This is a genomic window from Variovorax paradoxus EPS (genome assembly GCF_000184745.1).
Taxonomy (GTDB): domain Bacteria; phylum Pseudomonadota; class Gammaproteobacteria; order Burkholderiales; family Burkholderiaceae_C; genus Variovorax; species Variovorax paradoxus_C.
On sequence record NC_014931.1, the window covers coordinates 906,178 to 1,018,066 of the forward strand.

The following is a 111,889-nucleotide window of genomic DNA, read 5'->3' on the forward strand; positions in this document are numbered from 1 at the left end:
GCATCAGCCCCGAGCAGACGCCGAACACGCCGGCAATCGCATACACGCCGGCGCGCACGCGCACCATGTTCCAGCCCGCGCGTGCGATGGCGCCGGGGTTGCCGCCGAGGCCGCGCACCAGCGTGCCGAAGGCGCTGCGCGTGATCAGCAGGTGGCCCACGATGGCCGTGGCAATGGCCATCCAGATCGGCATCGGCAGGAGCGGCGTGCGCCAGCTCATCGCGGCGCGCAGCCACTCGGGCGCGGTGCCGCCCGGAGTGGGCAGCAGCAGCACCGCGCAGCCGAGCCACACGAACGAGAGCCCGAGCGTGACCACGATGGAAGGCAATTGCCGCGCCTGGATCACCGCGCCGGCCAGCGCATAGACACCCACCGCCGCAACGAGTGCCAGCACGGCCAGCACAGGCTGCTCCGGCATCAGCGTGGCGCCGATGCACGCCACCAGCGACACGAAGGGGCCGATGGACAGGTCCAGGTCGCTCACCGCCAGGATCATCATCTGCGCGAGCGTCGCGAACATCACCGGGATCGCAAGGTTGAGCAGCAGGTTGATGCCGAAGTAGGACATCGCACGCGGCTGCTTCAGGAACACCGCCGCGAGCAGCAGCGCCAGCGCCACGGCCGGCAGCAGCGCATGCAGCATCGCCACGCGGCGCGCGGGGCCGCGGTGGTTCGTCAGGGCAACACCCGTCACTGGTGCACCCTTGGCGCTGCGCGCCTTCCCGCCAAGCGGGAGCGAGCTTGCTTGGGGCGGCCCGGCGCGGCGCTCATGCCGCAGCCTCCTCGAATGAAAGTGCCACCACGCGCTCCTCGCTGATGTCGTCGCCGGCCAGTTCGCCGACCACGCGCCCGTTGCTGAACACATAGACGCGGTCGCAGTGATGCAACTCGTCGAACTCGGTCGTGTACCAGACGAAGGTGCGGCCGCCGCGCGCCTCCTCGCGGATGAGCGCGTACACGTCGCGCTTGGTGCCGACATCGACACCGCGCATCGGGTCGTCCATCAGGATCACCGGCGCCGTGGAGCCCAGCGCCCGCGCGAACAGCACCTTCTGCTGGTTGCCGCCCGAGAGCGAGCCGATGGGCAGGTCCATGTCGGGTGTGACCAGGCCCAGGCGCTGGCGCCATTGCTGCGCCTGCTGCTGTTCCTGCTTCAGGTCGATCAGCGGGCTGCGGGCGCGCAATTGCGCGAGCCAGCCCACCGTCATGTTGCGGGCGATGGACCAGAGCGCGAACACGCCGTCGGTCTGCCGGTCGCCGGCCACGAAGGCGGTGCCGCCCTCGACGCGTATCGCGTCCTTGCCGTTGTGCTGCGAGGCTTCCTGCAGCGCGAGCAGCATCGCGGTCTGCCCGTGCCCGGCCAGTCCCGCGAGGCCGATCACCTCGCCGCGCGCCGCATGCAGGGCGATGCCGCGCTGCGCGGAGGCCTGCACCTGCACCACGTCCTGCACGGTCTGGGTGTGCCCTCCGGCCGTGCGCGTGCGAGCCGCTGCGGCCTGCGGCGCGTCGTTGACAACCGCTTGCCCCATCGCGGAGACCAGCCGTTCGCGGTCGGTCTCGGCGGTCGGCGTGGCCTGCACCACCTGCCCGTCGCGCATCACGACCAGCCGGTCGGTCACCGCGAAGATCTCGCGCAGCTTGTGCGTGATCAGCACGCAGGTCTTGCCCTCGGCCACGAAGCTGCGGATGTAGGCCAGCAACTGCGCGGCCGCCTGTCCGTCGAGCGAGGAGGTCGGCTCGTCCAGGATCATCAGTTCGAGCGGCTGCGCGCCTGGCGTGAACGCACGCGCCACTTCGACGATCTGGCGCTTGCCGATCGGCAGCTCGCCCACCACGTCGTCGGGCCGCAGGCCGTGGCCTGGAAAGATGCGGTCCAGGGTGGCCATCAACTGCGCGCCCGCGCGCTTGCGCCAGGCCCATTCGGCCGACTGCGGCTGCGCGATGCGCATGTTCTCCGCGAGCGTGAGGTTGTCGCACAGCGACAGCTCCTGGAACACGCAGCGCAGGCCCCAGCGCCGCGCCTCGCGCAGGCTCCACGCGGCGCCGTCCGCCGGCCGGCCGGCAAAGTGCAGCTCGCCGCGGTCGGGTGCCAGCGCGCCGCACAGGATGTTGACCAGCGTGGACTTGCCCGCACCGTTGTGCCCGACCAGGCCCACGCATTCGCCGCGCCGCAGTTGCAGGTCGACGCCGCGCAGCGCCTGGACGGCCCCGAAGGACCTTGCCGCGCCGCGCGCCTCGACCAGCACCTCGCCGGCGAGGGCTTGCGATGAGACTTGCATCGCCGCTTACTTGGCTTTGGCGATGAAGTCGATCACTTCCTTCTGCGAGTACTCGACATTCACCACGCTGCCGACTTCGGTCTTCTTGACCGCGTCGTCCAGCGTCTCTTGCGTCACCACGCTGATCGGCAGCTTCATCTCCTTGGGCACCTTGGCGCCCGAGAGGATCTGCTGCGCCACCCAGAACGCGAAGGTCGAGGCGCCCGGTGCGATGCTGGCCGACATGGTCTGGTACTTGTTGGCATCGCGCTGTTCCTTCCACCACGCGAGCTCGTCCTGCCGGTTGCCCATGAAGATCACCGGCGTCGGGCGGCCCGCGGCCTTGAAGGCCTGCGCCACGCCGTAGCCGTCGCCGCCTTGCGTGGCGACCGCCGCCACCTGCGGCAGCGTCGAGAGGATGGCCGACACCTCCTTCTGCGCCACGGTCTGCGTCCAGTTGCCGTGCACCGAGCCGACGATCTTGTACTCGGGCCGCTTGGCCACGGCCGCTGTGATGCCCTGATGGATTTCGTCGTCGACGAACACGCCGGCCAGGCCGCGCACCTCGAGCAGGTTGCCCTTGAGTCCGCGGCTTGCAAAGTAGTCGATCTGCATCGCGCCGAGTTGCTTGAAGTCCACGGCGATGCGATAGGCGCAGGGCTCGGTCACGATGCCGTCGAACGACACCACCACGATGCCCGCGTCGCACGCCTGCTTCACCGCGCCGTTGAGCGCCGTGGGCGAGGCCGCGTTGATCACGATGGCATCGAAGCCCTGCAGGATCATGTTCTGGATCTGCGCGGCCTGCTCGGTGGCCTGGTTCTCCGACGTCGTGAAGCTCGGCGCCTGCGCCACCACGCCCTTGGCGACCGCGTCCTTGGTCACCTTGTCCCAGCTCTTGAGCATGGCCTGGCGCCACGAGTTGCCCGCGAAGTTGTTCGACAGCGCGATCTTCTTGGCCTTGGTGTCGGCCGCGTGAGCCGGAAGGTGCAGTGCGGCGGCGCCCAGCATGAGCGCGGCGGCCAGTGCGGTGGATGAGAGTCGGATCTTCTTCATGTGTGTTGTCCTTCGATGACTGAAGCCGCTGTCCCGGTTCCAGCTTGTCTCCTGCGGATGCCCGTGGTGCGATGCCGCGCTGGCCAGAGCGCGGCACCCAGGCGGTGTGCGTGTCGGGTTACATGACGGCGCCGACTTGCCAGGGCACGAACTCGTTCTGCCCGTAGCCGTGCTGCTCGCTCTTCGATTGCGCGCCCGACGCGGTAGCCAGCACCAGCTCGAAGATGCGCTGTCCCATCTCCTGGATCGAGGCCGTGCCGTCGACGATCTCGCCGCAGTTGATGTCCATGTCCTCTTCCTGCCGCTGCCACAGCGCCGAGTTGGTCGCGAGCTTGAGCGAGGGCGAGGGCGCGCAGCCGTAGGCCGAGCCGCGACCGGTGGTGAAGCAGATCAGGTTCGCGCCGCCGGCCACCTGGCCCGTGGCGCTCACCGGGTCGTAGCCCGGCGTGTCCATGTAGACGAAGCCGTGCGCCGAAACGGGCTCGGCGTATTCGTACACCGCTTCGAGATTGCTGGTGCCGCCCTTGGCGACCGCACCCAGCGACTTCTCCAGGATGGTGGTGAGCCCGCCCGCCTTGTTGCCGGGCGAGGGGTTGTTGTTCATCTCGCCTTCGTTGATCTCGGTGTAGTGCTCCCACCACTTGATGCGGTCGACCAGTTTCTGTCCCACCTCGCGTCTCACCGCGCGGCGCGTCAGCAGGTGCTCGGCGCCGTAGACCTCGGGCGTTTCGCTCAGGATGGCCGTGCCGCCGTGCGCCACCAGCAGGTCGACCGCGGCGCCGAGCGCCGGGTTCGCGCTGATGCCCGAGTACCCGTCCGAGCCGCCGCACTGCAGCCCGATGGTGATGTGCGCCGCGCTGCACGGTTCGCGCTTGATCGCATTGGCGCGCGGCAGCATTTCGTTGATGAGCGCCACGCCTTTCTCGACCGTCTTGCGCGTACCGCCGGTGTCCTGGATGTTGAAGGTGCGGAAGTTCTCGCCCTCGGCCAGGTGGCCGGTCGCGAGCCAGGCGTTAATCTGGTTGGCCTCGCAGCCGAGCCCGACCACCAGCACGCCCGCGAAGTTCGGGTGCGTGGCGTAGCCGGTGAGCGTGCGCGAGAGGACCTGCATGCCCATGCCCTCGGTGTCCATGCCGCAGCCCGTGCCGTGCGTGAGCGCGACGATGCCGTCCACGTTGGGGAATGCTGCGAGCGCCGAAGGGTTGGTCCGGCGCGAGAAGTGATCGGCAATGGCGCGCGCAGCCGTGGCCGAGCAGTTCACGCTGGTGAGCACGCCGATGTAGTTGCGCGTGGCCACGCGGCCGTCGGCGCGCTTGATGCCCATGAACGTCGCCTCGCGTTTCGCGGGCGCGGGCTTCACGTCGGCACCGAAGGCGTAGTCGCGCTCGAAGTCCCCCTTGTCGGGTCCCATGTCGAGGTTCTGCGTGTGCACATGCTCGCCGGGCGCGATGGCCTTGCTCGCGAAACCGATGATCTGGTTGTAGCGCCGCACGGGCTCGCCCTGCGCAATGGCGCGCATCGCCACCTTGTGGCCCGGTGGAATGAGGCCGCGCACGGCCACGTTCTCGACGAGCGTGCCGCCGAGCAGTTGCGAACGCGCGATGACGACGTCGTCGGCAGGATGGAGTCGGATGTAGGGAGTCATGGTCAGAAGAACATCTTGGGCAGCCAGAGCACGAGCTTGGGCATGTAGGTGATGAGGCCCAGGCTCAGCAGGAGCGGCACGAGCCACGGAAGAATCGCCATCGTCGTGCGCTCGAAGCTCAGCCCCGCCACGCGCGCCAGCACGAAGAGCACCATGCCCATGGGCGGGTGCAACAGGCCGATCATGAGGTTGAGCACCATCACGAGACCGAAGTGAATCGGGTCCACGCCCAGCTGCGTGGCAATGGGCAGCAGGATCGGCACGAGGATGGTGATGGCCGCGGTCGGCTCCAGGAAGCAGCCGACGAAGAGCATCAGCAGGTTGGCCAGCAGCAGGAAGACCCATGCCTCCTTGGTGAAGCCCAGCACCCAGGCGGCGATGTCGGTGGTGACGCCGGTGGCCGTCAGCATCCAGCCGAAGATCGATGCCGCCGCCACGATGAAGAGCACCGTGCTCGTGGTCTCGACGGTGTCCAGGCACACCTTGACGAACATCTTCCACGAGAGCGTGCGGTACCAGGCAAAGCCCAGGATCATGGCCCACACGCAGGCTGCGATCGCGCCCTCGGTGGGCGTGAAGAGGCCGGTGGTCATGCCGCCGATCAGCAGCACCGGCGTCATGATGGGCAGCAGCGCCTCGAAGCTGAAGATCTTGTCGAGCACGAAGAGCGACGCCAGCCCCGCGAACACGGTGAGCTGCGGCGGCGTGCCCAGCTTGACCACCAGCAGCCACAGCAGCAGCGGCCAGCCGATCACCACGGCCAGTTCCATCAACGCCTTGAAGAGCCGGGTGCGCGAGAACTTGACGTCCGCGCCCCACTTGTTCTTGTGCGCGTAGTAGGCCACCGTGAGCATCATCAAAACGGCCAGCAGCGCGCCGGGCAGTAGGCCCGCGAGGAACAGCGCGCCCACCGACACGTTGGCCATCATTCCGTAGATCACGAAGGGGAGGCTCGGCGGAATGATCGGCCCCAGCGTCGCCGACGCGGCCGTCACGCCCACCGCGAACTCGGTCGAGTAGCCGTGCTCCTTCATCGCCTTGATCTCGATGGTGCCAAGGCCCGCGGCATCGGCGATGGCGGTGCCGCTCATGCCCGCGAAGATCACCGAGCCCAGCACGTTCACATGGCCGAGGCCGCCCTTGAGCCAGCCCACCAGCGCGAGCGCGAAGTTGTAGATGCGGGTGGTGATGCCCGCGTTGTTCATCAGGTTGCCGGCCAGGATGAAGAAGGGCACTGCGAGCAGCGGAAAGCTGTCGATGCCGCTCACCATCCGGTGGATCACCACGAAGGGCGGCAGCGTGCTGTCGCTCACCAGGATGTAGACCAGCGAGGCGCCGGCCATGGCGATGGCCACCGGAATGCCGCCGGCCATGAAGAACAGGAAGATGATTTTCAGCATGGGTCTTTTTTTGGGTCGTTGCGGTGCCGGGGTCAGCGGTCGGAGAGCGTCGACTCCGGCTGCTCCAGCACGCTGTAGCCGCGCTTCCAGTGGATGCGCAGCACCTGCAGCGAGCGCCACGCCATCGCTGCGAAGCCGAACACGCACAGTGCGTACACGACGTTCATCGGCAGGTCGACGAGGGTCATGCGCGTCTGGTTGCCGATCTTCATCATCATCTGCACCGTCATGACCACGGCCGCCACGAAGAAGGCGGTGCGCAGCACGTCCACCGCCATCGAGAGCACGCGGCCCATGGCGCGCGGCATGTGGCGGTAGAAGAAGTCCACCTGGATCTGGTTGTTCTTCGCCACGCCCACCGCCGCGCCGATGAAGACGACGCCGATGAGCAGGTAGCGCGCCACTTCCTCCGTCCAGGCGGCCGAGTCGTTCATCACGTAGCGCGTGACGAACTGGTAGAAGACCGTGAGGCCCAGCACCCAGAAGACGGCCAGCGAGATCCAGCCTTCGGCGATGGTGTCCGACAGGTCGACCACCTCGTCTTCCGCGTGGAAGTGGCCTTCGTCGTCGATGATTTTCTGAGGTTCGCTCATGGCTGGATCACGCGTTCACTTGATCGCCAGGATGCGGTCGTAGTCCTGCTGGCGGTAGCCTTGGTCCGTCGGCTTGGTGGCCTTGAGCACGGCTTCGCGGAACGCGTTCTTGTCGACCGTGATCACGTTGTTGCCCTTCTTCTTGAACTCCTCGACCAGGCGCACTTCGGAGGCGATGATTTCGCGGCCGGTCTTCTCGGCGGCTTCCTGCATCACGTCGGTGAAGATCTTCTTCTCGTCCGCCGAGAGCTTGCCCCAGAGCTGCCCCGAGCAGATGGTGAGCAGCGAATCGACGATGTGGCCGGTCAGCGAAATGTTCTTCTGCACCTCGAAGAACTTCTTGGCCTCGATGGTGGGCAGCGGGTTCTCCTGCGCATCGACCGTGTTGTTCTGCAGAGCCAGGTACACCTCGGCGAAGGCGATGGGCGTCGGGTTGGCACCCAGCGCCTTCGGGAAGGCGAGGTAGGCCGGCGCGTCGGGCACGCGGATCTTCAGGCCCTTCATGTCCTCGGGCTTGCTCACCGGGCGCGCGGCGCTCGATGTCACGTGGCGCGCACCGTAGTAGCTGAGCGCGGTGATGTGGTTGCCGCTCTTGTCGTCGTAGCCCTTGGCGAGCTCGTTGAACACGTCGCTCTTGGCGTACTTCAGCTGGTGCTCGGCATCGCGGAAGATGAACGGAAAGTACGAGATCGCCAGCGGCGTGTAGGTGCGCCCCGCGAAGCTCGCGCCCGACAGGATGATGTCGACCGTGCCGAGCGTCAGGCCCTGGTTGATGTCCGCTTCCTTGCCGAGCGTGGAGGCCGGGAACACCTGGATGTCGTACTTGCCGTTGGTGCGCTTCTTGATCTCCTCCGCCGCCCACACCGAGTACTTGTGGAAGGGCTCCGAGGTCTCGTAGACATGGGCCCACTTGAGCTTGGTCTGCGCCGAGGCGATGCCCGGAAGGCCCACCACACCGGCTGCGAGGGCGCAGGCGGCGAGCGCCTTGAGGGCGGTGCGTTTGCTGGTCTTGCTGTCTCTGATCATGTGGCTTGTCTCCGTTGTAGTAGTTGGCAGGAATGCTGGCGAGGAATCAGGAAGGCTTCGCGCGTCGCCAGCTCGCGCTGAATCGCTGGTGCGACTTGTCCATGTGCGCGTGCATCGCGGCGCGCGCCCCTTCGGCGTCGCGGGCGGCCACCGCATCGCGGATGGCCTCGTGTTCGACGATGGCGGAGCGCCAGGAAGGCACGTTTTCGAAATAGCCGCCCAGCCGCGTGAAGATCGGGCCCTTGCGCGAGTCCCAGAAGTTCTGCACCGTCTCCACGAGCACCGTGTTGCCGCTGGCATTGACGATCGCCAGGTGGAAGGCGCGGTCGCCCTCCAGCGGCATCACGTTGCGGTCGGCCATCTCGCGCATGAGCTCGATGGCGCGCGACATCGCATCGACGTCCTTGCGCTTGCCCGCTGCGGCGGCGATGGCGGCCGTTTCGCCCTCGATCACGCGGCGCGCGCGTATCAGCTCCAGCGGGCCCCACTCGGTGGGCGCGACCGGTGCCGGGGCCCGGTGCGAGCGGTCGAGCACGTACACGCCGGAGCCGGTGCGCACCTCGACCCAGCCCTCGACCTCGAGCGCGATCAGCGCCTCGCGCACCGAGGGGCGGCTCACGCCGAGCTGCTTGGCGAGGTCGCGTTCGGCGGAAAGACGGGCGCCCACGGCGAACTCGCCCTTGGCGATCAGCGCGCGGAGCTGGTCGGCGATCTGGCGATAGAGGCGCTGGGGTTCGACGGTCTGGAGGGGCACGAGAAGCGGATGAACGAACGGGGTTTAAGGGTTGTCCTGAATTGGACAAGTGGTAAGGCCAATTCAGAATACGATGTGTCGCCCGTGTCACCCATCGGGCCAAACCCGAATTGGAGACAGACACCATGCGATTGAAGGGAAAGACCGCGCTCGTCACGGCAGCCGGCCAGGGCATCGGCCATGCCAGCGTGATGGCGCTTGCCGCCGAGGGCGCCCAGGTCTGGGCCACCGATGTCAACGAAAAGCTGCTGGAGCGCTATGCCGGTGTCGCGAACGTCACGGCCGTGAAGCTCGACGTGCTCGACAAGGCCGCCATCGGCGCGCTGTTCGCGAAGCTGCCCGCGCTCGACGTGCTTTTCAACTGCGCGGGCGTGGTGCACAACGGCACCATCGAGCAGGCGAGCGACGACGACCTGGCCTTCGCCTTCTCGCTCAACGTGCGCGCGCAGATGTGGACCATCCAGGCCGTGCTGCCCGGCATGCTGAAGGCCGGCCGCGGCAGCATCATCAACATGGCGAGCGTGTGCTCCAGCATGAAAGGCCTGCCCAACCGTTTTGTCTACGGCACCACCAAGGCCGCGGTGCTCGGCCTCACCAAGAGCGTGGCCGCCGACTACGTGACCAAGGGCATCCGCTGCAACGCCGTGTGCCCGGGCACGGTCGATACGCCATCGCTCGGCGACCGCATCAATGCCAACGCCGATCCCGAGGAAGCCCGCAAGGCCTTCATCGCGCGCCAGCCGATGGGCCGGCTCGCGCAGGCGGAAGAAATCGCGCCCGTGGTCGTGTTTCTCGCGAGCGACGAATCGATCTTCGCCACCGGCCAGTTCTTCACGGTCGACGGCGGCATCACGATATGAACCAGCTCGACTTCACCGGTCGGCACGCGGTCATCACCGGCGGCGCCACGGGCCTGGGATTCGGCATCGCGCAGCGGCTGGTGGCGTCGGGCGGCAGCGTCACGCTGTGGGACCGCGATGAGGCGGCCGCGAACCAGGCTGCCGAGGCGCTGGGCGACAAGGCCTTCGCGCTGAAGGTCGACGTGTCGCAGCAGCCTTCGGTCGCCAAGGCCGTGGCCGCGACGCTCGCGCATGCGGGGCGCATCGACGCGCTGGTCAACAGCGCCGGCATCACCGGCCCCAACGTCAAGCTGTGGGACTACCCGGTGGACGACTGGCGCCAAGTGATGGAGGTCAACATCAACGGCGTGTTCCTGTGCTGCCGCGAGGTGGTCGGGCAGATGCGCAAGCAGGGCTATGGCCGCATCGTCAACATCGCCTCGGTCGCCGGCAAGGAGGGCAACCCCAACGCCAGCGCCTACAGCGCGAGCAAAGCGGCCGTCATCGGTATCACCAAGTCGCTCGGCAAGGAACTGGCCGACACCGGCATCCGCGTGAACTGCGTGACGCCCGCGGCCGTGAAGACCGCGATCTTCGATCAGATGACGCCCGAGCACATCGCGTTCATGCTGTCGAAAATCCCCATGGGCCGATTCGGCACCGTGGAAGAGGTGGCCGCGATGGTCGGCTGGCTCTGCACCGAAGACTGTTCTTTTTCCACCGGTGCGGTTTTCGACCTCTCCGGTGGCCGCTCCACTTATTGATCATTCAATGCACTGAAAGGAAAGCATGAAACTCGTCCGCTATGGCAACCCCGGCAAGGAGAAGCCCGGCCTCATCGACGCCGACGGCAAGCTGCGCGACCTGAGCGCCGTCGTCAAGGACATCGGTCCCGACCAGCTCGGCGATGCCGCCATCGCCAAGCTGCGCAAGGTGAAGCTCGACAAGCTGCCGCTGGTCAAGGGCAAGCCGCGCTTCGGAAGCCCGGTCGCCAATGTCGGCAAGTTCATCGCCATCGGCCTGAACTACGCGGACCACGCGGCCGAATCGGGCCTGCCGGTGCCCAAGGAGCCCGTGGTCTTCATGAAGGCCACGAGCTGCATCCAGGGTCCGAACGATCCGGTGATGCTGCCCAAGGGCTCGGTCAAGACCGACTGGGAAGTCGAACTCGGCGTGGTCATCGGCACGCAGGCGCGTTATGTTTCGCAGAAGAGCGCGCTCGACTACGTGGCTGGCTACTGCACCATCAACGACGTGAGCGAACGCGAATACCAGATCGAGCGCGGCGGCACCTGGGACAAGGGCAAGGGTTGCGACACCTTCGGCCCGCTCGGCCCGTGGCTGGTGACGCGCGACGAAATCGAGAACCCGCAAAAGCTCTCGATGTGGCTAGACCTGAACGGCAAGCGCGTGCAGAACGGCAGCACCAAGACCATGATCTTCACGGTCGCCAAGATCGTGAGCTACGTGAGCCAGTTCATGACGCTGATGCCCGGCGACGTGATCACCACCGGCACGCCGCCCGGCGTCGGCATGGGCATGAAGCCGCCGCTGTTCCTGAAGAAGGGCGACGTGATCACGCTGGGCATCGAAGGCCTGGGCGAACAACGACAGGAAGTGATTCCCTTCAAGCTCTGATCCCTGCGATCATCCGGCGGATGAAAGCGCCGCCGGACCATCATCGATCGCAGGTGTTCGGCACGCCCTGGGAGGGCGTGCACGGCACCTCGATCGAGAGTGCCCGCCACTACGGCCGGCACTGGCATTCCACCTACGGATTGGGCCTGCTGGAGCACGGCGCGCAGCGCTCGGCCAGCGGCCGCGGCAAGGTCGATGCGTATGCCGGCGACCTGATCGCCACCAACCCCGGTGAAGTGCATGACGGCCAGCCGCTCGGCGGGCCGTCGCGCCGTTGGCGCATGGTGTATTTCGATGTCGACGTGATGGCCGCCATGAACGGCGACATGGCTGGCGATGTGGCGTTGACGCATCCCGTCATTCAGGATGCAAGGCTCGGCGACACGCTGCGCCGTCTGTTCATCCGTCTCGACGATTGGCGCTCTGCTGCAACCGATGCACGCCGCGCCGAATCACTCGCTTGCGAAGAATCGCTGGCCGAAGTCTGCGGCCTGCTGCGCGACAGCCACTCCACCGCCGCACCTTCGCGCGAAGCATCCATCGACGTGCAGCAGGTGCGCGACCGCCTCGCCGATGAACTGCTCGCTCCGCCCACGCTCGCCGAACTCGCGGCGATGACGGGCCTCAGCACCTACCAGGTGCTGCGACGTTTCGAGAAGGCGTATGGCGTGCCGCCGCATGCATGGCTCGTGCTGCAGCGCACCGAACGCGCGCGCCACCTGATTCGCCACGGTGCCGATCTCGCAGAAGCCGCCGCGGCAAGCGGCTTCTCCGACCAGAGCCACATGACGCGCATCTTCACGCGCCAGTTCGGCTTCACCCCCGGTGCCTGGCAGCGCGGACTTCGGTTTTAAATGTCCCATTGACAGAACATTGAAACTGCAAAAACATCAAAGGCATGTCGCAAATGCCTTTGCCGAAGTACCACCAGATCTATCTGGTCCTGCGTGAGCAGCTGCACGAGGGGCGTTTTGCGGAAGGCCTGCCCGGCGAGCTCGCGCTCATGGCGCAGTTCGGCGTGGCGCGCGTCACGGTGCGCCGCGCGCTCGAACAGCTTTCGTCCGAAGGGCTGATCGCACGCAACCCCGGCCGGCGCACGCGCGCGTTGCAGCCGCCGGCTGCCGGTGAACAGCCAGGCGCTAAGAAGCTGGAGCGAGCCAACCTGCGCGGCCTGCTCGAGAACCTCGTCACCATGGGCCTGCACACCTCGGTGAAGGTGATCGAGGTCGCGACCATCACCGCCTCCACCCAGGTGGCCGAGGCGCTGCAACTGCAGCTTGGCGATGCGGTGCAGAAGGCGGTGCGCGTGCGCTCCACCAAGGAGGGGCCGCTCTCGCACATCACCACCTACGTGCCCGACACCATCGCGCGCCGCTTCGGCCGCCGCGAGCTCTCGAAGAAGCCCATCCTCGTGCTGCTGGAGGAGTCGGGCGTGAAGGTGGGCCGCGCGCACCAGACCATCTCCGCGCGCCTGGCCGACAACGTGCTTGCGCAGCACCTCGACGTGTCGGTCGGCTCGGCCCTGCTCGCGGTGCGCCGCCTCATCTACGACGAAGACGAGCGGCCCGTGCAGTGGCTGCACGGCTTCTACCGCCCCGACCGCTACACCTACGAAATGCAGCTCTCCCGCGTGGGCAGCATCGACGCGAAGGTGTGGGTCAGCAAAGACGTGTCAGCCCAGTTCAACTGAAGAGAAAAAGGAAAGCCCACCATGCAGAACCGCCGCAGTTTCGTGTCGCAGTCCGCCGCCCTGGCGACTGCCGTTGCCTTCCCGCTCGTGGCCGGCGCGCAGCCCAAGGCCGTCAAGGTCGGCGTGCTGCATCCGGTCACCGGCGCGCTCGCCTACTCGGGGCAGCAGTGCCGCCTCGGTGCGCTGATGGCCATCGAGGACGTCAATGCCGCGGGCGGCATCAAGTCGCTCGGTGGCGCGAAGCTCGAAGCGCTGCTCGGCGATGCGCAGTCGCAGCCGCAGGCCGGAGCCGCCGAGGTCGAGAAGATGAACGAAGCCGGTGTCTCGGCCATCGTGGGCGCGTATGCGTCGGCCATTTGCCTCGCGACCACGCAGGCGGCCGCCAAGTACAACCTGCCGCATGTGGTCGACGTGGGCGTGGCCGACCAGATCGTGGAGCGCGGCCTGAAGAACACCTTCCGCTTCGGCCCGGGCTACAAGAAGTCGACCGAAGTGGCCATGGCCAACCTGCTGGTGCTCAACAAGGCCGCCGGCAACCCGGCCAAGACCGTGATGATCATCCACGAGGAGTCGCTCTTCGGCGCCGGCACCGCGCAGCTGCTCTCGCGCGAACTGCCGGGCTACGGCTTCGAGGTGAAGGAAGTGGTGAAGCACGCCAACCCCACGCGCGACTTCAACAACATCGTGCTGCGCATGAAGTCGATCAACCCCGACATCGTGATCCCGGCCAACTACTACAACGAGTACGCGCTCCTGGTGCGCACCATGCAGCAGCAGAAGGTGGTGCCCAAGGCGATCTTCTCGGTGCTGGGCGGCGCGGCATCGAGCTACAAGTTCGTGAAGGAATTTCCGAACGCTGCCAACGGCATCATCGATTGCAACCACTGGTTCAACCCCAAGGACAAGCGCGCGCAGGACCTGCGCAAGCGCGTGGAGGCCAAGGGCCAGTTCTTCAGCTACGAGGTCTTCATGACCTACGCCTCGATGTGGCTCTTGGCCGATGCGCTGGAGCGTGCGAAGTCCTCGGAACGCGCGGCCATCATCGATGCGCTGGAGAAGAGCACCTTCTCGAACCACTTCATGCCCTACGGCCCGACGAAGTTCGTCAACGGCCAGAACGAGGGCGCGCAGCCGCTCATGACGCAGGTGGTGAAGAACGACATCAAGGTCATCATCCCGCGCGACTACCGCGAAGTGGACCCGGTGTTCCCGCTGCGCGCGGCCTGAGGCGGAAGGCGGGATGTTCGATTTCGGCATTCTTTTCCCGTCGGTCCTGAACGGGCTGACGACGGGCGCGGTGTACGCACTGATCGCGCTGGGGCTCACGCTGATCTACGGCGTCCTGCACATCATCAACTTCGCACATGGCGCGAGCCTGATGCTGGCGCTGTACGCGGTGTACTTCCTGAAAGAGAAGCTGGGCATCGATCCGTACCTCGCGCTCCCCATCGTCGTGCTCGGCATGTTCGCGCTCGGCTATGCGCTGCAGCGCGTGGTCATCAACCGCTCGGGCCACGGCAAGGACGAGAACATCCTGCTCGCCACGCTCGGCATCGCGATCGTCATGGAGAACCTTGCGTTGCTGTTCTTCAAGTCCGACACGCGCAACATCGACACGGCCTATTCGCTGAGCACCGTCGCCATCGGCCCCGCGATGATCGCGGTGCCCAAGCTCGTGGCCTTCGCGGGCGCGCTCGTGGTCTCGGGCATCCTGTTCTGGATCATGGGCCGCACCGACCTCGGCCGTGCCATCCGCGCGGTCGCCAAGGAGAAGGAGGGCGCCAAGCTCATGGGCATCGACGTGGACCATGTCTATGCGATGAGCTTCGGCATCGGCCTCGCGTGCCTGGGCGCTGCCGCGTGCTTCCTGCTGCCGGCGTACTACGTCAATCCGCAGGTGGGCGGCGGCTTCGTGCTGGTGGCCTTCACCATCGTCGTGCTCGGCGGCATGGGCAGCTTCGTGGGCGCGCTGATCGGCGGCTTCCTCGTCGGCATCGTCGAATCGCTCGGTGGTCTCTACCTCGGTGAGTCGCTCGGGCAGATCGGCATCTTCGCGATCTTCATCGGTGTCGTGCTTTTCAGGCCGCAGGGCATGTTCGGGGCCAAGGCATGAAGGGGAGCACCAAACAACTCGCGGGCATCGCGCTCTTCGCGGTGCTGGTCGCGTGCGTGCCGTTCGTCACCAAGTCGGGCGTCACGCTCAACTTCGTGATGATGGCGCTCTACGCCACGCTCATCGCACAGGCCTGGAACATCCTGGGCGGCTTCGGCGGGCAGTTCTCGTTCGGGCATGCGCTGTTCTTCGGCACCGGCGCGTACATCCAGGCGATCGCGCAACTGCAGGGCGGCATCAACGCCTGGGTGGCGCTGCCGCTGGCCATCGTCGGCGCGGCACTGGTGGGGCTCTTCATGGGCGCGCTCACCTTCCGCTACGGCCTCAAGGGCTCGTACTTCGCGCTGGTCACGCTGGCCTTCGCCGAGGTGTTCCGCATCCTCGCGCTGTCGGTCGATTTCACGGGCGGCGGCGTCGGGCTCATGGTGCCGCTGCGCGAATCGGTGGCCAACCTGCAGTTCTCTTCGCGTGCCGGTTACTTGTGGGTGGTGCTCGCGATGGTCGTCGCGGCGCTGCTGGTCACCTGGTGGCTGCGCAACGGCCGCTTCGGCGCCTACCTGCAGGCAGTGCGCGACAACGAAGATGCGGCGCGCGCCGTCGGCGTCAACCCGTTCCGCGTGAAGCTCGGCGCCATCGGCTTGTCGGCTGCGTTCATGGGAGCGGCGGGCGCGTTCTACGTGCAGGTGTTCCAGTACATCGACGCGGGCATCGCCTACGGTCCGGCCGTGTCGATCGAGGCGCTGGTCGCGGCCATCGTCGGCGGCATGGGAACGATGTGGGGCCCGGTGCTCGGCGCGGTCGTGCTGCATGTGTTGTCGGACCTCACGCGCAATCTCTTCGGCGAACTGCCGGGTATCAACATGGTGATCTACGGCACGGTGCTCGTGCTCATCGTCATCTTCGTGCCGCGCGGCATCGCGGGCATCGGGCTGTCGGTGCGGCAGCTGTGGAAGTCGAAGGGAGGCCGCCATGACTGATGCCTTGCTGGCCATCGATGGCCTCTCGCGCTCCTTCGGCGGCCTCAAAGCCGTGCAGAACGTGAGCCTTTCGGTGCGCGAAGGCAGCCTGAGCGCGCTGATCGGTCCCAACGGCGCTGGCAAGACCACGCTGTTCGCGCTGATGTCGGGCTTCCTGAAGCCCGATAGCGGCACCGTGCGCTTCGCGGGCGAGGACATCACCGGCCGCGAGCCGCACCGCAATGCCGCGCTCGGCATGACCCGCACCTTCCAGATCGTGAAGCCCTTCGCCGCGCAGACGGTGCGCGAGAACATCGCGGTCGGCGCGCACCTGCATGTGCGCGGCCGCGCCGAGGCGCTGCGAAACGCCGAAGCCGTCGCGCTGCGCGTGGGCCTTGCGCCGCAGCTCGACAAGCCCGCATCCGACCTCACCGTGGCCGGCCGCAAGCGCCTCGAACTGGCGCGCGCGCTCGCCACGAAGCCGCGCCTCTTGCTGCTCGACGAAGTGCTCGCGGGCCTCAACCCGCAGGAGATCGCCGAGATGATGCCGGTGGTGCGCGGCATCGCCGACAGCGGCGTCACCGTGCTGATGATCGAGCACGTGATGCAGGCCGTGATGAACCTCGCCGAGCATGTGTGGGTGCTCGCGCAGGGGCAGTTGATTGCCGAAGGCAGTCCCGCGCAAGTGACCTCCGACGACAGGGTCGTCGAAGCCTATCTGGGCCACGGCACAGCGGCGCGGCTGCGCAAGGCCGCATCGGGAGTTCAAGCATGAGCACGTTGCTGGAGATTCAAGGCCTGCGCGGCGGCTACGGCCGCGTCGAGGTGCTGCGCGGCGTCGACCTCAAGGTGAACGCGGGCGAGATGGTCGCGCTGCTCGGCAGCAACGGCGCGGGCAAGTCCACGCTCAACAAGATGGTCTGCGGCCTCTGTCCCGCCTGGGGCGGCACGGTGCGCTTCGATGGCAAGGACCTGAGCGGCGCGCACTACCGCGACGTGGTGAAGGCCGGCCTCATCCAGGTGCCCGAAGGCCGCAAGGTGTTTCCCAACCTGAGCGTGCTGGAGAACCTGGAGCTCGGCTCCTTCACCCGCGCCCGCGAACGGCGCGCGGCCAATGTCGAGAAGATGTTCCACATCTTCCCGCGGCTGCGCGAGCGCATGGCGCAGCACGCCGGCACGATGAGCGGCGGGGAGCAGCAGATGCTGGCCATCGCGCGCGGCCTCATGGCCGAGCCGGTGCTGCTGATCCTCGACGAGCCCTCGCTCGGCCTTTCACCGCTGCTGGTCGAAGAGATGTTCGCTCTGATCCGCAATTTGCGCGACGGCGGCCTCGCCGTGATGCTGGTCGAGCAGAACGTGGGCCAGTCGCTGGAGATCGCCGACCGCGCCTATGTGCTGGAGAACGGCAGCGTGCGCTTCTCGGGCCTGCCGGGCGAACTGCTCGGCAGCGACGAACTGCGGCGCGCCTACCTGGGGCTCTGACCCCCGCGAACCACCCCACGCGAGAACCCACGATTCCCCCGGAGACACAACACATGAAAAGACGCGACATCCTCCTCTCGTCGCTGGCCGCGGCATGGGCCGGCGGCGCCTTCGCGCAGATCGGCAATGCGCCGGTGCGCATCCTCGTGGGCGCGCCCGCGGGCGGCTCGACCGACACGCTCGCACGCTCGCTCGCCGTGAGCATGGGCCCGGCACTCGGCCGCACGGTCATCGTCGAGAACCGGCCTGGCGCGGGCGGCAACATCGCCGCCGATGCGGTGGCCAAGGCCGCGCCCGACGGCAACACGCTCCTGATGAGCTTCACCAGCCACGCGATCAATGCCACGCTCTACCCGACGCTGCCCTTCGATCCGGTGAAGGATTTCACCGCGCTCACCTGCGTGGCGACCTCGCCCTCGATCCTCGTGGCGCACCCGTCGCTGCCCGCCAAGGACGTGCGCGAACTCATCGCGCTCGCCAAGGCCAAGCCGGGGCAGCTGAACTTCGCGATCGGCGCGGTGGGCTCCTCGCTGCACATGGCGGGCGAGGCCTTCAAGATGCAGTCGGGCGTGGACATCGTGAACATTCCCTACAAGGGCACTTCGCCCGCCGTGCAGGACGTGCTCGCCGGCCAGGTGCAGCTGATGTTCGCGGCCGTGGGCAACGTCAAGGCGCACATCCAGGCCGGCAAGCTCAAGGCGCTGGGCGTGACCACGGCCAAGCGGCTGCCGGCTTTCCCCAACGTGCCGGCGATTGCCGAGGCGCTGCCGGGTTACGAATCGAGCGCATGGTTCGGCCTCTTCGGACCCGCGCACATGCCCGCGGACCGTGTGAAACAGATCGGCGATGCCGCGCGCCACGCGCTGCAGCAGGCCGACATGCGCCAGCGCCTGGAGACAGAAGGCGCGATTCCGGTCGGCAATTCGACCGAGCAGTTCTCCGCCTTCGTGCAGAGCGAGATCACGCGATGGGCCAAGGTCGTCAAGTTCTCGGGAGCCAAGCCCGAATGACATCGATGGCTCCAACCCGCGCGCCGGCGCAGACGCTGGCGCAGAAGCTCATCGCACGCGCGAGCGGACGCGAGCGGGTGTCGGTGGGCGAGATCGTGACCTGCGGCGTCGACATGGCGATGTTCCACGACTCCTCGGGGCCGCGGCGCCTGAAGCCCATGCTCGAGGAACTCGGCGCGCAGATCTGGGACCGCTCGCGTGTGGTGCTGGTCATGGACCATTACGTGCCCGAGCGCGACGACGATTCGCGCCGCATCGTGCGCATCGCGCGCGACTGGGCGCGCGACCAGCAATTGCCGCATGTGTACGACAGCCAGGGCATCTGCCACGTGGTGGTGCCGCAGCACGGCCACATCCGCCCCGGGATGCTGTGCGTGGGCGGCGATTCGCACTCGCCCACGGGCGGTGCGTTCGGCGCCTACATGTTCGGCATCGGCAGCACCGAGATGCTGGGCGTGATGGTCACCGGCGAGATCTGGCTGCGCGTTCCCGAGACCATCCGCATGTGGTGGGACGGCGCGCTGCCCGCGGGTGTGACCGCCAAGGACATGATGCTGCACATGATCGGCCGCTTCGGCATGAACGGCGGGCGCTACCAGGCGGTCGAGTTCGCGGGGCCGGCGGTCGCGGCGCTGTCGATGCAGGAGCGCATGACGCTCTCGAACATGAGCGCCGAGCTGGGCGCGCAGGCCGGGCTGATCGCACCCGACGCGACCACCGCCGAGTTCCTGGCGGGCGCTGGTGCGCCGCCCGTCGACATGGCGCCCTGGTTCACCGACGAAGGCGCGGAACTCACGGACCATCGCTTCGATGCCTCGACGCTCGAACCATATGTCGCCGCGCCGCACAGCCCGGCCAACGCGCACGGCGTGAGCCGCTACGTGGGCACGCCGGTCGACGTGGCCTACATCGGCGCCTGCACCGGCGCCAAGCTCGACGACCTGCGCGCGGCCGCGCAGGTGCTGCGCGGCCACAAGGTGGCGAGTGGCATCCGCCTCATCGTGGCACCCGCCAGCATCCGCGACCAGGAAGCGGCGCGCGAAGAGGGCGTGCTGCAGGTGCTGATGGACGCCGGTGCCGAACTCTTCCCGACCGCGTGCGGCGCCTGCTCCGGTTATGGCGATCCGATGGGCGACGACGTCACCGTCATCTCGACCACCGCGCGCAACTTCAAGGGCCGCATGGGCTCGCCGACCGCACAGGTCTACCTGGGTTCGCCCTACACGGTGGCGGCGACTGCATTGCGCGGCTGCGTGACCGATCCGCGCGAGGTGCTCGCATGAACGGGCAGACCTTGCACCGGGTGTGGCGCTTGGGCGCCGACATCGACACCGACGCGCTCGCGCCAGGCCACGCGATGAAGCATGGCATCGACATCATCGCCAGGCACTGCCTCGAAGCCATCCACCCCGAGTTCGCGAGCGAAGTTCAACCGGGCGACGTGATCGTGGCCGGCCCGAACTTCGGCATCGGCTCCTCGCGCGAACAGGCCGCGGCCGTGCTCGTGCAACTCGGCGTGGCGGCGGTGATCGCGCCTTCGTACAGCGGCCTGTACTTCCGCAACGCCTTCAATCTCGGCCTCCTGCTTCTGACCTGCGCCGAGGCCGGGACGCTGAACGAGGGCGACCGCATCGCCCTCGACACCACGGTGCCCGCCGTCGTCTCGCCTCGCGGTGCGCGGCTGGCCTGCGAGCCCGTGCCCGGATTCCTCATGGACATGGTCCGCGCCGGCGGATTGATGAACCAGTTACGCCAGCGTGGCGGCTCCCCGGCCTCCCAGAAAGCAAGCAATGTCTGACCCCTCTTCTTTCGCAGCGACCGCGACAGCGATCGACCCCGTCACGCTCGCCGTGCTGCGCGGCCGCCTCGAACAGGTGGCCGACGAGATGGACGCGACGCTCTACCGCAGTGCGTTCAACCCGATCATTGCCGAGGCGCACGACGCCTGCCACGGCCTGTACGACGCGGTGAGCGGCGACACGCTGGTGCAGGGCAAATCGGGCCTGCCGGTGTTCGTCGGCGCCATGGCCTTCGCGGTGCGCGCCACCGCCAAGGCGGCCGAGCCGCGCGGCGGCATGAAGGACGGCGACATCTGGATCAGCAACGATGCCTACGACGGCGGCACGCACGCCAACGACTTCAAGCTGGTCAAGCCCTTCTTTCGCAACGGCAAGCTCTATTGCTACATGGCCTCGGCCGCGCACTGGCACGACGTGGGCGGCGCGGTGCCCGGAAACTACAACCCGGCCGCCACCGAGTGCTGGCAGGAGGCGGTGCAGATTCCGCCGGTGCGCATCGTGCGCGATGGCGTGCTCGATGCGGACGTGCTCGCCATCCTGCAGGCCAACACGCGCCTGCCCGACAGCCTCTGGGGCGACCTGAACGGCCAGCTCGCGGCGCTGGAGCTCGGCGAGAAGCGCCTGAACGGCCTGCTCGACGAATATGGCGACGACCTGGTGCTGAACGCGCTGGGCGAACTGCGCGGCCGCGCGCTGCGCCTCATGCGCTCGCACATCGCGTCGCTGCCCGACGGACGCTACAGCTTCGAGGACGTGCTGGACAACGACGGCATCACGAACGAGCCGCTGACCATCGCGCTCGACATGACGGTGGCGGGCGACCGGTTGCTGCTCGATTTTTCGCGCACCTCGCCGCAATGCGCGGGGCCTGTGAACATCTCTCGCGCCACTGCGGTGGCGGCCTGCTACGTCGCGCTCAAGCACCTGTTCCCCGATGTGCCGGCCAATGCCGGCGTGCTCGACGCCGTGGACTTCAACATTCCCGACAAGCTGGTGATCAGCTGCGAGCGCCCGCGCCCGGTCGGTGGCTACACCGAGACGATCCTGCGCATGATCGACGTGATCTTCAGCGCGGCCGCGCAGGCCGACCCGACGCGCGCGGTGGCGCAGGCCTACGGCACGATCAACGCGCTGTCGATCGCGGGCCACCGCAGCGACAAGGGCCGCGAAGGCCAGCGCTGGGTGATGTTCAGCTTCTTCGGCGGCGGCCATGGCGGTCACTCGGGCGGCGACGGGCTCTCGCACGGCAACGCGCCGATCTCGACCGCGACGATTCCGCCGCTCGAGATCCTCGAAGCCGCGTACCCGGTGCGCTTCACCGAATGGTCGTTGCGCGCCGATTCGGGCGGCGACGGCCGGCACCGCGGCGGCCTCGGCGCCGTGTATGAAATCGAACTGCTGGAGAAGGACGCCGAGGTGTTCGTCTTCGGCGAGCGCGGCACCTCGCCGCCCAAGGGCATTGCCGGTGGGGGCGAAGGCGCGGTCAACAGGTTCAGCTACGAGAACGAAGGCACGTGGCACACGCCACCCATGGTGTCGAAGATGCGCGGCATCCAGTTGACGTGCGGCGAACGCGTGCGGCTCGAAACGCCCGGCGGCGGCGGCTGGGGCAACGCGGCAGAGCGGCCCGCACCGCAGCGCGAAGCCGACACCGCAATGGGCTATGTGACGACCGACAGCAGCAAGAAGAAAGCGTCCGAATGACTTCCTCCGGTAAATCCCTTGTCGTCGGCGTCGATGTCGGCGGCACCTTCACCGACCTCTTCGTGCTCGACGAAGCGAACGGCACGGCGCGCATCGTCAAGGTGCCTTCCACGCGCGGCGAGGAAGCGCGCGGCTTCATGAACGGCGTGGCGCGCGTGGCCGATTCGGCCGCTGACATTTCCACCATCGTGCATGGCACCACGGTCGGCACCAACGCACTGCTCGAACGCAAGGTGGCACGCACCGGCATCATCACCACGCGCGGTTTTCGGGACGTGCTGGAGATGCGCCGCCGCGACCGCCCGGAGACCTGGGGCCTGCGCGGCAGCTTCACGCCCGTGGTGCCGCGCGACCTGCGCCGCGAGGTGGACGAGCGCGTGCTGGCCGACGGCACGCTGCACACCGCGGTCGACCTGGAGCAGGTGCGCGCCGAAGCGCGCTCGCTGCTCGAAGCGGGCTGCGAGGCCGTGTGCGTGTTCTTCATCAATACCTACGCGAACCACGAGAACGAGCGCCTTGCCGTCGCGGCGGTGCGCGAGCTCTGGCCCAACCCGCACGTCACCTCGGCGAGCGAAGTGCTGCCCGAGATCCGCGAGTTCGAGCGCTGCTCGACCGCCACGCTCAACGCCGCGCTGCAGCCGGTGGTGGGCAGCTACCTCGGCCGGCTCGAATCCGACCTGCGCGGCCAGGGCTTCGCGGGCGAACTGCTGGTGGTGCAGAGCAACGGCGGCGTGATGTCGCGCCAGACCGCGAGCGACCTGCCGGTGCGCACGGCGCTCTCGGGCCCGGCGGCCGGCGTGATCGCCTGCGCAGCCATCGCGCGCGCAGCGGGCTTTCCGAACGCGATCACCGGTGACATGGGCGGCACGTCGTTCGACGTGTCGCTGGTGGCGAACGGCGAGGCCGCACTGGCCGCGCAGACCGCCATCGAGTTCGGCATGGTGATCCGCTCGCCGATGATCCAGATCGAGACCATCGGCGCGGGCGGCGGCTCCATCGCATCGGTCGATGCGAGCGGCATGCTGCAGGTCGGCCCGGAGTCGGCCGGCAGCGTGCCGGGGCCGGCGTGCTACGGACGCGGCAACATGCGGCCGACAGTGACCGATGCGAACGTGCTGCTGGGGCGCATCGCGGCGGATCGTCCGCTCGGCGGCGGCTTGCTCGCGGCGCTCGATGCGGAGAAGTCGCGCCAGGCCATCGAGGAACACGTTGCACGCCCACTGGGCCTCGATGTGCATGCTGCGGCCGAGGCGATTCTCACGGTGGCCAATGCGCGCATGGCGGGTGCGATCCGCCTCGTTTCCATCGAACGCGGCCACGATCCGCGCCGCTTCGCCTACATGCCTTTCGGCGGTGGCGGCGCGCTGCATGTGTGCGCAATGATGCGCGAGGTCGGCGTCGCCACGGGCATCGTGCCACGCTACCCCGGCGTCACCTCGGCCCTCGGCTGCGTGATCGCCGACATGCGCCACGACGCGGTGCAGACGCTCAACAAGCCGCTGGCCGAACTCGACGTGGCCGACGTGCAGCGCCGCATCGACGAACTGGCGGCCAGTTGCCAGCAGCGCCTCGACTCCTCGGGCGTGCGCTTCGACGAAGTGCGCGAAGTCATCGCGCTCGACATGCTCTACGCCGGCCAGACGCACACGCTGCCCGTGGTGCTCGCCGATGCGGGCAAGGCGCCGCTCACGGCCGCATCGATCCGCGCTGCTTTCGAAGCCAGCTATACCGCCGCCTTCGGTCGCGTGCTCGAAGGCATTCCGATCCGCGTGATGAACCTGCGCTACGCGCGCATCGGCGTGCGGCCCAAGTTCGACCTGAAGGTGCTTGCGCCCGAAGGAGAGGGCAGCACCGCGCCACTGGGCACGCAGCGCGTGTTTCACCAGGGCCAGTGGCACGAGGCCGTGCGCTATGCGCGGCTCGAACTGCCGGTGGCTGCGCGCATCGAAGGGCCCGCGATCCTGGAACAGGCCGATACAACTGTGTGGCTCGAACCCGGTTTCCATGCCGAAGTCGATGCGCACGGCAATCTGCTGGTGAGGCTGTCATGAGCGAAGCGACGAAGCCCGTTGCGGCGAAGACGGCGCTGGTCATCATCGACCTGCAGAACGACTTTCTCGATGCGAACGGTGCCTATGCGCGCGGCGGCGACACCAACCCGCTGGCGCTGCTGCTGCCGGCGCGCGTGGCCGAGGTGGCGCGCGTGCTCAAGGCGGCGGGCGGTTTCGTGGTCGCGAGCCAGTTCACGCTGTGGCCCGATGCGGCCGGCGAACCGATGGTGTCGCCGCATCTGAAGGCGCTGCGCCCATACCTGAAGAAGGGCGACTTCGCACCCGGCAGTTGGGGCCAGGCGAACGTCGATGCGCTGACCGGGCTTGTCGACGTGACGGTGAGCAAGGTCGCGTATTCAGCCTTCTTCAACACGCAGCTCGATTGGGTGCTGCGCCGCGCGGGCATCGACACGGTCGCGGTCTGCGGCATCGTCACCAACGGTGGCGTCGCGAGCACGGTGCGCGATGCACACATGCGCGACTACCGCACGCTGGTGCTCGCCGACGGCTGCGCGGCCTTTGGCGAAGAGCGCCACCAGACCTCGCTGGCCGACATGCGCAACGTGGCCGAGGTGACGGACTGCGCAGCCTTCACTGCATCGCTCGCATGACTGGCAGCCCCTCGCGCCTCATCCGCCGCACGGCACGGGTCGAGGCCGATGTGCACGTGCCGGTCGCCATCGTCGGCGGCGGCGCCTGCGGGCTCACGGCCGCGCTGATGCTGGCGGATGCGGGCGTGGAGTGCGTAGTGCTGGAGCGCGATGCGCTGCCAAGCGGCTCGACCGCGCTGTCCTCCGGCTTCATTCCCGCGCCAGGCACCCGCACGCAGCGCGCGCACGGCGTGCAAGACGACAGCGCCGAGTGCTTCGCCGCCGATATCCAGGCCAAGGCGCACGGGCGCGCGGCGCCTGCGCTGGTCGAGGCCTACGCGGGCTCCATCGGCCCGGCGCTCGACGCGCTGCAGGAGCGGCATGGGCTGCAGTGGATGCTGCTCGACGGCTTTCTCTATCCGGGGCACAGCGTGCATCGCATGCACGCGCTGCCGCAGAAGACCGGGGCGTCGCTGATGGCCGCGCTGCAATCGGCCGTCGAGGCCGCGGGCATTCCGGTGCTGACGCAGGCGCTGGTCGACACGCTGGTGCTCGATGCCGAGGACCGCGTGATCGGCATCGACTACACCCGGCCCGACGGCAGCCGCGAGACCCTGGCCTGCGACGCGCTGCTGCTCGCGTGCAACGGCTTCGGCGGCAACGCGCAGATGGTGCGCACGCTGCTGCCCGAGATGGCCGAGGCCACCTTCGGCGGCCACACCGGCAACGACGGCAGCGCGATCCTCTGGGGCGAGTCGCTGGGTGCGCGGCTGCGCGACCTCAGCGGCTACCAGGGCCACGGCTCGTGGGTCACGCCGCAAGGAGCGCTGATGTCGTGGGCCGTGATGATGGAAGGCGGGGTGCAGATCAACCGCGAAGGCCGGCGCTTTCATGACGAGACCGAGGGTTACTCTGAAGCCGCGGTGCATGTGCTCGCGCAGCCGGGCGGCATTGCATGGAATGTGTTCGATGCGCCGCTGCTCGCGTTGGCGCGGGGCTTTCCCGATTTCTGCGATGCCGAAGCGGCGGGCGCCTTGCGGCGCTGCGAATCGGTGGCCGCGCTGGCCGACTGCATCGGCTGTGAGCAAGCGGTTCTGCAGGCCACGCTCGATGCGATGCGCGGCGGCGCGCCGCTTCCCGATGGCCGCGTCTTCGCACGCGCAATCGACGCCCCGTACTTCGCCGTGAAAGTCACCGGCGCGCTCTTCCACACCCAAGGCGGCCTCGACACCGCGCCCGACATGCGCGTGCTGCGCGACGACGGCACGCCCTTCGCCAACCTGCTCGCCGCCGGCGGCGCGGCGGGAGGCGTGTCAGGCGACGCGGTGTGGGGCTATCTCTCCGGCAACGGCCTGCTGAGCGCCGTGGCCGGCGGCTACATCGCGGCACGCACCGCTGCCGCATTGATCCATTCGACGAAAGCGTCCCCATGACGAAACCTTCCTTCAAGACCCGGCTCGCACGCAACGACATCGTGCTTGCGCCGGGCGTGTACGACGCGCTCAGCGCCCTGGTGGCCGAGCAGGCCGGCTTCGAGGCGCTGTACCTCTCGGGCGCCTCGATCGCCTACACGCGGCTGGGCCGCTCCGACATCGGACTCACCACCTTCACCGAGGTGGCCGACACGCTCGCGCGCATTACGGAGCGGGTGAGCCTGCCGGTGATCGTCGATGCCGACACCGGCTTCGGCAACGCGCTCAACACCCAGCGCACCGTGCGCGGTTTCGAGCGCGCGGGCGCGGCGATGGTGCAGATCGAGGACCAGACCTTTCCCAAGCGCTGCGGCCACCTCGACGGCAAGGCCGTGGTGCCCGAGCGCGAGATGGTCGGCAAGCTCAGGGCCGCGCTGGACGCACGTGCATCGAGCGACACGCTGATCCTCGCGCGCACCGATGCCGTGGCGGTCGAAGGGCTCGACGCGGCGCTCGACCGCGCCGAGGCGTACCTCGCCTGCGGCGTGGACGCGCTCTTCATCGAGGCGCTGCGCTCGCCCGAGCAGATGGACGCGGCTTGCCGGCGCTTCGGCGACCGCGTGCCGCTGCTGGCGAACATGGTCGAAGGCGGCAAGACGCCGATCCAGGATGCGGATGCGCTGCAGAAGCACGGCTTTCGCATCGCGATCTTTCCGGGCGGCACGGCGCGCGCGGTGGTGCACACGCTGCAGGGCTACTACGCGAGCTTGCACAAGCACCGCACCACGCAGCCGTGGCGCGGGCAGATGCTGGACTTCGAAGCGCTCAACGAAGTGATCGGCACGCCCGAGCTGATGCGCGAAGGCCGCAAGTACGAGTAGGCATCTGCCTCATCAGCGCAACGCGCGGATCAGTTCGTCGTACACCAGCCGCACCCGCGCCGGAACCGGCGCGCGCTGCGAACGGTAGACATGGATAGGCCAGGGCTCGGGCGCCTCGGCCTCGAGCACCGCCACCAGCTCGCCCGATTGCAGCAGCGGCTCGGCCAGCGGGCCCACGAGCTGGCCGAAGCCCAGGCCCGCGCGCACCGCGGCGCACTCGGCATCGACGTCGTCGGTGACGAAGGCCGGCGCGGCGACCGGCATCTGCCGCCCCTTGCTGAAGAACCACGACCACGGGCGGCCCGAGCTGCGGTCCATCAGCGCGGTGAGCGGAAAGCCGGGCAGCGCATCGAGGCTTTTCGGAATGCCCGTGCGCTCGATCAGCGCCGGCGTTGCCACCACATAGAGACGCATCTTGCCGACGGTGCGCGCGACGAAGCGGGCATCGCGGATCGGACCCGCGCGCACACCGATGTCGATCTGCTCGTCGACCACGTCGGCATGGGTCTCCGACAGCCTCAGGTCGAGCACCAGGCCGGGATGTTCGGCCAGCATCGGCGCCAGCACCTGCGGAATCAGCCGGCGGCCGAACACGTTGGGCGCGGTCACGCGCACCGTGCCGGCGTGCTGCGACAGCGCGCGCCGGTCGGTGCGGTGGAACAGCGCGTCGACACCGCCCACCGCGGCGCGCGCGCGCTGCGCGAGCTGCCGGCCGAAGTCGGTGAGCTGCACGCCGCGCGTGCTGCGGTGAAAGAGCGGCTCGCCCAGTTCTTCTTCGAGCTCGCGCACCGCGCGCGTCACGACCTGCGGCGAGACCGATAGGCGCACGGCCGCCTCGCGGAAGTTGGCGGCATCGGCGGCGGTGAAGAACACGCGCAGGGCTTCGAGACGGTTGGACATGGTGTGTTGCCTTGTTCCTGGATGTGGAATTCTGAAGTCGCCAGAGTTTCATTTACTGGAACGCGTGAATTTTCCACACTGCATGCACTTCTTCAACACACCCGAAAGGAATTTCCCATGACATCCGTTCAAGACAACATCAAGGGCAAGGTCGCCATCGTCACCGGCGCCAGCAGCGGCATCGGCGAATCCATGGCCCGCCACCTCGCCGCACGCGGCGCCAAGGTGGTGCTCGCGGCACGCCGCACGGACCGGCTCGACAAGGTGGTCGCCGAGATTCGCGAGGCTGGCGGCGAAGCCGTTGCCATCGCCACTGACGTGTCCAAGCGCGCCGATCTGGAAAAGCTTGCCGCCGCCACAGTCGAAACCTTCGGCCGCATCGACGTGCTGGTCAACAACGCGGGCGTGATGCCGCTGTCGCCGCTCGAGAAGCTCAAGGTCGACGAGTGGGACCGCACCATCGACGTCAACATCAAGGGCGTGCTCTACGGCATCGCCGCGGTGCTGCCGCGCATGCAGGCGCAGGGCAGCGGGCACATCCTGAACGTCGCGTCGATCGCGGGCATCAAGGTGTTCACGCCGATCGGTACGGTCTACAGCGCGACCAAGCATGCGGTGCGCGCCATCTCCGAGGGCTTGCGCGTCGAAGTGGGCAACTCGGGCGTGCGCGTCACGATCGTCTCGCCCGGCGCGGTCGATTCGGAACTGAAGCTCGGCAGCACCGATGCGGATGCCGCCGCGGGCCTGAAGGCGTTCTACGACGCCAACCAGATTCCGGCCGATGCGGTCGCCCGTGCGGTGGTCTACGCGGTGGAGCAGCCGGCGAACGTGGACATCAACGAGGTGGTCGTGCGGCCGGTGTCACAGGACTTCTGATCTGCCGCGAGACCCCGGCGCGGATGCGACTCAGAACTGCATCTGCGCCGAGAACGCGACGCTGCGCGGTGCGCCCGTGTAGTAGCTGTTGAGCCAGTAGCTCTTGTTGGCGACGTTGGCCACGTTCAGCCGCAACGTCAGCGGCTTGCCCGCTGCCTTGGTGGCGTAGCGGATGCCGATGTCGGCGGTCGTCACTGCCGGCAGGCGGTCGGTGTTGGCCGCGTCGGCCCATTGCCTGACGGTGTAGTAGATGCCGCCGGTCAGGGTCAGGCCGGGTACGGGAAGCTCGTACTCGGAGTAGATCTTGGCGATGACCTTCGCCACGTTCTGCGGCGATTTGCCATTGAAATCGGAGCCCTTGATCTTGGCGTCGAGGGACGTGACCCCGGCCACCACGCTCCATTTGCTGGTGATCTTGCCCGATGCGCTGAACTCGATGCCCTTGTGGTTCTGGCGGCCGTTCTGCGTGTAGACGTTGCCGCTGTCGGTGAATTCGTAGGCCTTCTCGATGTCGAACAGCGCGGTGGTCAGCAACAGGTCGCCGACAGTGGCCTTGAGGCCGATCTCCTTCTGCTTGCTGACCATCGGCGCCAGGATGGTGCGAGCGTTGGATGCGGTGTCCGGTGCAATGCCGCCTTGCTCCAAGCCTTCGATGTAGCTGGCATAGGTGCTCAGCCACGGCACGGGCTTTAACACCAGCGAGACCGAGGGCGAGTTGCGGCTCTTGTCGTAGTCAGCCTGCGTACGTTCTCCACTGGAGTTGAGGGTTTGGGTACGGATGGTGCTGCGGTTGAGGCCCAGAAGCACCGACCATTGGTCGTTGAACTGGATGTTGTCGCCGATGACATAGTTGGTGTTGGTCACGCGGCCCGCGTAGTAGCCGCGGTCGGTGTTCGGGGGGAATTCCGCCTCGGGCACGTAGGTGGGCGCATTGAAAGGATAGGGGCCCACATAGCCGGTGCTGGGGGCGTAGTCCGTGCTCCACGACTTGTCGGAATACATGTAGTAGCCGAGGGTCAGCTTGTGCGCGAGAGGCCCGGTATTGAAGCTAATGTCGGCCATCGCCGAGGCGGCGGTGAAGGCGTCCTTGGTGCGGCCCGAGCGCTGGCGCAGCTGGTTGAAACCTTCAAGGGAGGAGACGTTGTTGAGCGTGTGGTCCTGCACCGGGCGGTCGATGTTGTCGCGCATGTAGGCACCGCGCAGCGTGACGTTGTCGTTTAGCCGGTAGGTCGCCTTGCTCAGCAGCTTGGTGTTCTCGAATTCGTCGTTGATCCACGGCTGGCTCCAGTTCCTCTTGGCGTCGGGCGCGCGGCCGTGCGGCACGCCGTTGAAGAACCAGTAGGCCGAGGTGCCGGAGGTGCGGTACTTGTTGTAGACCCCGTTGAATTCCAGCAGCAGCTTGTCGGTCACTTGCCAGTCGACGGCGGCGCTGACCAGCGTGCGATTGATCTTCTGGTCATCGATGGCGGTCCCGCCTTCCTGCTTGACCACGTTCAGCCGGTAGCCAACGCGGCCGGCTTCATCGAAGAGGCCGCCGAAGTCGCCGTGGACATAGGTCTGGCTGCCGCCGTAGTTGCCGACTGTGACGCTGTTGAGTCGCTCGATGGTCGGGCGCTTGTAAACACTGTTGATCATGCCCCCGGGCGGGGCTGCACCGAAGAGGAAGCCTGAAAGGCCGTTCAGAATTTCGACACGCTCCTTGTCCTCGACGACCGCCGCGTGGTTGTAGTTGCGGCGCAGGCCGTCTTCCGCCGTGTTGTAGCCGTCAAAGCCGCGGATGTTGACCGCAGGCGCCCAGCTCGTGATTTGCGGGGTGGTGGTCCGGGTCGATGGATTGAGCTTGTAGATGTCGTCGGGCGACTGCGCCTGGATGTTCTGAATCAATTCGCGCGGTACCACGCTGATAGAGAACGGCGTGTCCTGCAGGCTCATGCTGCCGAGCGCACCGACCGAAGAAATGGTCTTGGCACGGTAGCCGTCGGCGGCGGTTCCTTCCTTTTGCAACGCGGCCGTCGAGTCGGATTCGAGCGCAGCGGTCACGAGCACCGCAGGCAAGGTACTGCTGTCCGATATCGCCGACGTGATCCGGATGACCACGGCGCTGCCGTCCACGCTCGCGCTGAGGCCGCTGTTGACCAGCAGACGGTCCAGTGCCTGGCGCGCCGTCAGGTTGCCGGCGACCGCCGGCGCGGATCTTCCAGCAACCAAATCGGGGTGGACCATCAACTGCAGCCGGGCCTGCCGTGCGAGCTCGTTCAGGGCAGGGCCCAGCGGTTGTGCGGGCACCGCGATGCTGAAGGTGCCGCCCGTCTGCGCGGCGGGTGCCGGTTGGGCATGGACGCTCGGCGCGCTCCAGGCAGCGATGGCAAGGGCCACCGCGAGGACGGGGGCGGTGGGTCGAGAGCGCGGGTGCGACATGAAAGCAATCTCCAGGGCGGCAGTTGATAAACAAAAGGAACTACCCATGAAGACGCACCAGGTTCAGGACAGTTGAGGTCCTGCCAGGTTCTTTTTTCGAATTTTTCAGGACTTGCCGGGACGGTCGGCGGCGGAGATTTCGGTCTCTGCTCCTCGGGGGTGCAGCTGGACCGGCAGCACTTGGGGCAGGGCCTTGGTGAATGCGCCGAGTTGCCGCAGGTCGAAGCTGCCGTTGATGCGCATGGCCGCCACCATCGGGTCGCGGAGCGTCAGGCGCGTCGGGCCGTAGCGCTCGAACTCGGCCAGGGCCTGCGACAGCGGCGTGTTCTCGAAATTCACGCGACCCTCGCGCCAGAGCGTGGCGTTGGTGGGCGAGGTGTCGACGGGCTTGCGCAATGCGCCGCTCGGGTCGGCGGCAACGGCTTCGCCTGCGCCGAGCAGCACGGGCGCGGCCGGGTTCGCCGAACGCGTGTCGGTGGGTGCCACGCGAACGCGGCCTTCTTCCACCGTCACCCGCACGCCGTCGGCACCCAGTCCCGTGCCGGTGTTGCGCACCGAGAAGCGCGTGCCCACCACGGTGATGCGCAAGGGGCCGGCCAGCACGTCGAAGGGATGGCCGGCATCGTGTTGCACTGTGAACATCGCCTGGCCTTCGGGCAGGCGGACTTCGCGCCGCTGCCTGTAGAGCGTTACCTCTGCACGGGTGGCGGTGTCGAGTTGCAAGCGGCTGCCGTCGGGCAGTTGCACATCGAGTTGCTGGCCACGCGCGGTGGCGAAAGTCTTGCTGTAGGTGGGCTGGTGCTGCCAGTAGTCCCAACCCATCCAGCCGCCGGCCACGACAAGGGCGACGCAGGCGGCCGCGGCCAGCGGCACCCATCGGCCGAAGTCGAACGGGCGGGCTCGGCGCGGTGGTTCAGCCCTGGACCCTGCCTGGGCGCGGATCGAGGCGTGTGCCTGCCTGCCGAGTTTCGCCGTGCGATCCGCCGGCAGTGCGTCCAACCGGTCCCACACGCCAGCGAGCCGTTCAAACGCTGCCTGGTGTGAAGGCCGAGCTGTGAGCCATGCCTGGAACTGCGCCTCTTGCGCAGCGTCGAGGCCCTCCTGCCGGCGCACCAGCCAATCGGCGGCCGCGACATCGGCCGCATCCTGCGCCTCGAAGAATTCCGCGTGTTCGCGCAGTTCCGTGCCGCCTGCCTGGGATGGCGGCGCTGCAGGGAGGCCGGAGCGGGGAGAAGAGGGCGCTGTCATGCGGGAGTTCTTGAGATGTAGACGCACGGCCGATCGAAAAGTGGAGGTCGAAGCCCGCCTGCCGTCATGCACCGCCGATTATTTGTTCTTCGTTGTCTCCGCGCTTTTGGCGTCGAGCGCGTCTTCGCAGGCCTTGCACGCCAGCACGCCGCGAATGACGTGCTGCGCCACCATGTTCCTGGAGATGCCCATGCGCTCGGCGATCTCCTGGTGCGACAACCCCTCGAAACGGTTCAACACGAAAGCTTCGCGGCAGCGGGGCGGCAGCGCTTCGATGGTCGCGACCATGGCGCGCGCGTGTTGCTCGTAGGCATAGACCTCCTCGGGCTGCGTGTGCCGCGCGGCGGTGGCTGCACCGTCGAACTCGGGCAGGGCGTCGATGTCTTCGTGGTCCCGGTGCTGGCTGCGGCGGTGCTGGTCGACCACGAGGTTGCGCGCCGTGCGATAGAGCAAGGCGCGCACGTTCGAGATGGTCTCGCCGGATTGCCGAAGCGCGAGCACGCGGGCGTAGCTTTCCTGCGCCAGGTCGGCCGCGGCATCGCGGTCGTTCACCGTTCGGGAAAGAAAGTTCAGCAGTTCGCGGTAGTAGCGCTCGAGCACGATCAACCAAAGCCATGGGAGTGACGTGTTCCGTCGACTGTCTGGCGTGGAGATGTGGCGGCGGCTGACCTTGCGCGCATCGTAGATGGGAACCTTTCTTATTATCCGCGATGCGAGCACAGTGACCGTGCGCCGGGAGCCCGCTCGGGGAAGCGCGCCACTGCGTTCAATTGATAACCTTCCATATTCGAAGGTTTCTTAGAGCCAAAAGTGCAAAGCTCCCGCAAAATAGAACGACCGTTCGTTTTATTCGGAGCTTTCACGATGTCTGTCAATGCCGTTCCTGCCAAGCCGGCCCGCGCCGCCCAGAAAGGCCAGCAGACCAAGGCCGTGATTGTCGATGCCGCACTGGCACTGGCGGCGCAGATCGGGCTCGAAGGCCTGTCGATCGGCGCGGTGGCCGAAATCACCAAGATGAGCAAGTCGGGCGTCTTCGCCCACTTCGGTTCGCGCGAGGAACTGCAGATATCGGTGGTGCGCGAGTATCACGCACGTTTCGAGCAGGAAGTGTTCTTTCCTGCGCTCTCGGCGCCGCGCGGCCTTCCGCGCCTTCGCGCCATGTTCGCCAACTGGATGAAGCGCACCTCGACCGAGATCGACTCGGGCTGCATCTATATCAGTGGCGCTTCCGAATTCGACGACCGTCCCGGCCCGGTGCGCGATGCGCTGGTCGAGTCGGTCAGCATCTGGCAGGCTGCGGTGCTGCGCGCCATCGTTCAGTCGCAGACCGAAGGGCACCTGCGCGCCGATGCCGACGACCGCCAGGTCGCGTTCGAGATCCACGGCCTCATCCTCGCGCTGCACTACGAAGCCCGCTTCCTGCAGGTGCCCGGCTCCATCGGCCGCGCCACTGTCGGCTTCAACAACATCCTTGCGCGCAGCGCCACGCCCGAAGCGCCGGCAGACCCGGCCGCTGCCGCACCGGCACCCGCCGGCCGGCGCCTCAAGCCCGTGCGCTGAGCGCGCGGCACCGTTTTCGTTTTTTTGCTTTTCCCCTTTTTCTTTTCATCTATCTAGCTTCGACCAGGAGAGTCCCGGATGCCTACCTACAACCCACCCGTGCGCGACATGCAGTTCGTGCTGCACGAAGTGCTCAACGTCGCCGAAGAACTCAAGGCACTCCCGGCTCATGCCGAAACAGACGCCGACACCATCAATGCGGTGATCGAAGAGGCAGGCAAGTTCGCCGCCGAAGTGCCCTTTCCGCTGAACATCAGCGGCGACGAAGAAGGCTGCGTGCTCGACAAGACCACGCACGAGGTCAAGACGCCCAAGGGCTTCAAGGACGCCTACGCCAAGTACGTCGAAGGCGGATGGCCGGCGCTCTCGTGCGACCCGGCCTTCGGAGGCCAGGGCCTGCCGTTCGTGGTGAACCAGTGCCTGTTCGAAATGCTCAACAGCGCCAACCAGGCCTGGACCATGTACCCCGGCCTCTCGCACGGCGCGTACGAAGCGCTCAAGGCGCATGGCACCGAAGAACAGAAGAAGACCTACCTGCCCAAGCTCACGAGCGGCGAATGGACCGGCACCATGTGCCTGACCGAACCCCATTGCGGCACCGACCTGGGCCTCCTGCGCACCAAGGCCGAGCCGCAACCCGACGGCACCTACCGCATCACCGGCAGCAAGATCTTCATCTCGGCCGGCGAGCACGACATGACGGACAACATCATTCACCTGGTGCTGGCCCGCCTGCCGGACGCGCCCAAGGGCAGCAAGGGCATCAGCCTGTTCGTGGTGCCGAAGTTCAAGGTGAAGGCCGACGGCTCGCTCGGCGAGCGCAACCCGATCTTCTGCGCGGGTCTGGAGCACAAGATGGGCATCCACGGCAACGCCACCGCACAGATCGTGATCGAAGGCGCCACCGGCACGCTGGTGGGCGAGCCCAACAAGGGCCTGGCCGCGATGTTCGTGATGATGAACGCTGCGCGCCTGGGCGTGGGCAACCAGTCGCTGGGCCTGACCGAAGTGGCTTATCAAAACGCGTTGGCCTACGCCAAGGACCGCATCCAGATGCGCTCGCTCTCGGGCGTGAAGGCCAAGGACAAGGAAGCCGATCCGATCATCGTGCACCCCGACGTGCGCAAGATGCTGCTCACGGCCAAGGCGTATGCCGAAGGCGGCCGCGCGCTGCAGATCTTCTGCACGCTGCTGCTCGACAAGGAGCACAACCATCCTGATGAAAAGGTGCGCAAGGACTCGGGCGAACTGGTCGCGCTGCTCACGCCCATCGTCAAGGCCTTCATCACCGACAACGGCCACATCGCGACGAACTCGTGCATGCAGGTGTTCGGCGGGCACGGCTTCATCAAGGAATGGGGCATGGAGCAGTTCGTGCGCGACAACCGCATCAACATGATCTACGAGGGCACCAACACGATCCAGTCGCTGGACCTCTTGGGCCGCAAGGTGCTGGGCAACAACGGCGCATCGCTCAAGAAGTTCGGCAAGCTCGTTGCGAGGCTGGTGGAAGAAGAGGGCGTGAACGAGAAGATGGCCGAGTTCATCAACCCGATCGCGATGCTGGGCGACCAGCTCACCAAGTTCACGACCGAGATCGGTTTCAAGGGCTTCCAGAACCCCGACGAAGTCGGCGCCGCCGCGGTGGATTACCTGCGCGTGGCCGGCCACTTCGTGTTCGGCTACCTGTTCGCCCGCATGGCGCAGGTCGCGCTGCACGAAATCGCAGCGGGCAACACCGATCCGTTCTATGTCGCCAAGCTGCAGACCGCGCGCTTCTACTTCGCCAAGCTGTTCCCCGAGACCGCGACGCTGATGCGCACCGCGCGCGCCGGCAGCAAGGTGTTGATGGACACCGACGCAGCGCTGGCCTGAAGCCACTGTCTTTCCTCATCGTCCAAACCGGGAGCCGCTCATGAAATCGATCGTTGCAGCCATCGTCCTCGCCGCCACCGCCGTCACGGCCATGGCCCAGAGCACCCCCGTGGGGCTCTGGCGCAACGCCGACGACAAGACCGGCGAGGTCAAGGCCGAGATCCGCATCGCCGAGACCAACGGCGCGCTCAGCGGCCGCATCGAGAAGTCGCTGAAGAAGGACACCAAGCCCGATGCGACCTGCGACGAGTGCAGCGACGACCGCAAGGGCAAGCCCATCACGGGCCTGGAGATCATCCGCGGCGGCAAGAAGGCCGAGGGCAAGGACGTTTGGGAAGGCGGCAAGATCCTCGACCCCGAGAACGGCAAGGAATACCGCGCGAGTTTCACGCCGATCGACGGCGGCAAGAAGCTCGAAGTGCGCGGCTACCTCGGCCCCTTCTGGCGCACCCAAACCTGGACGCGCGCGCAATAACCCCAACCCGTTCGCCCTGTGCTTGTTGAAGGGCAGTTCAGAGCGTGCAAGGCTTCGACAAGCTCAGCCCGAACGGTTGTTAGACAACGAGTAACTCAATGACAAATCCCCGATTTCAAGTGAAGAAGGTCGCCGTGCTCGGCGCCGGCGTGATGGGCGCGCAGATTGCGGCCCACCTCGTCAACGTGCGCGTGCCTGTCGTGCTGTTCGACCTGGCCGCGAAAGAAGGCCCGAAGAACAGCATCGTCACGCGCGCCATCGACAACCTCAAGAAGCTCAAGCCCGCGCCGCTCGGCGATGTGGCCGATGCGGGGTTGATCGAGCAGGCGAACTATGACGACGACCTCGCCAAGCTCGGCGAGTGCGATCTCATCATCGAAGCCATTGCCGAGCGCATGGACTGGAAACTCGATCTCTACAAGAAGATCGCGCCGCACGTGGCCAAGCATTCGATCCTGGCCTCTAACACCTCGGGCCTGTCGATCACCAAGCTGAGCGAGGCATTGCCTGAAGCGTTGAAGCCGCGCTTCTGCGGCATTCACTTCTTCAACCCGCCGCGCTACATGTTCCTGGTGGAGCTGATCAATACGCCCACCACGCAACCCCAGGTGCTCGACGACCTCGAGGCCTTCGTCACCAGCACGCTCGGCAAGGGCGTGGTGCGTGCGCACGACACGCCCAACTTCATCGCCAACCGCGTCGGCATCGCCGGCATGCTGGCCACGCTGAAGGAAGTCGAGAAGTTCGGTTTGACGCCGGACGTGGTGGACGACCTCACCGGCAAGAAACTGGGCCGCGCGAGCTCGGGCACCTTCCGCACCGCCGACGTGGTGGGCCTGGACACGATGGCCCACGTCGTGAAGACGCTGCAGGACAACCTGAACGCCGAGAGCGATCCGTTCTACGCCAACTTCGCGACGCCACCGGTGCTCGCGAAGCTGCTGGAACTGGGCAACCTGGGCCAGAAGACCAAGGCCGGTTTCTTCAAGAAGGTCGGCCGCGACATCCTGCGATTCGACCTCCAGAGCGGCGAATACGTGCCCGCCGGCGCGAAGGCCGACGAGGTGTACGGCCGCATGCTCAAGAAGCCTGCGGGCGAGCGCCTGAAGCTCCTGCGCGAGAGCGAAGGGCCGCAGGGCCAGTTCCTCTGGGCGATCCTGCGCGACGGTTTCCACTACGCCGCGGTGCACCTGGCCGACATCGCCGAGAGCGCGCGCGACATCGACTTCGCGATGCGCTGGGGCTTCGGCATGAAGCAGGGCCCGTTCGAACTCTGGCAGGAAGCCGGCTGGGCGCAAGTCGCCAAGTGGATTCAGGAAGACATCGATGCCGGCAAGGCGCTGAGCACCGCGCCGCTGCCCAAGTGGGTGTTCGAAGGCGCCGTGGCCAAGGCCGGCGGCGTGCACACGCCTGAAGGCTCGTGGAGCGCATCGCAGGGCCAGTTCGTGCCGCAGCGCAAGCTGCCGGTGCACGACCGCCAGTTGTTCCCCGAGAGCGTGCTTGGCGCGAATGCCGCGGATGCGAACACCGCGGGCACGACCATCAGCGACGAAGGCGACGTGCGCGTGTGGACGCTGGACGGCGAAGTGCTCATCGCGAGCATCCATTCGAAGATGCACGCCATCAGCCCCGATGTGGCCGAAGCGCTGGGCGCCGCGGTCGAGCTGGCAGAGGCTGAATACAAGGGCCTGGTGATCTGGTCGCCCGACGAGATGTTCTCGGTCGGCGCCGACCTGCAAGCGATGCTGCCGGCGTTCGTGGTCGCAGGCATCGGTGCAGTCGAAGGCGCCGAAGAAGAGCTGCAGAACGTGATGCTCAAGATCCGCTATGCGAGCGTCCCGGTTGTCTCGGCCGTGCGCGGCATGGCGCTGGGCGGCGGTTGCGAACTGGCCGTGTACTCGGCCAAGCGCGTGGCCGCGATGGAAAGCTACATCGGCCTGGTCGAAGTGGGCGTGGGCCTGATTCCCGGCGCGGGCGGCCTGACCTACATCGCACGCCGTGCGGCAGAGAACGCATCGGCCTCGACGGGCACCGATCTGCTGCCATTCCTCACCGAAGGCTTCACCGCCGCTGCTATGGCGAAGGTCGGCACGGGCGCGCTCGATTCGAAGAAGCTCGGCTATCTGCTCGACAGCGACGTGATCGTGCCGAACAAGGACGAACTGCTCTACGTCGCACTGCAGCAGGCCAAGGCGATGTCCGACGCCGGCTACCGCGCACCGCTGCGCCGCACCTTCCGCGTGGCGGGCCGCAGCGGCGCCGCGACGATCAAGGGCCAGTTGGTGAACATGCGCGACGGCGGCTTCATCAGCGCGCACGACTTCCACATCGCCAGCCTGATCGCCAACGTGGTCACGGGCGGCGACGTGGACGCGGGTTCGCTCGTGACCGAGGAATACCTGATGACGCTGGAGCGCAAGGCGTTCTGCTCGCTCATCGTGCACCCCAAGACGCAGGAGCGGATCATGGGGATGTTGAGCACGGGGAAGCCGGTGCGTAACTGACGCGGGTATTCCTCTTCCTCCTTCCCCTTCCGGGGGAAGGCCGGGATGGGGGCTTTCCAACCAAGCACGATGCGAAACCAGTCCACCCCCAACGCCCGCGCGAACGCACAAGTGCTTCGCCGCGAGATGACCGACTCGGAGCGAAAGCTCTGGAGCGGACTGCGTGCGGAGCAGTTGGGCGTGAAGTTCCGTCGCCAGCACCCGCTGGGCAACTACATCGCAGATTTCGCATGCTTGGCACCGAGACTGATCGTCGAACTCGATGGCTCGCAGCATCAGGCGCAGCAAGGCTGCGACACACGACGTGACGAATTCTTCCGCGCACAGGGCTTCGATGTGTTGCGTTTCGCATCGAACGATCCGTTCACCAATCTTGATGGGGTTCGTCAGGCCATTGCCAATCGGCTTGTCGAATTGACGCCGTCGGCCCCCATCCCAGCCTTCCCCCGGAGGGGGAAGGAGCAAGAAAATCCAGGAGCTTCTTCATGAGCAGCAAACAAATCCAAGACGCCTACATCGTCTCCGCCACCCGCACCCCCATCGGCAAATCGCACCGCGGCTACTTACGCAACTACCGTCCCGACGACCTTCTCGCGACCACGCTGAAGGCGGCGCTCGCCGCCGTGCCGGGCCTCGACCCGAAGGCCATCGAAGACATCATCTGCGGCTGCGCCATTCCCGAATCGCAGCAGGGCCTGAACGTCGCGCGCATCGGCGCGGTGCTCGCGGGCCTGCCGACGAGCATCGGCGGCATCACCGTCAACCGCTTCTGCGCCTCGGGTCTCTCGGCGGTGCAGATGGCTGCGGACCGCATCCGCGTCGGCGAGGCGGACGTGATGATCGCGGCTGGCGTCGAAAGCATGAGCATGGTGCCGATGATGGGCAATTCGCCGTCGCTGTCGCCTTCCATCTTCGAGCGCGAAGGCGACGTGGGCATCGCCTACGGCATGGGCCTCACGGCCGAGAAGGTCGCGCAGCAGTGGAAGGTGAGCCGCGAGGCGCAGGACGCGTTCGCGCTCGCCTCGCACCAGAAGGCACTGGCCGCGCAGAAGGCCGGCAAGTTCGCGGACGAGATCACGCCCATCGAAGTGACCGACCGCGCGCCGAACCTGGAGACCGGCGAGTCGATTGCCAAGACCCGCACCGTGAACCTCGACGAAGGCGCACGCCCCGACACCAGCATCGAAGGCCTCGCCAAGCTGCGCACAGTGTTCGCCGCGCGCGGCACCGTGACGGCCGGCAACAGCTCGCAGACCTCCGACGGCGCGGGCGCTCTGATCCTCGCGAGCGAGAAGGCGGTGAAGCAATACGGCCTCACGCCGCTCGCACGCTTCGTGAGCTTCGCAAGCAAGGGCGTGCCGCCGCACATCATGGGCATCGGCCCGATCGAGGCCATTCCCGCCGCGCTGCGCTATGCGGGCCTGAAGCACGAGGACATCGACTGGTTCGAACTCAACGAAGCCTTTGCCGCGCAATCGCTCGCGGTGATCAACACGCTGGGGCTCGATCCGTCGAAGGTGAATCCAATGGGCGGCGCGATTGCACTGGGCCATCCGCTCGGCGCGACCGGCGCGATTCGCGCGGCGACCGTGGTGCACGCGCTGCGCCGCGAGAACCTGAAGTACGGCATGGTCACGATGTGCGTGGGCATGGGCCAAGGCGCTGCAGGCATCTTCGAACGCGTCTAGCGGCTGCTGCGCGGGCGATCTGCGGCATTGCGAGGCCCGTCGGGAAATCCTCACGACCTTCAGGTCGCTCCGGTTTCCCGCCACCCGCGCCTCGCATCTCATCCCGCTCGCTACGCCGCGGGCCGGTGGTCGATCAACGAAGAAAGAGGCAAACGCATGCAAGCGCAACAACTCCCGGTCGATGGCGGCGCCCAGCAACTGGCGGTGCGCCGCTACGAGCCCGCCGGCGCACCGCGCGCCAGCATCGTGATCGGTGGCGCGATGGGCGTGCGCCAGTCGTTCTACGAACCCTTCGCGCAGTGGCTCGCCGGCCAAGGCCTTCGCGTCTGGACCTTCGACTACCGGGGCTCGGGCGACTCGCGCGGCAACGCGCCGCTGCGCGGTTTCAAGGCCGACCTGTTCGACTGGGCGCGCGATTACGAAGCAGTGATCGACACCGCCAAGGCTGCGCTGCCCGACGAACCGCTCTACCTGCTGGGCCACAGCCTCGGCGCGCAACTGCCGGGCTTTCTGCAACGTCCCGAGCAGGTCGCGGGCCTCGTGAGCATCGCGGCCGGCAGCGGCTACTGGCGCGAGAACGCACCGAAGCTTCGGCGCAGCATCCTCTACTTCTGGTTCGTGCTCGTGCCGCTGGTCACGCGGCTGTGCGGCTACTTTCCGGGCCGCAAGCTGAAGAAGGTGGGCGACCTGCCGCGCGGCGTGATCCTGCAATGGCGGCGCTGGTGCCTTCACCCGCGCTACAGCCTCGGCGCGGAAGGCGAATCGGCGGTGCGAAGCTACGGGCGCGTGCGCTTCCCGGTGCTTGCGCTGTCGATCACCGACGATGAATTGATGACGCTCGCCGGCACCGAAAGCCTCGTGAGCTTCTATGCGGGCGCCCCGAGCGTGGTCGAGCGCATCGCACCGGCGGATGTGCAGGCGCGGCGCATCGGCCACTTCGGCTTCTTCCGCGAGCAGTTCAGCCAGAGCCTCTGGCCGGGCATGGTCGACAAGCTGCACCGGCTGGCCGCCCTGACCGCACCTGCCGCGCCTGCGGCGGTGCAGCACGCCAACGTCCCGCACACGACTGCGTGACGCCATCCACCGGAGGCACACTGCAAGCACCATGAGCAGCACGCAACACCCCTTCGACAAAGCCCTGGCCCTGCACCACAGCGACATCCGCGTGGGCCACTTCACGGGCATGACCAGCCCCGATTACTGGAACATGGTCGGCCCTTTCGGCGGCACCACGGCGGCCCTGGTGCTGCAGTCGGTGATGCGCCATCCCGACGTGCTCGGCACGCCGATCGCATTGACCGTCAACTACGCGGCCGCGCTCGAAGCCGGCGCGTTCGACATCCAGGCCACGGCCGTGCGCACCAACCGCTCGACGCAGCACTGGACCGTGCAGATCACGCAGGCCGGCGCGAGCGGCGCGCCGAACATGACCACCACCGCCACCGTGGTGACGGCCGCGCGCCGCGACACCTGGGGCGAGAGCGACATGCCGATGCCCGAGGCGCCCGCGCCCGAGACGGTCGAGCGCATGAGCATCGGCCCGTCGGGCGTGGCGTGGATCAACCAGTACGAGATGCGCCCGTTCAGCGGCGGCATTCCCGCGAAGTGGGACGAGAGCCGGCAGCACAGCGAAACGCGCATCTGGCTGCGCGATGCGCAACCCCGGCCGCTGGACTTCGCATCGCTCGCGGCGATGAGCGACATGTTCTATCCGCGCGTGTGGCTGCGCCGCGCCAAGCACGTGCCGGCGGGCACGGTGTCGATCACCACCTACTTCCACGTGGGTGCGGCCGAGCTGGCCGAGGTCGGCACGGGCTACCTGCTGGGCCGCGCGGCGGGGCAGCAGTTCTTCAACGGATTCTTCGACCAGACGGCGCATCTGTGGAGCGAGAAGGGCGTGTTGCTCGCCACCTCGAACCAGATCGTCTACTACAAGGAATAGAAATGGCCGCTCTGCAGAAAGCCGCTCTCATCGTCGGCGCGGGTGATGCCACCGGCGGCGCCATCGCCCGCCGCTTCGCACGCGAGGGATTCGCCGCTTGCGTCACCCGGCGCAGCCTCGACAAGCTGCAGCCGCTGGTCGCGCAGATCGAGGCCGATGGCGGCCGCGCCCATGCCTTTGCATGCGATGCGCGAAAAGAAGAAGAGGTCGTCGCCCTCATCGAGCAGATCGAATCCACGGTCGGCCCGATCGAGGTGATGGTGTTCAACATCGGCGCCAACGTGCCCGAGAGCATCCTCACCGAGACCGCGCGCAAGTACTTCAAGGTGTGGGAGATGGCGTGCTTCTCGGGCTTTCTCAACGGGCGCGAAGTGGCGAGGCGCATGGTGGCGCGCGAGATGCCGCAAGGCGGGCATCGCGGCACGATCATCTTCACCGGCGCCACCGCCTCGCTGCGCGGCGCCGCGAACTTCGGCGCGTTCTCGGGCGCGAAGATGGCCCTGCGCGCACTGGCCCAATCGATGGCGCGCGAACTGGGGCCGCAAGGCATTCACGTCGCGCACGTGGTGGTCGATGGCGCCATCGACACCGAGTTCATCCGCAGCAATTTCCCCGAGCGCTATGCGCTGAAGGAGAGCGACGGCATCCTGAATCCGGACCACATCGCCGACAGCTACTGGATGCTGCATTCGCAGCCGCGCGACGCGTGGACGCACGAGTTGGATCTGCGACCTTGGTCCGAGAAGTTCTGACAAACAGATCAAAAGATCCGGAGACACCCATGACAAAGACCGTCGAGTTCTATTTCGATTTCGGCAGCCCCGCCGCCTACTTGGCCGCGACCCAGTTGCCGCACGTGTGTGCGGACACGGGCGCCGAGCTGGTGTGGAAGCCGATGCTGCTGGGTGGCGTGTTCCAGGCCACCGGCAACCATTCGCCCGCGGAGATCAAGCCCAAGGGCCCGTACATGAACATCGACCTCAAGCGCTTCGCCAGGCGCTACGGCGTGCCCTTCGTGCACAACCCGCATTTCCCGATCAACACGCTGCTGCTGATGCGTGGTGCGACCGGCATGCAGATGAAAGAGCCGGCGCGTTTCGGCGCATACGTCGATGCGGTCTACCACGCGATGTGGGTCGAGCCGCAGAACCTCAACGACCCGGCGACGGTCGGCGCCGTCTTGCAGAATGCGGGCTTCGACGCCACCGCTTTGCTCGCGCTGGCCGGCGCGCAGGAAGTGAAGGACCGCCTCAAGGCCGTCACGCAGGAAGCCGTGGAGCGCGGCGTGTTCGGCGCCCCCACCATGTTCGTCGGCGACCAGATGTTCTGGGGGCAGGACCGCCTCGATTTCGTGCGCGAAGCACTCGACGCCTGAGCGAACTGCCGACAGCAGCAACCGTTTTTATCCAAGGACCATTCCCATGAGCGACATCCTCGTCCACACCGAAGCCGGTGTGATGACCATCACATTCAATCGCGTCGACAAGAAGAACTCGATCACCAGCAGCATGTACGCCGAGTTGGCCGATGCGCTGGTCACGGCCGAGAGCGAAGCGGCGGTGCGCTGCGTGCTGATCCAGGGCGACCCGACGATCTTCAGCGCGGGCAACGACATCGGCGATTTTCTCAACGGGCCGCCCGCCACGCAGGAGTCGCCGGTGTTCCGCTTCCTGCGCGGCATCGCGACCTTTCCGAAGCCCATCGTCGCGTCGGTCTGCGGTCCGGCCGTGGGCATCGGCACGACGATGCTGTTCCATTGCGACCTCGTCTATGCCGGCGACAACGCGGCGTTCTCGATGCCCTTCGTGAACCTGGGTCTGTGCCCCGAGGCGGCATCGAGCCTGCTCGTGCCGCAGATGCTGGGCTATCACCGCGCGGCCGAAGCGCTGCTGCTGGGCGAACCTTTCATGGCCGAGGCCGCGCTCGAAGTGGGCCTGGTCAACCGCGTCGTGCCGCCGACCGAAGCCAACGGCATCGCGCAAACGCAGGCCCGCAAGCTCGCGGCCAAGCCGCTGAGCGCGCTGGTCGAGACCAAGCGCCTGCTGAAGAAGGGGCAACTGCCCGCAGTGCTCGAGCGCATGGGCGAAGAGGGCGCGAGCTTCGGCCGCATGCTGCGCGAGCCGGCCGCCAAGGAAGCCTTCGGCGCGTTCATGGAGAAGCGCAAGCCCGATTTCTCGAAAGTCTGAGGGTTCCTCCCGCGTTGGCCCGCCGACAGTGGCCCTTTACACTGTCCGGCGTGCAAATTTTCGAGACAAGACCGCCCGAAACGCCCGGCCAGCGGGCAATTGATGCTACTGAAAAAGTAGCAATCGACCGCACACGCAGGCGTACTTTGGGCTTGCTTGCGGGCACCTTGGCGGCGCCTTCCGTGGTCCTCGCGCGGGTCCGCCCGCTGCGCATCGGCGTCATCGGTTCCTGGTCAGGTCCTTATGCGGGCGGCGGGCGGCAGTTCGATGCGGGCATGTCGGTCTGGCTGGCCGCGCACAACCAGCAGATCGCGGGGCGGCCCGTCGAATTGCTGCGCCGCGACGTGCCGGGCAGTGCGCCGGAACAGGCGCGCCGCAATGCACAGGAGCTCGTGGAGAACGAGCGCGTCGATCTGTTCGCCGGCCTGGACTTCAGCTCCAACGCCTATGCCGTCGGCACCGTCGCCGTGCAGGCGAAGCTGCCGCTGGTGGTGATGAACGCGGCCTCCTCGGGCATCACGGCGCGCTGCCCTTATGCCGTGCGGCTGTCGTTCACCATCGCCCAGGTCACGCTGCCGCTCGCGCGCTGGGCGCTGCAGCAGGGCCTGCGCGATGTCTGCACCGTGGTGGCCGACTACGCCTCGGGCGTCGATGCCGAAAGCACCTTCGTCGCGGGCATCACCGCCGGCGGCGGACAGGTCGGCGCGATGTTGCGGGTGCCGCTCAACACGCTCGATTACTCGGCCTACATGCTGCGGCTGCGCGAGCTCAAGCCGCAGGCGGTGTTCTTCTTTCTGCCCTCGGGGCAGATGCCGGCGACGTTCCTCAAGTTCTGGCGCGACCGCGGCATGGCCGACACCGGCATCCGCCTGCTCGCGACCGGCGACGCCACCGACGACCATTACCTCGAAGGCATCGGCGAACTGGCCGACGGGCTCGTGACCAGCCACCACTACTCGTTCGCGCATGAATCGCCGGCCAACCGCCGCTTCACGGGCGTCTTCGAGACGGAATACGGCAGCCATCTGCGGCCGGGCTATTTCGCCGTGGCGGCGCACGATGCGCTCGCGGCCATCGATGCGGCGATGAGCTCGCCCTCGGCGCGCGGCTCCCTCAGTGGGGAGCGCCTGGTCGATGCCTTCCGGGGCCTCAAGTTCGAGAGCCCGCGCGGCCCGATCGAGATCGACGCCCACACGCGCGACATCGTGCAGACCGTCTACATCCGCCGCACCGAGCGGCGCGAGGGGCGCTGGGTCAACCAGGAGTTCGAGCGATTCGAGCGCGTGCGCGACCCGGGCGTTTGACGTGAAGCCCCGGAGCCGTTCGCACTGAGCTTGTCGAAGCTCTTGCTACCGTTCATGCTGAGCCTGTCGAAGCACTGCGCAAGACTTCGATCCTTCGACGAGCTCAGGACAGGCCAAGCTCAGCCCGAACGGTTTTGGCTTTCAGGCGGGTTGTTCGATCACCCGCGGCCGGCCGTTGTCGTCGATCGCCACATAGGTGAACGTCGCCTGCGTCACCTTGATGTACTCGCCCTGGGCCCGGAAGCGCTCGGCGAACACCTCGACCGTCACCGTGACCGAAGTGCGCCCGATGCGCACCAGCTTCGAATAGAACGAGAGGATGTCGCCCAGCCGCACCGGCTGCTTGAAGATGAACTCGTTGACCGCCACCGTGGCCTGCCGCCCCTTGGCGTAGCGCGCCGGGATCACCGAGCCGGCCAAGTCGCACTGCGCCATGACCCAGCCGCCGAAGATGTCGCCGTTGGCATTGCAGTCGGCCGGCATCGGAATGACCTTGAGCACCAGCTCCATGTCGGTGGGCAGGCTTTTGAGGGTCGCTGCGGCGGCAGCACTGGAAGTATCTGACATGGGCACAATCTGGCAACAAACAACAACCACGATTGTCCCCCATGCGCCGCAGCGGCGAAGCCTCTTCTCCATCCTCTCCTTCCCACACCGTCTCCGGCCACCCGCCGGCGAAAAGCGACCGCTCCGACTGGGCGACGCTGCGCCGGCTCTTTCCCTACCTCTGGCAATACAAGTGGCGCGTGATGGCCGCGCTCGCGTTCATGGTGGGCGCCAAGGTGGCCAACGTGGGCGTGCCGGTGCTGCTGAAGAACCTCATCGACACGATGACGCCCAAGCCGGACATGGCGCAGGCGCTGCTCATCGTGCCGATCGGTCTCCTGCTCGCCTACGGCCTCCTGCGCTTCTCGACCGCGCTCTTCGGCGAACTGCGCGAACTGATCTTCGCCAAGGCCACCGAGGGCACGGCGCGGCAGATCGCGCTGGAGGTCTTCGGCCACCTGCATTCGCTGAGCCTGCGCTTCCACCTGGAGCGCCAGACCGGCGGCATGACGCGCGACATCGAGCGCGGCACGCGCGGCGTGCACTCGCTCATCTCGATGTCGCTCTACAGCATCGTCCCCACCATCATCGAGCTGGTGCTGGTGCTCACGATCCTGGGCGTGAAGTTCGATTCGCTGTTCGTCTGGATCACCGCGGCGGCGCTGGTGCTCTACATCACCTTCACGGTGACGGTGACCGAGTGGCGCACCCAGTTCCGCAAGACCATGAACGAGCTCGATTCGATGGCCCAGAGCCGCGCGGTCGATTCGCTCCTGAACTACGAAACCGTCAAGTACTTCAACAACGAGGAGTTCGAGGCCAAGCGCTACGACGCGAGCCTGGACCGCTACCGCAAGGCGGCCATCAAGAGCCAGCGCACGCTGAGCATGCTCAACATCGGGCAGCAGTTGCTGATCGCGATCAGCCTGGTGCTGATGCTGTGGCGGGCCACCTCGGGCGTGGTCGAAGGGCGCATGACGCTGGGCGACCTGGTGATGGTCAACGCCTTCATGATCCAGCTCTACATTCCGCTCAACTTCCTGGGCGTGATCTACCGCGAGATCAAGCAGAGCCTGACCGACCTGGACAAGATGTTCGTGCTCATGGAGAAGGAGCGCGAGGTGCGCGATGCGCCCGATGCGAAGCCCCTGGCCGGCATCGATTCCACCATCCGCTTCGAGGACGTGAACTTTGCCTACGAACCCGCGCGGCCGATCCTCAAGCATGTGAGCTTCGAGATTCCAGCCGGCAAGACGGTGGCGGTGGTCGGCCCCTCCGGGTCGGGCAAGTCCACGCTGGCGCGGCTGCTCTATCGCTTCTACGACGTGCAGCAGGGCCGCATCACCATCGGCGGCGAAGACATTCGCGAGGTCACCCAGTCGAGCGTGCGCCGGGCCATCGGCATCGTGCCGCAGGACACGGTGCTCTTCAACGACACGGTCGAATACAACATCGCGTACGGCCGCCCCGGCGCGACGCGCGAAGAGGTCGAAGGCGCAGCGCGGGCTGCGCGCATCCACGACTTCATCTCGGCCACGCCCATGGGCTACGAAACGACGGTGGGCGAGCGCGGCCTCAAGCTCTCGGGAGGCGAGAAGCAGCGGGTGGCCATCGCGCGCACGCTGCTGAAGAATCCGCCGATCGTGATCTTCGATGAGGCCACCTCGGCGCTCGATTCAGCCAACGAGCGGGCCATCCAGTCGGAGCTCAAGAGCGCTGCGCAGGACAAGACCACGCTGGTCATTGCGCACCGGCTGTCGACCGTGGTCGATGCGCACGAGATCCTCGTGCTCGAATCCGGCGTGATCGTCGAGCGCGGCACGCACGCCGAGCTGCTCGCCAAGCAAGGCCGCTATGCGCAGATGTGGGCTTTGCAGAAGAGCGAAGCGGCGCCGCTGCTCTAGCCTGATCATTCAACCCTTTTCCTCTACTCGATCCAGGAGTTCAGACGTGTCGACCAAGATTCCCCTGCTGGTGCTCAACAGCCTCTCGAGCGCCCACGAGGCCCAGCTTGCAGAGGTCTACGACGTGACCTACGCCTTCGACCCCGCCGCACGCGCGGCCGCCATCGCCGAGCGCGGCAAGGCATTCCGCGCGGTGCTGACCATCGGCGTGATCGGCGTCGCCCCCGAGGAAATCGCGGCGATGCCGGCGCTCGAGCTGGTCTGCTGCCTGGGCGCGGGTTACGAATGCGTGCCGCTCGAGGTGACGCGCGCCCGCGGCATCGTGACCGCCAACGGCGCCGGCACCAACGACGACTGCGTGGCCGACCACGCTTTCGGCCTCCTGATCGGCGTCGTGCGCGAGCTTCGCAAGCTCGACCGGCTGTGCCGCGAAGGCGTGTGGCGCGAGGCCATTCCGCAGCCGCCGAACGTGTCGGGCAAAAAGCTGGGCATCCTGGGGCTCGGCACCATCGGCCAGAAGATCGCCAAGCGCGCAGCGGCGTTCGACATGGAGATCGGCTATCACAACCGGAAGCCGCGCGAAGGCGCGACGCACCGCTACTTCGATGACCTGAAATCGCTCGCCGCCTGGGCCGACTTCCTGGTGCTCGCCGCGCCGGGCGGCCCGGCGACCAGGCACCTGGTCAATGCCGAGGTGCTCGATGCGCTCGGGCCGCAGGGCTACCTGGTGAGCATCGGCCGCGGCAGCGTGGTCGACACCGAGGCGCTGGGTGCGGCGCTGCGCGAGAACCGCATTGCGGGCGCGGGTGTCGATGTCTACGAGAGCGAACCCAAGCGGCCGGAGCCGCTCGTGGGTCTCGACAACGTCCTGCTGACGCCGCACATGGCGGGCTGGTCGCCCGAGGCGACGCAGAAGTCGGTGGACCACTTCCTTGCGAATGCCGAAGGGCACTTCGCAGGGCGTGGCGTGCTCACCCCGATCTGATGTCTTGCTCCTTCCCCCTCTGGGGGAAGGCTGGGATGGGGGCGGGCAGAGCGCTCGATGGATGCGCCGCTTGCCCCCACCCCCGCCCTCCCCCAGCGGGGGAGGGAGTCAATCCAAGGCCGAAGGGCGCCGAGCGCCCCAGCCGCAGGCCTGGTCATAGGCATGACCTAGCCGCAGCACGTCGAGGTCTGCATGGATCGGCCCGGCGAGCTGCAAGCCCATCGGCAAACCGCCTTCACCGAAGCCCGCGCGCACATTCAGCGTCGGCAGTCCCGCCAGCGTGAACGGCGTGACGATCTCCATCCAGCGGTGGTACGTGTCGCTTTTCACGCCGTCCACTGCATCGGGCCAATGCAGTTCGGCGTCGAACGGAAAGACCTGCGCAGTCGGTGCCACGACGAAATCGAAGCGCTCGAAGAGCTTGAGAAACGCGCGGTACACGTTCGAGCGATAGAGCGACGCCTGGTACAGCGACGCCGCATCCAGATGCCGGCTCTGCTCGATTTCCCATTGCGCCTCGGGCTTCAACTGCGCGAACAGCTTCGGATCGCTCAGGTACGCGCCGAGCTTGCCGCCGACCAGCAGCTGCCGCAGCCGCAGCCACGCGCTCCAGTTGTGCTCGCGCGGCACGTCGAGCGTGCAGGGCTCGACCTCGCAGCCGATGGTGCGGAAGGTTTCGAGCGCCTTCTCGCCGAGTTCGCGGATGCCGGGCGCCAGCGGCAGCTCGGGCCAGATGCTGCCGAGCCAGCCGATGCGCAGGCCCTTGCCGTCGCCATCCAGCGAGAGTTCATCAGGCGAGGGCAGCGCATGGGGCGACGACAGCGGCACGCGCCCGTCGAAACCCGATTGCACCGCGAGCAGCCGCGCCGTGTCTTCCACCGTGCGCGCCATCGGCCCTTCGCAACCCAGTTGCTGGAAGAACAGCTCCTGCTCCGGATCGCCGGGCACGCGGCCGCGCGAGGGACGCATGCCGATCACGTTGTTGAAGGCCGCGGGGTTGCGGAGAGACCCCATCATGTCGCTGCCGTCGGCCACCGGCAGCATGCGCAGGGCCAGCGCCACGGCAGCGCCGCCGCTGCTGCCGCCTGCGCTGCGCTCGGGCGCATAGGCGTTGCGGGTAATGCCGAACACCGTGTTGTAGGTGTGCGAGCCGAGGCCGAACTCGGGCGTGTTGGTCTTGCCGATGACGATGGCGCCGGCCGCGCGCATGCGGGCGACATGCAGGCTGTCGGTGCGCGCAGGCGAGCGCGGCGACAGGGGCGAGCCCATGGAGGTCGGCAGCCCGGCGGCATGGCTCAGGTCCTTCACCGCGAGCGGGAAGCCGTGCATCCAGCCACGCCGTTCGCCACGCGCCAGTTCGGCATCGCGCTCGCCGGCTTCGGCCAGCAGTTGCTCCGGTTCACGCAGCGAGACGATGGCATTGAAGCGCGGGTTCAGCGCCTCGATGCGGCCCAGCGAGGCCTGCATGAGTTCCTGGCAGGACACCTCGCGTGCCGCGATGCGGCGCGAGAGTTCGGTGGCGCTCAGGGCGAGCAGGTCGTCTGAAGGCATGGCGGATGCGGGTAAAGGAGGAGGCGCCCAGTATGGCGCGGCGCTCGCATAATCGTCACTCATGGAAACAAAGTGGCTCGAAGACTTCATCAGCTTGGCGGAGACCCGCAGCTTCAGCCGCTCGGCCCAGTTGAGGCACGTGACGCAGCCGGCGTTCTCCCGCCGCATCCAGGCGCTCGAAGGCTGGGCCGGTACCGACCTCGTCGATCGCAGCTCCTACCCCACGCGGCTCACGCCCGCGGGCCAGACGCTCTACAGCCAGGCCATCGAGATGCTGCAGTCGCTGCAGAGCACCCGGGCCATGCTGCGCGGCCACTCGGCCGCCGGGCAGGACGTGATCGAGATCGCCGTGCCGCACACGCTGGCCTTCACCTTCTTTCCCTCGTGGGTGACCAGCCTGCGCGAGCACTTCGGGCCGATCAAGAGCCGGCTCATCGCGCTCAACGTGCACGACGCGGTGCTGCGGCTGGTCGAGGGCAGTTGCGACCTGCTGATCGCCTACCACCACCCCTCGCAGCCGCTGCAGCTGGACAACAACAAGTACGAGATGGTGAGCCTCGGCGAGGAAACCGTGGCCCCCTGGGTCAAGGCCGATGCCGACGGCGCGCCGCGCTTCCGGCTGCCGGGCCGACCGGGCCAACCGCTTCCTTACCTGGGCTATGCGCCCGGCGCCTACCTGGGCCGCGTGGTCGACCAGTTGCTCAAGGAGTCGGGCACGGCCATCCACCTGGACCGCGTCTACGAGACCGACATGGCCGAAGGCCTGAAGGTCATGGCGCTCGAAGGCCATGGCATCGCCTTCCTGCCGCAGAGCGCGGTGCGCAAGGAGATCAAGGCCCGCAAGCTCGTGAGCGCGCTGCCGCCGGAGATCGACAGCCTGGAGGCGACGATGGAAATCCGCGCCTACCGCGAGCGGCCGAGCGCACCGGTGCCCGTGAAGACCGGCAATGGCCGGTCTGCCAAGGTGGCGGCGGTGTCCGAAGGCATCCAGCCCAAGCGAACGGCCGACGCGCTCTGGTCGTACCTTGTCGGCACCCAGCCGGCCACCCTCTGACACCGGATTTGTGCGCCGCACAATCTATAAATGCCGTGCATGGGGCCCCCCGGATTCAGCATTGGCGCCATGAGCACTGGGGTACTACAGTCGCGGCAGTTTTTCACTGCTGTCACAGCATCCTTCTCCGGCACGCGCCACTCGCGTGCTTTTTTTTAAGCCGAGGAACCCCGTATGAACTCCAATTTCAGGACTGAACACGACTTCCTCGGCGAGAAGCAGATTCCTGCCGCCGCCTACTGGGGCGTGCACACGGCGCGCGCCGTCGAGAACTTCGCCATCTCCGGCACCCGCATCTCGGCCATGCCCGACCTCGTGCGCGCGCTGGCCTTCGTGAAGAAGGCCGCGACCCGCGCCAACGCCGACCTGGGCGCCATCGACCGCGACCGTGCCGCCGCGATCATCCTGGCCTGCGAGGACATCATCGAAGGCAAGCTGCTCGACGAGTTCGTGGTCGATGTGATTCAAGGCGGCGCCGGCACCTCGACCAACATGAACGCGAACGAGGTGATCTGCAACCTCGCGCTCGAAAAACTCGGCCACGAGAAGGCGCGCTACGACGTGCTGCACCCCAACGACCACGTCAACGCCTCGCAGAGCACCAACGATGTGTACCCGACGGCGGTGCGCCTGGCGCTGTGGTTCGCGATCGGCAAGCTGCTCGAAGCCATGGCCGCGCTGCGCCGCAGCTTCGAGGCCAAGGCGCTCGAGTTCAAGGACATCCTGAAAATCGGCCGCACCCAGCTGCAGGACGCGGTGCCGATGACGCTGGGCCAGGAGTTCCTGACCTACGCGATCATGATCGGCGAGGACGAGGCGCGGCTGGGCGAGGCCCGCGCGCTCATCGAGGAAATCAACCTCGGCGCCACCGCGATCGGCACCGGCATCAACGCGCCGCACGGCTATGCCAACCTCGCCTGCCAGTACCTGGCCGAGCAGACCGGCGTGCCTTTGAAGCAGGCCGCCAACCTCATCGAGGCCACGCAGGACACGGGCGCCTTCGTGCAGCTCTCGGGTGTGTTGAAGCGCGTGGCCACCAAGCTCAGCAAGACCTGCAACGACCTGCGCCTGCTCTCCAGCGGCCCGCAGGCCGGCTTCGGCGAGATCCGACTGCCCGCGCGGCAGGCGGGCTCGTCGATCATGCCGGGCAAGGTCAACCCGGTGATTCCGGAAGTCATGAACCAGGTGGCCTTCGAAGTCATCGGCAACGACATCACCGTGACCATGGCGTCCGAGGCGGGTCAGCTGCAGCTCAACGCCTTCGAGCCGATCATGGGCTGGAGCCTTTTCAAGAGCATCAAGCACCTGGGCAACGCCTGCAACACGCTGCAGCTGAACTGCGTCGACGGCATCGAGGCCAACCGGGAGTTCCTGGCCAAGCGGGTGCGCGAATCGGTCACGCTGGTCACTGCGCTCAATCCGCTCATCGGCTACGAGAAGGCGGCGCTCATCGCCAAGACGGCGCTCGCCACGGGCGGGCCCATCGACCTGGTGGCCGAGTCGCTCGGGATCATGACGCGCGCCGAAATGGAGGCGCTGCTGGTGCCCGAGAACCTGACCCAGCCGGTGCGCCTGTCCGCTGCACCGGTCCCGCCGGCTGCCGAGCCTTCGGGCACAAAGGCTGCTTAGTGAAAGTCGGACAATGCCAGGAGGCAGGATCGCACCAGGCTGGCGCTGCAATGCGCGCGGCCGGTGCAAGACATGCGGGGATGCCCCCCGGATGCACCGGGTTGGTCCGGGTATCACGCAAAATATGTATGTCTAGAATTTAGTTGTATCTGTTTCAGTCACCCTCAGGAGTTTTCTGTATGAAAAAACAAGCAATGGCATTGGCAATCGCAGCGTTCGCCACAAGCGGCGCCTTCGCTCAGGCCAATGACACCCTGGCCAAGATCAAGGCCTCGGGCGTTATCACCGAAGGCGTGCGTGAATCCTCGGGCCTGTCGTACACGCTGGGCAACGGCCAGTACACCGGCTTCCACTACGACGTCTGCGCCAACATCATCAAGGACCTCGAGAAGGCCGCTGGCAAGAAGCTCGAAGTCAAGTTCCAGCCCGTCACCTCGCAGAACCGCATTCCCCTCGTGCAGAACGGCACCGTGGACATCGAGTGCGGCTCGACCACCAACAACGCCACCCGCCAGAAGGACGTGGCTTTCGGCGTGACCACCTACGTCGAAGAAACCAAGATCGTCGTCAAGGCCAACTCGGGCATCAACTCGCTGGCCGACCTGAAGGACAAGACGGTCGCCACCACCACCGGCACCACGCCGCTGCAGACCGTGCGCAAGCAAAAGCGCGCCGAGAACCTGAGCTTCAAGGAGGTCTACGGCAAGGACCACTCCGACAGCTTCCTGCTGCTGGAAACCGGCCGTGCCGATGCCTTCGTGATGGACGGTTCCATCCTGGCCGCGCTCGCCGCCAAGTCCAAGTCGCCCAAGGACTACAAGATCCTGCCGGACGTGCTGGCCGTGGAACCCATCGGCATCATGATCCGCAAGGACGACCCGGCCTTCAAGAAGGCCGTGGACGACAGCATCAAGGCACAGGCCAAGTCGGGCGAGCTCGCCAAGCTCTATGACAAGTGGTTCCTGAAGCCGATTCCCCCGGCAAACGTCGTGATCAACCTGCCGCTGGGCGAAGCCACCAAGAACGCGTGGGCCAACCCGAACGACAAGCCCGCGGAAGAGTACGTCACCAAGGAATAAGCGCGCGTCGCTGCGTGAATGACGCCCACCTTTCGCGGTGGGCGTTTCTTTTCAAGGGACGGTTTTGTCGAAGACGGTGAAGGAGTAAGAAATGGGAAACTGGGATTGGCAGGTGTTCCTGCAGGACCCGGGGGGGGACTATCCGACCTACTGGCAGTGGATGCTCTCGGCCTGGGGCTGGACGGTGTCCGTGGCGCTGCTGGCGCTGGTCGTGGCGCTGGTGCTGGGCTCGTTGATCGGCATCATCCGCACGCTGCCCGACAGCCCATGGCTGGTGCGGTTCGGCAATGCATGGGTGGAGCTCTTTCGCAACATCCCGCTGCTGGTGCAGATCTTCCTCTGGTACCACGTCATTCCGGCGCTCATACCCGTGATGAAGAGCGTGCCGAGCTTCATCCTGGTGGTGCTGGCGCTGGGCTTCTTCACCTCGGCGCGTATCGCCGAGCAGGTGCGCTCAGGCATCCAGGCGCTGCCCAAGGGCCAGCGCTATGCGGGCATGGCGGTGGGCTTCACCACCACGCAGTACTACCGCTACGTGATCCTGCCAATGGCCTACCGCATCATCATCCCGCCGCTCACGAGCGAGACGATGAACATCTTCAAGAACTCGTCCGTCGCGTTCGCCGTGTCGGTCACCGAGCTCACCATGTTCGCCATGCAGGCGCAGGAAGAAACCTCGCGCGGCATCGAGGTCTACCTCGCGGTGACGGCGTGCTACGTGGTGTCGGCCCTGGCCATCAACCGGCTCATGGCGTTCATCGAGAAGAAGACCCGCGTGCCGGGCTTCATCGTCTCGGCCAGCGCTGGCGGCGGAGGTCATTGACATGATGAATCTCGACCTGTCGTTCTACAACTGGGACGTCATCAGCAACTTCGTCATCAAGGGCTTCTACTTCAGCATCATGCTGACGGTGGTGGCCACGATCGGCGGCGTGATCTTCGGCACGATCCTCGCGCTCATGCGGCTGTCGGGCAAGAAGTGGCTCGATACGCCCGCCGCCATCTACGTCAACGGCATGCGCAGCATTCCGCTGGTGATGGTGATCCTGTGGTTCTTCCTGCTCGTGCCGGCGTCGTTCTATTCGCTGTTCGGTTCGCTCGGCTCGAACTACCGCTCCGAAATCTCGGCCGTGATCACCTTCGTCGCGTTCGAGGCTGCGTACTTCTCCGAGATCATGCGGGCCGGCATCCAGTCGATCCCGCGCGGCCAGGTGAATGCGGGCCAGGCGGTGGGCATGACCTACGGCCAGAACATGCGCCTGGTGGTGCTGCCGCAGGCGTTCCGCAACATGCTGCCGGTGCTGCTCACGCAGACCATCATCCTGTTCCAGGACACCTCGCTTGTGTATGCCATCGGTGCCTACGACATGCTCAAGGGCTTCGAGACCGCCGGCAAGAACTTCGGCCGTCCGATCGAGGCCTACCTGCTCGCAGCCGTCGTGTACTTCGTCATGTGTTATGCCTTGTCGTGGCTCGTGAAGCGCCTCCACAAGAAGATCGCCATCATTCGCTGAGTGGCTGAACCGGAGAGAAAGAAATGTCCGAAAAAATGATCGAAATCAAGAACGTCTCCAAGTGGTATGGCCCGGTGCAGGTGCTCAACGACTGCTCGGTGAACATCTCCAAGGGCGACGTGGTGGTGGTGTGCGGCCCGTCGGGTTCCGGCAAGTCCACGCTCATCAAGACCGTGAACGCGCTCGAGCCCTTCCAGAAGGGCGAGATCACCGTCAACGGCATCCCGCTGCACGACCCCAAGACCAACCTGCCCAAGCTGCGCTCCAAGGTCGGCATGGTGTTCCAGCACTTCGAACTGTTCCCGCACCTGTCGGTGACCGAGAACCTCACGATCGCGCAGATCAAGGTGCTGGGCCGCACGCCCGACGAAGCCAAGACTCGCGGCCTGAAGATGCTCGACCGCGTGGGCCTGATGGCGCACAAGGACAAGTTTCCCGGCCAGCTCTCGGGCGGCCAGCAGCAGCGCGTGGCGATCGCCCGTGCGCTGTCGATGGACCCGATCGTGATGCTGTTCGACGAACCTACTTCGGCGCTCGATCCCGAGATGGTCGGCGAAGTGCTCGACGTGATGGTGAGCCTGGCCAAGGAAGGCATGACCATGATGGTGGTTACGCACGAAATGGCCTTCGCCCGCAAGGTCGCGAGCCGCGTGATCTTCATCGACGTGGGCGGCAAGATCCTGGAAGACTGCGCGAAGGACGAGTTCTTCAATCACCCTGAGAACCGCCAGCCCCGCACGAAGGACTTCCTCAACAAAATCCTGCAGCACTGATCGATTCGCTGCCGCGGCGCAAAGACAAAAGCCACGCTGTTCCGCAGCGTGGCTTTTTTCATGGGGCTCGCCCGTATCGAGAGGTTCAGGGCAGCCGCGAGATGCGCTGCGTCAGCAGATCGAAGAACCCCTGCGCATCGCCCTCGGCGATCCAGTTCACGTTGGCGGGCCGCTTCAGCCCGCCGTACCAGTCGGTCACCGTCTGGCCGAAGCCGATGCCTTCGCGGCTGTCGACTTCCACGTTCACCTGCTTGCCCTTGAAGAGCGAAGGCTGCAGCAGGTAGGCGATGACGGTGGCGTCGTGCACCGGGCCGCCGGGCAGGCCGTAGTACTGCATGTCGTGCTGCACATAGGCATCCAGGATGTCGGCCACCGTCTTGCCCGCCTGGTTGCCAAGGCCGCGCAACCTTGCGATGCGTTCGGGGCTCGTGAGGATCTTGTGCGTCACGTCCAGTGGCAGCATGGTGATGGGCACGCCGCTTTTCAGCACGATCTCCGCTGCATGCGGATCGGCGAACACGTTGAATTCCGCCGTCGGCGTGATGTTGCCGCCGTTGAAATGCGCCCCGCCCATCAGCACCAGCTCGCGCAGGCCGCGCACGATGTCCGGGGCTTGCGTAAGCGCCAATGCCAGATTCGTTTCAGGCCCGAGCATCGCGAGCGTCACGCTCTTCTCGGGCGCGGCACGCAGTGTGCGGATCAGGTAGTCGACGGCATTGCCATTGGCCAGCGGCTGTTGGGGCTCGAACACCTTGACGCCCGTGATGCCCTCGCTGCCGTGAATGTCGGCCGCGTAGATCGGCGTGCGCAGCAGGGGACGCGGCGCGCCGGCGTAGACGGGGATGTCAGGGCGCTTGGCCCACTCGCGTGCGAGGCGCGCGTTGCGCGATGTCTTCGCGAGCGGCACGTTGCCGGCCACCGTGGTCAGCGCCTGGATCTTGAGCGTCTCGGGCGATGCCATGGCGAACAGCAGCGCGATCACGTCGTCGGCACCGGGGTCGGTGTCGATGATGAGCGTGTGCACCGCGTTGGCGTCGGCGGCGTGCGCTGCGGTCGGGGCGATGCTGGTTGTCATCAAGAGGGCGGCGAATCCCGCGAGAAGGAACGAGGAAAGATCGGCTTTCCAACGCGAAGAGAGCGGCATGAACTGGCTTCCTTGAAGCGCGAAAAACGCGCGGTGAAAACCAGTCTGCCAGAGCAATTCGCGTCGGCGGCACGAAATCGAAGGCGTGTTTTTTGCCTCTGCCACAGGGCATCGGGCAATCCGCAAACCAAGGATTTCGCCCGCCATTTTCGTTGCAGTTGAAAGTGCGCAAACAGCAAAGAAAAAGCCCCGCAAGCGGGGCCTTGGTGCGGCCATCGAAGGCCTTGCGGTGTTGTGAAAACGCCGCTTACTTATTTCTTGCGCGCAGCAATCGCCTTCTCAGCCTGCGCCACCAGATCGGCGCCGACCGTCGACTTCCACTTGTCGTACACCGGGCGCGTCGCCTTCACGAAGGCTTCGCGCTCGGCCGGCGTGAGGCTGGTCACCGTCACGCCCATGGCGGCGATGTCTTTCAGCACCGGCTTGTCGGCTTCCACGAGGCCCTTGCGCGCGATCGCGATTTCCTGCTTGCCCGCATCGACCGCGGCCTGGCGCACGATGGCCTGGTCGGCCGGTGTCCACGAGGCCCAGATTTCCTTGTTCACCACGAACACCAGCGGATCGGCCACATAGCCCCAGGTGGTCACGAACTTCTGGCCCACGGTGTGCATCTTGAGCACGGTGAAGAGGAAGAGCGGGTTCTCTTGACCATCGACCGCGCCGCTCGCGAGCGCGGGCTGCGCATCGGCCCAGCTCATCTGCGTGGGGTTGGCGCCGAGCGCGGTGAACATGTCCGAATAGATCGGCGAGCCGACCACGCGGATCTTCATGCCCTTCATGTCCTCGGGCGACTTGATCGGCTTCTTCGAGTTGGTGATTTCGCGGTAGCCGTTCTCGCCCCAGGCGAGCGGCACCACGCCGGCCTTGTCCAGCGTCTTGAACATTTCCTTGCCCACGTCGCCCTGCGTGAGCGCGTCGATGGCCGCGTAGTCGGGCATGAGGAAAGGCATCGAGAACAGGTTGAGTTGCTTCACCTGCGGCGACCAGTTGATGGTCGAGCCCACGGCCATGTCGATCACGCCCTGGCGCAGCGCGCTGAACTCGCGCGTCTGGTCGCCTTGAATGAGCGACACGCCCGGGTACAGCTTGATGTTGATGCGGCCCTGGGTGCGTTCCTTCACAAGATCGGCCCAGATCTTTCCGGCCTGGCCCCAAGGCGTGGGCGGGCCAAGCACCAGGGACATCTTGTACTCGGGCTTGTAGGCGGCCTGCGCCATGGCGCCGGTCGAGAAGAGGCCGAGCGTGGCGGCGACGGCGGCAAGGCCCAGCAGGGTGCGGCGGAATTTCATGGAAGTCTCCTCTTTGTAGATGGAACGAAATACGGAACGAAATACGGAACGAAAAAATCAGTAGCCCAGCTTGCGCGGCAGCCAGAGCGCGAGCTCGGGGAATGCGATGACCAGCACCATCACCACGAACATCGAGAACAGCATCCAGCCCACCCAGCGCACGGTCTCTTCCATGCGCACCTTGGCGATGCGGCACGAGACCATGAGGTTCACCGCAAGCGGCGGCGTGAACTGGCCGAGCGCGACCTTGAGCGTGAGGATCACGCCGAACCACACCGGGTCCCACTTGTAGTACTGCACGATCGGCAGAAGCAGCGGCACGAAGATCAGGAAGATCGACACGCCATCGAGGAACATGCCCACGGTGATGAGCAAGAGGATCAGCAGCGCGAGGATGCCGTATTCGCCCAACCCCGAATTCACGATGGCCCGCGTCACCGGATCGATGATGCCCAGCGTCGAAAGCGAGTAGGCAAAGATCCCTGCGAGCGACACCACCAGCAGGATCACCGCCGAGAGCTCGCCCGATTCGCGCAGGATCACGAAGAGGTCGCGCACCTTGATGGTCCGGTGGATGCACATGCCCACGAAGAGGCCGTAGAACACTGCCACCACCGCCGCTTCGGTCGGCGTGAACCAGCCGGCGCGCATGCCGCCGAGGATCAGCACCGGCGCCGCAAGGCCCCAGATCGCTTCGCGAAAGCTCTTCCAGAACGGCGGGCGCGGCAGCGTCGCTTCGAGCGCGCCCATCTTGTGCTTGCGGGCGAGCCACACGGCCGGAATCATCAGCGCGAGGCCGGCCATGATGCCGGGGATCATGCCGGCCGCGAACAGCGCCGGCACCGAGGCGCCGGGTACCAGCACCGAGTACACGATGAACGCGACCGAGGGCGGAATCAGGATGTCGGTGGCCGCCGCGGCGCCCACCACGCTCGCCGAGAACGCGGCCGGGTAGCCGGCGCGCGACATGGCCGCGATCATCACCGCGCCCACGGCGGCGGCGTTGGCCGGGCCCGAGCCCGAGATGCCGCCGAGGAACATCGCCACGGCAATCGCCACCAGCGGCAGCATGCCGGGGCCGCGCCCGACGATGGCAACCGCGAAGTTCACCAGCCGCAGCGCCACGCCCGAGCGGTCGAAGATCGAGCCGACCAGCACGAACATCGGAATGGCCAGCAGCGGGTACTTGCCCAGGCCCGCGTAGAAGTTCTGCGGCACGGCCAGGAGGCCGAACCATTGGGCGTCGCTGTTGGCGAGTGCGATGCAGGCGGCGCCTGCGAGGCCGAGGGCGGCGCCGATGGGCACGCCCACCAGCATCATCAGCACGAAGGCGACGAAGAGCAGGGTGGCGATCACTTGGCGTCGCCCTTGTTGATGCTGTTGGTGTTGCTGTCGCTGCTGTCGTCGGACTGGTAGTTCGTCTTGCGCCCGCGCCGGACCATGAGGCCGATGGCGCGCCCCGCGATGGCGAAGGACACGATCGGCAGCCAGATCGAATACCACCAGGCCGGCAGCCCGATGCCCGGCGTGGTTTCCTCGAAGCGATAGTCGTCCCACACCATGCGGATGCTCAGCGTGCCGATCAGGCCGAAGAGGATGGCGATCATCAGCGCGCCGAACTGCGCAAGCCGCTTGCGCCGCGCCATCGAGCCGCTCTCGGAGAAGTACTCGATGCGGATGTGCCGGTCGCGCGCCACCGCGGCCGAGCCGGCCACCAGCGCCAGCATGATCATGAGGAACACCGAGAACTCCTCGGTCCACGCAAAGGACGAGCTGGTGAAGTAGCGCACCAGCACGTTGGCAAAAGTGATGAGCGCCAGCGCGCCCATGATGATGACGGTGAGCCAGTCCTCGATGGCGAGCGGCACCTTGGTGGGTTCGTCGGCGGCTTCGATGTCGGGGGGGAGGGGGCTGGCAGCGTCCAGCGTGGGGCCGGACTCGGGAGGAGTTGTCATCGCAGAAAGGGCAGGTGAGGCAGGCGCCATGTCACCGGGCGGACGCCGGGACGCGGTCCGTACACCTCGACACGGGAGAGCAGCCGCCGATGCTAGAGGGTCGATGACCATTCATGCATCGGGGGTTTCCTTAGCTGGGCTCTTCCTTTCGGGGCTTGGCAAAGGCGCCTTCGGGGCGCGTGCACAGGCCGCCGGGTCCTCCCCTCCGCGAATGTCCCCCGCCCTTCGGGCTCCTCCTTTATTTCGCGGAGGGGAGTACCCGACGACCTGTGCACGATGAGTGCGGCTCTGATGTTGGCGGTTTGACTGCTGCGGCGGATTGCAGGTGGATGTGCGGGGGCGTACTGCTGAGCTTTCGTGAGAGGCGGGCGGTGAACAAGCAGAAGTCCGAAGGGTTGGTGTCGGTTGCGCTCGACATTGGCACGACTACGCTCAATGTTCGCTTCAGACTGACAGCAGTCCTAAGGTCGCGACGCCTGCACGTCGCAATTGGGCCCACTGCGGGCTTTCGCATCACTGACCTCGCTGCCGAAAGCGGTCGCTCGTGTCTGATCTGTCATACAGGGGAAGTGCCTCCCAACAATCGGTAAGCCGCATTTGTCGGTAGTCACCACGCGGCCCCTGATAGCCGCCAGTCGCGAGCGGCCGTCGGCGCCGGGTATGGGTTAGGCTGAAAGCGTCCGTTCGGCCCAATGTGATCTCAATTGCTCAACCTTTGGGGGCACCCGAATTTCTTCTTCGGGCTCGGCCAGGAATTCCGCGATGCCCACCCCGCAACTCCTTTTCACCAAGCACATACTCGGCGTTGTCGGTCAGCCGCTTGACCGCAAGGTCGATGAATGCCCTCGCTCGTGCCGGTTGCGATGTCCTGCTGCCGAAGTACACAAAGTAGCTGGCGAAGTCCGGCATATGGTCGGCAAGTATGGGCACCAACTGTCCTGAACGGATATAGGGCGCGGCCGTCGCTCCCGCCAACTGCCCCAAGACCTTCCCCGCTAACACGGCCTGCAACTCGAAGACTTCGTCATTGCTGCATATGGCGGGTACGACCGGTTGGTCGGCGACCTGATCGCCCAGCCTGACATGCCAGGGAGCGACCTTGCCGGTCCCGGGGTGGCGGAAGGCACTGCAGCGGTGCGAGGCGAGCGCGGGTAGGGAGTCCGGCACACCGTGGCGCTGGAAGTAGGCCGGTGCGCCGCAAATGACCATTTGCAAGGGAAACAGCTTGCGGGCAATGACACCTTCATGCGGCGATGGTCCGAGCCTGAAGCCGACGTCCACCCGATCCTCGACCCAGTTGCCGACCCGGTCATCCAGGAGCACGTCGGGCTGAATGCCTGGGTACAGTTCGCAGAATTCCTCGACCAGTCGCCAGAGGATAGGTTGAAAGGTCGTGCGCGGGCCGGCGATCCGCAATGGCCCGGTGAACTCATCCTTGGCCGTCCGTGCGTTTTGCAATGCACGTTGCATCCCCAGCAGTGCGGGCTGGACATCTTCGAGCAGGCGCTGACCGGCATCTGTCAAGGACATCACCCTCGTGGTGCGGTGAAACAGCCGCGCATCCAAATGCTCCTCCAACTGCGCGAGCGCCTTGCTGGCCGCCTGCGGACTGATGTTGAGCGCGTGCGAAGCCTTGCGCAGGCTGCCCAGTTCGGCAGCCTTGATGAAGGTGGATACGGATCGAAGCTCGTTGATGGCCATTTGAGGGTGCCTCCGCCTCCATTGTCTCCAAATCGACGTCAATCAAACAACCTGTCTGTCACTATTCGGATGCGAGTTGAGTGCCTAAAGTTCGTTTCATCGAACACCAGTGGACTCCACATGCAACACATAACCCTGAACAACGGCCTCAAGATGCCCATCGCCGGTTTCGGCGTCTTTCAGATTCCGGATGCCAAGGATTGCGAACACAGCATCGTCGATGCCATCGAAGTCGGTTACCGGCTGATCGACACCGCCGCTTCCTACATGAACGAGGAAGCCGTGGGCCAGGGCCTGCGCGCCAGCGGTGTTCCTCGCGAGCAGCTTTTCGTGACCAGCAAGCTCTGGGTTCAGGAGGCCGGCTATGAGCGCACGCAGCAGGCCATCGACAAGTCGCTGCGTCGCTTGCGGCTCGACTACCTGGACCTGTACCTGATCCACCAACCCTTTGGCGACGTGCACGGCTCCTGGCGCGCGATGGAAGACGCCCATCGCGCGGGCAAGCTTCGCGCCATCGGCGTCAGCAACTTCCACCCGGACCGGCTGATGGACATCAAGGCGTTCAACGAGATTGCGCCGGTCGTCAACCAGGTGGAGGTGAACCCTTTCCAGCAGCAGATCGAAAGCGTCACCTTCATGAAGGAAATCGGCGTACAGGCGCAGGCTTGGGCACCATTCGCCGAGGGGCGCAACAACTTGTTCCAGAACGAGGTGCTCGTCGGCATCGGCGCCCAGTACGGCAAGTCCGTGGGCCAAGTCGTGTTGCGGTGGTTGGTTCAGCGGGGGATCGTGGCCTTGGCCAAGTCGGTGCGCAAGGAGCGCATGGCCGAGAACATCGACATCTTCGGTTTCGAGCTGAGCGAGGCGGACATGACTCGCATCGCGGCACTCGATACCAACACCAGCAGCTTCTTCTCTCACCGGGACCCTGCCATCGTCAAGTGGATGGCCGAGCGCAAGCTCGACATCTGAGCCAGTCGCATGAGCACTTCCGACACCCAGGCGCCGGCCGGTGGCGCCGGCACCGTACTGGCCATCATCGTGGCCAGCTACCTGATGATCGTGGTGGACATCTCCATCGTCATCACCGGCTTGCCGCGGATCCAGGCCAACCTGGGTTTCAGCGCCGCCCAACTCACCTGGGTCACCAATGCCTACACGCTGGCCTTCGGCGGCCTGCTGTTGCTCGGCGCCCGCGCGGGCGACATTCTCGGGCGGCGGCGCATGTTCATCGCAGGCCTCTCGCTTTTCACGCTGGCTTCGGTGGCTATTGGCGTGAGCCAGTCGGCGGCCTGGCTGCTTGTTGCGCGTGCGGTCCAGGGCGTGGGGGCCGCAGTGCTGGCACCGTCCACGCTGGCCTTGCTGTCCACCCACTTCGCCGAAGGGCCGGCGCGCACCCGCGCGCTGTCGATGTACGCCGCGGCGGCCGGTGTCGGTGCCACGTTGGGCTTGGTGCTGGGTGGCTTGTTCGCCGATCTGGTGTCCTGGCGGGCTGGCTTCTTCATCAATCTTCCCATCGGCCTGGTGCTGATTGCTGCAGCGAGGCGGCATATCGCGGAGACGGCCACGCGCTCCGGCGGCTTCGACCTGGGCGGCGCGGCGAGTTCCACCCTGGGCATGACGGCATTGGTGTTCGGCCTGGTGCGCGCGGCCGAAGCAGGCTGGCATGACGAGCTCGCACTGGCCGCCCTGGCCGGTGGCGTGCTCATGGTGTTGGTGTTCGTCTGGATCGAACAGCGTGCCGGCCACCCCGTTCTCCCGCTGCGGCTGCTGGCCAGCCGCGAGCGCGCCGGCGCCTATGTCACCCGCATGCTCTTCATGGCGGGTGCGGTGGGCTTCTGGTTCTTCTCCACGCAGTTCTTGCAGGGCGTGCTTCATCTGCGCCCCCTGCAGGCGGGCTTGGCCTTCCTGCCGGTCACGCTGCCCAACTTCGCATCCGCAATGGCGGTGCCGCGACTCGCGCGCCGGTATGGCAGCGCGCCCTTGTTGTTGGCAGGCCTGCTGCTGGGCGTCGCAGGCCTTCTCTGGCTGGGGCGGGCCGATGCCCATGCGAGCTACTGGCTGAACATCGCGCCACCCATGGTGCTTATCGGCCTGGGTCAAGGCTTGCTGCTGGGCCCGTTGACGGCCGCAGGCGTGGCGGGCGTCGCACCGGAGGATGCGGGGGCTGCGTCGGGTCTGGTCAATGTCGCCCACCAACTGGGCGGCGCATTGGGGCTGGGCGTGCTGGTGCTGGTCTTTGCCAACGCGGCACCGGCCAGTGCGCACGACATCGAAGCCCTCGCACATCGAATCTCGGCCGTCATGAACGTGGGTGCGCTTCTGCTCGCACTGGCGCTGCTCGTGTCCTGGGCCTGCATCGTGGCGCCGCGTCGTCGCCATTCCTCACATCAACAGGAGACCCTTGTATGAAGACACTGCTTTGCCTTGCCCTGAGCGGCGCGGCCACCGCAGCGAGCGCGCAGACACCTGTGGCGGCAAGTGCCGCGCCCACCGTCATCGTTCGCATGGCCTCGTCTACGCCAGTCACGACAGGGGCGAAGGAGACCTTCGCTGGCACAGTGCGCATCAGTTCCGCGTTCCAGGCGCAGTCTCCCGGAAGAGCAGGGGGCGCGATGGTGAGTTTCGAGGCGCGAGCCCGGACCGCTTGGCATACCCATCCGCTGGGGCAGACCCTGGTGGTCACGGCCGGGTTGGGGCTCGTGCAGCAACAGGGGCAGCCGGCCCAGGTGATCCGTCCCGGAGATGTCGCCAGCATTCCCGCCAACGTGCGCCACTGGCACGGTGCAGGCCCCGACGGCTCGATGAGTCACGTTGCCATCGCTGAAAAAGAAGACGGCATCTCGGTGACCTGGCAGGACAAGGTCAGCGATCGGGACTACGAGGCCGCGGTGGTGAGCGCCGGCCTCGCTTCGGCGACCACCGCCGTGACGCTACCTGGACGAGTCGCCCAAAACACCGGGGAGTCGCGAGCCATGGCACGCACACAGCCCACCTCCGAGATCCTGTCGACGAAACAACAGGCCATTCCACTGATTGCGTCCTTCATGGCGACCGGCGACATGCCCAAGCTCAACGCTGCACTGAACCAGGGCCTCGATGCGGGAACGACGATCAGCGAGGCCAAGGAAATTCTGGTGCAGCTCTATGCCTACGCGGGTTTTCCGAAGAGCCTCAACGCGCTCGGCGAGCTGATGAAAGTCGTGGAGGCACGCAAGCAACGCGGCATCCAGGACGCACCGGGCCGCGAACCTAGCCGCAGCATCGCCACCGGCAATGAACTGGTCGCGGCAGGCAAGGCGAACCAGACCGAGATTTCCGGCGGGCCGGTTCAAGGCCCCCTGTTCGACTTTGCGCCCGTCATCAATCAGTTCCTGCAGGCCCATTTGTTCGGTGACATCTTCGAGCGCGACAACCTCGACTGGCAGAGCCGCGAGCTGGCAACGGTTGGCGCGCTCGCCGCCACACCGGGCGTGGAGGCGCAATTGCGTTCGCACATGCGGGCCAGCCTGCGCGTGGGCTTGAGCGCCGCGCAGTTGCGGCAACTGACGCAACTGCTTGCCGAACGCGGCGATCCAGACGCCGCCAGCCGCGCCAATGAAGCACTCACGCAGGCCCTTACGGCTGCATCGAAAGGTTGAGCATGAAAGCCACCCGAATCCTGCTGACCACTGCTATCGCCATGACGACCCTGCTCACCGGCTGCGCAAGCCAAACCAACGGCCCCAGCAACGCCTCTGGCCCTCTGTTGATCCAGGCTCAAGGGAGCTTCGCTGTCGGCGGGACTGTGCAGAGAACCCCCGGAAATTACGACAACAACAAACCGACGGCTTCGGGGCAAAGCTTCCACGGCGACCATCTCTACGCCTTCTATCAGGTACCGCAGAACCCCAAAGCGTTGCCCATCGTCATGCTGCACGGCGCCTTCCAGTCGGCGCGCAGTTGGGAGACTACTTCGGACGGGCGCGAGGGCTTCCAGACCTTGTTCCTGCGCCGCGCCTTCCCCGTCTATCTTGTTGACCAGCCGCGCCGGGGGCGTGCCGGCAACAGCACCATCGCGGCATCCACCGAGCCGGCTCCCAATGACCAGCTCTTCTTCGACCAGTTCCGGATCGGCAAGTGGCCCAGCTACTTCGACAATGTGCAGTTCGATCGCAGCCCGGAGACGCTGAATCAGTTCTTCCGCTCGGTCACGCCCAACACCGGTCCCTACGACGCCGGCGTGATCTCGGACGCCATATCGGCGCTGTTCGCCAAGATCGGCCCGGCGATCTTGTTCACCCACTCACAAGGCGGTGGCCCAGGCTGGTTGACGGCAATCAAGAATCCGAACGTCAAAGCGATCGTCGCCTTCGAGCCGGGCAGCGGCTTCATCTTCCCGCAAGGCGAATTGCCCCTGGCAATGCCCAGCGCTGCCGGAATCTTGTCGCCCGAGGCGGTGCCGCTGTCGGATTTCCAGAAGCTCACCCGCATTCCGATCACCGTCTACTACGGCGACAACTTTCCGGTCGAGCCGACCACGGAGCGCGGCCAGGACAACTGGCGCGTACGGCTGGCCATGGCCCGGCTGTGGGTGGACGCCATCAACAGGCATGGTGGAGATGCCCGGTTGGTGCACCTTCCAGAGATCGGGATTCGCGGCAACACGCACTTCCTGATGTCTGACCTGAACAACGTCCAGATCGCCGACCTGGTGTCGAAGTTTCTCGCCGAGAAGAAGCTGAACTGACCCGCCCTGACGCCCGGCGTTGTGCGGGCAGACCAAAGAAAGATTGGAGTTTGAATGAACCACGAAGTCATCGATGAAAAACGGCGCGAGTTCCTCGGGAAGTCGTCGCTCGCGCTCTCAGTTGCAACCATCGGAGTTTCCGCAATGACCACTGCCGCCGCCGACTACAAGAGGAATCCCTTCACGCTTGTCTATGGCGGCGCGATCACGAAGAACGAACCGGGCAAGGTCAACATCCACCCGGTGAAGTACAAGCTCAACGGCCTGGATATCGTCGCCAACGTGTACACCCCGGCCAACTACGACCCGAAGAAGAAATATCCCGCTGTTGTCGTGGCCCACCCCAACGGCGGCGTGAAGGAACAGGTCGCAGGCCTGTACGCCCAGCACCTGGCCGAACAGGGCTACATCACCATCACCGCGGATGCGGCGTACCAGGGCGGCAGCGGCGGTCGGCCGCGCAGCGTGGACAAGCCCTCCCACCGCATCGAGGACATCCATGGCATGGCGGACTTCATCACCCGCTATCCGGGCGTCGATGCCGCACGCCTGGGGCTCTTGGGCATTTGTGGCGGTGGGGGCTATTCGTTGTCCGCGGCGAAGTCCGACAAGCGCTTCAAGTCGGTTGCAACGCTCAGCATGTTCAACTCTGGACGGGTCCGTCGCAATGGCTTCGCCGACTCGCAAATGGCTACGATCCAACAGCGCTTGAAGCAGGCCTCAGATGCACGTGCCCAGGAAAATGCCGGGGGCAAAATTCTCTACGCTGGCGATGCCGACATGACGGACGAGCAGATCGCCGCGCTTCCCTTTGAAATGTATCGGCAGGGCTACGAGTACTACTGGAGGACGCATGCGCATCCCGGCTCGACCTTCAAATACACCATGAGCAGCCTGCTGGATCTGATGCGTTGGGATGCCACCGACCAGATCGAATTGATCGAGCAGCCGCTGCTGATGATTGCGGGCACCAAGGCCGATAGCCTGTATATGACTGAGGACGCGTTTGTCAAAGCGACGGGCACGAAGAACAAGGAACTGTTCAAGATCGAAGGCGCTACACACATCGAGAGCTATTGGGTGCCGAAGTACGTGGAAGCCGCGCTGGGCAAGTTGACGCCGTTTTACGCGAAAACCTTGTGATCCGGGGCCCTAAGTCTCGGCATCCTTCCACCTCGATGTACTCGCGATCTAGAAGGTCTCCCATCTCCCGACAACGAGAGCGCGTAGCACTATGGCCGTTCAGCAAAGCCGAATGACGCCAATCGCTGAAAACCGAGTGCCCGACTGTATGGCCAGCGATAACACGCACTTGTCGACACTCACGTTTTGCAGCGCCTGAAGAACGTTCGTCAAAGCAGACGTTCGTGAGCGTCTGTTCGTGGCCAATAGTACCTATTCGCCTAAGGCCGGGGGGATGTCGGCAACCGCTGCATAGCCGCCATCAGCAGACCAACGTCGAACGCTCGCAACGGATCGACTGTGTAATTCACAGACTAACGCAGCAGACATTTGGTCAGCTTTGACCAGGTGCCAAGCAAATTAGGATAGATAAAGCCTCCATCCACAGTCAGCTGAAATCGCGCAGCGACGGAGGCTCTAGTTGCTATCGAGCGGCAGTGGCCAGAGTGGCTGAACTCCTATCTGTCTCGGATCAGTAGGCACCCATGTAGTCGCGCTTACCGACCTCAACACCGTTGTGGCGCAAGATGGCATAGGTGGTGGTCACGTGGAAGAAAAACTGCGGCAGTCCGTAGTGCAGAAGATATGCGCCCGCGGTCAGCTTCTTTTCCTTGGGGGTGCCGGGGCGCAATACGATCTCGCGGCTCTCGCTTGAATCGAATTGCTCAGACTTGAAGGAGCCGATATGGGCCAAGGCTTTGGCGATCAACGCTTGCAGGTCGGCGAAGCTGACCTCGGTGTCGGGCCAGGACGGCACCTCGGCACCAGCCAGTCGGGAGGCAATGCCCTTGGAGAAGTCTGCGGCGATCTGCACCTGACGTACCAGCGGAAACATGTCAGGGAACAGCCGCGCCTGCAGCAGCGCATTGGGATCGATATTTTTTTGGGTCGCGTGGTCTTCGGCCTTCTTGAGCACATCGGACAGGGCGCGCAGCATCTGCTGCATGACGGGAACGGAGGCGTTGTACAGCGGGCTGGTCATGGTGAGTTCACTTCTAAAATTGGGCGCGATGGCCGGAGTTGGCGTGGCAGAGGGCCTGCCGACCATGCGAGGCTAACAGCACAGGGCGAACTGAATCGCCCCGGATTTTGTGGCCGGCTTTTCTTCCCGCTGGTAGTCGGAGCAGCCGTGTTGAAGGGCAGTTCACCAGCAAGAAGCGGACGTCAATTGCAGACACAGGACAGGGAGCCCTTCATATTCAAAACCTACCCGGCTTGCTCAAGATGCCGACCTTTCGTCATGGATAAATTCTTGCTGCAACAGCAGGTGCTGGAACGGCTCGCCGAAGACCTGCTGCAAGCCGAGCAGGCAGTGCGGGCGGCCCATGAAACGGCGACTCACGAAGAGAATGTCGCCGAAAACAAATACGACACGTTGGGACTCGAAGCCGCCTACTTGGCCACCGGCCAAGCTCGGCGCGCCGAAGCGATCCGCCAGGCGATGGCCAATTGGCGCCAATTCCGCCCGCGTCCCTACGACGCCAGCAAAGGCATACAGCTCGGCGCGCTGGTCTGCCTGATCGATTCCGACGACAAGCAGCAACAGCTTTTCCTCGGTCCGAATGGGGGCAGCATGACGTTGGTCAGCGGCGCTCAGTTCGTTCAGGTCATCAGCAGCGACGCACCTTTGGGCAGGGCCGTGCTGGGCAAATGCGAGGGTGATGAGGTGTCGATACAGGTGGCTCTGACCCGACGGCAGTTTGAGGTGCTGCGGGTTCATTGAGCCGCAAGCCTCAACCGAACCGAATTCCCTGCACCACGAAGGCATCAGGCGGGCTGCAAACCTGCAGCCCGCAGACCAGCCGCTAACCGCCGGTCTCAAGCGCCCCACGTCGCGCTATCTCGCTCAGCTGAAACAACTCCCCGGCCTTGCGAGCCAGTTCAGCCGCAAGCCAAAGCAGGTTGTCCAGTTGTCGAGGCCCATCCCCGCTGCACCAGTCGATGTCTTCCCCATGGCAGACCCACAGGAGCGCTTCGAGTTGAGAGAGGGTGTTTTCGAGAAGATCCGCCGGGTCTTGGGCGTTGTCTTCGGAAGCTACCGGCGTGCGACGCCGGGCTATAGTCTTGGTAGCCATTTTTGTGCGGTCCTTTAGAGGGTAGTTGCACGAACTTGGTTAGACGGTCGGGGTGCTCGTAACACCCTGGCCGTCGCCTTTTGATACCTCGCATTTGCATCGCTGCTTTCGCACCGACAACCTGCCGCGAGGCAAGCAGCCTTCAAACATCTCGGTGGTGGCTTGGTGTGTTGCGCCTTCCTTCTCCCCTTGTCGGGGTATCGAGTGACAGGGGCATTCACTTTAGAGAAGAACGCAGCAAAGCGAGCGTTCGACGCGGCGCGAAGTCGCGGCAACCGCCAACAAATACAGCTTCCGCAACGCGCCGCGCGCAGACCTCGTGGGCCCATGCCGTGCCAGTCCACAGCGGCTCCAAACGCTCACGCCGATGGGGTGCCTTGCGCAGCGAAATCAAGGAGGAGGCCGAAGGCCGGGGGACATTCGCGGAGCAAGGTGCCCCGTCGGCGTGAGCGTCGCCCCCGATGCGAGCAGAAAAACTTCAGTCCATCCAGGACCGCGCCTGGTCCAGGTGCTCCCGGCATTCACGCACCATGCGCTCGATCAGCTCCGCGCAGGTCGGCACGTCGTCGATCAGCCCGATGCACTGGCCGGCCGAGACCACACCGTTCTGCACTTCGCCCGACTCCAGCGCCGCGCGGCCGCGCGCGCCGGCCACCAGCGGGCGCACTTCCTCGAACTCGCAGCCGCCGGGGCGGTTCTCCGTCGCCACCACCTCTTCGGAGATCGCGTTGCGGAACACCCGCGCGGTATTGCGCATGGTGCGGAACATCAGCTTGGTGTCGCGCTCGGTCGCATTGACCAGCGCCTGCTTGATGTTCGGATGGATCGGCGCCTCCTGCGTCACGCAGAAGCGCGTGCCCATGTTCACGCCCTCGGCGCCCAGCGCGAGCGCTGCCGCCATGCCGCGCCCGTCGGCGATGCCGCCCGAGGCGATGATCGGAATGCGCAGCTTGCGCGCCGCAATCGGCAACAGCACGAGGCCGGGCACGTCGTCTTCGCCCGGATGGCCCGCGCACTCGAAGCCGTCCACCGACACCGCATCCACGCCATTGCGCTCCGCCGAAAGCGCATGGCGCACCGAGGTGCACTTGTGCACGATCTTCACGTCGTGGCGTTTCAGGGCCTCGATGAAATCCTTCGGGCTGTTGCCCGCGGTCTCCACGATCTTGATACCGCTGTCGATGATGGCCTGCACGTACTCCGCATACGGCGGCGGCTTCACCGCCGGCAGGATCGTGAGGTTCACGCCGAAGGGCCTGTCGGTCAGCGTGCGGGTGCGCGCGATCTCGCTGCGCAGGTCGTCGGGCGTGGGCTGCGTGAGTGCTGTCACGATGCCCAGGCCGCCGGCGTTCGACACGGCCGCGGCCAGCTCGGCGCGGCCCACCCATTGCATGCCGCCCTGCACGATCGGGTAGCGGATGCCGAGCAGTTCGGTGATGCGGGTCTTCATCCTTCGCCGCCCGCCTTACAGCGCCTTGACGAGTTCCGGCACAGCCACGAACAGGTCAGCCACGAGGCCGTAGTCGGCCACCGAGAAGATCGGCGCTTCCTCGTCCTTGTTGATCGCCACGATCACCTTGGAGTCCTTCATGCCGGCCAAGTGCTGGATCGCGCCCGAGATGCCCGCTGCGATGTACAGCTGCGGCGCGACGATCTTGCCGGTCTGGCCTACTTGCCAGTCATTCGGGGCGTAGCCCGCATCGACGGCGGCGCGGCTGGCGCCCAGGCCTGCGTTGAGCTTGTCGGCCAGCGGCGCCATCACTTCGGTGAACTTCTCGGCGCTGCCGAGGGCGCGGCCACCCGAGACGATGATCTTGGCGGCCGTCAGTTCGGGGCGTTCGCTCTTGGTGACCTCGCGGCCGACGAAGCTGCTCTTGCCGCTGTCTGCGACGCCTTCAGCAGTTTCGACGGTGGCGCTGCCACCGGTGGCGGCTGCGGCATCGAAGCCGGTCGTGCGCACAGTGATGACCTTGGTGGCGTCGCTGCTCTGCACGGTGGCGATAGCGTTGCCGGCATAGATCGGACGCTCGAAGGTGTCGGGGCTGTCCACCTTGGTGATGTCGCTGATCTGCGCGACATCCAGCTTGGCGGCCACGCGCGGGGCGACGTTCTTGCCGTTGGCGGTCGAGGGGAACAGGATGTGGCTGTAGTTGGCTGCAATCGCGAGGACTTGAGCAGCGACGTTCTCCGCGAGGTTCTCGGCCAGGCTCGGGCTGTCGGCCACGATGACCTTGGACACGCCGACGATCTGCGCAGCGGCCTTGCCAGCTTCGGCGGCATTGGCACCGGCCACGAGCACGTGGACATCGCCACCGCAAGCCAGCGCTGCAGTCACGGTGTTGAGAGTGGCCGGCTTGATGCTGGCGTGGTCGTGTTCGGCAATAACAAGTGCGGTCATGTTCAGATCACCTTCGCTTCGTTCTTCAGTTTGTCCACCAGCGTCGCAACGTCAGGCACCTTGATGCCCGCACCGCGCTTCGGGGGCTCGCTGACCTTCAGGGTCTTCAGGCGCGGCTTCACGTCCACACCCAGGTCCTCGGGCTTGAAGACATCGAGTTGCTTCTTCTTGGCCTTCATGATGTTGGGCAGCGTGACGTAGCGCGGCTCGTTCAGGCGCAGGTCGGTCGTGATGACGGCTGGCAGCGTGAGGGAGATGGTTTCCAGGCCGCCATCGACTTCGCGCGTGACGGTGGCCTTGTCGCCAGCGACTTCGACTTTGGAGGCGAAGGTGGCTTGGGGCAGGTCAGCCAGCGCAGCCAGCATCTGGCCGGTCTGGTTCGCGTCGTCATCGATGGCTTGCTTGCCGAGGATGATGAGCTGGGGCTGTTCCTTGTCGACCAGCGCCTTGAGCAGCTTGGCAACCGCCAAGGGCTGCAGCTCTTCGGTGGTCTCGACCAGGATGCCGCGATCCGCACCGATGGCCATGGCGGTGCGAAGCGTTTCCTGGCACTTCGCATCGCCGCACGAGACGGCGATGACTTCAGTCACAACGCCCTTCTCTTTCAGCCGAACCGCTTCTTCGACAGCGATCTCATCGAAGGGGTTCATGCTCATCTTGACGTTGGCAATGTCCACCCCGGTGCCGTCGCTCTTGACGCGCACCTTCACGTTGTAATCGACGACCCGTTTGACAGGCACAAGAATCTTCATGGTTGTTCCTTCAGAAATCAGATGAGGTTCGTTCACTCGAGCTTCGCGCCCGATTGCTTGATGAGCCGCTCCCACACCGGGCGCTCCTGCTTCCAGGCGGCGGCAAAGAGTTCGGGCGAGCTGTCGCGCAGCTCGAAGCCCATGGCCGCGATGCGCTCGCGCACGTCGGGCTGCTGCGAGGCCTTGCGCACTTCGTCGGCGATGCGGTCCACGATGGGCTTGGGCGTCTTCGCCGGCACCGCAAAGGCGAGCCAGCCGGTGACGCGGTAGGCCTCGTCTTTGAGGCCCTGCTCGGCGAGCGTCGGCACATCGGGCAGCGCGGCCATGCGGCGTTCGCCGCTCACGCCGATGGCCCGCACCTTGCCTGCGTCGATGTGCGGCTTGGCCACGAGCGCGCTCGCATAGGCCATCTGGATCTGCCCGCCGATCAGGTCCTGGATCATCGGCGCCTCGCCCTTGTAGGCGACGTGGTTCATGTCGGCCTGCTGCGTGAGGCTCATGTGCGCGCCGGCCAGGTGCGGGTAGGCGCCCACGCCGTAGGAACCGTAGGCGACCTTGCCCTTGTTCGCGGCGACGTATTTCAGGAGCTCCGGCGCGGTCTTCACCGGCACGCTCGGATGCACGACCAGCACCAGCGGTCCCATCGCCACCTGGTAGACCAGCGTGAGGTCGCGCTGCGTGTCGTAGGGCAGCTTCTCGTAGAGGAATTCGTTGGTCAGCAGCGCGTTGCTGAGCGAGAAGACGACGGTGTAGCCGTCCGGCGCCGACTTGGCGACCGCATCGGTGCCGATGATGCCGGCCGCACCCGGCTTGTTGTCGATGACCACAGGCTGGCCGAAGCCGGCCGACATCTTCTGGCCCAGCACGCGCGCGAGCACGTCGGTCGCGCCGCCGGCCTGGAAGGGCACGACGAGGCGGATCGGCTTGTTCGGGTAGGGCGCCTGCGCATGAGCGGGCGCCAGCGCGAACAGCGCGGCGGTCGATGCGGCTGCGGCGCAGAGCAACGCGCGGCGGTTGGAGGATGAATGGGCCATGGTCTTTTGTCTCCCGTTGGTTTCAGAAACTCTTGAGGTTCAGTTCAGCGCAATGCGCGTTTTGACGGGCAGCGGCGCCAGCGCCTTCTGCAGCCGCTCCTGCATCACTGCGGCCAGCGCGCCCGCCTCGGCGGCGTCGATCTGCACGTGCACGAGGCTTTCGCCTTCGGTGGTCACCACGGGCCGTGCCGCATCGCTCGCACCGAGTTCGGCGCACAGTTCGGCGACCGTCGCGGCCACCACCTGCCGCGCGGCCATCGCGCGCAGCTCGGGCTTGTAGATCTTGCCGACGTTGGTCATCGGCATCGCGCCGATCACCGACACCCACTTGGGCCTGGCGGGCGCTTCGTCCACGCGCGCGGCGGTGAAGGCGAGCAGTTCCTCTTCGGTCGCCGAGGCGCCGGGCACCAGCGTCGCGAAGATCACGGGCAGTTCGCCCGCATAGGCATCGGGCGCGCCGACTGCCGCGCACAGCTGCACCGCCGGGTGCGCGCCGAGCGCGTCCTCGATGGTCTTCGGATCGATGTTGTGGCCGCTGCGGATGATGAGGTCCTTCGAGCGGCCGGTGAGGTTCAGCCGCTCCTCGCTGTCCATCCAGCCCAGGTCGCCGGTCGCGAGCCAGCCGTCGGAGGTAAAAGCTTTCGCGTTGTCCGCCGGATCGACGAAACCCGAGAACACGTTGGGCGACTTGAAGAGCACCATGCCCTGCTCACCAGGCGCCACGTCGCGGTCACTCGCGTTGCCGCTTTCGTCGAGCGCGACGATGCGGATCCGCGAGTACGGCAGGCGAAAACCGACGCAGCCCGCGGGCCCGTTCACACCGGGCGGCGTGATGGTCGAGATGCCGGCCATCTCCGTCATGCCCAGGCTCTCGTGCACATGCAGGCCGAACAGGCGCTCGAAGCGCGCGGCCAGCTCGGGCGCGAGCACCGCGGCGCCGGTGCGGCAGTAGGTGATCGAGGAAATGTCCGCGCCATCGAGCGGCACATTAGCGAGCGCCGCGAGCACCGTCGGCACGGCCGAGAGCGAGCTCGGCCGGTACTTCGCGACCAGCTTCCAGTAATTGGCCAGCACCTCCTTGTTGCGCAGCAGCGAGGGCGTCGGAATGATCACCTCCACGCCCGCCGACAGCGCCGAGAGCGAGGCCGGCAGCACGCCCGCCACATGGAAGAGCGGATAGCCGTTGATCGAGATGCCGTTCTCGTTCATGCCCGCGAGCTGCACGCTGGCCCAGGCAGTGAACACCTGCGCGCCGTGGCTGTGGCGCGCGAGCTTGGGCGCGCCGGTGGTGCCGCCGGTGTGGAAGTAGGCGGCGATGTCGGTGGGCGCGATGTCGCGGCCGCTCACGAGGTGGTCGCTCGGTTGGGCCGCGCGCAGCGCGTCGAACTCCGCCACGCCTTCAGGCAGCGCGCCCGCAGCACCGGGCTCTTCGTCGTGCGGCGCCACGCGCAGCACGGTCGTGAGCGTGGGCACCTGGCCGCGCAGGCGCATCGCCTTCGACCACATGCCCGATTCGGCGTCCGAGCCGTAGGCGATCAGCACCTTCGCGCGCGCCGCGGTCATCAGCGCGACCAGCTTCTCGTCCGTAAGCAATGGGTTCAGCGGCTGCACGATGCCGGCCGCTTCGCCGCCCCAGAGCGCGAGGTGGTATTCGAGGCAGCCGGGCAGCAGCACCGCGACCGCGTCTTCGGGCCCCACGCCCAGCGTGTGCAGCAGGTTCGCGGTCTGGTGGATGCCCGCGAGCAGTTGGGCGTATGACCAGCGGATCGGCTCATCGGCCGGATTGCCGCTGCGCAGGAAGGTCAGCGCCGTCTTGTCGCCGAACGCCGCGCCGGAATTGCGGAACAGTTCGTAGGTGCTGCGCACCGTGAGCGCTTCTTCGAGCGGCGTTTCTTCCAGCCGCCGGATGTCGGCGAGGCCGCGCACCGGGAACAGGGGGCGGAACGGCGCAGCGGCCGTCTTCTTGTTGTTGTTGTCGTTGCCTGTCATGTTGTCTCCTTGATGTCGTCTTGCGGCCGCGCGCGAAGCGCCCTGTTTTACTGGTTCGTGATCTTGTTGTCGCGAATGACCTTGCCCCAGCGTTCGAAGTCCTGGCGCATGCGTGTGCCGGTCTGCTCGGGCGTGCGGTAGGCCGCGAAGGAGCCGACGCTCTCGAGCTTTTCCTGCACCTGCTTGTCGGCCAGCGCGGTCTTCAGTTCGGCGCTCATGCGGTCGATCACGTTCTTCGGCGTGCCGGCCGGCGCCAGCAGGCCGCCCCACGAGGTCGCATCGAAACCGGGGAAGCCTTGCTCGGCCACTGTCTTCACGTCGGGCAGCAGGCTCACGCGCTGGCCCGAGCCGACGGCGATGGCGCGAAGCTTTTCCGCGCGGATGTGCGGCAGAACGGCCACGAGGTCCGAGAACATCGCGGGCACCTGGCCGCCGATGAGGTCGGTCACGGCCGGCGCGCTGCCGCGGTAGGGCACGTGCTGCATGTCGAACTTGCCGATGGTCTTCAACTGCTCGGTCGTCAGGTGGCCGAAGCTGCCGGCGCCGGCCGTCGTGTAGTTGAGCTTGCCGCCCTCGGCCTTGGCCTTGGCGATCAGGCCCTGCAGGGTGGTCACGTCGGGCAGCGATTTCGGGTTCACCACCAGCACGATCGGCAGGTCGTACACCGAGCCCACGGGCGTGAAGTTCTTGAAGATGTCGTAGCTGGTCGGGCCGTAGAGGTGCGAGGCCAGCAGCGTGGGCGTGGCGAGCATCACGAAGGTGTAGCCATCCGACGGCGCGCGTGCCGCGGCGGCAGCGCCCACGGTGCCCGAGGCGCCGCTGCGGTTGTCGATGACGATGTTCTGCTTGAGCGCGACCGACATCTTCTGCGCCACGATGCGCGAGGCCACGTCGGTCGGGCCGCCGGGTGGGAAGGGCACGATCAGCGTGATCGGCTTGGCGGGCCAGGCTTGCGCGAAGGCGCTGCCGGCGATGAGTGGAAGGGCCAGGGCGACGAGTGCACGGCGAACGGGATTGCGGAGGGAGCGGAAAGCGGAACGGGAAACAGGGGAGGCCATGGACTTCAGTTGCTACTTCTTCAGGGGATCAGGAATGCAGGCGCGTCTTCTTCAGACGACGCCACTGGTTTTCAGCGCGGCCAGCTTGTCGTCCGACAGGCCGAGCAGGGACTGGAGCACGTCGTGCGTGCCTTCGCCCAGGGTGGGCGGCGCGTTGCGCACCGGCAGGCGCTCGCCATCGAAACGGTAGGGCGGCGCGAGCACGTTGACCGTGCCGGCCACCGGATGCGGCTGCTCGGTCACGAGGCCCGCATCGGTCGCTCGCTTCGACTGCAGCGCTTCGAGCAGGCCCAGCACTTCGCCGCACGGAATGCCCGAGGCGGTGAGCTTGGCGAGCAGGTCGACGCGCTGGCGCTTCGCGAGTTCGGCGTGCAACTCGGGCAACAGCACCGCGCGGTTCGCCGAGCGCAGGATGTTGGTCTTGAAGCGCTCGTCGGCCGCGAGGTCGGGCCGATCGATCACGTCGGTGCAGAAGCGCGCGAACTGCGCGTTGTTGCCCACCGTGATGACCAGCGGACCATCGGCCGCGTCGAACACGCCGTAGGGAACGATCGACGGGTGCGAGTTGCCGTAGCGCGGCGGGTCTTCGCCCATCAGCAGCGCTTCGAGGCCGTAGTAGGCGGTGATCATCAGGCCGCAGTCGAACAGCGCCATCTCGACGTGGCGGCCCTTGCCGGTCTTTTCGCGCTGGTAGAGCGCGGCGAGGATGGCTTGCGCCGAGTACATGCCGGTGAACAGGTCCACGGCGGCAACGCCGAACTTCAGCGGCGGCTGGTTCGCTTCGCCGTTCAGCGCCATGAGGCCCGCCTCGCCCTGCACCACGAGGTCGTAGCCGGGCCTCGCGGCTTCGGGGCCGGTGCGGTCGTAGCCCGAGATCGAGCAGTAGATGAGGCCCGGCTGTTCCTTGCTCAGCTGCTCGTAGCCGAGGCCGAGCTTGTCGATGCCGCCGAACTTGAAATTCTGGATCACCACGTCGCACTGCTTCGCAAGATCGCGCGCGAGCTGCTGGCCTTCGGGCGTTTGCAGGTCGAGCGTGACCGAGCGCTTGTTGCGGTTCACGCTGTTGAAGTAGGCCGTCTCGGTCTTGCCGACGCGCAGGCCCCAGTCGCGCGTGTCGTCGCCGCGGCCCGGGTGCTCGACCTTGATCACCTCGGCGCCCATGTCGGCCAGCACCATGCCGCACCAGGGGCCCGCGAGGATGCGGGACAGATCGAGGACGCGCACGCCGGCAAGCGGCAGCGAGGAATTCAGCAGTGGCATGAGGGCTCCAGGAAATCGTGATGGCGGGTTGCGTGCGAAATAGCAGCCCGAACGGTTGTTGGAATAGCCAAAAATCACTCCTTGCACCGTTCGCCCTGAGCCTGTCGAAGGGCTGTTCGCAGTGGGCGCAAGGCTTCGACAGGCTCAGCCCGAACGGTTTAATTTTGGTTTTGGGTTCGATGAGGATGAGGCAGAGGCTTCAGGACGCGTCCTGCTTCCTGTGGCGCAGCGCGGCGAAGTCGGCCTTGCGCTTGCCGAGGAATGCACCGATGCCTTCGGCCGCTTCGGCATCCGCCTGCGACTCGACCATGTACACGGCCTCGCCTTCGAGCTGTTCTTCGAGCGTCGCGCGATGCGCCTGGCGGCACAGCGTCTTGATGCGTGCGCTCGCGCGCTGCGGACCTTCGGCCACCTTCGCCGCGAGCGCAATCGCTTCGGCCAGCGCCGCGCCCTTGTCGGTCAAGCGGTTGACCGCGCCCAGCGCATGCAGCCGCTCGGCCGGCATGCGGTCGCCGGTGAGGCACATCTCGGTGAGCACCTGGCGCGAGACGAACTCTGCGAGGAAGGCGGTCGCACCGCCGTCCGGCGTGAGGCCGACCTTGACGTAGGCCACCGTGTAGAACGCATCGCGCGCCGACACCAGCATGTCGCAGGCCAGCGCCATCGACAGGCCCGCGCCGGCCGCGCCGCCTTCCACGGCCGCGATCACCGGCTTGCCGCAATCGCGGATCGCGCGGATCAGGTCGTGCAGGCCTTCGAGTTTTTCGCGGCGTTCCGAGGCGGGCAACTCGCGGCGCTTGGCCAGCAGGTTGAGGTCGCCGCCGGAGCAGAAGAAATCGCCCGCGCCGGTGAAGACGACGGCGCCCACTTCGGGGTCGTTCTGCGCATCAATGAGCGCGGCCGAGAGTTCGGCATACAGCGTCGGCGTGATCGCGTTGCGGGCGCCAGGGTTGCTGTTCGTCAGGATGCGGACCGCGCCCTGCTGCGAGATCAGGACTGTCTTCGTGTCGCTCATGCCGCCAGCCCCTTACCGAGCGCGATGTAGCGCTGCAAGTGATGGTCTTCGTCGCCGAGCTGGTGATCGATCATCACGAGCCGCTTGGCGTAGTGCGGCAGCGGCAGCTCCCACGTCATGCCGATGCCGCCGTGCATCTGGATGCTTTCTTCCGCCACCAGCGCGCCGATGCGGCCGATGCTGAACTTGGCGGCCGACAGGGCGCGCTCGCGCGCCACGCGGTCCGTACCGCCGCTGGCGGCTGCGGCGTTGATCACCGCCGAGCGCGCCTGTTCGATCTCGAGCAGCAGGTCGGCCATGCGGTGCTGCAGCGCCTGGAAGCTGCCGATCAGGATGCCGAATTGCTTCCGCGTGCGGAGGTACTCCAGCGTGGCGGTCTTGGCGGCTTCCATCGCGCCGACGGCTTCGGCGCACAACGCCAGCACGCCGCGGCCGATGGCGCGTTCCAAGGTCGCGGCGCCCTGGCCTTCGGTGCCGAGCAATGCATCGGTGCCGAGCTTCACGCCGTCGAACGTGAGTTCGGCGACGCGGCCGCCGTCGATGGCTGGGCAGCCGCGCACCGTGAGGCCTGCGGTCTTTGCAGGCACGAGGAACAGCGAGATGCCGGCTTCGTCATCGACGTTGCCCGAGGTGCGGGCCGAGACGAGGAACAGGTCGGCCTGCTCGCCCTGCGGCACGACGGCCTTGGCGCCGTTCAGCACCCAGCCATCGCCGCTGCGCTCGGCCTTGGTTTGCACGCGCGTGCGTTCGTAGTGCGTGTCGGCTTCGTCGTGCGCGAAGGCCGCGACGGTCACGCCGTTGATGATGTCGCCGAGCTTTTCCTTCTGCGCATCGCTGCCGGCGGCGCTGAGCGCTTCACCGACCATGACGGCGCCCAGCAGCGGTTCGACCACGAGACCACGGCCCAGCGCTTCGAAGACCACGGCGATGTCGAAGCCGCCGCCGCCGAAGCCGCCGTCGGCTTCGCTGAACAACGCGCCGATCACGCCCAGTTCGGCGAACTGCTGGAAGATTTCCTTGCTGAACCCGTGCGCGGACTTCGCGATGCGGTCGCGCGCATCGAACGCGTACTGCTCGGCGATGAAGCGGTTCAGGCTGTCGGCGAGCATGCGCCGGTCTTCGGTGTGTTCGAAGTTCACTGCATGTCTCCTTACAGGCCCAGGATCATCTTGCTGATGATGTTTTTCTGGATTTCGTTGGAGCCGCCGAAGATCGACAGCTTGCGGTTGTTGAAGTAGCGTGCGGCGGCCGCCTTCGCGTAGGCCGGTCCGAAGGTCTCGCCCCCCTTCTCGGTGTAGCCGTCGTGCAGGGCTTCCTCGACGAAGGGGCGCCCGTAGACGCCCATTGCGCGGCGGGCCAGCGACGAAATCTCCTGGCGGATTTCCGTGCCGCGAATCTTCAGCATCGAGCTCTCCGCACCCGGCACGCCGCCGCCGGCCACGGCAGCGATCACGCGCAGGTTCGTCGTCTTCATGTTCTCCAGGTCGATTTCCACGCGCGCCATGCGCGCGGCGAACGACGGGTCTTCGGCGAGCGGCCTGCCGTTCTTCACCTGCTTGGCGGCAATGCCCTTGAGCTGTTCGAGCGCCGCCACCGAGAAGCCCACGCCCGCGATGTTGGTGCGTTCGTAGGTCAGCAGGTACTTGGCGCAGGTCCAGCCCTTGTTCTCTTCGCCCACGAGGTTCTCGGCCGGCACGCGCACGTCGGAGAAGAACACTTCGTTCACTTCATGCTCACCGTCGAGCGTGATGATCGGGCGCACTTCCACGCCGGGCGCGGTCATGTCGATCAAGAGGAAGCTGATGCCTTCCTGCTTCTTCGCCTCGCGGTTGGTGCGCACCAGGCAGAAGATCATGTTGGCGTGCTGGCCCAGCGTGGTCCAGGTCTTCTGGCCGTTCACGATGTAGTGATCGCCCTGTGCATCGATGTCGCGCACGGCCGAGGTCTTCACCGCCGCGAGGTCGGAGCCCGCGCCGGGTTCCGAATAGCCCTGGCACCACCAGTCCGAGCCATCGAGGATGCGCGGCAGCCAGCGCTGCTTCTGCGCCTCGTTGCCGTACTTGATGAGCACCGGCCCCAGCATGTTCACGCCGAAGGGCACGATGCGCGGCGCGAAGGCGAGGGCGCATTCGTGTTCGAAGATGAACTTCTCCACCGCCGTCCAGCCCGGGCCGCCGTACTGCTCGGGCCAGTGGTTGGCGAGCCAGCCGCGTTCGTTGAGGATGGCGTGCCATTCCTGCATGTCGGCCTTGCTGAGAATCTGGCCGCCGCTGACCTTCGCCGAGAGGCGCGCGGGCAGCTTGTCGGCGAGGAAGGCGCGCACTTCCGCGCGGAAGGCTTCTTCTTCGGAGGTGAAGTTCAGGTCCATTGCTGGCTCCTCAGTAGATTTCAAAGAGGCCGGCCGCGCCCATGCCGCCGGCGATGCACATCGTCACGACCGCGTACTTCGCACCGCGGCGCTTGCCTTCGATGAGCACATGGCCCGTGAGGCGCGCCCCGGTCATGCCGAAGGGGTGGCCGATGGAGATCGCGCCGCCGTTCACGTTGAGAAGTTCCGACGGAATGCCCAGCTTGTCCTGGCAGTAGATCGACTGCGAGGCGAAGGCTTCGTTGAGTTCCCACAGGCCGATGTCCTCGACCTTGAGGCCATGGCGCGCGAGCAGCTTGGGCACCGCGAACACGGGGCCGATGCCCATTTCGTCGGGCTCGCAGCCAGCCAGTGCGAGGCCGCGGAAAGCGCCGAGCGGCTTGATGTTGGCGCGCTCCGCGTCCTTCGCTTCCATCAGCACGCAGGCCGAGGCGCCGTCGGAAAGTTGCGAGGCGTTGCCGGCGGTGATGAACTTGTCCTCGCCCATCACGGGCTTGAGCTTGGCCAGCGCCTCGTAGGTGGTGCCGCGGCGGTTGCAGTTGTCTTCCGTGGCGGTGACTTCGCGGTAGGTGACCTCCTTGGTCTCCTTGTCGGTCACGGCCATCGTGGTGGTGCAGGCGACGATCTCGTCCTTGTAGCGGCCTGCGATCTGCGCTTCTTCGGTCTTGCGCTGGCTCTCGGCGGAGAAGCGGTCCTGCGCCTCGCGGCTGATGCCGTAGCGCTTGGCGACGATGTCGGCCGTGTCGATCATCGCCATGTAGAGCTCGGGCTTGTGCTCGACGATCCACGGGTCCAGGCTGAGGTCGCCGCCATCGCCGGGGCTGCGGCCGCGGATCTGCGAAATGCTTTCGACGCCGCCCGCGATCATGGCCGGCGCACCGTCCACCACGATGCGGCCCGCGGCCATCGCGATGGCCTGCAGGCCCGAGGCGCAGAAGCGGTTCACGGTGGTGCCGGCGATGCTGATCGGCAGGCCCGAACGGATGATGGACTGGCGTGCGATGTTGCGGCCCGTGGTGCCCTCGGGGTAGCCGCAGCCGAGGATCGCGTCCTCGATGAGTGCCGGGTCCAGCCCCGAGCGTTCGACCGCGGCCTTCACCGCGAAAGAGGCCAGCGTGGCGCCGGGGGTGATGTTGAATTCGCCGCGGTGCGCCTTGGTGAGCGGGGTGCGGGCGGTGGAAACGATGACGGCTTCACGCATGGGGATGTCTCCTGGACGGTTGGCTTGTTGGTTATTCGGGTTGATTGAGGCTCGAGAAGTCGGCACCGCGTTCGACCAGCTCCACCAGCAGCGGCGACGGCTTCCAGAAGATCGGGTCTTCCTTGGCGAACTCGCGGATGTCGGCCAGCACCTTCGGCAGGCCCACGGTGTCGGCGTACTTCATCGGGCCGCCACGGTGGCGCGGAAAGCCGTAGCCGTAGAGGAAGGTCACGTCCACGTCGAGCGGGCGCAGCGCGATGCGCTGGAGCACGACATTCGCGCCTTCGTTGACCATCGCGGCCATGTAGCGGCGGATGATTTCTTCATTGGTGAAGCTGCGCCGCACGATGCCCGCGCGCTCGCGCTCGGCGTCGATGATGGCGAGCACCGCCGGGTCGGGCGAACCGGTGCGCGCGCCTTCGGGGTAGAGGTAATAGCCGCGCTGCGTCTTCTGGCCGAACCAGCCGCGCTCGCAGATGCGGTCGGCAATCTGCACGTAGCGCGCCTGTGGGTCGCGCGTGGCGGCCTTGCGCTTGCGCGTGGCCCAGCCGATGTCGCCGCCCGCGAGGTCCGACACCTGGAACGGGCCCATCGGGTAGCCGAACTCGCGCACCGCTTCGTCGATCTGGTAGGGCGAGGCGCCGTCTTCCATCATGTGGTCGGCGGCCTGGCGGTACACCGCGAGGATGCGGTTGCCGATGAAGCCGTCGCACACGCCGGCCCGCACCGGCACCTTCTTCAATTTCTTCGCGAGCTCGAAGCCGGTGGCGACCACGTCGGCGCTCACCTTGGCGGGCACCACGATTTCCAGCAGCTTCATGATGTTGGCCGGCGAGAAGAAGTGCAGGCCCACCACGTCCTGCGGGCGCTTGATGCTCGCGGCGATCTCGTCGATGTCCAGGTACGAGGTGTTGGTGGCGAGCACGGCGCCGGGCTTGCACACGCGGTCGAGCTCGGCGAACACGGCCTTCTTCACGCCCATTTCTTCGAACACGGCTTCGACGACGATGTCGACGTTGGCCAGCGCGTCATACGACGTGGAACCGCTGAAGCGCGCCATCACCGCGGCCTTGGCTTCGGGCGTCATGCGACCCTTGGCGATGAGGCCGTCGTACACCTTCTCGACATGCTGGCGGCCGCGTGCGAGGCTGGGCTCGTCGCGCTCGATCATGGTCACGGGCAGGCCCGCATCGAGCATCGCGACCGCGATGCCCGCGCCCATGGTGCCGCCGCCCACGATGCCGGCCGATTCGAGCTTCCGCGGGTTGGCGGACTTGGTCTCGGGCGCCTTGAGCACTTCGCGCTCGGCGAAGAAGGCGTGGATGAGGCCCGCGCGCTGCGGGCTGTCGATGCACTGCATGAAGAGCTTGCGCTCCAGCGCCATGCCTTCGTCGAAAGGCAGCGTGAGCGCGCCCTCGACGGCTTCGACGATCTTCATCGGCGAGAAGAGGCCGCGGCTCTTCTTGGCTGTGTCGGTGCGTGCGGCTTCTAGGGCGGCGCGGCTGGCTTCCTTGTCGGCGAGGCCGGCGGCTTCGCGCGTGCGGCGCACCGGGGCCTTGGCGGCGACGAGTTCCTCAGCGTAGGCGAGGCCTTCGGCGCGCGCGTCGGCTTCGGTGCCCAGGCGGTCGACGAGGCCGAGCGACAGCGCTTCCTTCGCGCCCGCATGGCGGCCGCTGAGCATCAGTTCGAGCGCGGGCTTCACGCCGATGAGGCGCGGCGCGCGCTGGGTGCCGCCCGAGCCGGGCAGAAGTCCGAGCGCCACTTCGGGCAGTCCCAGCTTGGCCGTGGGCGAGGCGATGCGGTAGTGCGCCGAGAGCGCCACTTCGAGACCGCCGCCGAGCGCGGCGCCGTGGATGGCGGCGACGACCGGCTTCGTGCAGTTCTCGATCGCAAGGCACGCCTCGGGCAGCGACGGTGCCTGCGGCGGCTTGCCGAATTCGCGGATGTCCGCGCCCGCGATGAAGTTGCGGCCGGCGCCGACGATCAGCACCGCCCTGGCAGCGCTGTCCGCCTCGGCCGCGGCGATGGCGGCCACGAGGCCGCGGCGCACATCCACGCCCAGGGCGTTGACGGGCGGGTTGTCGATGGTCACCACGAACACGTCGCCAAGACGTTCGAAGGTGACGGGACCGGAGGACGTGGAGGGGCTCGGAGTGGTGGTGGCCATGTGCTTGTCTCTTGCGTTGGCGGGCCCTCGACGCGGATGCATTCGCGAGGGGCCCGAGGCTCTGGGGGTGAACCCCGCATTCTTGGCCCGCATTGCGGCTTTGACAATTGCATAGACGGTTGACAGACTGTCAAAGGATTTTTGACACAATCGTTAAATGGACCTTCAATCGCTCACCCTGCTGGTGGAAATCCTTGACGCCGGCAACCTGAGCGCCGCGGCGCGCCGGCTCAAGATGAGCCGCGCCAACGTCAGCTACCACCTGAACCAACTGGAGCGCTCGGTCGGCGCGCAGCTCGTGCGGCGCACCACCCGGCGCGCCGAGCCGACCGAAATCGGCCTCAGGCTCTACCAGCATGGGGTGGCCATCCAGACCGAGCTGCTGGCCGCGCGCGAATCGGTCACCACGCTGGGCGAAGGCCTGCAGGGCCGCGTGCGGCTGAGCGTGCCCAGCGGCTATGGGCAACTGGTCATGGCCGACTGGCTGATCGACTTCAAGCGCCAGTACCCCGGCATCGTGCTGGACGTGGTGTTCGAGAACCGCATCGAGGACTTGCTGCGCGACGAGGTCGACATCGCGGTGCGCGTGATTCCCGAACCGCCGCAGAACCTGGTGGCGCGCGACCTCGGGCCGGTGCGCTACGTGGCGTGCGCCTCACGCGACTACGCGGAAAAACATCCGCTGCCCGTGCAACTGGACGAATTGCAGGGCGCGCCGGTGGTCACCGCCGCGGTCATCGGCCGGCAGCTTCGCGTATCGGCTTATCAGGGAGAAACGCGGCGCGAGGTGATCCTGGAGCCGACGCTGATTTCAGAGAATTTTCTGTTCCTGCGCCAGGCGATCCTGGCCGGCCTGGGTATCGGCCTCGTGCCCGACTACGTGGTGCAGGAAGACGTGCGCAAGGGCGAGGTGCTGACCACGCTGGACGACTGGCGCCTCAGCATCTTCGGCACGCAGATGTTCATGCTCTACATGCCGAACCGGCAGCACACGCGCGCGATCCGCACTTTCATCGACTTCATCCTGGAGCGGGCACGGGCGGCCGGCGCGCCGCCGGGCGATCAGTCGCAGCGGTAGATCACTTCCCCGGCGGGGACCTGCGCGGCCGGGATTTCCGAGCCTGCAGCGCTCAGGAAGCGCATCGGCGCACCGAAATTGCGGCAGTAGTTTTCCGCGTCCTGCGCGCTGGGCGACTTGAGCACGCCGTCGTTGAGAAAGGTGACGCGGGGCGCGGGACGCGACACGCATCCTGCGGCCAGGGCGGTGGCGACGAGAGCAAAAAGGGCGGTGAAGCGGCGCATCGTGAACGCGCATCGCTGCGCGCAGTGGTGGAAAGAAAAGAAGTGCGCGACTTTAGCGGCTGTAGAGCCCCACCACGCTCTGCCCGCCCAGCGCGTGCCCCTTGAGCGCCGCGAGCAGCGCATCGCGCGTGAGCCCGGCCGGCAACGCGCCTGGCGCGAGGTCGGATGCGACCACCGTCAGCACGTAGTGGTGCGGATGGTCCCCGACCGGCGGGCACATGCCGCGGTAGGCCGTCGCGCCCGCCACGTTCGTGCCCACGGTGAAGCCGCCCGTCTCGTTCGCCTTGAGCTGGCCGCGCTCGGCCGGGATGTTGTAGGCCACCCAGTGCGAGACGCCCAGGCCCATCGCGCCGTCCGGATCGGACAGCAGCACCGCGACCGACTTCGCCTTGGCGGGCAACTGCGTCCAGGCCACGGGCATCGAGACGTTCTTGCCGCCGCAGTCGCCGACACCGGCGTGCTCGGCGGGAATGGTGCCGTTGTCGGCGAAGGCGGTGGAGGTGACCTTCATGCCGGTGGGCGCCTTGCCGCCGGTGGCGGGTGCCACGGCGCTGCAACCCGAGAGAAGCGCCGCAAGTGAAATGGCGGAGATGGAGAGGGTGTGCATGTGTTTTCCAGGGTAGTTGTTGTCGATCAATCGGTGAGCCACACGTGGCCCTCTTCGTCTTCGCGCAGCGCCACGGGCGTGAGCCGCGCGCCGCGGCAGGGGCCGCCGACGCACTTGCCGGTGTCCGGCTCGAAGATCGCGCCGTGCCGCGCGCACATCAAAAAGCGGCCCGAGCTTTCGAGGATCTGGCCCTCGAAGTCGAGCGGGCCGCCCGCGTGCGGACATTGGTTGAGGTAGCCGTGCACGCCGCCGTGCCACCGGACCGCGAAGGCGGGTGTGCCGTCGGGCGCAGTGAACGTGGCAGCCAGGCCGCCGTCGGCGAGCTTCGAGGAAATCAGGCGCGGGGCCGCGGCGTCGCGTGGGGGAGAAAGCGTCATCGGCGCCGAGCGTAGCCGAGGCCCTCGCGCCGGGCAATGCAACGCGGCCAGCTTGCGCCTTCTTCCGACATGGGTTCTCGAAAACTGTATATTCATACAGTATTTTCCAGCTCAGCAAAACCGTGGATATCCAGCGCAAACTCGCCATCCTTGCGGACGCCGCCAAGTACGACGCCTCGTGCGCGTCCAGCGGCTCGCAGCCGCGCGACTCGCTCGGCGGCCGCGGCATCGGTTCGACCGAGGGCGCCGGCATCTGCCACAGCTACGCGCCCGACGGCCGCTGCATCTCGCTCCTGAAGGTGCTGCTTACCAACCACTGCCAGTACGACTGCCTCTATTGCGTCAACCGCGCGTCGAGCAATGTGCCGCGCGCGCGTTTCCGCGTCGAGGAAGTGGTGCAGCTCACGCTCGACTTCTACCGCCGCAACTGCATCGAAGGCCTGTTTCTCTCCAGCGGGATCATCAAGTCGCCCGACCACACGATGGAGCAGGTGGTCGAGGTGGCGCGCCAGCTGCGCGAAGACCACGACTTTCGCGGCTACATCCACCTGAAGACCATTCCCGACGCCAGCGACGAACTCATCGCCCGCGCCGGTCGTTATGCCGACCGGCTCAGCATCAATGTCGAGATGCCCACCACCGAAGGCCTGCAGGCGCTCGCGCCCGAGAAGGACGAGAGCGCGATCCGCCGTTCGATGGCGCGGCTGCGGCTGCGCATCGACGACACGCGCGAGGAGGCGCGCCGCGTGGTGCCGATCCGCGCGCTTCCCGGTGCGGCGCCCACCGCCGCGAAGCCGCCGCCCTTCGCGCCCGCGGGCCAGAGCACGCAGATGATCGTGGGCGCCGACGCCACCGACGACCGCCACATCCTCGCCGCGAGCGCCACGCTCTACGGCGCCTACAAGTTGAAGCGCGTCTATTACTCGGCCTTCAGCCCCATCCCCGATGCGGCGCGCGCGCTGCCGCTGGTCGCGCCGCCGCTCATGCGCGAGCACCGGCTCTACCAGGCCGACTGGCTCATGCGCTTCTACGGCTTCGAGCACCAGGAAATCGTGGCCGCGCCCGATGGCCTGCTGCGGCTCGACGTCGATCCCAAGATGGCCTGGGCGCTCGCGCATGCCGAGCGTTTTCCGGTCGACCTGAACCACGCGCCGCGCGAGATGCTGCTGCGCGTGCCGGGCCTGGGCGTGAAGGCGGTCGAGCGGCTGCTGCAGGCGCGGCGCGTGCGCCGGGTGCGCGCGGACGACCTGCGGCGGCTGCATGTGCCGGCGCGCAAGGTGCTGCCGTTCGTGGTGGCGGATGGGCACCGGCCCGCGGCGGGTGCGATGGCGGCGGCGGTACCGGCGCCTGCCGCGCAACCGACGCAAGCCGCATTGTTCTGAGCGGGCCTCCGATGCACGTGCGGCTCGACAACCCGATCGATCTCGACGCCTTCCGCCATCACGCGCGGCAACTGCTGGCCGGGGGCGTTCCGCCGGAGCAGGTCGAATGGAATGGGGAGCGGGTTGCCGGTCTGTTCGACGAGACGAACGACGCAGCGCCAACACCGCTCATCGCGGGCGCGCCGCATGCCGTGCCCGCCGCCTTCGTCGCGCTGTGCGGCGACGTCATCCTGCATCGCGACCCGCAGCGCTTCGCCCTGATGTACCGCCTGCTGTGGCGCCTCGCGCACGAGCCCTCGCTGCGGCACGACCCGCTCGATGCCGACATGATGCAGGCGCAGCTGATGGCCAAGGCCGTGCACCGCGACATCCACAAGATGCGCGCCTTCGTGCGCTTCACCCGTGTCATGGGCGACGACGGGCTCGAGCGCCACGTCGCCTGGTTCGAGCCCGACCACCACATCGTCGAGGCCAACGCGCCGTTCTTCGCGCGCCGCTTCGCGCAGATGCGCTGGGCCATCCTCACGCCCGAGCGTTGTGTCGAATGGAACGGCGAGGCGCTGGCTTTCCGCGACGGCGCCGACCGCCGCGAGAAGCCGCCGCCCGACGCGGGCGAGCAGCTCTGGCTCACTTACTACGAGCACATCTTCAACCCCGCGCGCCTGAAGGTCGCGATGATGCGGCGCGAGATGCCGCGCCGTTACTGGCACAACCTGCCCGAGGCCGCGCTGATCCAGCCGCTCACGGACGCGGCCGAGGCGCGCAGCCAATCGATGATCGATGCGCCACCGACGGCGGCGCGGCGCATCCGCGCGCCCATTGCGCTGCATGTGCGGCCGGCCGAGGGCGTGGCGCCTGCCGACCTGGGCGAGTTGCGCGCGGCAGCGCACGCCTGCCGCGCTTGCCCCATCGGCGCGCTCGCCACGCAGGCCGTGTGCGGCGAGGGGCCGCTGGCGCCGCAACACATGCTCGTCGGCGAACAACCCGGCGACCAGGAAGACCTCATGGGCCGCCCTTTCGTCGGCCCGGCCGGCCAGTTGCTCGACCGCGCGATGGCGCAACTGGGCTGGGCGCGCGACAGCGTGTACCTCGCCAACGCCGTCAAGCATTTCAAGTACGAGCTGCGCGGCAAGCGCCGCATCCACAAGACCGCGGCGCAGCGCGAAGCCGACGCCTGCGCGCACTGGCTCGACAGCGAGATATCGCTCGTGAGGCCTGAAGGACTGGTGGCGCTAGGCGCCACGGCGGCGCGTGCCTTGCTGGGCCGGCCGGTGGCGGTGCAGGCCGAGCGCGGGGCGTGGCTGCACGAGCGCAGCGACGGCAGACCGGTGTTCGTCACCCTGCATCCTTCCGCGCTGCTGAGGCTCGCGGACGGGGAGCGCGTCGCGGCTTATGCCCGCTGGCTGGACGACCTCGAACGCGCGCGCGGCACGGTTTCTGCTGCAATCGCGGCATGAATGCCGAATCGCCCCTTGCAGCGCCGCTCGTTGCGCAACCGCTCACATCCACGGCCTTTGCGCCCTTCGGCACGGTGATCGAGGCTCCGACCGGCGAAGGCCGCCCGATCAACGGCGGCAACGCACGGCGCTTCGACCTGCTCGGCGATCTGCAACTCGATGCCGACGGCGGCCGGCCGATGCTCGCGCTGTTCCGCGCGCAGGCGCGAAGCTTTCCGCACGAGGTCACGGAGATGGAGCGGCATGCGCTCGGCAGCCAGGCTTTCGTTCCGCTGGGCGAGCGGCGCTTCGTGATCGTGGTGGCGCGCGCGGGCGATGCGCCGGTGTCGCACCGCGATCTCGCGGCCTTCGTGACCGATGGGCATCAAGGCGTGGTGCTCGCGCCCGGCACCTGGCACCACGCACTGCTCGCGGTCGATGTGGGGGACTTCGTGGTGATCGAGCGGGCGGCGGCTGCGGTCGACTGCGATGTCTGCTGGCTGCAGGAGCCGCTGCGCGTCGTGGCTGCCGCGTCGCGCTGATCAGACAGGGCGCAGCTGGTCCGCGAGCGAGCGCGTCTTCTCGGTGACCGTGCTGCCGGTGTGCAGCGTGGTCTTGCGCTCGATGAGCATCAGGTGGCATTCCTCCTCGGCGACCGGGTTGTGCCGCACGCCCTTGGGCACGACGAACATCTCGCCCTCACCGAGCTCGACGGGGCCGGCTTCCATCTCGATGCGCAAACGGCCCTTGAGCACCATGAACAACTCGTCTTCGTTGTCATGGCTGTGCCAGGCGAGCGAGCCGTGGACCTTGGCGACCTTGATGTAGGCGTCGTCGACTTCTGCGACGACGCGCGGCGACCAGAACTCGGTGAGCGAGGCGGCGATTTCCTTGGGGGTGCTGACCTGGTGGGTGTTCGACATGAGGCTTCTGTGCAGGACGTGGGAGTGGCAGCCTACCCCAGGCCGCACGATCTCGCACGCCCTCGCACGCCCTCGCACTAACCCGCGATGCGCTCGGCCAGCGCGATCAGCGACCGGTCCGACCCCGCCGGCCCCAGCAGCGAAATGCCCAGCGGCGCGCCATCGCGCGTGGCGAGCGGCATCGAGAGCTGCGGAAACCCCGCCAGCCCCGCGATGCACAAGAGGCGGATCGCGCGGTTGCGGTAATCCTCCATCGACGCCTCGCTGTCGCTGCGCAGCGGCGCGATGTCGGGCATGGTCGGCATCAGCAGCACGCCGTCGGTGCCCAGCAGGTTGGCCAGGTGCGCGCGGAACGCGGTGCGGAAAACCCGCGCGGTCGCCACCTGCGCATCGGTCACATCGCGCGACCACGCAAAGCGCTCGGCCACGCCGGGGCCGAGCGGCGGCGCGTAGCGCTCGATCAGCGGGCCGTCGGTGAGCCAGGCTTCGCGCGACTGCAGGTAGCGGAAGTGCCAGTACATCGCGTCGAAGGATTCCATCGCGACGGTCGTGCCCTTTGCCGGGCCGAGCAGGCTTTGCACGCGATCGGCCGCGTCTTGCAGCGCTTCGGCCGCGGCAGGCACGGCGAGCGCCCAGACATCGTCGGGCCGCAGCAGTCGCACACGTTCGGGCAAGGCCTGCGCATCCGCGCCGAGCAGCACATCGGCCACACGCGCGAAGGTGCCGATGTCGCGCGCGAACCAGCCGCAGGTGTCGAAGCTGGGCGCGAGGTCGAGCGCGCCTTCCAGGCTCACGCGGCCGTGCGTCGGGCGCAGGCCGTAGAGGCCGCAGTGGTTGGCCGGCGCGCGCACCGAGCCGCCGGTGTCGGTGCCGAGCGCAAAGTCGCACAGATTCGAGGACACGGCCGAGGCCGACCCCGACGACGAGCCGCCCGTGATGCGCAGCGGCGCGCCGCCGTTGGCCGGTGCGCCGAAGTGCGCGTTGTTGCCGTTCATCGAGAACGCGAGTTCGTCGGTCACGGTCTTGCCCGCGAAGCGCGCACCGGCATCGAGCAGCTTCTGCACCGTGGGCGCGGTGCGGGTCTTGATGCCCGACATCGCCAGCACGATCGGGTTGCCGCCGCCGGTCGGATAGCCGGCCACGTCGAACAGGTCCTTGGCGGCAAAGCTCAGGTCCGACAGCGGGCCGGTGCCGGCGCGCGCCACCGGCGCATCGGGGTACGGAACGAAGGCGTGGGCAGGGTCGTGCAATGGCATGGCAATGAGAGGCGTGAAGGAGGAAGACTCAGGCGACCAGCACGGGTGCAATGGCTGCGGCCGCCTCCGTGTGGATGCAGCGTACACGGTGATTCGGTGCCAGTTCAATCACCGGCGGTTGTGCGGCGCGGCACGCATCGCTCGCGAGCGCGCAGCGCTCGGCAAAGGAGCAGCCGGGCGGCAGCGCCGAAAGATCGGGCGGCGCACCGCCGATGGTCTCCAGCCGCGTGCCACGCGCGAGCGCCCCGTGCGCGCGGCTCTTGAGTAGCGCGATGGTGTACGGATGGCGCGGCGAGCGGATCAGCTCGCGCGCCGTGCCTTCCTCGACGATGCGCCCCGCATACATCACCGCGATGCGGTCGGCCACCTCGACGGCCGCGCCGATGTCGTGCGTGACGAAGATCACCGAGAGGCCGAGGTCGCGCTGCAGCTCGCGCAGCAGCAACAGGATCTGGATCTGCACCGTGGCGTCGAGCGCCGTGGTCGGCTCGTCGGCCAGCAGCAGTTGCGGCTTGCAGGCGAGGGCGAGCGCGATCATGGCGCGCTGGCGCATGCCACCCGACATCTCGTGCGGATAGGCCTGCAGGCGCCGTTCGGGGCTCGGAATGCGCACGCGCTCGAACAGCGCCAGCGCGCGCTGCTGCGCCTCGGCCTGGCTCACGGACTCGTGGCGGCGGATCGACTCGACGATCTGCGCGCCCACCGAGTACACCGGGTCGAGCGCGAGCAGCGGCTCCTGGAAGATCATCGAGGCGACCTTGCCGCGGAAGTCCGCGAGCTCGCGCTGCGGCATCGCAAGCACGTCGCGGCCCGCCACTTCCACCTGCCCGCCCATGCGGGTGCGGCGCTCGGGGTGCAGGCGCAGCAGCGTGCGCAGGGTCACGCTCTTGCCCGAGCCCGACTCCCCGATCAGCGCGACCACCTCGCCGCGCTGCACTTCGAGGCTCACGCCGCTGACCGCGTGCACGGGCTTGCGGCCGCCGCTGAAAGTGACGCTGAGGTCGCGCAGCCGGACCATGGGGCCGGTGGCGGCGGTTTCTGCTGCTGTTGTCGCTGTTGTCGCTGTTGTCGCTGTTGTCGCTGTTGCGCTCATGCGGCCTGCCTCTGCAAGAAGGGTTGCGGCTGCGCCATCGGATGCCCGCTGCCTGGCTCGTGCACCAGGCAGCTCACCGCATGCTGCGAATCCGTCGCGATGCGCTCGGGCACGATCTGGCTGCACACGGGCGCCGCGATGGAGCAGCGCGGATGGAAGCGGCAGCCCGTCGGCGGGTTGATCGGGTTCGGCGGATCGCCCGCGAGCGCCGCCACCTCGGTGCGGTGGTCCGGGTCCATCGATGGCATCGAGGACAGCAGCGCGCGCGTGTACGGGTGCGCGGGCGTCTCGTACAGCGCATCGGCCGGACCGATCTCGGCCACTTGACCGAGGTACATCACCATCACGCGGTCGCTCACATAGCGCACCACGTTGAGGTCGTGGCTGATGAAGACGTAGGTCAGGCCGAACTCGGTCTTCAGGTCGAGCAGCAGGTTGATGACCTGCGCCTCCACCGACTTGTCGAGCGCCGACACGGCTTCGTCGAGGATCACCATGCGCGGCTGCAATGCGAGCGCCCGCGCGATGTTCACGCGCTGCCGCTGGCCCCCGGAGAGTTCATGCGGATAGCGCTCGGCAAAGCGCTGCGGCGCGAGGCCCACGCGCGCCAGCAGGTCGCGCGCCCGTGCCACCGATTCGCGCCGCGACACGCCATGCACCTGCGGCCCGAAGGCGACCGAATCCTCGATCGTGAGGCGCGGATTGAGCGAGGCGTAGCTGTCCTGGAACACCATCTGCACCTGACGGCGGAATTCCTTCAGCGGCAGGTCGCGGCCGCCGACTTCACGGCCGTCGAAGATCACCTCGCCGCGCGTCGGTTCGATGAGCTGCATCAGGAGGCGCGCGGTGGTCGACTTGCCGCAGCCCGATTCGCCGACCACGCCGAGGGTCTCGCCCTTCATCACTTCGAAGTCCACGCCATCCACGGCGCGCACCACGCCGCCGCCACGGCCCAGCGGGTCTTTCTTGAGCGGGAAGTGCTTGACCAGGCCCGAGATGGTGAGAAGCGGCTGCGCGGGGCCGCCGATGTCTTTCAGTGCTTCCATGGCTTCAGCCCTTGTTGTCCATCGCCGAACGCAGGCCGTCGGACAGGAGGTTGAAGGAAATCGAGGTGATGAAGATCATCGCCCCCGGCAGTGCGGCAACCCACGGCTGCACGTAGATCGCGGTGCGCAGCGTGTTGAGCATCAGGCCCCACTCGGGTTCGGGCGGCTTCACGCCCAGGCCGAGGAACGAGAGGCCCGAGGCCAGGATCATCGACACCGCGATGAGGCTGGTGGCGTAGACGAAGATCGGCCCGAGCACATTGCCCAGCACATGCACTCGCACGATGGTGAAGGGGCTGGCGCCCGAGGCGCGCGCCGCTTCCACGTAGTCGCGGGTGCGCACCTGTGTGGTCACGCTCTCGGCCACGCGCGCAATCTGCGGAATGAAGACGATGGTCAGCGAGATCAGCGAATTGACCACGCCCGCGCCCAGCGTGCCCGAGAGCGCGATGGCCAGCAGCACCGACGGGAACGCGTAGAACACGTCGATGGTGCGCATGATCAGCGTGTTGGCGATGCCGCCCGCGTAGCCCGCGACGATGCCGATCACCGTGCCCAGCACGAAGGCGCAAAGCACTGGCGTGATGCCGATGAAGAGCGACAGCCGCGCGCCGACGATCAGCCGCGAGAGCATGTCGCGGCCCAGCTCGTCGCTGCCGAAGGGCAGGCCCTCGGTGCCGATGGGCTTGAGCCGCTTGAGCATGGATGACTGGTACGGATCGGACGGCGCGAGCCACGGGCCGAACACCGCGATCGCGATCAGCAGCAGCACGACGATGGCGGCGCCCACGGCCACCGGATCACGACGAAAGCGCAGCCAGACGGAGGCCCAGTAGCCGCGCGAGCGTTGCGCCGGCAGCGGTTCGACGGCGGCGGCGGTGGGAGAAGAAGCGAGCACGGTGGACATGGCTTGGCGGTTCTCTTCCTTCAGGCGCGCGCGATGCGCGGATCGAGCAAGGTCTGCAGCACGTCGACCAGCAGGTTGAGCACCACGAAGAACATCGCCAGCACCAGGATCGTTCCCTGCAGCAGCGGCAGGTCGCGCTGGAAGATCGCGGAGTTCAACAGGAAGCCGGTGCCGGGCCAGGAGAACACGGTCTCGATCAGGATCGAGCCGCCGAGCAGGTAGCCCAATTGCAGGCCCATCACGGCCAGTGCCGTGGGCGCGGCGTTCTTCACCATGTGGCGGAACACGCCGAAGTGCGTGAGGCCCTTGGCGCGCAGTCCGACGATGAACTCCTGGTCGAGGATGTCAGCCACCAGCGCACGCACCGTGCGCGCGATGATGCCCATCGGGATCACCGACATCGTAAGCGCCGGCAGCAGCAGGAACTGCAGGTGCTCCCAGTTCCAGGCCCAGTCGTCCGAGCCGCTCGGGCCGGCGCCCGTGGCGGGCAGCCACATGAGCTGCGACGAGAACACGATCACCATCACCATGCCCAGCCAGTAGTGCGGCACGCTCACGCCGAGCACCGAGAACATCGAGGCGAGCCTGTCGATCCACGAGTTGCGGAAATAGCCCGCCACGAAGCCGAAGAGGCACCCCAGCACGAAGCCGATGAAGGTGGCCATCACCGCCAGCCGCAGCGTGTTGCCCACGGCGGTGAACACCTCGCCGGCCACCGCGCGATTGCTCGCGATGGACACGCCCAGGTCGCCGTGCAGCGCGCGCCAGACCCACATGCCGAACTGCTCGGGCAGCGAGCGGTTGAAGCCGTAGAGCTCGCGCAGCTGCGCCTGCAGGTCCGCGGAAGCGTCGGGCGGCAGGATCGACACCAGCGGATCGCCGGGTGCGATGTGCACGAGCAGGAAGCACACGAGGGCCACGCCGATCATGATCGGCACGGCGTAGATCACGCGGCGCAGGAGGTAGGTGAGCATCGTGGGTTCTGGCTTGCAATAGATAAGAACCGTTCGGGCTGAGCTTGTCGAAGCCTCGCGCGGCGCTTCGACCCTTCGACAGGCTCAGGACAGGCCAAGCTCAGCGTGAACGGTTTGGGTTTCATCTCCTTGAACGTATCTTGGGCATCAGTCCATCGTCATGGTCGCGATGTCGATGAACCAGCTCTTGGGCTGCACCACGTTCTTCACCTTGGCCGACATGGCGCGCGGACCCACGTCGTGCGCGATCCACACGAAGGGTGCGTCGTCCACGATGTGGGTGTGCAGCTTCGCGAGCGCGGCGTCGCGCGCCTTGTCGTCGAAGCTGGTGCGCGCATCGGCCACCAGCTTGTCGACCTCGGCGTTGCCGTAGTAGCCCCAGTTGTTCGACACCGGCGGGAAGGCCTTGGTGCTCACGAAGCGCACCATCGCGAAGAACGGGTCCATCGCCGCGAAGCTGATATTGACCGCGTTGGCGCCGTTGGCCGACGGGTCCTTCGCACCCTTGCGCCAGTTGGTGAAGAGCGTGTTCCATTCGATCACGTCGAACTGCACGTCGAAGAAGCACTGCTTGAGCGACTGCTGCGCGAACTCGTTCATCGGCAGCGGCTGCATCTGGCCCGAGCCCGAGGCCGAGATCTGCACCTTCACCTTGATCGGCTTGGCGGCCGAGTAGCCGGCCTGCGTCATGAGCGCCTGCGCAGCCTTCACGTCGTACCTGATGTCGAAGCTGGGCTTGCCGAACCACGGATGGCCCGGCGGCACCGTGCCCTTGGGCTCGGCCATCATGCCGCCCAGCAGTTGCTTCATGCCGCCGCGGTCGATGCACAGGTTGGCCGCCTGGCGCACGCGCTTGTCGAGCCACGGCGAGCCTTCTGCGAACGACAGTTGCCACGGCCACACGTGCGGCTGTGCATTCGAATAGATCTTGAAGCCGCGCTGCGTGATCTGCGCCATTGCGTCGGGCGAGGGCGCCTCGATCCAGTCGACCTGCCCGCCCAGCAGCGCGGCGGTGCGCGCGTTGGCTTCGGGCATGGGGATCATCACGACCTTGTCGATCTTCGGCACGCGCTTCGCGTCCCAGTACGTCTTGTTGGCGGCGAGCTCCAGCCGCTCGCGCGCCACGAAGCGCGTGACCTTGAACGGGCCCGAGCCGGACGGGTCGGCGGCGAAGGCGGTCCAGGCGGCCTTGGCCTTGTCGGCGGGCGTGGCGCCGGCAGCGGCGTCGAACTTCTTCTGCCAGTGCGCGGGCGAGGCCATGAACAGGTTCGACAGGTTGATCGGCAGGAACGCATCGGGCTCGCTGGTGGTGAGCTCGACCGTCATGTCGTCGATCTTGCGGGCCGACCTGAGCGTGGGCATGCGCGAGGCGGTGACGCCGACCTGGCTGGGGTCGAACTGCGGCGCATCCTTGTCGAGCACCTTCTGTACGTTCCACACCACCGCGTCGGCATTGAAGGCCGAACCGTCGTGGAACTTGACGCCGGGGCGCAGCTTGAAGACCCACTTGGTCTTGTCCTTCGCATCGACCGCCCACGCGGTGGCAACGCCGGGAATCAGCACGCTGGGCGCGTCGGCCTTGGACAGGTCCCACTGCGTGAGCGCGTCGTAGATCGGGATGCCGGTGAAGCGGTTGCCTTCGAAGCCCTGGTCGGGCTGGCCGAGGGTGCGCGGAATGTCGGCGGCGGTCATGGCGATGCGCAACGTCTTTTCCTGGGCCAGCGCGGCGGGCGATGCAAGGACCAGGACGGCGAGCGCCGCGCAGGCGGCCAGGGGTTTCAGGAACAGGGCGGGGGCAGCACGCTTCACATGGAACTCCGGTGTGGGGGATGACGGAAAGGCGAAGGAAGCCTTCAAGCACGACATGTGCCAACCGGCGCAGAGGCCCCAGACATGCGCTGGCTATTTCTGGTTGTCGCTGCCTATTGCGGCGATGCCGCCATCCCGGCTAGGCCATCCGACCGATAGACGAAGCCGCGCCCCGCTTTCGACAATGCAGCCGCCCGCTTCGAAAGCCGAAGTCGCGCGGGCGAGGGCAAGAACCGATGACAACACTGAGACAAGGCTCGCGCGGGGCCGATGTCCGCAGGCTGCAGGAGGCCCTGAACAGGACGCTGCGGCCGGGGCCCGGGCTCGTGATCGATGGCGACTACGGTCCATTCACCCGGATGGCCGTGCGCCGGCTGCAGGCTGCGAACTGGCTGGTCGAGGATGGCGAGGCCGGTCTCTGCACGCAGAACCTCGTGTTCGGCCGGGAGGTCCGCGAGCCGATCCTGCATCCCGTCGCACTGATTCCGCAGCCCGTGCCCGCCCTGTGCTGGGCGGCTGCCACGGCCATGATCACGCGCTCCACGGTGCCGGCGGTGGTCGCGCGCACGCCGGGCGAACTGGTCGCCGAGGACGGCGGGCTGCGCAGCTTCGCGGACGCCGACGAGGCGATGACGGCCGATGCGCTTTTCGCATCCGCGCACGGTTTGGTGCTGCAGCGGCCGGCGATGTCCTGGACGGTCTGTGCCATGCGCACCGCGCTGGAGAGCGGGCTGCTGATGTTCGACCTGCGCTGGGGCGCCAAGGGCCATGCGGCCGGCGGCCCGGGGCACATGGTCGTCGTGGCGGGCATCCGCGGGGACGGCGAGGAGGGCACCACGCTGCGCATCTTCGATCCCTGGCCGCCGAACAAGGGCGCGCGCTGCTCGGTCAACCATGCGAGCTGGAGCCGGCACACGGCCGCAACCATCTGCAGGGTGTTCCTGCACGCGTAGCCCGCAGCGGCGAAGGGCACGCCGGGGAGGCGGTGCGACAATCCCCGCGCCATGACAGACACCCTCACGATCACCCGCCCCGACGACTGGCATTTGCATGTGCGCGATGGCGCCGCGCTCGAAGCCGTCGTACCGCACAGCGCGCGCCAGTTCGGCCGCGCGCTGATCATGCCGAACCTGCGTCCCCCCGTGACCACCGCCGCCCAGGCCGTGGCGTATCGCGACCGCATCCTTGCCGCCGTGCCCGAAGGCACCGCCTTCGAACCGGTGATGTCGCTCTACTTGACCGACAAGCTGCCGCCCGAGGAAATCGCCCTCGCCGCCGAAGCCGGCGTGCGCGCGCTCAAGCTCTACCCGGCCGGAGCCACAACCAACAGCGATGCCGGCGTGACCGACATCCGCAAGACCTACAAGACGCTCGAGGCCATGCAGAAGCACGGCCTGCTGCTGCTGGTGCACGGCGAGGTGACCGACCCGGCCATCGACCTGTTCGACCGCGAGGCCGTCTTCGTCGACCGCGTGATGATCCCGCTGCGCCGCGACTTCCCCGAGCTCAAGGTGGTGTTCGAGCACCTGACCACCAAAGAGGGCGCCCACTACGTGCGCGATGCCGACCGCTTCACGGCCGCCACCATCACCGCGCACCACCTGCTCTACAACCGCAACGCCATCTTCACCGGCGGCATCCGCCCGCATTACTACTGCCTGCCGGTGCTCAAGCGCGAGACGCACCGCGTCGCGCTGGTCGAAGCGGCTGCCAGCGGCAGCGACCGCTTCTTCCTCGGCACCGACAGCGCGCCGCACCCCGCGCACCTGAAGGAGCACGCGCTCGGTTGCGCCGGCTGCTACACCGCGCTGACCGCGATCGAGCTGTATGCCGAAGCCTTCGACAGCGTGAACGCGCTCGACAAGCTGGAAGGCTTCGCGAGCTTCCACGGCCCCGATTTCTACGGCCTGCCGCGCCACACCGACACCGTCACGCTCAAGCGCGAGACATGGACCGTGCCGGAGACCGTGCCTTACGGCGAAGCGACGCTCAAGCCGCTGCGCGGCGGCGAAACCATCAACTGGAAGCTCATGTAATGAGCGCTGTCGGCACGCCGACAAGCGCCACGGCCAAGAACTTGGCCGTTTTTATCGACGCCGACAATCTGAACGACGCCACTGCGCTCGACCATGTTCTGCTGGCATTGCGACCGATGGCCGATCGCGTGATTTACAGGCGTGCATATGGCAGGCCGGAAAGCCTCAAGGCCATTCATGCTGTCCTCTGGAGGCATGGCGTCCGGCCGGTAGCCAACTTGATCGTCGACAAGACGACAACCGACAGTGCCTTGGTGATCGATGCCGTGGAAGCGGTATGCACCAACGACATCGATATCGTCGCGATATGTTCCGGGGACGCGGATTTTGTTCCGCTGGCCCTTTGGCTGCGAGAGAAGGGCTGCAGGGTTCTTTGCTACAGCTTGGCGAACAAGATATTTGCCAACCCCGACAGTTTTTACGACGACGTGGTGTTGCTGGATGTGGTGGAGGATGCAAGCCCCGCAGAGGCGCCACAACCTCAGTGTGTGCAAGAAAGCGCGACAGCGGCTGAAAGTCCGCCGCCCGCCCGGCCCAAGCCAGTGCCGGCGAGCAAGCCGAAGCCGGAACCTGCGAAGACAGTGGCTGCGTCTTCGGCCAAGGCCGTTGTTGTCGCAGGACCATCGATCAAAAAGATTCTTTCGATCCTTCCCGAGCTCAAAGGCAAGCAACCCGTGCATCTGAGCCAGATTGCGACCAAGTTGCGCGATGCGGGAGTTCTGGAGGCGAAGGCAAAACCGGTCACCCTGTTCCGACGTCACCCCGCACAATTTGAGCTTATGCCCGAAGGCCAACCGAATAGCGTCAGGTATCGAGGCTGAGCCCGCAGAACGGCTGTCGAGCGATGGCCGAGTATTCACTGAAAACCAATATGACTCCTACCCTTCGCGTGATGCTCCTGATCGATGCCGACAACGTCTCGGCCGACGTGATCGAGCAGGCCGTGCAGCGCACGATGGACGAATACGGCGCCGTCCACGTGCGCCGTGCGTACTGCAACGCCGAGATGGCGGTCAATCGGCAGGCGCTCTTCAAGCAGCTTTCGGTGCGGCCGATGGTGAACCTCTCGGCCGGCAAGAACAGCACCGACATCGCGCTCGCGGTCGATGCGATCGACCTCGTGATCGCCGAGCGGCCCGACGTGGTGGTGCTGGTGTCCTCGGACTCCGACTTCGCGCCGCTCGTGAGCCGGCTGCGCGAGAAGGGCTGCCGCGTCTGCGGCATCGGGCAGCAGGGCAAGACGGGCGACGAGACGGTCGGCATCTACGACACCTTCATCGATCTCGCGCACCACAGCGTGAAGCCGGCGGCGCGCACCGCTGCGGCGAAGAAGGTGACTGCGAAGGTGCCTGCCGCGAAGACCACGCGCGCGAAAAGCGCGGCGGCACCCGGGAAGAAAGCGGCGACCAAGACGGCCGCCAGGAAGACGGCGCGGGCCGCCGCACCTCCGCCCCAGCCCACGCCGCAGCCGGTCTCCGAAGCCGCCGAGTTCATCCTGGAAGCCGCGCCGGCCCTGCGAAGCGGCAAGGACGTGCCGCTCAACGACGTGGCGAAAGCCCTGCGCACCGCAGGCCTCCTCAGCAAGAGCGGCAGCTCGCTCAAGCTGTTCGACAAGCTGACGGCGGAGTTCGCGGTGATGCAGCACCCCGACCGCATCCGCTGGACGGGCGCGTCCGCGTCCTGATTCGATGCTGCCGGCGGTCGACTGGGCGCAGCCCTGGCTCGCGCCCTATCGCACCCACGGAGAGGTCGCGGCGCAGGCCGCGAGCAATGCATCGGTCGCCTCGGCGCTGCAGGCCGCCAAGCCGCCGTCGGCGCCCGACTTCGTGCATCAGGACAACCTGCCTGCCGGCCAAGCCTACGAAGCGCACATCTTCGAGACCCGCACCGTGCCGACCCGCGACAACCTGCACGACTTCTTCAACGGCTTGGTCTGGCTCGCCTTTCCGCAAACCAAGCGGCGCCTGAACGAACTGCAGGCCGCCGAGATCGCCCGCACCGGTGTCGGCGCCACGCGCGGCCCGCTGCGCGACGCGCTCACGCTGTTCGATGAGAACGGCGCGGTGCTCGATGCACCGGCCGCCTTGTGGGACGCGCTGGTGGCGCGCGACTGGCAGGCGCTTTTCGTGACGCAGCGCGCCCTGTGGTCAGAGGCGCGCCTGCTCGTATTCGGCCACGCGCTGCTCGAAAAGCTGGTCTCGCCCCGCAAGGCCGCGACGGCGCACGTGCTGCTGCCGGATGCGGCGCGTTCGAACGCCCTCGACGACGCCACACTGGCCCAGCGCCTCGGCCCGGAATGGCTCGCGCAGAAGCCCTTCGTGCCGCTTCCCGTCCTGGGCGTACCGGGATGGTGCGCCGCCAATGCGTCGGCCGAGTACTACGACGATCCGAAGGTCTTCCGGCCCCGTCCGTAGAACTTTTGCTCCTATCATTGCTCTACCCGCAGCCGCCATGCCGGGGCCGCGTCGGTATCCAAACAACAAAGAAGCGCCCGCATCACCGCATGGCTTGAAGAGGACCCGCCGGCCCTCATCTGAGCGGCAGTTCCCCCACGGAGAATTCAACTTGAAACGTATCCTTCTGTTCGTTTTGACCAACGTGATGGTCGTCGCAGTGCTCGGCATCGTCGCGAGCCTGCTCGGCGTCAACCGCTTCCTCACGGCCAACGGGCTGAACCTGACTGCGCTGCTGGGCTTCGCGCTCATCATGGGCTTCGGCGGCGCGTTCATCTCGCTGCTCATCAGCAAGCCGATGGCCAAGTGGACCGCCGGCCTGCGCATGATCGACAACCCCCAGTCGCCCGACGAGGCCTGGATCGTCGCCACCGTGCGCAAGTTCGCCGACAAGGCCGGCGTCGGCATGCCTGAGGTCGCGATCTTCGAAGGCGAGCCCAATGCCTTCGCCACCGGCGCCTTCAAGAACTCGTCCCTCGTGGCCGTGTCCACCGGCCTCCTGCAGAACATGACGCGCGAAGAAGTCGAGGCCGTCATCGGCCACGAAGTCGCTCACATCGCCAACGGCGATATGGTCACGATGACGCTGATCCAGGGTGTGATGAACACCTTCGTCGTGTTCCTCTCGCGCGTGATCGGCTACGCGGTCGACAGCTTCCTGCGCCGCGGCGACGACCGCTCCTCGGGCCCCGGCATCGGCTACTACGTGAGCACCATCGTGCTGGACATCGTGCTCGGCTTCGCCGCCGCGATGGTGGTGGCCTGGTTCTCGCGCCAGCGCGAGTTCCGCGCCGACGCCGGCGCCGCCGCGCTCATGGGCCAGAAGCAGCCGATGATGAACGCGCTCGCGCGCCTGGGCGGCCTGCCCGCCGGCGAACTGCCCAAGGCGGTGGAAGCCATGGGCATCACCGGCAGCATCGGCAAGCTGTTCGCAACGCACCCGCCGATCGAAGAGCGCATCGCCGCGCTGCAGAACGCGCGCTGACACGAACCCGGCGCTGCCGCCGGACGTAAAAAAACCGCCAGCTTTGCGTGGCGGTTTTTTTATGGGCTGTCGCGGCGCGGAGGCGCCCGATGCGTCAGTCGGCGGCGGGTTCGGCAGTGGGCTCGGCGACCGGTGCCGCCGGTTCTGCAACGGCCGCAACCGGCGCCTGCCGCTCGGCCCGCGCGCGCTCCAGCGTGCGCGCCACCTCGCCGGGCTTCATGCCGTACATGTCGGCGAACTCCTGCTCGCTGCGGCCGCTGGCCTCGAAGGCACGCAGCAGCGCTTCGCGCTTGGCGGCCTGCTGGGCGAGTTCGGCCAGCGCTTCATCGACCACCGCGTTGTTGTTCGCGTCGCGCGAGCGCACGAGCACGGCATAGGCTTCTCGATCGAGGCCAGAGGCTTCGATCGCCTTGGCGATTCGCGCCACGAGCTGCGGGCGCAGGTCTTCGCCGGGGTTGCGGTGCATGCGGCGGCGGTGCAGTTCGAGGATGGCGTGATGCACATGTTCGGGCGCGACCGGATCGAGCGCGTTGCCGTCGAGGTCATGGCGCGCGAGGCCCGCGGCCACGGCTTCCAGGTAGCGCGTGGAGCGTGCGTGCTGGCCCATCGCGATCTTCAGGTCTTCGGCCTTGAAGTCTTCGGGATGGCGCGCGATCAGTTCCTCGTACACGCCGAGCTTGAGCGGCACGAAGCGTGCGCCGAAGAGCTGCGGGTAGAGCTCGAACAAACGCTCGAGCACCGGGTTGACCTTGCGCGGCGCGCGCTGCGGTTGTTGCTGTTGTGCCTGTGCTTGCGCTTGCGGCTTCCGGCCCTGCTGCTGCCGGGGCTGCTGTCCCTGGCCTTGCGGACGCGGCTTCCTGTCGCGCGGTGGCCGCTGTTCTTGCTGCTGGCGCGGCTGCTGTTCGGCTGGCACTTGCGCGTCGGAGCTCGCAGGGGCGCCGTCGCTTGCGCCCGTCTTCAGCTGTTGCAGCTGCTCGGCCAGGTCCTGGCGCGGGCGCCGTGCGTTGCGCGCGTTCGTGTTCGGGGCGGCGGTGGATGCGTCGGTCATACGTGGGATCGGCGGTGGGCGCGATGGGATGGAAAGAGGAACAACAGGAAGCCGGTTGCGCGCGGTCAGCGCGGCCGGAACATCCTGAACATATTGTCGGAGCTGATCTCGAAATAGTCGGCCGGACCGCCGCCGCGCAGGATGGGCTGCGCCGCCGCGGTGTCGTAGATGCCGTTCTTGAGCAGGTGGCGCGCGATGTGCACGCCCACCACTTCGCCGAGCACGAGCCAGGTCTGCACCGGCACGCCATCGACGCCTTCGAGCTGGATCAATTGCGTGAGACGGCACTCGAAGGACACGGGGCTCTCGGCCACGCGCGGCACGGCGATCTGCTTGGAAGCCACGGGCGTGAGGCCCGCGAGCTCGAACTCGTTCACTTCGGGCGGCACGGCCGCGCACGACTGATTCATCCGCTCGGCCAGCGGGCGCGTGGCGAGATTCCAGCCGAACTCGCGCGTCTGGCGGATGTTGTGCAGGCTGTCCTTCGCGCCGATGCTCGCGAAGCCAACGATCGGCGGCGTGTAGTTGAAGGCGTTGAAGAAGCTGTAGGGCGCGAGGTTGAGCACGCCGTTCTCGTCCTGCGACGAGATCCAGCCGATCGGGCGCGGGCCGACCATCGCATTGAACGGATCGTGCGGCAGGCCGTGGCCCTTGGCGGGCTCGTAGTAGTGGAAGTCGTCGTTGCTGGACATCATGGCTTTCAATGGCTCAGGGCCGAGGTGCGCGCGGCCGTGCGGCCGATCAGCAGCCGGAACGGCAGCAGCATCAGCACGCCCACACCGAGCTTCACCGCAAGGTCGCCCGCCGCCCAGGTGAGCCAGGGACCGTCGGTGCCCGCGAAGGCGATGCCCCAGAAGACGATGCTGTCGAGCACCGCCGCGATCACGGTCGCCACCAGCGGCGCACGCCACCAGAGGCCGCGGCGCAGGCGGTCGAACACGCGGATGTCGAGCAGTTGCGAGGCGATGAAGGCCAGGCCCGAGGCGAGCGCGATGCGCATCGGCGCGAGCAGCAGCGAAGCGACGATGGCCACCGCGAAGCCGACCCACGCCACGCGGCGCGCCATGCCCGGGCCGAAGCGCCGGTTGACGAGATCGCTCACGAGATAGGCCACCGGATAGGTGAAGGCGCCCCAGGTCAGCCAGTCGTTGATGGCGAACTGCACCAGGATGTTGGAGGCCAGCACCACCGCGGCCATGGCCAGCGTGGCGACGGCGAACTGGCCGATGGTGGGGCGTGCGAACGGCATGGTCTGCATCAGACGTTCGCCGTGCGTTCGCGTTCGGCCGCGGCGAGCACGTTGCGCGCCACCGCTTCGGCCACCTTGATGCCGTCGACACCGGCCGAGAGGATGCCGCCCGCGTAGCTCGCGCCTTCGCCCGCCGGGTAGAGGCCGCGCACGTTGAGGCTCTGGAAGTCGTCGCCGCGCGTGATGCGAATCGGCGACGAGGTGCGCGTCTCGACGCCGGTGAGCACCGCGTCGTGCGTATCGAAGCCCTTGATCTTGCGGCCGAAGGCGGGGAAGGCCTCGCGCATCGCCTCGATAGCGTAGGCGGGCAGGGCTTCGCGCAGGTCGGTCGGTGTCACACCGGGCTTGTACGAGGGCGTCACGCTGCCGAGCGCAGTCGAGGGCTTGCCGGCCACGAAGTCGCCGACCAGTTGCCCCGGCGCGTGGTAGTTGCTGCCGCCGAGCAGGTAGGCGTTCGATTCGAGCTCACGCTGCAGCGCGATGCCCGCGAGCGCATCGCCTGGGAAGTCTTTCGGATCGATGCCCACCACGATGCCCGCGTTGGCGTTGCGCTCGTTGCGCGAGTACTGGCTCATGCCGTTGGTGACCACGCGGCCCGGCTCGCTGGTGGCCGCGACCACGGTGCCGCCCGGGCACATGCAGAAGCTGTAGACCGAGCGGCCGTTGCTCGCGTGGTGCACCAGCTTGTAGTCGGCCGCGCCCAGCAGCGGATGGCCCGCATGGCGGCCCCAGCGCGCACGGTCGATGAGGCCCTGCGGATGCTCGACGCGAAAGCCGATCGAGAAGGGCTTGGCCTCGATGTGAACGCCGCGTTCATGCAGCATCGCGAAGGTGTCGCGCGAGCTGTGGCCGAGCGCCATCACGACATGGTCGGCGCGCAGTTCGCTCGACTGGCCGGTGGTCTGGTCGAGCACCGTGAGGGCGCGGAGGTGCCCGTCTTCGATGCGCACGTCGGTCACGCGCTGCTCGAAGCGGATCTCGCCGCCGAGCGCGACGATCTGCTCGCGGATGTTCTCCACCACCTTTACCAGCTTGAAGGTGCCGATGTGCGGATGCGCGACATACAGGATTTCGGGCGGCGCGCCGGCCTTCACGAACTCTTCCATCACCTTGCGGCCGAGGAAGCGCGGGTCCTTGATCTGGCTGTAGAGCTTGCCGTCGGAAAAAGTGCCCGCGCCGCCTTCGCCGAACTGCACGTTCGACTCGGGGTTGAGCACGCTCTTGCGCCACAGGCCCCAGGTGTCGCGGGTGCGCTGGCGCACGGTCTTGCCGCGTTCGAGCACGATGGGTTTGAAGCCCATCTTCGCGAGCATCAGCGCCGCGAAGATGCCGCAAGGGCCGAAGCCGATCACCACGGGGCGGCTCGTGCCTTCGGGCGCGTTGGCCGGCGGCGTGTAGCGCATGTCGGGCGCGGGCTGGATGTGCGGATGGCCGGCGTGCTTCGCGAGCAATGCGGCTTCGAGCTTCGCGTCGGTCAGCTGCACGTCGCAGATGTAGACCGTGAGCAGCTCCACCTTGCGCGCATCGAAGCTGCGCTTGAAGACGGTATGGGAGGCGATCGCTTCGAGCGGGACGTCGAGGGTCCGGGCGATCAGGGTGACCAGCGCTTCAGGCGCGTGGTCGAGCGGGAGTTTGAGTTCGGAGATTCTCAGCATGGCGGTGGCTTGTGGTTATCAAGCAGACCGCAGATTTTACGCGCCGTGGCGCTATGAAAGAGATAGCTGGCGTGACACCGAAATCCAGGCCGGAATTCAGGCCGGCAGGAAGCCCTCGACCGACAGGTAGCGCTCGCCCGTGTCGTAGTTGAAGCCCAGCACCACCGCATCGGGCGCCAGCGACGGCAGCTTCTGCGCGATGGCCGCGAGCGTGGCGCCCGAGGAGATGCCCACGAGAATGCCTTCTTCCTGCGCGCACCGGCGGGCCATTTCGCGGGCGGGTTCGGCGTCGACCTGCAGCACGCCGTCGAGCAGCGAGGTGTCGAGGTTCTTCGGGATGAAGCCCGCGCCGATGCCCTGGATCGGGTGCGGCGACGGCGTGCCGCCCGAAATGACGGGCGAGGCCACCGGCTCCACCGCGAACACCTGGAGCTTGGGCCACTTCTTCTTGAGCACCTTCGCCACGCCGGTGATGTGGCCGCCCGTGCCCACGCCGGTGATGATCACGTCGATGCCGTCGGGAAAGTCGGCCGCGATTTCCTCGGCCGTGGTGCGCACATGCACCTCGACGTTGGCGGGGTTGTTGAACTGCTGCGGCATCCACGCGTCCGGCGTGCCGGCCACGATTTCCTCGGCGCGGGCGATGGAGGCTTTCATGCCGCCGGCGCGCGGCGTCAGGTCGAAGGTGGCGCCGTAGGCCAGCATCAGGCGGCGGCGCTCGATCGACATGCTGTCGGGCATCACCAGGATCAGCTTGTAGCCCTTGACCGCCGCGACCATCGCGAGGCCGATGCCGGTGTTGCCCGAGGTCGGCTCGACGATGGTGCCGCCGGGCTTGAGCGCGCCGCTTTTCTCGGCGTCTTCCACCATCGACAACGCGATGCGGTCCTTGATCGAGCCGCCTGGGTTGGCGCGCTCCGACTTGATCCACACCTGCTGCTTCGCATTGCCGAACAGGCGGTTGATGCGGATGTGCGGCGTGTTGCCGATGGTCTGGAGGATGTTCTGGGCCTTCATGGAATGAATCTCCTTGGATGCGGTTGTTCAGCGGACAGCGCGCATTGTGAGACCAGCCCGTGACCGCTTCAGCGCGAGGGTGTTGCAGCCGGCAACAGCCGGCCCTGCACCAAGAGCGCGATCGTCCGAAACGCCAGGAATCCGATGATCGCGTTGGCCGCCGCGAAGGTCGTCGGCGCGACCCATTCGACCGGCCCGGTGGCACCGGCCGCGACCAGTCGCATGGCCAGGGTCGGGAGCGCCGCCACGCCGAAGGTGAAGCCCCAGTACGACGGCGTGAAGGGCTGCCTGGCGATCCACGGCAAGAGGCGAAGAAGCAGCAGCGCCTGGAAGAGGCCGTAGCCGAGCAGCACCTGTGCGAACAGGTCGGGGGCGCCGTGGTTCAGGCTCATGTACGTGACGCCGCCCACCACCGGCGGCGCGAGCTGGATGCCCAGCACGGGGCGCAGCGCTTCGGGCAGCGGCGCGTGCGTTGCCGCGCGGCCGAGGATCAGCGATTCGATGGCCAGCCACGAGAAGAGCCCCGCCCCGAAGAACCACATGCCCAATTGCGGCCAGCCGAATGCGGCTGCAGCCGTGCCTGCCACGAAGTTCTGTCCGACCGCCGGCAGGTAGAAAGCCGGCGTGACGAGTTCGGGCGCGAGCCCGCCTTGCCACGTGCGCCCATAGAGCCAGAGGCCGAGCACGAGCGACGCGACGATCGACACCGCGAACACGGCCAGCGCCACGCCCCGCGCGTAAGGCAGCAGCGCCATCGCCGCGAGCATGCTGGCCAGCGGGACCAGCGACGCGAACGACGACTGCACCGGGTGGTTCATCTCGGCGCGTGCGGCGTCCCCGTGGCGCAGCCACTTGTGGGCATAAAGCGCGAGCAGCACGAGCCATACCGCGAGGCCGCTCCATGTCGCGACATGGGCGATGTCCTGCGGCAGATGCCAGAGCGGCACCGCGACACGCCAGGCGTTGCCCAGCGCCAGCGCACCGACGGCAATGCCGAAATAGGAAACGGGAACGGGGGCGCGCTCGGAAGTCATTCGGTTCACCTGAGGGAAGGATCGTTGGATGAATTCTGAGCGCCGAGGGTAAGATTTTGAATGCTCCTGAGCCTCTAAAAATTGCTCCATCGTCTCAAATGAATCCGCATGCCGACCCCCTGAGCGAACTCGTCGACTGGCTCGGCCTGCGCGGCCGCATGGACCTGCACTGCCTGTTCGGCGAGGACTGGGCGGCGCCGCACGAGGCCATCGGACCGTGGCGCGCGCCCTTTCATATCGTGCTGCGCGGGCGCTGCGAGCTCTGGCTGCCCGAGAGCCGCACGCTGGTGCCGCTGGAGGAGGGCAGCCTCGTGATCCTGCCGCGCGGGCCGGCGCACGTGCTGCGCACCGCGGGCCTGCAGGGCGAGGGGCGCGCCATCAGGCTGCGGACCGGCGAACTGCTCGATCTCAAGACCAACCTCAAGCGCCCCGAAAAGGCGGACACCGACATCCTCTGCGGCGAATTCGAATTCCCCGGCCGGCGGCGCAGCGTGCTGCTGGAGGCGCTGCCCGAGCCGATGGTGATCGCCTTCGCCGACCGCCCCGGCTTCGCGTGGCTCGAAGGGCTGGTGCGGCTGATGGCAGAGGAGATCGCGCAGCAGCGCGCCGGCGCCGCGGCCATCGTGGCGCAACTGTCGGGCACGCTCTTCACGCTGGCGGTGCGCGCGCACCTGGAAACGAGGCCCGAGCTCACCGGCGTGCTCGGCCTCATGGCCAGCCCGCGTCTGGCGCCCGGGCTGCGGGCGATGCTGGCGCAGCCGGATGAACCCTGGACCGTGGCGTCGCTGGCCGAGCGCTGCCACCTCTCGCGCGCCACCTTCGCGCGCGAATTCACGCGGCGCGTGGGCACCGGGCCGCTCGAATTTCTCACCACGCTGCGCATGGAGCTCGCGTCGCGCCTGCTGGCACAGGGCGGGCAGGGCGCGCAGGACACGGCGAGCATCGCCGAGGCGGTCGGCTACCGGTCCGAGGCTGCGTTCAACCGCGCCTTCGCGCGCCACGCGGGCATCACGCCGGGGCGATTCCGGCGCGCGGGCGCCGGCAAAATGGAGCCATGAAACTGGTGTTCATCCAT

105 protein-coding genes (1 of these 105 cut by a window edge) are annotated in these 111,889 nt (G+C 66.8%); 56 read left to right on the top strand and 49 right to left on the bottom strand.

Annotated features, from left to right (window positions below):
* From VARPA_RS04005 to VARPA_RS04040, 8 genes are all read right to left on the bottom strand, one after another.
* On the bottom strand, positions 1 to 643 hold the 5' portion of the coding sequence (locus VARPA_RS04005; protein ID WP_013539266.1) for an ABC transporter permease. It extends 272 nt beyond the left edge of the window; the window shows 643 of its 915 coding nt (coding positions 1-643); it begins with the start codon at positions 641 to 643; its stop codon lies beyond the left edge, outside the window.
* A gap of 124 nt (positions 644 to 767) precedes the next feature.
* Complete coding sequence (locus VARPA_RS04010; RefSeq protein WP_013539267.1) at positions 768 to 2,279, bottom strand: sugar ABC transporter ATP-binding protein; 1,512 nt, start codon at positions 2,277 to 2,279, stop codon at positions 768 to 770.
* A 6-nt stretch (positions 2,280 to 2,285) separates the two neighbouring features.
* Entirely contained in the window at positions 2,286 to 3,314 is a 1,029-nt protein-coding gene (locus VARPA_RS04015) for an ABC transporter substrate-binding protein (protein ID WP_013539268.1), read from the bottom strand.
* A gap of 118 nt (positions 3,315 to 3,432) precedes the next feature.
* Complete coding sequence (locus tag VARPA_RS04020; protein ID WP_013539269.1) at positions 3,433 to 4,959, bottom strand: UxaA family hydrolase; 1,527 nt, start codon at positions 4,957 to 4,959, stop codon at positions 3,433 to 3,435.
* 2 nt (positions 4,960 to 4,961) lie between these two features.
* Complete coding sequence (locus VARPA_RS04025; RefSeq protein WP_013539270.1) at positions 4,962 to 6,359, bottom strand: TRAP transporter large permease; 1,398 nt, start codon at positions 6,357 to 6,359, stop codon at positions 4,962 to 4,964.
* A gap of 32 nt (positions 6,360 to 6,391) precedes the next feature.
* Positions 6,392 to 6,952, bottom strand: coding sequence for a TRAP transporter small permease (locus VARPA_RS04030; protein ID WP_013539271.1), 561 nt, complete (start codon positions 6,950 to 6,952; stop codon positions 6,392 to 6,394).
* Between the two features lie 15 nt (positions 6,953 to 6,967).
* Positions 6,968 to 7,978, bottom strand: coding sequence for a sialic acid TRAP transporter substrate-binding protein SiaP (locus VARPA_RS04035; protein ID WP_013539272.1), 1,011 nt, complete (start codon positions 7,976 to 7,978; stop codon positions 6,968 to 6,970).
* A gap of 46 nt (positions 7,979 to 8,024) precedes the next feature.
* A complete protein-coding gene (locus VARPA_RS04040; protein ID WP_013539273.1) occupies positions 8,025 to 8,732 on the bottom strand; it encodes a FadR/GntR family transcriptional regulator in 708 nt (235 codons plus the stop codon).
* A 125-nt stretch (positions 8,733 to 8,857) separates the two neighbouring features.
* On the opposite strand from VARPA_RS04040, the gene VARPA_RS04045 reads away from it, so the two are divergent.
* Genes VARPA_RS04045 through VARPA_RS04130 form a run of 18 tightly spaced genes read left to right on the top strand, consistent with a single transcriptional unit; the run spans position 8,858 to position 26,897 of the window.
* Positions 8,858 to 9,592, top strand: a complete 735-nt coding sequence (locus VARPA_RS04045) for an SDR family oxidoreductase (protein WP_013539274.1) — start codon at positions 8,858 to 8,860, stop codon at positions 9,590 to 9,592.
* Positions 9,589 to 10,335, top strand: coding sequence for an SDR family NAD(P)-dependent oxidoreductase (locus tag VARPA_RS04050; RefSeq protein WP_013539275.1), 747 nt, complete (start codon positions 9,589 to 9,591; stop codon positions 10,333 to 10,335). Before VARPA_RS04045 ends, VARPA_RS04050 begins: the two co-directional genes overlap by 4 nt.
* Before the next feature lie 25 nt (positions 10,336 to 10,360).
* Positions 10,361 to 11,209: a fumarylacetoacetate hydrolase family protein gene (locus tag VARPA_RS04055; RefSeq protein ID WP_013539276.1), complete on the top strand. Its 849-nt coding sequence runs from the start codon at positions 10,361 to 10,363 to the stop codon at positions 11,207 to 11,209.
* A 20-nt stretch (positions 11,210 to 11,229) separates the two neighbouring features.
* Entirely contained in the window at positions 11,230 to 12,063 is an 834-nt protein-coding gene (locus tag VARPA_RS04060) for an AraC family transcriptional regulator (protein ID WP_013539277.1), read from the top strand.
* Between the two features lie 53 nt (positions 12,064 to 12,116).
* Positions 12,117 to 12,899 carry a GntR family transcriptional regulator gene (locus VARPA_RS04065; RefSeq protein WP_013539278.1) on the top strand — a complete coding sequence of 261 codons (783 nt, stop codon included), beginning with the start codon at positions 12,117 to 12,119 and terminating at the stop codon, positions 12,897 to 12,899.
* Positions 12,900 to 12,920: 21 nt separating this feature from the next.
* Complete coding sequence (locus tag VARPA_RS04070; protein ID WP_013539279.1) at positions 12,921 to 14,126, top strand: ABC transporter substrate-binding protein; 1,206 nt, start codon at positions 12,921 to 12,923, stop codon at positions 14,124 to 14,126.
* Positions 14,127 to 14,139: 13 nt separating this feature from the next.
* On the top strand, positions 14,140 to 15,012 hold the full coding sequence (locus VARPA_RS04075; protein WP_013539280.1) for a branched-chain amino acid ABC transporter permease: 873 nt from the start codon (positions 14,140 to 14,142) through the stop codon (positions 15,010 to 15,012).
* Entirely contained in the window at positions 15,009 to 15,989 is a 981-nt protein-coding gene (locus tag VARPA_RS04080; RefSeq protein WP_013539281.1) for a branched-chain amino acid ABC transporter permease, read from the top strand. Before VARPA_RS04075 ends, VARPA_RS04080 begins: the two co-directional genes overlap by 4 nt.
* Entirely contained in the window at positions 15,982 to 16,743 is a 762-nt protein-coding gene (locus VARPA_RS04085; protein ID WP_013539282.1) for an ABC transporter ATP-binding protein, read from the top strand. The genes VARPA_RS04080 and VARPA_RS04085 overlap by 8 nt, the downstream gene beginning before the upstream one ends.
* Positions 16,740 to 17,450, top strand: coding sequence for an ABC transporter ATP-binding protein (locus VARPA_RS04090; RefSeq protein ID WP_013539283.1), 711 nt, complete (start codon positions 16,740 to 16,742; stop codon positions 17,448 to 17,450). The genes VARPA_RS04085 and VARPA_RS04090 overlap by 4 nt, the downstream gene beginning before the upstream one ends.
* Positions 17,451 to 17,503: 53 nt before the next feature.
* Positions 17,504 to 18,460, top strand: coding sequence for a tripartite tricarboxylate transporter substrate binding protein (locus VARPA_RS04095; RefSeq protein WP_013539284.1), 957 nt, complete (start codon positions 17,504 to 17,506; stop codon positions 18,458 to 18,460).
* Complete coding sequence (locus tag VARPA_RS04100) at positions 18,457 to 19,743, top strand: 3-isopropylmalate dehydratase large subunit (protein WP_013539285.1); 1,287 nt, start codon at positions 18,457 to 18,459, stop codon at positions 19,741 to 19,743. Before VARPA_RS04095 ends, VARPA_RS04100 begins: the two co-directional genes overlap by 4 nt.
* On the top strand, positions 19,740 to 20,258 hold the full coding sequence (locus VARPA_RS04105; RefSeq protein ID WP_013539286.1) for a 3-isopropylmalate dehydratase small subunit: 519 nt from the start codon (positions 19,740 to 19,742) through the stop codon (positions 20,256 to 20,258). The genes VARPA_RS04100 and VARPA_RS04105 overlap by 4 nt, the downstream gene beginning before the upstream one ends.
* Positions 20,251 to 21,963, top strand: coding sequence for a hydantoinase B/oxoprolinase family protein (locus tag VARPA_RS04110; RefSeq protein WP_013539287.1), 1,713 nt, complete (start codon positions 20,251 to 20,253; stop codon positions 21,961 to 21,963). The genes VARPA_RS04105 and VARPA_RS04110 overlap by 8 nt, the downstream gene beginning before the upstream one ends.
* Entirely contained in the window at positions 21,960 to 24,014 is a 2,055-nt protein-coding gene (locus VARPA_RS04115; protein WP_013539288.1) for a hydantoinase/oxoprolinase family protein, read from the top strand. Before VARPA_RS04110 ends, VARPA_RS04115 begins: the two co-directional genes overlap by 4 nt.
* On the top strand, positions 24,011 to 24,625 hold the full coding sequence (locus VARPA_RS04120) for a cysteine hydrolase family protein (RefSeq protein WP_013539289.1): 615 nt from the start codon (positions 24,011 to 24,013) through the stop codon (positions 24,623 to 24,625). Before VARPA_RS04115 ends, VARPA_RS04120 begins: the two co-directional genes overlap by 4 nt.
* Positions 24,622 to 26,037, top strand: a complete 1,416-nt coding sequence (locus VARPA_RS04125; RefSeq protein WP_013539290.1) for an FAD-dependent oxidoreductase — start codon at positions 24,622 to 24,624, stop codon at positions 26,035 to 26,037. Before VARPA_RS04120 ends, VARPA_RS04125 begins: the two co-directional genes overlap by 4 nt.
* Positions 26,034 to 26,897 (top strand): isocitrate lyase/PEP mutase family protein, encoded by an 864-nt coding sequence (locus VARPA_RS04130; protein WP_013539291.1) that lies wholly within the window; start codon positions 26,034 to 26,036, stop codon positions 26,895 to 26,897. Before VARPA_RS04125 ends, VARPA_RS04130 begins: the two co-directional genes overlap by 4 nt.
* Positions 26,898 to 26,909: 12 nt before the next feature.
* Here the strand turns inward: VARPA_RS04130 and VARPA_RS04135 are convergent, their stop codons facing one another.
* Positions 26,910 to 27,797 (bottom strand): LysR family transcriptional regulator, encoded by an 888-nt coding sequence (locus tag VARPA_RS04135; protein ID WP_013539292.1) that lies wholly within the window; start codon positions 27,795 to 27,797, stop codon positions 26,910 to 26,912.
* Between the two features lie 117 nt (positions 27,798 to 27,914).
* On the opposite strand from VARPA_RS04135, the gene VARPA_RS04140 reads away from it, so the two are divergent.
* The gene (locus VARPA_RS04140; protein WP_013539293.1) at positions 27,915 to 28,673 is read left to right on the top strand and encodes an SDR family oxidoreductase; all 759 of its coding nucleotides are present in this window, start codon (positions 27,915 to 27,917) and stop codon (positions 28,671 to 28,673) included.
* Positions 28,674 to 28,703: 30 nt separating this feature from the next.
* Here VARPA_RS04140 and VARPA_RS04145 read toward each other — a convergent pair whose 3' ends face one another.
* The 3 genes from VARPA_RS04145 to VARPA_RS04155 all read right to left on the bottom strand — a co-directional run bounded on the left by VARPA_RS04145 (position 28,704) and on the right by VARPA_RS04155 (position 32,939).
* A complete protein-coding gene (locus VARPA_RS04145; protein WP_013539294.1) occupies positions 28,704 to 31,091 on the bottom strand; it encodes a TonB-dependent receptor in 2,388 nt (795 codons plus the stop codon).
* Positions 31,092 to 31,196: 105 nt separating this feature from the next.
* The gene (locus tag VARPA_RS04150; RefSeq protein WP_013539295.1) at positions 31,197 to 32,339 is read right to left on the bottom strand and encodes a FecR family protein; all 1,143 of its coding nucleotides are present in this window, start codon (positions 32,337 to 32,339) and stop codon (positions 31,197 to 31,199) included.
* A gap of 78 nt (positions 32,340 to 32,417) precedes the next feature.
* Positions 32,418 to 32,939 (bottom strand): sigma-70 family RNA polymerase sigma factor, encoded by a 522-nt coding sequence (locus VARPA_RS04155; RefSeq protein WP_013539296.1) that lies wholly within the window; start codon positions 32,937 to 32,939, stop codon positions 32,418 to 32,420.
* 264 nt (positions 32,940 to 33,203) lie between these two features.
* Here VARPA_RS04155 and VARPA_RS04160 point away from each other — a divergent pair, with 264 nt between their 5' ends.
* The 12 genes from VARPA_RS04160 (at position 33,204) to VARPA_RS04215 (ending at position 45,873) form a co-directional block, all read left to right on the top strand.
* Positions 33,204 to 33,899 carry a TetR/AcrR family transcriptional regulator gene (locus tag VARPA_RS04160; protein ID WP_013539297.1) on the top strand — a complete coding sequence of 232 codons (696 nt, stop codon included), beginning with the start codon at positions 33,204 to 33,206 and terminating at the stop codon, positions 33,897 to 33,899.
* Between the two features lie 78 nt (positions 33,900 to 33,977).
* Positions 33,978 to 35,774, top strand: coding sequence for an acyl-CoA dehydrogenase C-terminal domain-containing protein (locus VARPA_RS04165; protein WP_013539298.1), 1,797 nt, complete (start codon positions 33,978 to 33,980; stop codon positions 35,772 to 35,774).
* Between the two features lie 40 nt (positions 35,775 to 35,814).
* A complete protein-coding gene (locus VARPA_RS04170) occupies positions 35,815 to 36,249 on the top strand; it encodes a DUF2147 domain-containing protein (RefSeq protein WP_013539299.1) in 435 nt (144 codons plus the stop codon).
* Between the two features lie 98 nt (positions 36,250 to 36,347).
* A complete protein-coding gene (locus VARPA_RS04175; RefSeq protein ID WP_013539300.1) occupies positions 36,348 to 38,753 on the top strand; it encodes a 3-hydroxyacyl-CoA dehydrogenase/enoyl-CoA hydratase family protein in 2,406 nt (801 codons plus the stop codon).
* Between the two features lie 69 nt (positions 38,754 to 38,822).
* A complete protein-coding gene (locus tag VARPA_RS04180) occupies positions 38,823 to 39,242 on the top strand; it encodes an endonuclease domain-containing protein (protein WP_041943282.1) in 420 nt (139 codons plus the stop codon).
* A complete protein-coding gene (locus tag VARPA_RS04185) occupies positions 39,239 to 40,441 on the top strand; it encodes an acetyl-CoA C-acyltransferase (RefSeq protein WP_013539302.1) in 1,203 nt (400 codons plus the stop codon). Before VARPA_RS04180 ends, VARPA_RS04185 begins: the two co-directional genes overlap by 4 nt.
* A 156-nt stretch (positions 40,442 to 40,597) precedes the next feature.
* On the top strand, positions 40,598 to 41,515 hold the full coding sequence (locus VARPA_RS04190) for an alpha/beta fold hydrolase (RefSeq protein ID WP_013539303.1): 918 nt from the start codon (positions 40,598 to 40,600) through the stop codon (positions 41,513 to 41,515).
* A 31-nt stretch (positions 41,516 to 41,546) separates the two neighbouring features.
* The gene (locus tag VARPA_RS04195) at positions 41,547 to 42,383 is read left to right on the top strand and encodes an acyl-CoA thioesterase (RefSeq protein ID WP_013539304.1); all 837 of its coding nucleotides are present in this window, start codon (positions 41,547 to 41,549) and stop codon (positions 42,381 to 42,383) included.
* A 2-nt stretch (positions 42,384 to 42,385) separates the two neighbouring features.
* Positions 42,386 to 43,135 (top strand): SDR family oxidoreductase, encoded by a 750-nt coding sequence (locus VARPA_RS04200; protein ID WP_013539305.1) that lies wholly within the window; start codon positions 42,386 to 42,388, stop codon positions 43,133 to 43,135.
* A gap of 29 nt (positions 43,136 to 43,164) precedes the next feature.
* Complete coding sequence (locus VARPA_RS04205) at positions 43,165 to 43,758, top strand: 2-hydroxychromene-2-carboxylate isomerase (RefSeq protein ID WP_013539306.1); 594 nt, start codon at positions 43,165 to 43,167, stop codon at positions 43,756 to 43,758.
* A 46-nt stretch (positions 43,759 to 43,804) separates the two neighbouring features.
* Positions 43,805 to 44,569, top strand: a complete 765-nt coding sequence (locus VARPA_RS04210; protein ID WP_013539307.1) for an enoyl-CoA hydratase — start codon at positions 43,805 to 43,807, stop codon at positions 44,567 to 44,569.
* Positions 44,570 to 44,715: 146 nt separating this feature from the next.
* Positions 44,716 to 45,873 carry an ABC transporter substrate-binding protein gene (locus tag VARPA_RS04215; protein WP_013539308.1) on the top strand — a complete coding sequence of 386 codons (1,158 nt, stop codon included), beginning with the start codon at positions 44,716 to 44,718 and terminating at the stop codon, positions 45,871 to 45,873.
* A gap of 141 nt (positions 45,874 to 46,014) precedes the next feature.
* Here the strand turns inward: VARPA_RS04215 and VARPA_RS04220 are convergent, their stop codons facing one another.
* Positions 46,015 to 46,440: an acyl-CoA thioesterase gene (locus tag VARPA_RS04220; protein ID WP_013539309.1), complete on the bottom strand. Its 426-nt coding sequence runs from the start codon at positions 46,438 to 46,440 to the stop codon at positions 46,015 to 46,017.
* 41 nt (positions 46,441 to 46,481) lie between these two features.
* Here VARPA_RS04220 and VARPA_RS04225 point away from each other — a divergent pair, with 41 nt between their 5' ends.
* Together VARPA_RS04225 and VARPA_RS04230 are read left to right on the top strand one after the other, a co-directional pair.
* A complete protein-coding gene (locus VARPA_RS04225) occupies positions 46,482 to 48,323 on the top strand; it encodes an ABCB family ABC transporter ATP-binding protein/permease (RefSeq protein WP_013539310.1) in 1,842 nt (613 codons plus the stop codon).
* Positions 48,324 to 48,369: 46 nt separating this feature from the next.
* Positions 48,370 to 49,308 (top strand): 2-hydroxyacid dehydrogenase, encoded by a 939-nt coding sequence (locus tag VARPA_RS04230; protein WP_013539311.1) that lies wholly within the window; start codon positions 48,370 to 48,372, stop codon positions 49,306 to 49,308.
* A gap of 108 nt (positions 49,309 to 49,416) precedes the next feature.
* Here VARPA_RS04230 and VARPA_RS04235 read toward each other — a convergent pair whose 3' ends face one another.
* Positions 49,417 to 50,859, bottom strand: coding sequence for an amidase (locus tag VARPA_RS04235; protein WP_013539312.1), 1,443 nt, complete (start codon positions 50,857 to 50,859; stop codon positions 49,417 to 49,419).
* Between the two features lie 61 nt (positions 50,860 to 50,920).
* Here VARPA_RS04235 and VARPA_RS04240 point away from each other — a divergent pair, with 61 nt between their 5' ends.
* The 6 genes from VARPA_RS04240 to VARPA_RS04265 all read left to right on the top strand — a co-directional run bounded on the left by VARPA_RS04240 (position 50,921) and on the right by VARPA_RS04265 (position 56,908).
* On the top strand, positions 50,921 to 51,913 hold the full coding sequence (locus VARPA_RS04240) for a LysR substrate-binding domain-containing protein (RefSeq protein WP_013539313.1): 993 nt from the start codon (positions 50,921 to 50,923) through the stop codon (positions 51,911 to 51,913).
* 174 nt (positions 51,914 to 52,087) lie between these two features.
* Positions 52,088 to 53,542 (top strand): aspartate ammonia-lyase, encoded by a 1,455-nt coding sequence (locus VARPA_RS04245; protein ID WP_013539314.1) that lies wholly within the window; start codon positions 52,088 to 52,090, stop codon positions 53,540 to 53,542.
* Between the two features lie 179 nt (positions 53,543 to 53,721).
* The gene (locus VARPA_RS04250; protein WP_013539315.1) at positions 53,722 to 54,621 is read left to right on the top strand and encodes an amino acid ABC transporter substrate-binding protein; all 900 of its coding nucleotides are present in this window, start codon (positions 53,722 to 53,724) and stop codon (positions 54,619 to 54,621) included.
* A 91-nt stretch (positions 54,622 to 54,712) separates the two neighbouring features.
* Positions 54,713 to 55,444 (top strand): amino acid ABC transporter permease, encoded by a 732-nt coding sequence (locus VARPA_RS04255; RefSeq protein WP_013539316.1) that lies wholly within the window; start codon positions 54,713 to 54,715, stop codon positions 55,442 to 55,444.
* A gap of 1 nt (position 55,445) precedes the next feature.
* Entirely contained in the window at positions 55,446 to 56,135 is a 690-nt protein-coding gene (locus VARPA_RS04260; RefSeq protein ID WP_013539317.1) for an amino acid ABC transporter permease, read from the top strand.
* A gap of 35 nt (positions 56,136 to 56,170) precedes the next feature.
* Positions 56,171 to 56,908: an amino acid ABC transporter ATP-binding protein gene (locus VARPA_RS04265; protein WP_041942767.1), complete on the top strand. Its 738-nt coding sequence runs from the start codon at positions 56,171 to 56,173 to the stop codon at positions 56,906 to 56,908.
* An 85-nt stretch (positions 56,909 to 56,993) separates the two neighbouring features.
* Here the strand turns inward: VARPA_RS04265 and VARPA_RS04270 are convergent, their stop codons facing one another.
* From VARPA_RS04270 to VARPA_RS04290, 5 genes are all read right to left on the bottom strand, one after another.
* The gene (locus VARPA_RS04270; protein WP_013539319.1) at positions 56,994 to 58,052 is read right to left on the bottom strand and encodes a nucleoside hydrolase; all 1,059 of its coding nucleotides are present in this window, start codon (positions 58,050 to 58,052) and stop codon (positions 56,994 to 56,996) included.
* A gap of 251 nt (positions 58,053 to 58,303) precedes the next feature.
* Positions 58,304 to 59,341, bottom strand: coding sequence for a DctP family TRAP transporter solute-binding subunit (locus VARPA_RS04275; protein WP_013539320.1), 1,038 nt, complete (start codon positions 59,339 to 59,341; stop codon positions 58,304 to 58,306).
* Positions 59,342 to 59,398: 57 nt separating this feature from the next.
* A complete protein-coding gene (locus VARPA_RS04280; RefSeq protein ID WP_013539321.1) occupies positions 59,399 to 60,697 on the bottom strand; it encodes a TRAP transporter large permease in 1,299 nt (432 codons plus the stop codon).
* On the bottom strand, positions 60,694 to 61,296 hold the full coding sequence (locus tag VARPA_RS04285; RefSeq protein ID WP_013539322.1) for a TRAP transporter small permease: 603 nt from the start codon (positions 61,294 to 61,296) through the stop codon (positions 60,694 to 60,696). The genes VARPA_RS04280 and VARPA_RS04285 overlap by 4 nt, the downstream gene beginning before the upstream one ends.
* A 708-nt stretch (positions 61,297 to 62,004) precedes the next feature.
* On the bottom strand, positions 62,005 to 62,997 hold the full coding sequence (locus VARPA_RS04290; RefSeq protein ID WP_013539323.1) for a LysR family transcriptional regulator: 993 nt from the start codon (positions 62,995 to 62,997) through the stop codon (positions 62,005 to 62,007).
* Positions 62,998 to 63,117: 120 nt separating this feature from the next.
* On the opposite strand from VARPA_RS04290, the gene VARPA_RS04295 reads away from it, so the two are divergent.
* The 5 genes from VARPA_RS04295 to VARPA_RS04315 are packed head-to-tail and all read left to right on the top strand — an operon-like array spanning position 63,118 to position 68,869.
* The gene (locus VARPA_RS04295; protein WP_013539324.1) at positions 63,118 to 63,969 is read left to right on the top strand and encodes an aldo/keto reductase; all 852 of its coding nucleotides are present in this window, start codon (positions 63,118 to 63,120) and stop codon (positions 63,967 to 63,969) included.
* 9 nt (positions 63,970 to 63,978) lie between these two features.
* On the top strand, positions 63,979 to 65,409 hold the full coding sequence (locus VARPA_RS04300; RefSeq protein WP_013539325.1) for an MFS transporter: 1,431 nt from the start codon (positions 63,979 to 63,981) through the stop codon (positions 65,407 to 65,409).
* On the top strand, positions 65,406 to 66,638 hold the full coding sequence (locus VARPA_RS04305; protein WP_013539326.1) for a cupin domain-containing carboxymuconolactone decarboxylase family protein: 1,233 nt from the start codon (positions 65,406 to 65,408) through the stop codon (positions 66,636 to 66,638). The genes VARPA_RS04300 and VARPA_RS04305 overlap by 4 nt, the downstream gene beginning before the upstream one ends.
* A 2-nt stretch (positions 66,639 to 66,640) precedes the next feature.
* Positions 66,641 to 67,726 (top strand): alpha/beta hydrolase, encoded by a 1,086-nt coding sequence (locus VARPA_RS04310; protein WP_013539327.1) that lies wholly within the window; start codon positions 66,641 to 66,643, stop codon positions 67,724 to 67,726.
* Positions 67,727 to 67,780: 54 nt separating this feature from the next.
* Positions 67,781 to 68,869: an alpha/beta hydrolase gene (locus VARPA_RS04315; RefSeq protein ID WP_013539328.1), complete on the top strand. Its 1,089-nt coding sequence runs from the start codon at positions 67,781 to 67,783 to the stop codon at positions 68,867 to 68,869.
* Between the two features lie 511 nt (positions 68,870 to 69,380).
* Here the strand turns inward: VARPA_RS04315 and VARPA_RS04320 are convergent.
* On the bottom strand, positions 69,381 to 69,890 hold the full coding sequence (locus VARPA_RS04320) for a DUF1993 domain-containing protein (protein WP_013539329.1): 510 nt from the start codon (positions 69,888 to 69,890) through the stop codon (positions 69,381 to 69,383).
* Positions 69,891 to 70,148: 258 nt separating this feature from the next.
* Here VARPA_RS04320 and VARPA_RS04325 point away from each other — a divergent pair, with 258 nt between their 5' ends.
* Complete coding sequence (locus VARPA_RS04325; RefSeq protein ID WP_013539330.1) at positions 70,149 to 70,631, top strand: GreA/GreB family elongation factor; 483 nt, start codon at positions 70,149 to 70,151, stop codon at positions 70,629 to 70,631.
* Between the two features lie 82 nt (positions 70,632 to 70,713).
* On the opposite strand, the gene VARPA_RS04330 is transcribed toward VARPA_RS04325, so the two are convergent.
* From VARPA_RS04330 to VARPA_RS04390, 13 genes are all read right to left on the bottom strand, one after another.
* Positions 70,714 to 70,983, bottom strand: a complete 270-nt coding sequence (locus VARPA_RS04330; RefSeq protein ID WP_013539331.1) for a hypothetical protein — start codon at positions 70,981 to 70,983, stop codon at positions 70,714 to 70,716.
* 478 nt (positions 70,984 to 71,461) lie between these two features.
* Complete coding sequence (locus VARPA_RS04335; protein ID WP_013539332.1) at positions 71,462 to 72,433, bottom strand: NAD(P)H-dependent flavin oxidoreductase; 972 nt, start codon at positions 72,431 to 72,433, stop codon at positions 71,462 to 71,464.
* A 15-nt stretch (positions 72,434 to 72,448) separates the two neighbouring features.
* Positions 72,449 to 73,381 (bottom strand): electron transfer flavoprotein subunit alpha/FixB family protein, encoded by a 933-nt coding sequence (locus tag VARPA_RS04340; RefSeq protein WP_013539333.1) that lies wholly within the window; start codon positions 73,379 to 73,381, stop codon positions 72,449 to 72,451.
* A 2-nt stretch (positions 73,382 to 73,383) separates the two neighbouring features.
* The gene (locus VARPA_RS04345) at positions 73,384 to 74,133 is read right to left on the bottom strand and encodes an electron transfer flavoprotein subunit beta/FixA family protein (protein ID WP_013539334.1); all 750 of its coding nucleotides are present in this window, start codon (positions 74,131 to 74,133) and stop codon (positions 73,384 to 73,386) included.
* A gap of 32 nt (positions 74,134 to 74,165) precedes the next feature.
* Positions 74,166 to 75,167 carry a Bug family tripartite tricarboxylate transporter substrate binding protein gene (locus VARPA_RS04350; RefSeq protein WP_013539335.1) on the bottom strand — a complete coding sequence of 334 codons (1,002 nt, stop codon included), beginning with the start codon at positions 75,165 to 75,167 and terminating at the stop codon, positions 74,166 to 74,168.
* 39 nt (positions 75,168 to 75,206) lie between these two features.
* Complete coding sequence (locus tag VARPA_RS04355) at positions 75,207 to 77,156, bottom strand: acyl-CoA synthetase (RefSeq protein ID WP_013539336.1); 1,950 nt, start codon at positions 77,154 to 77,156, stop codon at positions 75,207 to 75,209.
* Between the two features lie 47 nt (positions 77,157 to 77,203).
* Positions 77,204 to 78,214, bottom strand: coding sequence for a Bug family tripartite tricarboxylate transporter substrate binding protein (locus VARPA_RS04360; protein ID WP_013539337.1), 1,011 nt, complete (start codon positions 78,212 to 78,214; stop codon positions 77,204 to 77,206).
* Positions 78,215 to 78,265: 51 nt separating this feature from the next.
* Positions 78,266 to 79,474, bottom strand: a complete 1,209-nt coding sequence (locus VARPA_RS04365; protein ID WP_013539338.1) for a CaiB/BaiF CoA transferase family protein — start codon at positions 79,472 to 79,474, stop codon at positions 78,266 to 78,268.
* A gap of 199 nt (positions 79,475 to 79,673) precedes the next feature.
* Positions 79,674 to 80,489: an oxepin-CoA hydrolase, alternative type gene (locus tag VARPA_RS04370; protein WP_013539339.1), complete on the bottom strand. Its 816-nt coding sequence runs from the start codon at positions 80,487 to 80,489 to the stop codon at positions 79,674 to 79,676.
* The gene (locus VARPA_RS04375) at positions 80,486 to 81,628 is read right to left on the bottom strand and encodes an acyl-CoA dehydrogenase family protein (protein WP_013539340.1); all 1,143 of its coding nucleotides are present in this window, start codon (positions 81,626 to 81,628) and stop codon (positions 80,486 to 80,488) included. Before VARPA_RS04375 ends, VARPA_RS04370 begins: the two co-directional genes overlap by 4 nt.
* An 11-nt stretch (positions 81,629 to 81,639) precedes the next feature.
* Positions 81,640 to 82,857 carry an acyl-CoA dehydrogenase family protein gene (locus VARPA_RS04380; protein ID WP_013539341.1) on the bottom strand — a complete coding sequence of 406 codons (1,218 nt, stop codon included), beginning with the start codon at positions 82,855 to 82,857 and terminating at the stop codon, positions 81,640 to 81,642.
* 10 nt (positions 82,858 to 82,867) lie between these two features.
* Positions 82,868 to 84,058 carry an acetyl-CoA C-acyltransferase gene (locus VARPA_RS04385; RefSeq protein WP_013539342.1) on the bottom strand — a complete coding sequence of 397 codons (1,191 nt, stop codon included), beginning with the start codon at positions 84,056 to 84,058 and terminating at the stop codon, positions 82,868 to 82,870.
* Positions 84,059 to 84,089: 31 nt separating this feature from the next.
* Positions 84,090 to 86,225, bottom strand: a complete 2,136-nt coding sequence (locus VARPA_RS04390; RefSeq protein WP_013539343.1) for a 3-hydroxyacyl-CoA dehydrogenase NAD-binding domain-containing protein — start codon at positions 86,223 to 86,225, stop codon at positions 84,090 to 84,092.
* A gap of 157 nt (positions 86,226 to 86,382) precedes the next feature.
* Here VARPA_RS04390 and VARPA_RS04395 point away from each other — a divergent pair, with 157 nt between their 5' ends.
* Positions 86,383 to 87,303 carry a LysR family transcriptional regulator gene (locus VARPA_RS04395; protein WP_013539344.1) on the top strand — a complete coding sequence of 307 codons (921 nt, stop codon included), beginning with the start codon at positions 86,383 to 86,385 and terminating at the stop codon, positions 87,301 to 87,303.
* Here VARPA_RS04395 and VARPA_RS04400 read toward each other — a convergent pair.
* The 3 genes from VARPA_RS04400 to VARPA_RS04410 are packed head-to-tail and all read right to left on the bottom strand — an operon-like array spanning position 87,288 to position 88,511.
* A complete protein-coding gene (locus VARPA_RS04400; RefSeq protein ID WP_013539345.1) occupies positions 87,288 to 87,527 on the bottom strand; it encodes a hypothetical protein in 240 nt (79 codons plus the stop codon). The genes VARPA_RS04395 and VARPA_RS04400 overlap by 16 nt on opposite strands.
* 52 nt (positions 87,528 to 87,579) lie before the next feature.
* A complete protein-coding gene (locus VARPA_RS04405; protein WP_013539346.1) occupies positions 87,580 to 88,134 on the bottom strand; it encodes a YbhB/YbcL family Raf kinase inhibitor-like protein in 555 nt (184 codons plus the stop codon).
* 26 nt (positions 88,135 to 88,160) lie between these two features.
* A complete protein-coding gene (locus VARPA_RS04410) occupies positions 88,161 to 88,511 on the bottom strand; it encodes a Rieske (2Fe-2S) protein (protein ID WP_013539347.1) in 351 nt (116 codons plus the stop codon).
* Between the two features lie 122 nt (positions 88,512 to 88,633).
* Between VARPA_RS04410 and VARPA_RS04415 the strand changes: the two genes are divergently transcribed.
* The 3 genes from VARPA_RS04415 to VARPA_RS04425 are packed head-to-tail and all read left to right on the top strand — an operon-like array spanning position 88,634 to position 91,871.
* The gene (locus VARPA_RS04415) at positions 88,634 to 89,893 is read left to right on the top strand and encodes a putative DNA modification/repair radical SAM protein (protein WP_013539348.1); all 1,260 of its coding nucleotides are present in this window, start codon (positions 88,634 to 88,636) and stop codon (positions 89,891 to 89,893) included.
* An 11-nt stretch (positions 89,894 to 89,904) separates the two neighbouring features.
* A complete protein-coding gene (locus VARPA_RS04420; RefSeq protein WP_013539349.1) occupies positions 89,905 to 91,350 on the top strand; it encodes a UdgX family uracil-DNA binding protein in 1,446 nt (481 codons plus the stop codon).
* Entirely contained in the window at positions 91,347 to 91,871 is a 525-nt protein-coding gene (locus VARPA_RS04425; protein ID WP_013539350.1) for an ureidoglycolate lyase, read from the top strand. Before VARPA_RS04420 ends, VARPA_RS04425 begins: the two co-directional genes overlap by 4 nt.
* Here VARPA_RS04425 and VARPA_RS04430 read toward each other — a convergent pair whose 3' ends face one another.
* The 7 genes from VARPA_RS04430 to VARPA_RS04460 form a co-directional block, all read right to left on the bottom strand.
* A complete protein-coding gene (locus VARPA_RS04430; protein WP_013539351.1) occupies positions 91,872 to 92,252 on the bottom strand; it encodes a cupin domain-containing protein in 381 nt (126 codons plus the stop codon). It lies immediately after the preceding gene.
* A gap of 77 nt (positions 92,253 to 92,329) precedes the next feature.
* A complete protein-coding gene (locus tag VARPA_RS04435; protein WP_013539352.1) occupies positions 92,330 to 93,508 on the bottom strand; it encodes an amidase in 1,179 nt (392 codons plus the stop codon).
* 28 nt (positions 93,509 to 93,536) lie between these two features.
* The gene (locus tag VARPA_RS04440) at positions 93,537 to 94,526 is read right to left on the bottom strand and encodes an ABC transporter ATP-binding protein (RefSeq protein WP_013539353.1); all 990 of its coding nucleotides are present in this window, start codon (positions 94,524 to 94,526) and stop codon (positions 93,537 to 93,539) included.
* A 71-nt stretch (positions 94,527 to 94,597) separates the two neighbouring features.
* A complete protein-coding gene (locus tag VARPA_RS04445; protein ID WP_013539354.1) occupies positions 94,598 to 95,647 on the bottom strand; it encodes an ABC transporter ATP-binding protein in 1,050 nt (349 codons plus the stop codon).
* 4 nt (positions 95,648 to 95,651) lie between these two features.
* Positions 95,652 to 96,554 (bottom strand): ABC transporter permease, encoded by a 903-nt coding sequence (locus tag VARPA_RS04450; RefSeq protein ID WP_013539355.1) that lies wholly within the window; start codon positions 96,552 to 96,554, stop codon positions 95,652 to 95,654.
* A 20-nt stretch (positions 96,555 to 96,574) separates the two neighbouring features.
* Positions 96,575 to 97,528, bottom strand: coding sequence for an ABC transporter permease (locus VARPA_RS04455; protein WP_013539356.1), 954 nt, complete (start codon positions 97,526 to 97,528; stop codon positions 96,575 to 96,577).
* A gap of 147 nt (positions 97,529 to 97,675) precedes the next feature.
* Positions 97,676 to 99,337, bottom strand: a complete 1,662-nt coding sequence (locus tag VARPA_RS04460) for an ABC transporter substrate-binding protein (RefSeq protein WP_013539357.1) — start codon at positions 99,335 to 99,337, stop codon at positions 97,676 to 97,678.
* A gap of 236 nt (positions 99,338 to 99,573) precedes the next feature.
* Here VARPA_RS04460 and VARPA_RS04465 point away from each other — a divergent pair, with 236 nt between their 5' ends.
* From VARPA_RS04465 to htpX, 6 genes are all read left to right on the top strand, one after another.
* Positions 99,574 to 100,290, top strand: a complete 717-nt coding sequence (locus VARPA_RS04465) for a peptidoglycan-binding protein (protein WP_013539358.1) — start codon at positions 99,574 to 99,576, stop codon at positions 100,288 to 100,290.
* 51 nt (positions 100,291 to 100,341) lie between these two features.
* Complete coding sequence (pyrC, locus tag VARPA_RS04470) at positions 100,342 to 101,373, top strand: dihydroorotase (protein WP_013539359.1); 1,032 nt, start codon at positions 100,342 to 100,344, stop codon at positions 101,371 to 101,373.
* Positions 101,373 to 102,194, top strand: coding sequence for an NYN domain-containing protein (locus VARPA_RS04475; protein WP_013539360.1), 822 nt, complete (start codon positions 101,373 to 101,375; stop codon positions 102,192 to 102,194). The genes pyrC and VARPA_RS04475 overlap by 1 nt, the downstream gene beginning before the upstream one ends.
* A gap of 50 nt (positions 102,195 to 102,244) precedes the next feature.
* Positions 102,245 to 103,057, top strand: a complete 813-nt coding sequence (locus VARPA_RS04480; protein ID WP_041942769.1) for an NYN domain-containing protein — start codon at positions 102,245 to 102,247, stop codon at positions 103,055 to 103,057.
* A gap of 4 nt (positions 103,058 to 103,061) precedes the next feature.
* Positions 103,062 to 103,787, top strand: a complete 726-nt coding sequence (locus VARPA_RS04485) for a DUF3025 domain-containing protein (protein WP_013539362.1) — start codon at positions 103,062 to 103,064, stop codon at positions 103,785 to 103,787.
* Between the two features lie 151 nt (positions 103,788 to 103,938).
* Positions 103,939 to 104,811 carry a protease HtpX gene (gene htpX, locus VARPA_RS04490; RefSeq protein ID WP_013539363.1) on the top strand — a complete coding sequence of 291 codons (873 nt, stop codon included), beginning with the start codon at positions 103,939 to 103,941 and terminating at the stop codon, positions 104,809 to 104,811.
* Between the two features lie 94 nt (positions 104,812 to 104,905).
* On the opposite strand, the gene VARPA_RS04495 is transcribed toward htpX, so the two are convergent.
* The 6 genes from VARPA_RS04495 to tehA form a co-directional block, all read right to left on the bottom strand.
* On the bottom strand, positions 104,906 to 105,859 hold the full coding sequence (locus tag VARPA_RS04495) for a ProQ/FinO family protein (RefSeq protein WP_013539364.1): 954 nt from the start codon (positions 105,857 to 105,859) through the stop codon (positions 104,906 to 104,908).
* 65 nt (positions 105,860 to 105,924) lie between these two features.
* Positions 105,925 to 106,554 (bottom strand): flavin reductase family protein, encoded by a 630-nt coding sequence (locus VARPA_RS04500; RefSeq protein WP_013539365.1) that lies wholly within the window; start codon positions 106,552 to 106,554, stop codon positions 105,925 to 105,927.
* Positions 106,555 to 106,559: 5 nt separating this feature from the next.
* Positions 106,560 to 107,117, bottom strand: coding sequence for a VUT family protein (locus tag VARPA_RS04505; RefSeq protein ID WP_013539366.1), 558 nt, complete (start codon positions 107,115 to 107,117; stop codon positions 106,560 to 106,562).
* Complete coding sequence (locus VARPA_RS04510) at positions 107,117 to 108,763, bottom strand: NAD(P)/FAD-dependent oxidoreductase (RefSeq protein WP_013539367.1); 1,647 nt, start codon at positions 108,761 to 108,763, stop codon at positions 107,117 to 107,119. The genes VARPA_RS04505 and VARPA_RS04510 overlap by 1 nt, the downstream gene beginning before the upstream one ends.
* 96 nt (positions 108,764 to 108,859) lie before the next feature.
* Positions 108,860 to 109,780, bottom strand: coding sequence for a cysteine synthase A (gene cysK, locus VARPA_RS04515; protein ID WP_013539368.1), 921 nt, complete (start codon positions 109,778 to 109,780; stop codon positions 108,860 to 108,862).
* Between the two features lie 68 nt (positions 109,781 to 109,848).
* The gene (gene tehA, locus VARPA_RS04520; RefSeq protein ID WP_013539369.1) at positions 109,849 to 110,814 is read right to left on the bottom strand and encodes a dicarboxylate transporter/tellurite-resistance protein TehA; all 966 of its coding nucleotides are present in this window, start codon (positions 110,812 to 110,814) and stop codon (positions 109,849 to 109,851) included.
* A 98-nt stretch (positions 110,815 to 110,912) separates the two neighbouring features.
* On the opposite strand from tehA, the gene VARPA_RS04525 reads away from it, so the two are divergent.
* Positions 110,913 to 111,872, top strand: a complete 960-nt coding sequence (locus tag VARPA_RS04525) for an AraC family transcriptional regulator (protein ID WP_013539370.1) — start codon at positions 110,913 to 110,915, stop codon at positions 111,870 to 111,872.
* Positions 111,873 to 111,889: the final 17 nt, after the last annotated feature.

What these genes read in the sequence shown, in the direction of transcription:
- VARPA_RS04075 (WP_013539280.1), top strand. Translation starts at nt 14,140, where the DNA reads ATGTTCGATTTCGGCATTCTTTTCCCGTCGGTCCTGAACGGGCTGACG.
- VARPA_RS04435 (WP_013539352.1), bottom strand. Translation starts at nt 93,508, where the DNA reads ATGCCATTGCACGACCCTGCCCACGCCTTCGTTCCGTACCCCGATGCG.
- VARPA_RS04290 (WP_013539323.1), bottom strand. Translation starts at nt 62,997, where the DNA reads ATGGCCATCAACGAGCTTCGATCCGTATCCACCTTCATCAAGGCTGCC.
- VARPA_RS04035 (WP_013539272.1), bottom strand. Translation starts at nt 7,978, where the DNA reads ATGATCAGAGACAGCAAGACCAGCAAACGCACCGCCCTCAAGGCGCTC.
- VARPA_RS04090 (WP_013539283.1), top strand. Translation starts at nt 16,740, where the DNA reads ATGAGCACGTTGCTGGAGATTCAAGGCCTGCGCGGCGGCTACGGCCGC.
- VARPA_RS04390 (WP_013539343.1), bottom strand. Translation starts at nt 86,225, where the DNA reads ATGGCCACCACCACTCCGAGCCCCTCCACGTCCTCCGGTCCCGTCACC.
- VARPA_RS04330 (WP_013539331.1), bottom strand. Translation starts at nt 70,983, where the DNA reads ATGGCTACCAAGACTATAGCCCGGCGTCGCACGCCGGTAGCTTCCGAA.
- VARPA_RS04145 (WP_013539294.1), bottom strand. Translation starts at nt 31,091, where the DNA reads ATGTCGCACCCGCGCTCTCGACCCACCGCCCCCGTCCTCGCGGTGGCC.
- VARPA_RS04455 (WP_013539356.1), bottom strand. Translation starts at nt 97,528, where the DNA reads ATGCTCACCTACCTCCTGCGCCGCGTGATCTACGCCGTGCCGATCATG.
- cysK (WP_013539368.1), bottom strand. Translation starts at nt 109,780, where the DNA reads ATGAAGGCCCAGAACATCCTCCAGACCATCGGCAACACGCCGCACATC.
- VARPA_RS04225 (WP_013539310.1), top strand. Translation starts at nt 46,482, where the DNA reads ATGCGCCGCAGCGGCGAAGCCTCTTCTCCATCCTCTCCTTCCCACACC.
- VARPA_RS04325 (WP_013539330.1), top strand. Translation starts at nt 70,149, where the DNA reads ATGGATAAATTCTTGCTGCAACAGCAGGTGCTGGAACGGCTCGCCGAA.
- VARPA_RS04500 (WP_013539365.1), bottom strand. Translation starts at nt 106,554, where the DNA reads ATGATGTCCAGCAACGACGACTTCCACTACTACGAGCCCGCCAAGGGC.
- VARPA_RS04480 (WP_041942769.1), top strand. Translation starts at nt 102,245, where the DNA reads ATGACTCCTACCCTTCGCGTGATGCTCCTGATCGATGCCGACAACGTC.
- VARPA_RS04170 (WP_013539299.1), top strand. Translation starts at nt 35,815, where the DNA reads ATGAAATCGATCGTTGCAGCCATCGTCCTCGCCGCCACCGCCGTCACG.
- VARPA_RS04370 (WP_013539339.1), bottom strand. Translation starts at nt 80,489, where the DNA reads ATGAGCGACACGAAGACAGTCCTGATCTCGCAGCAGGGCGCGGTCCGC.
- VARPA_RS04510 (WP_013539367.1), bottom strand. Translation starts at nt 108,763, where the DNA reads ATGCTGAGAATCTCCGAACTCAAACTCCCGCTCGACCACGCGCCTGAA.
- VARPA_RS04310 (WP_013539327.1), top strand. Translation starts at nt 66,641, where the DNA reads ATGAAAGCCACCCGAATCCTGCTGACCACTGCTATCGCCATGACGACC.
- VARPA_RS04270 (WP_013539319.1), bottom strand. Translation starts at nt 58,052, where the DNA reads ATGCCGCTCTCTTCGCGTTGGAAAGCCGATCTTTCCTCGTTCCTTCTC.
- VARPA_RS04010 (WP_013539267.1), bottom strand. Translation starts at nt 2,279, where the DNA reads ATGCAAGTCTCATCGCAAGCCCTCGCCGGCGAGGTGCTGGTCGAGGCG.
- VARPA_RS04125 (WP_013539290.1), top strand. Translation starts at nt 24,622, where the DNA reads ATGACTGGCAGCCCCTCGCGCCTCATCCGCCGCACGGCACGGGTCGAG.
- VARPA_RS04025 (WP_013539270.1), bottom strand. Translation starts at nt 6,359, where the DNA reads ATGCTGAAAATCATCTTCCTGTTCTTCATGGCCGGCGGCATTCCGGTG.
- VARPA_RS04420 (WP_013539349.1), top strand. Translation starts at nt 89,905, where the DNA reads ATGCACGTGCGGCTCGACAACCCGATCGATCTCGACGCCTTCCGCCAT.
- VARPA_RS04365 (WP_013539338.1), bottom strand. Translation starts at nt 79,474, where the DNA reads ATGCCACTGCTGAATTCCTCGCTGCCGCTTGCCGGCGTGCGCGTCCTC.
- VARPA_RS04220 (WP_013539309.1), bottom strand. Translation starts at nt 46,440, where the DNA reads ATGTCAGATACTTCCAGTGCTGCCGCCGCAGCGACCCTCAAAAGCCTG.
- VARPA_RS04300 (WP_013539325.1), top strand. Translation starts at nt 63,979, where the DNA reads ATGAGCACTTCCGACACCCAGGCGCCGGCCGGTGGCGCCGGCACCGTA.
- VARPA_RS04185 (WP_013539302.1), top strand. Translation starts at nt 39,239, where the DNA reads ATGAGCAGCAAACAAATCCAAGACGCCTACATCGTCTCCGCCACCCGC.
- VARPA_RS04295 (WP_013539324.1), top strand. Translation starts at nt 63,118, where the DNA reads ATGCAACACATAACCCTGAACAACGGCCTCAAGATGCCCATCGCCGGT.
- VARPA_RS04525 (WP_013539370.1), top strand. Translation starts at nt 110,913, where the DNA reads ATGAATCCGCATGCCGACCCCCTGAGCGAACTCGTCGACTGGCTCGGC.
- VARPA_RS04030 (WP_013539271.1), bottom strand. Translation starts at nt 6,952, where the DNA reads ATGAGCGAACCTCAGAAAATCATCGACGACGAAGGCCACTTCCACGCG.
- VARPA_RS04165 (WP_013539298.1), top strand. Translation starts at nt 33,978, where the DNA reads ATGCCTACCTACAACCCACCCGTGCGCGACATGCAGTTCGTGCTGCAC.
- VARPA_RS04195 (WP_013539304.1), top strand. Translation starts at nt 41,547, where the DNA reads ATGAGCAGCACGCAACACCCCTTCGACAAAGCCCTGGCCCTGCACCAC.
- VARPA_RS04095 (WP_013539284.1), top strand. Translation starts at nt 17,504, where the DNA reads ATGAAAAGACGCGACATCCTCCTCTCGTCGCTGGCCGCGGCATGGGCC.
- VARPA_RS04465 (WP_013539358.1), top strand. Translation starts at nt 99,574, where the DNA reads ATGACAACACTGAGACAAGGCTCGCGCGGGGCCGATGTCCGCAGGCTG.
- VARPA_RS04400 (WP_013539345.1), bottom strand. Translation starts at nt 87,527, where the DNA reads ATGCGCCGCTTCACCGCCCTTTTTGCTCTCGTCGCCACCGCCCTGGCC.
- VARPA_RS04085 (WP_013539282.1), top strand. Translation starts at nt 15,982, where the DNA reads ATGACTGATGCCTTGCTGGCCATCGATGGCCTCTCGCGCTCCTTCGGC.
- VARPA_RS04130 (WP_013539291.1), top strand. Translation starts at nt 26,034, where the DNA reads ATGACGAAACCTTCCTTCAAGACCCGGCTCGCACGCAACGACATCGTG.
- VARPA_RS04100 (WP_013539285.1), top strand. Translation starts at nt 18,457, where the DNA reads ATGACATCGATGGCTCCAACCCGCGCGCCGGCGCAGACGCTGGCGCAG.
- VARPA_RS04060 (WP_013539277.1), top strand. Translation starts at nt 11,230, where the DNA reads ATGAAAGCGCCGCCGGACCATCATCGATCGCAGGTGTTCGGCACGCCC.
- VARPA_RS04080 (WP_013539281.1), top strand. Translation starts at nt 15,009, where the DNA reads ATGAAGGGGAGCACCAAACAACTCGCGGGCATCGCGCTCTTCGCGGTG.
- VARPA_RS04205 (WP_013539306.1), top strand. Translation starts at nt 43,165, where the DNA reads ATGACAAAGACCGTCGAGTTCTATTTCGATTTCGGCAGCCCCGCCGCC.
- VARPA_RS04505 (WP_013539366.1), bottom strand. Translation starts at nt 107,117, where the DNA reads ATGCAGACCATGCCGTTCGCACGCCCCACCATCGGCCAGTTCGCCGTC.
- VARPA_RS04340 (WP_013539333.1), bottom strand. Translation starts at nt 73,381, where the DNA reads ATGACCGCACTTGTTATTGCCGAACACGACCACGCCAGCATCAAGCCG.
- VARPA_RS04495 (WP_013539364.1), bottom strand. Translation starts at nt 105,859, where the DNA reads ATGACCGACGCATCCACCGCCGCCCCGAACACGAACGCGCGCAACGCA.
- VARPA_RS04175 (WP_013539300.1), top strand. Translation starts at nt 36,348, where the DNA reads ATGACAAATCCCCGATTTCAAGTGAAGAAGGTCGCCGTGCTCGGCGCC.
- VARPA_RS04395 (WP_013539344.1), top strand. Translation starts at nt 86,383, where the DNA reads ATGGACCTTCAATCGCTCACCCTGCTGGTGGAAATCCTTGACGCCGGC.
- VARPA_RS04385 (WP_013539342.1), bottom strand. Translation starts at nt 84,058, where the DNA reads ATGCGTGAAGCCGTCATCGTTTCCACCGCCCGCACCCCGCTCACCAAG.
- VARPA_RS04410 (WP_013539347.1), bottom strand. Translation starts at nt 88,511, where the DNA reads ATGACGCTTTCTCCCCCACGCGACGCCGCGGCCCCGCGCCTGATTTCC.
- VARPA_RS04485 (WP_013539362.1), top strand. Translation starts at nt 103,062, where the DNA reads ATGCTGCCGGCGGTCGACTGGGCGCAGCCCTGGCTCGCGCCCTATCGC.
- tehA (WP_013539369.1), bottom strand. Translation starts at nt 110,814, where the DNA reads ATGACTTCCGAGCGCGCCCCCGTTCCCGTTTCCTATTTCGGCATTGCC.
- VARPA_RS04320 (WP_013539329.1), bottom strand. Translation starts at nt 69,890, where the DNA reads ATGACCAGCCCGCTGTACAACGCCTCCGTTCCCGTCATGCAGCAGATG.
- VARPA_RS04255 (WP_013539316.1), top strand. Translation starts at nt 54,713, where the DNA reads ATGGGAAACTGGGATTGGCAGGTGTTCCTGCAGGACCCGGGGGGGGAC.
- VARPA_RS04380 (WP_013539341.1), bottom strand. Translation starts at nt 82,857, where the DNA reads ATGGACCTGAACTTCACCTCCGAAGAAGAAGCCTTCCGCGCGGAAGTG.
- VARPA_RS04210 (WP_013539307.1), top strand. Translation starts at nt 43,805, where the DNA reads ATGAGCGACATCCTCGTCCACACCGAAGCCGGTGTGATGACCATCACA.
- VARPA_RS04045 (WP_013539274.1), top strand. Translation starts at nt 8,858, where the DNA reads ATGCGATTGAAGGGAAAGACCGCGCTCGTCACGGCAGCCGGCCAGGGC.
- VARPA_RS04335 (WP_013539332.1), bottom strand. Translation starts at nt 72,433, where the DNA reads ATGAAGACCCGCATCACCGAACTGCTCGGCATCCGCTACCCGATCGTG.
- VARPA_RS04180 (WP_041943282.1), top strand. Translation starts at nt 38,823, where the DNA reads ATGCGAAACCAGTCCACCCCCAACGCCCGCGCGAACGCACAAGTGCTT.
- VARPA_RS04260 (WP_013539317.1), top strand. Translation starts at nt 55,446, where the DNA reads ATGATGAATCTCGACCTGTCGTTCTACAACTGGGACGTCATCAGCAAC.
- VARPA_RS04110 (WP_013539287.1), top strand. Translation starts at nt 20,251, where the DNA reads ATGTCTGACCCCTCTTCTTTCGCAGCGACCGCGACAGCGATCGACCCC.
- VARPA_RS04240 (WP_013539313.1), top strand. Translation starts at nt 50,921, where the DNA reads ATGGAAACAAAGTGGCTCGAAGACTTCATCAGCTTGGCGGAGACCCGC.
- VARPA_RS04070 (WP_013539279.1), top strand. Translation starts at nt 12,921, where the DNA reads ATGCAGAACCGCCGCAGTTTCGTGTCGCAGTCCGCCGCCCTGGCGACT.
- VARPA_RS04345 (WP_013539334.1), bottom strand. Translation starts at nt 74,133, where the DNA reads ATGAAGATTCTTGTGCCTGTCAAACGGGTCGTCGATTACAACGTGAAG.
- VARPA_RS04405 (WP_013539346.1), bottom strand. Translation starts at nt 88,134, where the DNA reads ATGCACACCCTCTCCATCTCCGCCATTTCACTTGCGGCGCTTCTCTCG.
- VARPA_RS04360 (WP_013539337.1), bottom strand. Translation starts at nt 78,214, where the DNA reads ATGGCCTCCCCTGTTTCCCGTTCCGCTTTCCGCTCCCTCCGCAATCCC.
- VARPA_RS04445 (WP_013539354.1), bottom strand. Translation starts at nt 95,647, where the DNA reads ATGGAAGCACTGAAAGACATCGGCGGCCCCGCGCAGCCGCTTCTCACC.
- VARPA_RS04265 (WP_041942767.1), top strand. Translation starts at nt 56,171, where the DNA reads ATGATCGAAATCAAGAACGTCTCCAAGTGGTATGGCCCGGTGCAGGTG.
- VARPA_RS04115 (WP_013539288.1), top strand. Translation starts at nt 21,960, where the DNA reads ATGACTTCCTCCGGTAAATCCCTTGTCGTCGGCGTCGATGTCGGCGGC.
- pyrC (WP_013539359.1), top strand. Translation starts at nt 100,342, where the DNA reads ATGACAGACACCCTCACGATCACCCGCCCCGACGACTGGCATTTGCAT.
- VARPA_RS04250 (WP_013539315.1), top strand. Translation starts at nt 53,722, where the DNA reads ATGAAAAAACAAGCAATGGCATTGGCAATCGCAGCGTTCGCCACAAGC.
- VARPA_RS04050 (WP_013539275.1), top strand. Translation starts at nt 9,589, where the DNA reads ATGAACCAGCTCGACTTCACCGGTCGGCACGCGGTCATCACCGGCGGC.
- VARPA_RS04425 (WP_013539350.1), top strand. Translation starts at nt 91,347, where the DNA reads ATGAATGCCGAATCGCCCCTTGCAGCGCCGCTCGTTGCGCAACCGCTC.
- VARPA_RS04475 (WP_013539360.1), top strand. Translation starts at nt 101,373, where the DNA reads ATGAGCGCTGTCGGCACGCCGACAAGCGCCACGGCCAAGAACTTGGCC.
- VARPA_RS04430 (WP_013539351.1), bottom strand. Translation starts at nt 92,252, where the DNA reads ATGTCGAACACCCACCAGGTCAGCACCCCCAAGGAAATCGCCGCCTCG.
- VARPA_RS04440 (WP_013539353.1), bottom strand. Translation starts at nt 94,526, where the DNA reads ATGGTCCGGCTGCGCGACCTCAGCGTCACTTTCAGCGGCGGCCGCAAG.
- VARPA_RS04315 (WP_013539328.1), top strand. Translation starts at nt 67,781, where the DNA reads ATGAACCACGAAGTCATCGATGAAAAACGGCGCGAGTTCCTCGGGAAG.
- VARPA_RS04015 (WP_013539268.1), bottom strand. Translation starts at nt 3,314, where the DNA reads ATGAAGAAGATCCGACTCTCATCCACCGCACTGGCCGCCGCGCTCATG.
- VARPA_RS04065 (WP_013539278.1), top strand. Translation starts at nt 12,117, where the DNA reads ATGCCTTTGCCGAAGTACCACCAGATCTATCTGGTCCTGCGTGAGCAG.
- VARPA_RS04200 (WP_013539305.1), top strand. Translation starts at nt 42,386, where the DNA reads ATGGCCGCTCTGCAGAAAGCCGCTCTCATCGTCGGCGCGGGTGATGCC.
- VARPA_RS04275 (WP_013539320.1), bottom strand. Translation starts at nt 59,341, where the DNA reads ATGAAATTCCGCCGCACCCTGCTGGGCCTTGCCGCCGTCGCCGCCACG.
- VARPA_RS04350 (WP_013539335.1), bottom strand. Translation starts at nt 75,167, where the DNA reads ATGGCCCATTCATCCTCCAACCGCCGCGCGTTGCTCTGCGCCGCAGCC.
- VARPA_RS04055 (WP_013539276.1), top strand. Translation starts at nt 10,361, where the DNA reads ATGAAACTCGTCCGCTATGGCAACCCCGGCAAGGAGAAGCCCGGCCTC.
- VARPA_RS04285 (WP_013539322.1), bottom strand. Translation starts at nt 61,296, where the DNA reads ATGACAACTCCTCCCGAGTCCGGCCCCACGCTGGACGCTGCCAGCCCC.
- VARPA_RS04105 (WP_013539286.1), top strand. Translation starts at nt 19,740, where the DNA reads ATGAACGGGCAGACCTTGCACCGGGTGTGGCGCTTGGGCGCCGACATC.
- VARPA_RS04020 (WP_013539269.1), bottom strand. Translation starts at nt 4,959, where the DNA reads ATGACTCCCTACATCCGACTCCATCCTGCCGACGACGTCGTCATCGCG.
- VARPA_RS04305 (WP_013539326.1), top strand. Translation starts at nt 65,406, where the DNA reads ATGAAGACACTGCTTTGCCTTGCCCTGAGCGGCGCGGCCACCGCAGCG.
- VARPA_RS04450 (WP_013539355.1), bottom strand. Translation starts at nt 96,554, where the DNA reads ATGTCCACCGTGCTCGCTTCTTCTCCCACCGCCGCCGCCGTCGAACCG.
- VARPA_RS04135 (WP_013539292.1), bottom strand. Translation starts at nt 27,797, where the DNA reads ATGTCCAACCGTCTCGAAGCCCTGCGCGTGTTCTTCACCGCCGCCGAT.
- VARPA_RS04140 (WP_013539293.1), top strand. Translation starts at nt 27,915, where the DNA reads ATGACATCCGTTCAAGACAACATCAAGGGCAAGGTCGCCATCGTCACC.
- VARPA_RS04245 (WP_013539314.1), top strand. Translation starts at nt 52,088, where the DNA reads ATGAACTCCAATTTCAGGACTGAACACGACTTCCTCGGCGAGAAGCAG.
- VARPA_RS04235 (WP_013539312.1), bottom strand. Translation starts at nt 50,859, where the DNA reads ATGCCTTCAGACGACCTGCTCGCCCTGAGCGCCACCGAACTCTCGCGC.
- VARPA_RS04120 (WP_013539289.1), top strand. Translation starts at nt 24,011, where the DNA reads ATGAGCGAAGCGACGAAGCCCGTTGCGGCGAAGACGGCGCTGGTCATC.
- VARPA_RS04160 (WP_013539297.1), top strand. Translation starts at nt 33,204, where the DNA reads ATGTCTGTCAATGCCGTTCCTGCCAAGCCGGCCCGCGCCGCCCAGAAA.
- VARPA_RS04150 (WP_013539295.1), bottom strand. Translation starts at nt 32,339, where the DNA reads ATGACAGCGCCCTCTTCTCCCCGCTCCGGCCTCCCTGCAGCGCCGCCA.
- VARPA_RS04355 (WP_013539336.1), bottom strand. Translation starts at nt 77,156, where the DNA reads ATGACAGGCAACGACAACAACAACAAGAAGACGGCCGCTGCGCCGTTC.
- VARPA_RS04190 (WP_013539303.1), top strand. Translation starts at nt 40,598, where the DNA reads ATGCAAGCGCAACAACTCCCGGTCGATGGCGGCGCCCAGCAACTGGCG.